General features: G+C 70.2%; 104 protein-coding genes and 1 tRNA gene (1 of these 105 only partly in view). 59 read left to right on the forward strand and 46 right to left on the reverse strand.

All coding sequences use genetic code 11. From position 1 onward, the window contains the following. A protein-coding gene (locus OG623_RS18045) for an ATP-binding protein (protein ID WP_406147695.1) crosses the window boundary here: on the forward strand, positions 1-711 show its final stretch. It extends 1,416 nt beyond the left edge of the window; 711 of the gene's 2,127 nt are visible here — the last part of the coding sequence; its start codon lies off the left edge, out of view; its stop codon occupies positions 709-711. Here the strand turns inward: OG623_RS18045 and OG623_RS18050 are convergent. The 3 genes from OG623_RS18050 to OG623_RS18060 form a co-directional block, all read right to left on the reverse strand. Continuing rightward, positions 682-1,956: a hypothetical protein gene (locus tag OG623_RS18050; protein ID WP_406147697.1), complete on the reverse strand. Its 1,275-nt coding sequence runs from the start codon at positions 1,954-1,956 to the stop codon at positions 682-684. The genes OG623_RS18045 and OG623_RS18050 overlap by 30 nt on opposite strands. A gap of 653 nt (positions 1,957-2,609) precedes the next feature. Beyond that, a complete protein-coding gene (locus tag OG623_RS18055; RefSeq protein WP_406147699.1) occupies positions 2,610-3,689 on the reverse strand; it encodes a hypothetical protein in 1,080 nt (359 codons plus the stop codon). A 285-nt stretch (positions 3,690-3,974) separates the two neighbouring features. Next, entirely contained in the window at positions 3,975-4,622 is a 648-nt protein-coding gene (locus OG623_RS18060) for a hypothetical protein (protein WP_406147700.1), read from the reverse strand. A gap of 392 nt (positions 4,623-5,014) precedes the next feature. Here OG623_RS18060 and OG623_RS18065 point away from each other — a divergent pair, with 392 nt between their 5' ends. Beyond that, positions 5,015-5,773, forward strand: a complete 759-nt coding sequence (locus tag OG623_RS18065; RefSeq protein WP_406147702.1) for a polysaccharide deacetylase family protein — start codon at positions 5,015-5,017, stop codon at positions 5,771-5,773. Between the two features lie 7 nt (positions 5,774-5,780). Here the strand turns inward: OG623_RS18065 and OG623_RS18070 are convergent, their stop codons facing one another. The 9 genes from OG623_RS18070 to OG623_RS18110 form a co-directional block, all read right to left on the reverse strand. Next, complete coding sequence (locus OG623_RS18070) at positions 5,781-6,422, reverse strand: bifunctional 4-hydroxy-2-oxoglutarate aldolase/2-dehydro-3-deoxy-phosphogluconate aldolase (RefSeq protein WP_406147704.1); 642 nt, start codon at positions 6,420-6,422, stop codon at positions 5,781-5,783. 11 nt (positions 6,423-6,433) lie between these two features. Next, positions 6,434-6,754 (reverse strand): HPr family phosphocarrier protein, encoded by a 321-nt coding sequence (locus OG623_RS18075; RefSeq protein WP_406147705.1) that lies wholly within the window; start codon positions 6,752-6,754, stop codon positions 6,434-6,436. A gap of 28 nt (positions 6,755-6,782) precedes the next feature. Continuing rightward, positions 6,783-7,883: a DgaE family pyridoxal phosphate-dependent ammonia lyase gene (locus OG623_RS18080; protein ID WP_406147707.1), complete on the reverse strand. Its 1,101-nt coding sequence runs from the start codon at positions 7,881-7,883 to the stop codon at positions 6,783-6,785. A 107-nt stretch (positions 7,884-7,990) separates the two neighbouring features. Continuing rightward, complete coding sequence (locus OG623_RS18085) at positions 7,991-8,704, reverse strand: DUF4310 family protein (protein ID WP_406147709.1); 714 nt, start codon at positions 8,702-8,704, stop codon at positions 7,991-7,993. Between the two features lie 13 nt (positions 8,705-8,717). Beyond that, entirely contained in the window at positions 8,718-9,506 is a 789-nt protein-coding gene (locus OG623_RS18090; RefSeq protein ID WP_406147710.1) for a DUF4311 domain-containing protein, read from the reverse strand. Between the two features lie 186 nt (positions 9,507-9,692). Beyond that, positions 9,693-10,028 carry a DUF4312 family protein gene (locus OG623_RS18095; protein ID WP_406147711.1) on the reverse strand — a complete coding sequence of 112 codons (336 nt, stop codon included), beginning with the start codon at positions 10,026-10,028 and terminating at the stop codon, positions 9,693-9,695. After that, positions 10,025-10,408 carry an SFCGS family glycine-rich protein gene (locus tag OG623_RS18100; RefSeq protein ID WP_406147713.1) on the reverse strand — a complete coding sequence of 128 codons (384 nt, stop codon included), beginning with the start codon at positions 10,406-10,408 and terminating at the stop codon, positions 10,025-10,027. Before OG623_RS18100 ends, OG623_RS18095 begins: the two co-directional genes overlap by 4 nt. 47 nt (positions 10,409-10,455) lie before the next feature. Beyond that, positions 10,456-10,866 (reverse strand): hypothetical protein, encoded by a 411-nt coding sequence (locus tag OG623_RS18105; protein WP_406147715.1) that lies wholly within the window; start codon positions 10,864-10,866, stop codon positions 10,456-10,458. Then, positions 10,863-12,050 (reverse strand): amidohydrolase/deacetylase family metallohydrolase, encoded by a 1,188-nt coding sequence (locus tag OG623_RS18110; protein WP_406147716.1) that lies wholly within the window; start codon positions 12,048-12,050, stop codon positions 10,863-10,865. The genes OG623_RS18105 and OG623_RS18110 overlap by 4 nt, the downstream gene beginning before the upstream one ends. 134 nt (positions 12,051-12,184) lie before the next feature. On the opposite strand from OG623_RS18110, the gene OG623_RS18115 reads away from it, so the two are divergent. The 3 genes from OG623_RS18115 to OG623_RS18125 all read left to right on the forward strand — a co-directional run bounded on the left by OG623_RS18115 (position 12,185) and on the right by OG623_RS18125 (position 15,075). Further along, positions 12,185-12,961 carry an IclR family transcriptional regulator gene (locus OG623_RS18115; RefSeq protein ID WP_406147718.1) on the forward strand — a complete coding sequence of 259 codons (777 nt, stop codon included), beginning with the start codon at positions 12,185-12,187 and terminating at the stop codon, positions 12,959-12,961. A gap of 112 nt (positions 12,962-13,073) precedes the next feature. Next, positions 13,074-13,970, forward strand: coding sequence for a helix-turn-helix domain-containing protein (locus OG623_RS18120; RefSeq protein ID WP_406147719.1), 897 nt, complete (start codon positions 13,074-13,076; stop codon positions 13,968-13,970). 133 nt (positions 13,971-14,103) lie between these two features. Beyond that, on the forward strand, positions 14,104-15,075 hold the full coding sequence (locus OG623_RS18125; protein ID WP_406147720.1) for a hypothetical protein: 972 nt from the start codon (positions 14,104-14,106) through the stop codon (positions 15,073-15,075). A gap of 157 nt (positions 15,076-15,232) precedes the next feature. Here OG623_RS18125 and OG623_RS18130 read toward each other — a convergent pair whose 3' ends face one another. Continuing rightward, complete coding sequence (locus tag OG623_RS18130) at positions 15,233-16,066, reverse strand: PIG-L family deacetylase (RefSeq protein ID WP_406147721.1); 834 nt, start codon at positions 16,064-16,066, stop codon at positions 15,233-15,235. 367 nt (positions 16,067-16,433) lie between these two features. Between OG623_RS18130 and OG623_RS18135 the strand changes: the two genes are divergently transcribed. Continuing rightward, positions 16,434-17,030, forward strand: a complete 597-nt coding sequence (locus tag OG623_RS18135; RefSeq protein WP_406147723.1) for a hypothetical protein — start codon at positions 16,434-16,436, stop codon at positions 17,028-17,030. Between the two features lie 110 nt (positions 17,031-17,140). Here the strand turns inward: OG623_RS18135 and OG623_RS18140 are convergent, their stop codons facing one another. Next, a complete protein-coding gene (locus tag OG623_RS18140; protein WP_406147724.1) occupies positions 17,141-17,719 on the reverse strand; it encodes a TetR/AcrR family transcriptional regulator in 579 nt (192 codons plus the stop codon). Between the two features lie 144 nt (positions 17,720-17,863). Between OG623_RS18140 and OG623_RS18145 the strand changes: the two genes are divergently transcribed. From OG623_RS18145 to OG623_RS18155, 3 genes are all read left to right on the forward strand, one after another. Continuing rightward, positions 17,864-19,420 (forward strand): MFS transporter, encoded by a 1,557-nt coding sequence (locus tag OG623_RS18145; RefSeq protein ID WP_406147726.1) that lies wholly within the window; start codon positions 17,864-17,866, stop codon positions 19,418-19,420. 77 nt (positions 19,421-19,497) lie between these two features. Continuing rightward, entirely contained in the window at positions 19,498-20,391 is an 894-nt protein-coding gene (locus tag OG623_RS18150; protein ID WP_406147728.1) for an SDR family oxidoreductase, read from the forward strand. A 114-nt stretch (positions 20,392-20,505) separates the two neighbouring features. Continuing rightward, on the forward strand, positions 20,506-21,171 hold the full coding sequence (locus OG623_RS18155; RefSeq protein WP_406147729.1) for an O-methyltransferase: 666 nt from the start codon (positions 20,506-20,508) through the stop codon (positions 21,169-21,171). 165 nt (positions 21,172-21,336) lie between these two features. Here the strand turns inward: OG623_RS18155 and OG623_RS18160 are convergent, their stop codons facing one another. Continuing rightward, positions 21,337-21,525: a hypothetical protein gene (locus tag OG623_RS18160; protein ID WP_406147730.1), complete on the reverse strand. Its 189-nt coding sequence runs from the start codon at positions 21,523-21,525 to the stop codon at positions 21,337-21,339. 101 nt (positions 21,526-21,626) lie between these two features. Beyond that, positions 21,627-24,905 carry an AfsR/SARP family transcriptional regulator gene (locus OG623_RS18165; RefSeq protein WP_406147732.1) on the reverse strand — a complete coding sequence of 1,093 codons (3,279 nt, stop codon included), beginning with the start codon at positions 24,903-24,905 and terminating at the stop codon, positions 21,627-21,629. Positions 24,906-25,250: 345 nt separating this feature from the next. Here OG623_RS18165 and OG623_RS18170 point away from each other — a divergent pair, with 345 nt between their 5' ends. Further along, entirely contained in the window at positions 25,251-27,200 is a 1,950-nt protein-coding gene (locus OG623_RS18170) for an NB-ARC domain-containing protein (protein ID WP_406147733.1), read from the forward strand. Positions 27,201-27,272: 72 nt separating this feature from the next. Here the strand turns inward: OG623_RS18170 and OG623_RS18175 are convergent, their stop codons facing one another. Continuing rightward, a complete protein-coding gene (locus tag OG623_RS18175) occupies positions 27,273-27,956 on the reverse strand; it encodes a hypothetical protein (RefSeq protein WP_406147734.1) in 684 nt (227 codons plus the stop codon). Next, positions 27,953-29,116: a hypothetical protein gene (locus OG623_RS18180; protein WP_406151882.1), complete on the reverse strand. Its 1,164-nt coding sequence runs from the start codon at positions 29,114-29,116 to the stop codon at positions 27,953-27,955. The genes OG623_RS18175 and OG623_RS18180 overlap by 4 nt, the downstream gene beginning before the upstream one ends. Positions 29,117-29,450: 334 nt before the next feature. On the opposite strand from OG623_RS18180, the gene OG623_RS18185 reads away from it, so the two are divergent. After that, the gene (locus OG623_RS18185; RefSeq protein ID WP_406147735.1) at positions 29,451-31,544 is read left to right on the forward strand and encodes an NB-ARC domain-containing protein; all 2,094 of its coding nucleotides are present in this window, start codon (positions 29,451-29,453) and stop codon (positions 31,542-31,544) included. On the opposite strand, the gene OG623_RS18190 is transcribed toward OG623_RS18185, so the two are convergent. Beyond that, a complete protein-coding gene (locus OG623_RS18190) occupies positions 31,532-33,145 on the reverse strand; it encodes a translation initiation factor 2 (protein ID WP_406147736.1) in 1,614 nt (537 codons plus the stop codon). The two genes, OG623_RS18185 and OG623_RS18190, sit on opposite strands and share 13 nt — an antisense overlap. 259 nt (positions 33,146-33,404) lie before the next feature. Between OG623_RS18190 and OG623_RS18195 the strand changes: the two genes are divergently transcribed. Further along, positions 33,405-35,582 carry an NB-ARC domain-containing protein gene (locus OG623_RS18195; protein ID WP_406147737.1) on the forward strand — a complete coding sequence of 726 codons (2,178 nt, stop codon included), beginning with the start codon at positions 33,405-33,407 and terminating at the stop codon, positions 35,580-35,582. Here the strand turns inward: OG623_RS18195 and OG623_RS18200 are convergent. Beyond that, on the reverse strand, positions 35,522-37,279 hold the full coding sequence (locus OG623_RS18200; RefSeq protein WP_406147738.1) for a CDP-glycerol glycerophosphotransferase family protein: 1,758 nt from the start codon (positions 37,277-37,279) through the stop codon (positions 35,522-35,524). The two genes, OG623_RS18195 and OG623_RS18200, sit on opposite strands and share 61 nt — an antisense overlap. A gap of 283 nt (positions 37,280-37,562) precedes the next feature. Beyond that, positions 37,563-37,994, reverse strand: a complete 432-nt coding sequence (locus tag OG623_RS18205) for a hypothetical protein (RefSeq protein ID WP_406147739.1) — start codon at positions 37,992-37,994, stop codon at positions 37,563-37,565. Between the two features lie 78 nt (positions 37,995-38,072). Between OG623_RS18205 and OG623_RS18210 the strand changes: the two genes are divergently transcribed. After that, positions 38,073-38,753, forward strand: coding sequence for a hypothetical protein (locus OG623_RS18210; protein ID WP_406147740.1), 681 nt, complete (start codon positions 38,073-38,075; stop codon positions 38,751-38,753). 234 nt (positions 38,754-38,987) lie between these two features. Here OG623_RS18210 and OG623_RS18215 read toward each other — a convergent pair whose 3' ends face one another. Beyond that, the gene (locus OG623_RS18215) at positions 38,988-40,208 is read right to left on the reverse strand and encodes a serine hydrolase domain-containing protein (protein WP_406147741.1); all 1,221 of its coding nucleotides are present in this window, start codon (positions 40,206-40,208) and stop codon (positions 38,988-38,990) included. Between the two features lie 376 nt (positions 40,209-40,584). Between OG623_RS18215 and OG623_RS18220 the strand changes: the two genes are divergently transcribed. The 3 genes from OG623_RS18220 to OG623_RS18230 all read left to right on the forward strand — a co-directional run bounded on the left by OG623_RS18220 (position 40,585) and on the right by OG623_RS18230 (position 43,068). Next, positions 40,585-41,247 (forward strand): response regulator transcription factor, encoded by a 663-nt coding sequence (locus OG623_RS18220; RefSeq protein WP_406151884.1) that lies wholly within the window; start codon positions 40,585-40,587, stop codon positions 41,245-41,247. Further along, a complete protein-coding gene (locus tag OG623_RS18225) occupies positions 41,244-42,533 on the forward strand; it encodes a sensor histidine kinase (protein ID WP_406147742.1) in 1,290 nt (429 codons plus the stop codon). The genes OG623_RS18220 and OG623_RS18225 overlap by 4 nt, the downstream gene beginning before the upstream one ends. 220 nt (positions 42,534-42,753) lie before the next feature. Then, positions 42,754-43,068: a hypothetical protein gene (locus OG623_RS18230; RefSeq protein WP_406147743.1), complete on the forward strand. Its 315-nt coding sequence runs from the start codon at positions 42,754-42,756 to the stop codon at positions 43,066-43,068. A 176-nt stretch (positions 43,069-43,244) separates the two neighbouring features. Here OG623_RS18230 and OG623_RS18235 read toward each other — a convergent pair whose 3' ends face one another. From OG623_RS18235 to OG623_RS18245, 3 genes are all read right to left on the reverse strand, one after another. Further along, positions 43,245-43,817 carry a YdeI family protein gene (locus OG623_RS18235; RefSeq protein ID WP_406147744.1) on the reverse strand — a complete coding sequence of 191 codons (573 nt, stop codon included), beginning with the start codon at positions 43,815-43,817 and terminating at the stop codon, positions 43,245-43,247. 10 nt (positions 43,818-43,827) lie between these two features. Then, the gene (locus OG623_RS18240) at positions 43,828-44,862 is read right to left on the reverse strand and encodes an aldo/keto reductase (RefSeq protein WP_406151885.1); all 1,035 of its coding nucleotides are present in this window, start codon (positions 44,860-44,862) and stop codon (positions 43,828-43,830) included. A 224-nt stretch (positions 44,863-45,086) separates the two neighbouring features. Beyond that, positions 45,087-45,545 carry a VOC family protein gene (locus OG623_RS18245; RefSeq protein ID WP_406147745.1) on the reverse strand — a complete coding sequence of 153 codons (459 nt, stop codon included), beginning with the start codon at positions 45,543-45,545 and terminating at the stop codon, positions 45,087-45,089. A 99-nt stretch (positions 45,546-45,644) separates the two neighbouring features. Between OG623_RS18245 and OG623_RS18250 the strand changes: the two genes are divergently transcribed. Then, the gene (locus OG623_RS18250) at positions 45,645-46,631 is read left to right on the forward strand and encodes a helix-turn-helix transcriptional regulator (RefSeq protein ID WP_406147746.1); all 987 of its coding nucleotides are present in this window, start codon (positions 45,645-45,647) and stop codon (positions 46,629-46,631) included. Positions 46,632-47,031: 400 nt separating this feature from the next. Here OG623_RS18250 and OG623_RS18255 read toward each other — a convergent pair whose 3' ends face one another. The 3 genes from OG623_RS18255 to OG623_RS18265 form a co-directional block, all read right to left on the reverse strand. Further along, on the reverse strand, positions 47,032-47,433 hold the full coding sequence (locus OG623_RS18255) for a DNA-binding protein (protein WP_406147747.1): 402 nt from the start codon (positions 47,431-47,433) through the stop codon (positions 47,032-47,034). Beyond that, positions 47,430-47,678: a hypothetical protein gene (locus tag OG623_RS18260; RefSeq protein ID WP_406147748.1), complete on the reverse strand. Its 249-nt coding sequence runs from the start codon at positions 47,676-47,678 to the stop codon at positions 47,430-47,432. Before OG623_RS18260 ends, OG623_RS18255 begins: the two co-directional genes overlap by 4 nt. 192 nt (positions 47,679-47,870) lie before the next feature. Continuing rightward, positions 47,871-47,941: transfer RNA gene (locus tag OG623_RS18265), tRNA-Gly, on the reverse strand. A gap of 509 nt (positions 47,942-48,450) precedes the next feature. On the opposite strand from OG623_RS18265, the gene dcd reads away from it, so the two are divergent. Next, positions 48,451-49,026 carry a dCTP deaminase gene (gene dcd / locus OG623_RS18270; protein WP_362893740.1) on the forward strand — a complete coding sequence of 192 codons (576 nt, stop codon included), beginning with the start codon at positions 48,451-48,453 and terminating at the stop codon, positions 49,024-49,026. 6 nt (positions 49,027-49,032) lie between these two features. Further along, a complete protein-coding gene (locus tag OG623_RS18275) occupies positions 49,033-49,533 on the forward strand; it encodes a phosphoribosyltransferase (RefSeq protein WP_362893739.1) in 501 nt (166 codons plus the stop codon). A gap of 62 nt (positions 49,534-49,595) precedes the next feature. On the opposite strand, the gene OG623_RS18280 is transcribed toward OG623_RS18275, so the two are convergent. The 3 genes from OG623_RS18280 to OG623_RS18290 form a co-directional block, all read right to left on the reverse strand. Further along, entirely contained in the window at positions 49,596-50,522 is a 927-nt protein-coding gene (locus OG623_RS18280; protein ID WP_406147749.1) for a Yip1 family protein, read from the reverse strand. Between the two features lie 282 nt (positions 50,523-50,804). Beyond that, entirely contained in the window at positions 50,805-53,072 is a 2,268-nt protein-coding gene (locus OG623_RS18285) for a (Fe-S)-binding protein (protein WP_406147750.1), read from the reverse strand. Between the two features lie 91 nt (positions 53,073-53,163). Then, the gene (locus OG623_RS18290) at positions 53,164-53,724 is read right to left on the reverse strand and encodes a sugar transferase (RefSeq protein WP_406147751.1); all 561 of its coding nucleotides are present in this window, start codon (positions 53,722-53,724) and stop codon (positions 53,164-53,166) included. A gap of 492 nt (positions 53,725-54,216) precedes the next feature. Here OG623_RS18290 and dnaK point away from each other — a divergent pair, with 492 nt between their 5' ends. The 4 genes from dnaK (at position 54,217) to OG623_RS18310 (ending at position 58,467) form a co-directional block, all read left to right on the forward strand. After that, complete coding sequence (gene dnaK / locus OG623_RS18295; protein WP_406147752.1) at positions 54,217-56,079, forward strand: molecular chaperone DnaK; 1,863 nt, start codon at positions 54,217-54,219, stop codon at positions 56,077-56,079. After that, positions 56,076-56,726 carry a nucleotide exchange factor GrpE gene (grpE, locus tag OG623_RS18300; RefSeq protein ID WP_406147754.1) on the forward strand — a complete coding sequence of 217 codons (651 nt, stop codon included), beginning with the start codon at positions 56,076-56,078 and terminating at the stop codon, positions 56,724-56,726. Before dnaK ends, grpE begins: the two co-directional genes overlap by 4 nt. A gap of 93 nt (positions 56,727-56,819) precedes the next feature. After that, a complete protein-coding gene (gene dnaJ, locus OG623_RS18305) occupies positions 56,820-58,019 on the forward strand; it encodes a molecular chaperone DnaJ (RefSeq protein WP_406147756.1) in 1,200 nt (399 codons plus the stop codon). Position 58,020: 1 nt separating this feature from the next. Beyond that, positions 58,021-58,467, forward strand: coding sequence for a heat shock protein transcriptional repressor HspR (locus tag OG623_RS18310; RefSeq protein WP_406147757.1), 447 nt, complete (start codon positions 58,021-58,023; stop codon positions 58,465-58,467). Between the two features lie 83 nt (positions 58,468-58,550). Here OG623_RS18310 and OG623_RS18315 read toward each other — a convergent pair whose 3' ends face one another. Both OG623_RS18315 and OG623_RS18320 read right to left on the reverse strand, forming a co-directional pair. Continuing rightward, positions 58,551-59,573, reverse strand: coding sequence for a LuxR C-terminal-related transcriptional regulator (locus tag OG623_RS18315; protein ID WP_406151887.1), 1,023 nt, complete (start codon positions 59,571-59,573; stop codon positions 58,551-58,553). An 84-nt stretch (positions 59,574-59,657) separates the two neighbouring features. Further along, positions 59,658-60,668 (reverse strand): helix-turn-helix transcriptional regulator, encoded by a 1,011-nt coding sequence (locus OG623_RS18320; protein ID WP_406147758.1) that lies wholly within the window; start codon positions 60,666-60,668, stop codon positions 59,658-59,660. Positions 60,669-60,769: 101 nt separating this feature from the next. On the opposite strand from OG623_RS18320, the gene OG623_RS18325 reads away from it, so the two are divergent. Both OG623_RS18325 and OG623_RS18330 read left to right on the forward strand, forming a co-directional pair. Then, positions 60,770-61,177 (forward strand): hypothetical protein, encoded by a 408-nt coding sequence (locus OG623_RS18325; RefSeq protein ID WP_406147759.1) that lies wholly within the window; start codon positions 60,770-60,772, stop codon positions 61,175-61,177. Then, the gene (locus OG623_RS18330) at positions 61,174-61,494 is read left to right on the forward strand and encodes a (2Fe-2S)-binding protein (RefSeq protein ID WP_362894950.1); all 321 of its coding nucleotides are present in this window, start codon (positions 61,174-61,176) and stop codon (positions 61,492-61,494) included. Before OG623_RS18325 ends, OG623_RS18330 begins: the two co-directional genes overlap by 4 nt. A gap of 183 nt (positions 61,495-61,677) precedes the next feature. On the opposite strand, the gene OG623_RS18335 is transcribed toward OG623_RS18330, so the two are convergent. Then, complete coding sequence (locus OG623_RS18335; RefSeq protein WP_406147760.1) at positions 61,678-62,109, reverse strand: pyridoxamine 5'-phosphate oxidase family protein; 432 nt, start codon at positions 62,107-62,109, stop codon at positions 61,678-61,680. A 165-nt stretch (positions 62,110-62,274) separates the two neighbouring features. On the opposite strand from OG623_RS18335, the gene clpB reads away from it, so the two are divergent. From clpB to OG623_RS18350, 3 genes are all read left to right on the forward strand, one after another. After that, on the forward strand, positions 62,275-64,881 hold the full coding sequence (gene clpB, locus OG623_RS18340; RefSeq protein WP_406151888.1) for an ATP-dependent chaperone ClpB: 2,607 nt from the start codon (positions 62,275-62,277) through the stop codon (positions 64,879-64,881). A 450-nt stretch (positions 64,882-65,331) separates the two neighbouring features. Beyond that, positions 65,332-66,507 carry an MFS transporter gene (locus OG623_RS18345; protein WP_406147762.1) on the forward strand — a complete coding sequence of 392 codons (1,176 nt, stop codon included), beginning with the start codon at positions 65,332-65,334 and terminating at the stop codon, positions 66,505-66,507. A gap of 70 nt (positions 66,508-66,577) precedes the next feature. Continuing rightward, on the forward strand, positions 66,578-67,117 hold the full coding sequence (locus OG623_RS18350; RefSeq protein WP_406147764.1) for a YbjN domain-containing protein: 540 nt from the start codon (positions 66,578-66,580) through the stop codon (positions 67,115-67,117). A gap of 147 nt (positions 67,118-67,264) precedes the next feature. On the opposite strand, the gene OG623_RS18355 is transcribed toward OG623_RS18350, so the two are convergent. Then, complete coding sequence (locus OG623_RS18355) at positions 67,265-68,446, reverse strand: pyridoxal phosphate-dependent aminotransferase (protein WP_406147765.1); 1,182 nt, start codon at positions 68,444-68,446, stop codon at positions 67,265-67,267. A gap of 409 nt (positions 68,447-68,855) precedes the next feature. Here OG623_RS18355 and OG623_RS18360 point away from each other — a divergent pair, with 409 nt between their 5' ends. From OG623_RS18360 to OG623_RS18425, 14 genes are all read left to right on the forward strand, one after another. Next, positions 68,856-69,377, forward strand: a complete 522-nt coding sequence (locus OG623_RS18360) for a DUF2617 family protein (RefSeq protein ID WP_406147766.1) — start codon at positions 68,856-68,858, stop codon at positions 69,375-69,377. Between the two features lie 201 nt (positions 69,378-69,578). Next, a complete protein-coding gene (locus OG623_RS18365; RefSeq protein ID WP_406147768.1) occupies positions 69,579-71,180 on the forward strand; it encodes a polyamine aminopropyltransferase in 1,602 nt (533 codons plus the stop codon). 115 nt (positions 71,181-71,295) lie between these two features. Continuing rightward, positions 71,296-72,180, forward strand: coding sequence for an SRPBCC domain-containing protein (locus OG623_RS18370; protein ID WP_406147770.1), 885 nt, complete (start codon positions 71,296-71,298; stop codon positions 72,178-72,180). A 30-nt stretch (positions 72,181-72,210) separates the two neighbouring features. Then, positions 72,211-73,005: an aldose 1-epimerase gene (locus tag OG623_RS18375; protein ID WP_406147772.1), complete on the forward strand. Its 795-nt coding sequence runs from the start codon at positions 72,211-72,213 to the stop codon at positions 73,003-73,005. A gap of 30 nt (positions 73,006-73,035) precedes the next feature. Then, a complete protein-coding gene (gene pyrE / locus OG623_RS18380; protein WP_406147774.1) occupies positions 73,036-73,575 on the forward strand; it encodes an orotate phosphoribosyltransferase in 540 nt (179 codons plus the stop codon). A gap of 167 nt (positions 73,576-73,742) precedes the next feature. Then, positions 73,743-74,774: a class II fructose-bisphosphate aldolase gene (gene fbaA / locus OG623_RS18385; RefSeq protein ID WP_362894959.1), complete on the forward strand. Its 1,032-nt coding sequence runs from the start codon at positions 73,743-73,745 to the stop codon at positions 74,772-74,774. A gap of 382 nt (positions 74,775-75,156) precedes the next feature. Further along, positions 75,157-76,650: an MFS transporter gene (locus OG623_RS18390; protein WP_406147776.1), complete on the forward strand. Its 1,494-nt coding sequence runs from the start codon at positions 75,157-75,159 to the stop codon at positions 76,648-76,650. A 3-nt stretch (positions 76,651-76,653) separates the two neighbouring features. After that, positions 76,654-77,067, forward strand: a complete 414-nt coding sequence (locus tag OG623_RS18395) for a DUF3151 domain-containing protein (protein WP_362894961.1) — start codon at positions 76,654-76,656, stop codon at positions 77,065-77,067. A 152-nt stretch (positions 77,068-77,219) separates the two neighbouring features. Continuing rightward, positions 77,220-78,068 (forward strand): tryptophan 2,3-dioxygenase family protein, encoded by an 849-nt coding sequence (locus OG623_RS18400; RefSeq protein WP_406147777.1) that lies wholly within the window; start codon positions 77,220-77,222, stop codon positions 78,066-78,068. Positions 78,069-78,090: 22 nt separating this feature from the next. After that, on the forward strand, positions 78,091-79,287 hold the full coding sequence (gene kynU / locus OG623_RS18405) for a kynureninase (protein ID WP_406151889.1): 1,197 nt from the start codon (positions 78,091-78,093) through the stop codon (positions 79,285-79,287). A 116-nt stretch (positions 79,288-79,403) separates the two neighbouring features. Then, the gene (locus tag OG623_RS18410; RefSeq protein WP_406147779.1) at positions 79,404-80,279 is read left to right on the forward strand and encodes an alpha/beta hydrolase; all 876 of its coding nucleotides are present in this window, start codon (positions 79,404-79,406) and stop codon (positions 80,277-80,279) included. Between the two features lie 74 nt (positions 80,280-80,353). Next, on the forward strand, positions 80,354-81,670 hold the full coding sequence (locus OG623_RS18415; RefSeq protein ID WP_406147780.1) for a sensor histidine kinase: 1,317 nt from the start codon (positions 80,354-80,356) through the stop codon (positions 81,668-81,670). Continuing rightward, complete coding sequence (locus tag OG623_RS18420) at positions 81,667-82,335, forward strand: response regulator (protein ID WP_406147781.1); 669 nt, start codon at positions 81,667-81,669, stop codon at positions 82,333-82,335. Before OG623_RS18415 ends, OG623_RS18420 begins: the two co-directional genes overlap by 4 nt. A gap of 9 nt (positions 82,336-82,344) precedes the next feature. Then, on the forward strand, positions 82,345-83,550 hold the full coding sequence (locus tag OG623_RS18425) for a cytochrome P450 (RefSeq protein ID WP_406147782.1): 1,206 nt from the start codon (positions 82,345-82,347) through the stop codon (positions 83,548-83,550). Here the strand turns inward: OG623_RS18425 and OG623_RS18430 are convergent. The 3 genes from OG623_RS18430 to OG623_RS18440 are packed head-to-tail and all read right to left on the reverse strand — an operon-like array spanning position 83,533 to position 86,550. Continuing rightward, positions 83,533-83,937 (reverse strand): hypothetical protein, encoded by a 405-nt coding sequence (locus OG623_RS18430; protein WP_406147783.1) that lies wholly within the window; start codon positions 83,935-83,937, stop codon positions 83,533-83,535. The genes OG623_RS18425 and OG623_RS18430 overlap by 18 nt on opposite strands. A 37-nt stretch (positions 83,938-83,974) precedes the next feature. After that, positions 83,975-85,633 carry an ABC transporter permease gene (locus OG623_RS18435; RefSeq protein ID WP_406147784.1) on the reverse strand — a complete coding sequence of 553 codons (1,659 nt, stop codon included), beginning with the start codon at positions 85,631-85,633 and terminating at the stop codon, positions 83,975-83,977. Continuing rightward, complete coding sequence (locus tag OG623_RS18440) at positions 85,630-86,550, reverse strand: ATP-binding cassette domain-containing protein (RefSeq protein ID WP_406147785.1); 921 nt, start codon at positions 86,548-86,550, stop codon at positions 85,630-85,632. The genes OG623_RS18435 and OG623_RS18440 overlap by 4 nt, the downstream gene beginning before the upstream one ends. 92 nt (positions 86,551-86,642) lie before the next feature. Here OG623_RS18440 and OG623_RS18445 point away from each other — a divergent pair, with 92 nt between their 5' ends. Then, on the forward strand, positions 86,643-87,167 hold the full coding sequence (locus OG623_RS18445) for a GbsR/MarR family transcriptional regulator (RefSeq protein ID WP_406151891.1): 525 nt from the start codon (positions 86,643-86,645) through the stop codon (positions 87,165-87,167). Positions 87,168-87,190: 23 nt separating this feature from the next. Here the strand turns inward: OG623_RS18445 and OG623_RS18450 are convergent, their stop codons facing one another. After that, entirely contained in the window at positions 87,191-88,033 is an 843-nt protein-coding gene (locus OG623_RS18450) for a diacylglycerol kinase (protein ID WP_406147786.1), read from the reverse strand. Between the two features lie 186 nt (positions 88,034-88,219). Here OG623_RS18450 and OG623_RS18455 point away from each other — a divergent pair, with 186 nt between their 5' ends. Beyond that, positions 88,220-89,503 (forward strand): adenylosuccinate synthase, encoded by a 1,284-nt coding sequence (locus tag OG623_RS18455; RefSeq protein ID WP_406147788.1) that lies wholly within the window; start codon positions 88,220-88,222, stop codon positions 89,501-89,503. Between the two features lie 87 nt (positions 89,504-89,590). Here OG623_RS18455 and OG623_RS18460 read toward each other — a convergent pair whose 3' ends face one another. Continuing rightward, positions 89,591-90,139, reverse strand: a complete 549-nt coding sequence (locus tag OG623_RS18460) for a hypothetical protein (RefSeq protein ID WP_406147789.1) — start codon at positions 90,137-90,139, stop codon at positions 89,591-89,593. A gap of 181 nt (positions 90,140-90,320) precedes the next feature. Here OG623_RS18460 and OG623_RS18465 point away from each other — a divergent pair, with 181 nt between their 5' ends. Continuing rightward, the gene (locus OG623_RS18465; RefSeq protein ID WP_406147790.1) at positions 90,321-91,277 is read left to right on the forward strand and encodes an IS481 family transposase; all 957 of its coding nucleotides are present in this window, start codon (positions 90,321-90,323) and stop codon (positions 91,275-91,277) included. Between the two features lie 61 nt (positions 91,278-91,338). Here OG623_RS18465 and OG623_RS18470 read toward each other — a convergent pair whose 3' ends face one another. Further along, positions 91,339-92,871 carry a substrate-binding domain-containing protein gene (locus tag OG623_RS18470; protein ID WP_406147791.1) on the reverse strand — a complete coding sequence of 511 codons (1,533 nt, stop codon included), beginning with the start codon at positions 92,869-92,871 and terminating at the stop codon, positions 91,339-91,341. Between the two features lie 298 nt (positions 92,872-93,169). Between OG623_RS18470 and OG623_RS18475 the strand changes: the two genes are divergently transcribed. Both OG623_RS18475 and OG623_RS18480 read left to right on the forward strand, forming a co-directional pair. Beyond that, positions 93,170-94,063, forward strand: coding sequence for a glycoside hydrolase family 19 protein (locus tag OG623_RS18475; protein ID WP_406147792.1), 894 nt, complete (start codon positions 93,170-93,172; stop codon positions 94,061-94,063). Between the two features lie 96 nt (positions 94,064-94,159). Next, complete coding sequence (locus OG623_RS18480; protein ID WP_406147793.1) at positions 94,160-94,654, forward strand: hypothetical protein; 495 nt, start codon at positions 94,160-94,162, stop codon at positions 94,652-94,654. Between the two features lie 15 nt (positions 94,655-94,669). On the opposite strand, the gene dnaN is transcribed toward OG623_RS18480, so the two are convergent. After that, positions 94,670-95,788 (reverse strand): DNA polymerase III subunit beta, encoded by a 1,119-nt coding sequence (gene dnaN, locus OG623_RS18485; protein WP_406147794.1) that lies wholly within the window; start codon positions 95,786-95,788, stop codon positions 94,670-94,672. Positions 95,789-96,169: 381 nt separating this feature from the next. Between dnaN and OG623_RS18490 the strand changes: the two genes are divergently transcribed. Then, positions 96,170-97,621: a helix-turn-helix domain-containing protein gene (locus OG623_RS18490; protein ID WP_406151892.1), complete on the forward strand. Its 1,452-nt coding sequence runs from the start codon at positions 96,170-96,172 to the stop codon at positions 97,619-97,621. A 24-nt stretch (positions 97,622-97,645) separates the two neighbouring features. Here OG623_RS18490 and OG623_RS18495 read toward each other — a convergent pair whose 3' ends face one another. Then, the gene (locus tag OG623_RS18495; protein WP_406147795.1) at positions 97,646-99,367 is read right to left on the reverse strand and encodes a serine/threonine-protein kinase; all 1,722 of its coding nucleotides are present in this window, start codon (positions 99,365-99,367) and stop codon (positions 97,646-97,648) included. A gap of 205 nt (positions 99,368-99,572) precedes the next feature. Between OG623_RS18495 and OG623_RS18500 the strand changes: the two genes are divergently transcribed. The 3 genes from OG623_RS18500 (at position 99,573) to OG623_RS18510 (ending at position 102,531) form a co-directional block, all read left to right on the forward strand. Further along, positions 99,573-100,946, forward strand: coding sequence for an aspartate aminotransferase family protein (locus OG623_RS18500; RefSeq protein ID WP_406147797.1), 1,374 nt, complete (start codon positions 99,573-99,575; stop codon positions 100,944-100,946). 89 nt (positions 100,947-101,035) lie between these two features. Continuing rightward, entirely contained in the window at positions 101,036-101,749 is a 714-nt protein-coding gene (locus OG623_RS18505; protein WP_406147799.1) for a GntR family transcriptional regulator, read from the forward strand. A gap of 131 nt (positions 101,750-101,880) precedes the next feature. Next, the gene (locus tag OG623_RS18510; RefSeq protein WP_406147801.1) at positions 101,881-102,531 is read left to right on the forward strand and encodes a hypothetical protein; all 651 of its coding nucleotides are present in this window, start codon (positions 101,881-101,883) and stop codon (positions 102,529-102,531) included. Between the two features lie 27 nt (positions 102,532-102,558). Here OG623_RS18510 and OG623_RS18515 read toward each other — a convergent pair whose 3' ends face one another. Beyond that, complete coding sequence (locus OG623_RS18515) at positions 102,559-103,344, reverse strand: SLATT domain-containing protein (RefSeq protein ID WP_406147803.1); 786 nt, start codon at positions 103,342-103,344, stop codon at positions 102,559-102,561. 360 nt (positions 103,345-103,704) lie between these two features. On the opposite strand from OG623_RS18515, the gene OG623_RS18520 reads away from it, so the two are divergent. The 7 genes from OG623_RS18520 to OG623_RS18550 all read left to right on the forward strand — a co-directional run bounded on the left by OG623_RS18520 (position 103,705) and on the right by OG623_RS18550 (position 110,110). After that, positions 103,705-104,046 (forward strand): YbaB/EbfC family nucleoid-associated protein, encoded by a 342-nt coding sequence (locus OG623_RS18520; protein WP_406151893.1) that lies wholly within the window; start codon positions 103,705-103,707, stop codon positions 104,044-104,046. Between the two features lie 61 nt (positions 104,047-104,107). Next, on the forward strand, positions 104,108-104,707 hold the full coding sequence (gene recR, locus OG623_RS18525) for a recombination mediator RecR (RefSeq protein ID WP_014155423.1): 600 nt from the start codon (positions 104,108-104,110) through the stop codon (positions 104,705-104,707). A gap of 95 nt (positions 104,708-104,802) precedes the next feature. Continuing rightward, entirely contained in the window at positions 104,803-105,462 is a 660-nt protein-coding gene (locus OG623_RS18530; protein ID WP_362894980.1) for a DUF5063 domain-containing protein, read from the forward strand. Positions 105,463-105,701: 239 nt separating this feature from the next. Continuing rightward, a complete protein-coding gene (locus OG623_RS18535; RefSeq protein ID WP_406147805.1) occupies positions 105,702-106,976 on the forward strand; it encodes an aspartate kinase in 1,275 nt (424 codons plus the stop codon). Beyond that, entirely contained in the window at positions 106,973-108,037 is a 1,065-nt protein-coding gene (locus tag OG623_RS18540; protein WP_406147806.1) for an aspartate-semialdehyde dehydrogenase, read from the forward strand. Before OG623_RS18535 ends, OG623_RS18540 begins: the two co-directional genes overlap by 4 nt. Positions 108,038-108,386: 349 nt before the next feature. Next, on the forward strand, positions 108,387-108,962 hold the full coding sequence (locus tag OG623_RS18545; RefSeq protein WP_406151894.1) for a SigE family RNA polymerase sigma factor: 576 nt from the start codon (positions 108,387-108,389) through the stop codon (positions 108,960-108,962). A 155-nt stretch (positions 108,963-109,117) separates the two neighbouring features. After that, positions 109,118-110,110: a hypothetical protein gene (locus OG623_RS18550; protein ID WP_406147808.1), complete on the forward strand. Its 993-nt coding sequence runs from the start codon at positions 109,118-109,120 to the stop codon at positions 110,108-110,110. 110 nt (positions 110,111-110,220) lie between these two features. Here OG623_RS18550 and OG623_RS18555 read toward each other — a convergent pair whose 3' ends face one another. Both OG623_RS18555 and OG623_RS18560 read right to left on the reverse strand, forming a co-directional pair. Next, complete coding sequence (locus OG623_RS18555) at positions 110,221-111,009, reverse strand: SURF1 family protein (protein ID WP_406147809.1); 789 nt, start codon at positions 111,007-111,009, stop codon at positions 110,221-110,223. Positions 111,010-111,071: 62 nt separating this feature from the next. Beyond that, positions 111,072-112,901 carry a S9 family peptidase gene (locus OG623_RS18560; RefSeq protein WP_406147811.1) on the reverse strand — a complete coding sequence of 610 codons (1,830 nt, stop codon included), beginning with the start codon at positions 112,899-112,901 and terminating at the stop codon, positions 111,072-111,074. An 89-nt stretch (positions 112,902-112,990) separates the two neighbouring features. Here OG623_RS18560 and OG623_RS18565 point away from each other — a divergent pair, with 89 nt between their 5' ends. Next, positions 112,991-113,818, forward strand: a complete 828-nt coding sequence (locus OG623_RS18565; protein ID WP_406147813.1) for a class I SAM-dependent methyltransferase — start codon at positions 112,991-112,993, stop codon at positions 113,816-113,818. Positions 113,819-113,845: the final 27 nt, after the last annotated feature.

The raw sequence follows: 113,845 nt of genomic DNA on the forward strand, positions 1-113,845 counted from the left end.
GCCGTGTCCGTCGCCCGGGAGTACCAGCACATCGACACCGCGCTGCGCCTGGCACGTGCCCTCTGGCCCCTTCAGCTCAAGGCGGGCCACTGGGACGAGGTGCTGCCCGCGCTCCGTGTCGCTGCCCGCTGCGCCGACGAGCACCGGCCGGGGTCCAGGATCGCGGGCGCACTGCACTTCCAGCTGGGGCACTGCCTGGGCGAGATCGGCCTCGGGGAGGAGGCGGACAGGGAGGCGGCCGCGGCCGCGAACGCCGAGCGCGAGGCCGGCCATCTGCGTGGCGAGGCCTCATCCGTGGAACTGCGGGGGCTGCTGAGCCTGCACCGTTGGCTGTACGAACCGGCGTACGAGCGCTTCGTCGAGGCGGAGCGCATCTACGGCCGCATCGCCGCGGGCCAGGAGGGCTTCGACGACCTGCCGCGCGCCTACGCCCTGTCCCGGCGTCACCAGGGGCGGGCCCTGCGCGGCATGGGCCGGCTCGACACGGCGCAGCGCCTGCTGGAGGACGTGACGGGCTTCTTCGACGAGCGGGGCGAGGCGTACAACCAGGCCCGCGCGCTCACGGACCTGGCCGAGACGCTGCACGACGCGGGCCGGAACCCCGAGGCGCTGAGGCGGATCGCGGAGGCCGAACGCCTGCTCACCCCTGCCGCGACCCCGCACCTCGGGTATCTCGCCGCTCTACGGCTGCGCTGCGAGGTCGCCGGATAGCGCCGGGACCACCGCCACCGGATGCACGCCACCTGCGGTGCGCGTCCGGAGCGTGACCCCTGAGGCGGGCACCCGGCCGCCGGCACGCAGCCACGCCGCCAGGCACGAGGCGTACGCCGCCGGGTCCGCGTCCGCTCCCGGCTCTGCCGACAGCCGGAACACACCGTGCTGCCGGGTGCGGACGGTGCATGTGTCCGGCCCGGTCACATACGCGGCGACCGCACAGTGCGGATAGCGGTGCAGCACCTCCGCGCTCCACACCGCCGGCCCGCCCAGGCGCGGATCGTCCTCCCGGCCCTCCTGCACGATCACATCGGCGGACTCCAGGCTGCCCGGGTCCAAGGTGTCTTCGTGCACGGAGAGGTGCGCGGCGCCCCCGGTGCCGTACGGGTGCTCCGTGGAGCGTTCGATCACGATCTCCATCCCCTGGACGCGGGTGCGCACATGCAGCGGGGCCGTATGCCGCGGGGGAGCGTAGGCCGGCAGGGGCAGAGGCTCCAGGAGGGCGGCCGACGCGGGCTCAGGGAGGTCCATCAGCGTGTAGAAGCACTGCCGCAGCAGCGCCGCCGAAGCGCCCGGGGCCGAGGTGGTGAACTCGGCGGGCCCGGCGAGGGGACGGTGGTCGGCCAGGGCCCGCTCCACCTGCTCCCGCAGCGGGCCGTGCGGGTCGAGCCGGGGCGCGTCCCGCACGAAGGAGGCCAGCGGGGCCTCGGGATCCAGCCTGTCCCGCACGGCGGACGCCAGCATCACGGGCAGGCCCAGGGCCGCGGCGTAGTAGGAGACCGCGCCGAAGTCCCCCAGGACGAGGTCGGCGGCCAGCAGCGCCTGCCGCCAGGCATGCACGGGATCGATCAGGATCAGCCCGCTGCGCCGCGCCCGGTCCAGCCACGCACGGATCTGCCCCGGCCCGTGCCCGTACCAGATGTTGGGGTGCAGGACGGCTGCGAACCGGTAGTCGTCGGCGGGCAGTTCGGCGGGGAGACGGGGGAGCAGGCTGGGCAGGACGTCGTCCTGGTCACCGCTGTTGCCGAAGAAACCCTCCGGGTTCCAGGTGGAGTTGAGGACGACGAGCCGCTGGCCACGGCGTACGCCCAGGGCGCGACGGAACCGTTCACGATGGCGACGCGCGGCCAGCATGCGGTCGAAGCAGGGATCCCCGGCGAGCACCGCGGCCTTCTCGGCCTCGGGGCACGCGCGGCGCAGGCGTTCGAGCTGCTCCGGGTGGGACAGCACGAGCGCGTCCACGAAGGGTTCGCCATCGGCCAGCAGCCACTCCGGCGAAAGGCCGAAGGTCGGCTCCCGGCTCCCGGCTCCCGGCTCCCGGCTCCCGGCTCCCGGCTCCCGGCTCCCGGCTCCCGGCTCCCGGCTCCCGGCTCCCGGCTCCCGGCTCCCGGCGTGGCTAGCTTCTTAGTGTATCCAACACCATGAGACAGAACAACCAATTTGCCCTGGATCATGTTGAGTTGACCCCCGAAGCTGGCCGACACCGCAAGGTCGACCGGCAATTCCCTGGCCTGACTCCAAGGGAGTACGGGCAGCTCCAGCTCGGCGAACAGCTTGCCGAGTCCCGCGCTGAAGGCGGACGACCCGGTCGAGGTCACGAGCAGCTGTACGCGGAAGTCGTCGTGGAACAGCGGCAGAACATCCAGCAGCCGTCCGGCGGAGGTGACGTTGTGCGCCACCAGCAGCACCCTGCGGCGGGTCGACCTGCTGGTCCACAGGTGGGAGTCCTCCCCGACCGGCACCCGTATCGCCGGGGGATCGACTGCCCCCACGTGCCACCTCCCGCCGATCGCGCGGCCTCCCCGCTGTTCCGCGGGTCACCCTAACCGGGCCGGCGCCGAACGGGCCGGTGGGATGCCGGGCGGGGCATCCCACGGGCCCGTCAGGAGGTGCGGTCAGCCGGCCGCGTGGCCCACCCTGGCGAACGGCTCGGTGAAGACGTCGTAGTCCTCCTTCTCCGCCGAGGTGGAGGTGTCCGCGCTGTACGGATCGGTCGCGTTGTCGAGCACCGCCGGGTCCTGGGGGAGCGAGCCGATGGCGGACTGGCCGAACGTCGAGATGAGCATGACGCCCAGGCCCTGGCTCTCCAGGGTGTCCTGGGTGATTCCCAGCGCCTCCAGCGGGATGCCGATCTCGTACGTCGTGTCCTGCTCGGGGTCGTGGTCCTCCGTGAGGAGGTCCTCGTACAGGTCCTCGTCCTCCAGGTCGGCGGGTACGTAACCCGCGTTGCCCGTGTCGTTGATGCCGATCACCTCGGGAGCGACCAGGCCGTCGGCGTAGGCGTAGGTGATGCCGCCCTCCTCGAAGGGGAGATTGTTGGCCGGTTCGTGGTCGAAGGCGCCGTCGGTGTTCAGGCTGAACAGCGCGGGCTGCCCCACGCCCGGCTTGCTGGAGAACATGGCCAGATGGTCGACCTCGGCGTTGTCGAACGAGTCGCGTATGCCCCAGACGCCTTCAGGGGCGTCGGCCTCGACGATTCCGTCGCTGCCCGTCGCCGGGTCCACGTCCAGGGCGATGGAGAGGGGGATGTCGCCGTTGTACGGCTTGCCGTTGTCGCTTGTCGGATATCCCTGGGCGGGGTCGGACACGTCCGTGACATTGGTGAACTGCCACATCAGGTAGAGGTTTTGTTCGTCCCAGGCGGCGGAGAGCGAGTACAGGTCGTAGACCGGTCCCTCGTGGCTGCCGCGGAAGATCCGCGGATCGTCGTTGGCCACGCCCTGGGCGACGATCAGGTCGTCCGTCCACTCGGTGGCGTCGCCGTCGACGGTGATGGCCGTGGCCGCTCCGACCTGGCCGTCCGGGTTGGTCGCGTAGTACGAGCTCGGGGCCGCCGAGGCCGTCGCCGCGGGGTCCACGGCGCTCGCGTGCCCCGGGGCGAGGACGGCGGCGCCGAGGCAGCCCGCCGCGAGGGCCAGTGCGGCGGTGCGGGGGCGGACCCGGGTGTTCCGGTGCGGTGTTGCGGGCGTACGCATGAGGATGAGTCCTTCCTGCTGCGCAGTGCCGTCGAGGAACGCGCCATCCCTGAGCGAGACCTGCGTAAGAAGCGGTTATTCCTTTGCGGGTGCTGCGATACCGCTCGGAGCCTGCCGCTCTCGACGTGTACGCGTCAAGAGTTCTGCAAGAGTTTTCAACTCTTTGCGCAATGCCCGGTGTTCGTGGTCGCGCATGCGGAACGGCCCGCCCGGCCGGGAATCACCCCTGCCGGACGGGCCGTCGATGTGAGCGGTGGAGCTACGTTCGGAAGAACGCCCTGCTGGTCAGTTGGTCCAGACGACCGGGCTGTCGCTGTACGCGTCGCCCTCGTCGAACGACGCAGCGGTGACGGGGTCGGTCTTCGTCGCGGTGAGCGAGCAGGTCTCGTACGACGCGCCCTTGGTGGTGAAGTCGCGGGGCGCGGTCTCGTTCTTGCACTTGTCCGGGAGGCCGCCGATCAGGACGATGCCCGTGCTGCTGCCGCCCTCCAGCACGCCGTCCAGCTTCAGTGACGCGTACGACAGGTCGGTGCCGCCGACGTTCTCCACCTTCATCTTGATGTAGTACGGCGTCATGCCCTTGGCCTTGTCGCCGAAGGCCTCCATGTCGGACTCGGCGCCCTTCTCGATCGCCGTGACCGTCACGGCGATGGTGCCCTTCTTCTTGCTCGTGTACTCGAACGGCAGGACGGCCTTGTCGCCGACCTTGAGTTCGGTGCCCGGAGCGGTGACGTCGCCGTCGACAGGTGTGCCGCCGTCGTCGCCGCTGTCCGGGCTCTCGCTGGTCGGCTCGGACGAGGTCGACGCGGAGGCCGAGGCCGTCGGTGAGGCCTTCGCGTCCGCCTCGTCGTCGCCGCTGTCGCAGGCCGAGAGCCCGAGCCCCATCGTGGCTGCCAGAGCAGCCGCGAACACGATACGTCCCTTGTGTGCCACAATTTCCCCACTGGATCATAAGAACTGCCCGAGACGGGCAGTTCGAACGTTCAATTGCTTCAAGAGCTGGCCACTGCACAGCCGGTACACAGCTTGACATGCTCGCAGCGGCCCGCCGACGGTAACGCGTTGCTGAGGCACACAGTGACACATCCTCGCGGCGGTCTCGCCCCCGCCTTTCCGGCGGCCACTGTAACGGCCGTCCGCCCGTAACCGGCCCGGCAGGGCGGCGGTGCACGTCCTGGGAGGGCCGGGCTGTCGCGGTACTCCTGCGTTTGTCGTCGGCCTCCTGCGGGTTCGTCCGAGATCGGTAACAGAGGCACCTGGTCAGGGCGTTCGTGTGGCTTGATGGGGGCACGGCATCGGCGTAGGCGGCAAAGGGGTGGGCGGACATGGCACGGCACAAGGGAAGGGGATTGCACACCAAGCTTCTCGCGGCGGGTCTCGGGGTGACGGCGCTGGCCGCCGCCACCTCGGTGTGGACCGCGCAGGCCGACTCCTCCGGAGGACGCCCGCAGGCGAGTGCCACGGCGCAGCAGGTCCGGAAGGTGGCGGTGGACATCGCGCACGCCTCGGACAAGGGCGACCGTGGAGTCAACATCACCATCGACGACGGGCCCGACCCGGTCTGGACGCCGAAGGTGCTGCAAGTGCTGAAGGACAACGGTGTGAAGGCCACCTTCTGCATGGTGGGCCCGCAGGCCAAGGCGCACCCCGACCTGGTCAAGCAGGTCGTGGCGGCCGGACACCGGCTGTGCGACCACACGATCTCGCACGACACCGCCATGGACGGCAAGTCCGAGGCGTACCAGTCCCAGCAGATCCTGGACGCCGAACGCATGATCACCGAGGCCTCCGGAGGCGTCCGGCCGCAGTACTACCGTGCCCCCGGTGGTGCGTTCACCCCGTACAGCCGGAAGCTCGCCGCGTCCCACGGGATGCGGCCGCTGGGCTGGAACGTCGATTCCAAGGACTTCGAGCTTCCCGGCGTGGACACCATGGTCGCCACCGTCAAGAGCGAGATCTCCAACGGCCCGACCGTCCTCTTCCACGACGCGGGAGGGGACCGCTCCCAGACCGTGGCCGCTCTGCGCGAGGTGCTGCCCTGGCTGAAGGAGCAGGGCTACTCCTTCGGCTTCCCCGTGCGGTGAGCGCGGGTCAGTCCTCCTTCCCGTCGAGGAGCGCGCGCAGCCGCGCGACGTTGGCCCCGATGTCGCCGCCCCGGTAGAGGTCACTGCCGATGCTGGCCGTGAAGGCGCCGGCCGCCAGCCAGTCGACGGCGTTGTCCACCGTCACCCCGCCGGTAGCCATGATGCGTGCGCCGGGGAGTACGGCCAGCAGTGACGTGAGGTACTGGATCCCGCCGATGTGCGCGGGGAAGAGCTTGGCCACTCCGCGGTTCGCCGAGGTACGCAGCTCGGAGGGTGTCAGTCCCCCTTCGACGAAGAGCCGGTCCGCGGCGTCGGCGACGGGCCGCACATCGGGCACCTGGAACGGGCTGACCAGGAAGCGGGCTCCGGCGGTCAGCGCCTGCTCGGCGATGTCCGTCGATGTGACGGTCCCGAGGCCGACCACGGCCTCCGGGTGGTCGGAGGTCCACCCGGCGACCAGCTCCTGCCAGCCCGGTGTGGTGGCGGTGAACTCGAAGGTGGTGAGGCCCGCGGCCAGGAGCTGACGGGCGAGCGCGTCGGCGGCGTCCGCGTCGCCGGCCCGCACCGTCGGCACGACGCGGGCCTCCCGCAGATGCTCGACGACCTCGTGCACGGCGGGAGTCGATGAGGTGGGCACAGGCAGGGACATACGGATCCGTTTCAGGCGGGGGCGGCGATGGCTGCGAGGGCGTCGACGACATCGGGGCCGTCCGCGCCACGGGCCCGGATGATGATCTCGTCGCCGCACCGGATGTTGAGGGTCATCAGCGACAGGACACTGCGCGCGGACACCTCCCGGCCGGGGTCGGGCGTGGGTCCGGCAGCAGCCGCGGTACGCGCCACGGTCACCTCGGCCTCGTACCGCGCTGCGGTCTGCGCGAAGAGCGCTGCGGGGCGGGCGTGCAGTCCGGCTTTCTCGGTCACGACGAGTCGGCGTTCTACGGTAGAAATGTCCTGCTCCTTGAGGTCGTACATGTTCATGAGCACTCGGTGGGGCGCGGGGCGGGCTTCAGGCGCGGCCGAGTATCGAGGTGAACCGGTGCACCAACTGCTCCTCCTCCTCCTCGGTGAGGGGGCGGGGGTCGACGGCCAGGCGGCCGGTGCCGGCCTGGTGGTCACGCAGGAAGACCGGGGGTTCGCCCGCCGCCAGCTCACGCGCGAGTCCCTGTGCGTCAAGTCCCGCTCCGGAGGGGTCGACGGTCAGCACGGCACGGTGGATGTGGCGTCCTGCCTCGTCCTGTTCCACCGTCCCGGTGATGCCGGGCAGGCTCCCGAGCCGGTGGGCGAGCCGGGTCATCCGGTCCAGTCCACCGTCGCCGTCCTGCTCGCTGCCGTACTGCCGCAGGGCTTGCAGCAGTCCGAGCACGGTCTCCTTGCCGACCTTCATCGGCCGGGCGATGCCTTCGTACTGGGCGCGGCACGACTCGATCAGCGCGTGAGCGCCGCAGACGATCCCGGAGGTCGGTCCGCCGATCGCCTTGCCCCCGCTGTAGACCACCAGGTCGGCGCCGGTGGCCGGCCAGTGGCGCAGGTCGTCCTCGGCCGCGGCGTCGACGATGACCGGGATGCCGTGCCGCTTTCCGATCGCGATCATCTCGCCGAGGGGAATCTGTCCCTTGTGCACGGTGTGGTGCGACTGGACGAACAGCAGCGCCGCGGTGCGCTCGGTGATGGAGCCTTCCAGATGGGCGGCGCTCACCTTGTTCACCGAACCGACCTCGGTCGCGCGACCGCCGCCGAGCGCGATCATCTGGCGTACCGACGCTCCGAAGTTGACGGAGTGCCCCTTCAGCAGCAGCACTTCGGACGGGCGTCCCCCCGCGTCGGGCAGCATCCCGACCCGGACCGGGTCCGAGCCCGCGATCACCGCGGCGACGGCTATGGCGATGCCCGAAGCGGCTCCCGTGGTGGGGCAGCCGTCCTCCGCGCCGGTGGCCTCCGCGATGACCTTGCCCGCGACGCGCAGCAGGTCCTCCATGACCACATGGCTGCGGGCGGCTTCGCCCATCGCCGCCACGACGGCGTCGTCCAAGACGCTGCCGCCCAGCGCGGTCATCTTGCCGCTGGCGTTGATGGCGGGCCGTAGCCCGAGTTCCTCGTACACACCCATGGGAGGGTTCTCCTCGTGTCTCACGTCTCGCGTGTGTCGTGGTGTCCCGCCGTGCGGGATGTCGTGGTGACGGGGCAGGGCGAAGGGGGCAGGCCGTAGGGGGCGGATCACTTGCCCGGGAGCGGGAAGAAGATCCCGGCGGCCATCGCGCCGAGGATGGCGCCGCCGGTCAGTGGCTTCTTCCACCAGTAGAAGAGGATGGCGCCGATGGTCGATCCGAGACCGACGGGGATCGAAGCGGACGCGGCGGCGAGAATGACGAGGGGACCCAGATAGCGTCCGGCCGCGTTGCCCGCGCCCATCATCACGTCGGCGCCGAAGGTCGATCCGGCCTCCGCCGAGTTGACGGTGGCCCTGCGGATCAGCAGGACCAGCCAGCCGATGCCCAGGCCGATGACGGCACCGGTCGGCAGGGCGACCCAGAAGTGTTCGAGCGGCGCGGTGACCCCGCCGGCCAGCAGCATGGCGGGGATGCCGATGCCGACGCCGGTCTGTAGCGAGCCGCCGATGTCGAGGATGCCGACCATCGGGGCCTCGATGATCCTGGCGAAGAGGAACCCCGCGCCGAAGGCCGCGGCGGCGCCGTAACTTCCGTTCTCCATGCCGCCCTTGAGGAGCGCGACCACCGCGACCTCGTTGAACACACCGGTCTGGTACGTGTAGTAGAGGTGGGTCCCGGCGAAGATGCCGGATGCGAGGGCGGCGACGAAGAGGGGAAAGGCCTTCTCGGAGAGCCAGAATCCGCCTTCCCATGGCTTGGGGTGCCGGCCTTTCCCGCCGGCCCCGGTGGCGTCGTCGACGCCGATGTCCGTGGTGCTCATGTCATTGCCTCCGTCACTGTCCGGCTGTGCCGGTCGTCTCGTGCAGGTCGTGCAGCCAGCCGGGAACGGTGATCTTCATTTCCTGGAGCAGCTGCATGTCGACGCCCCGCAGGAAGGAACTGACCAGGAAGAGCAGGACGACCGCGGTGACCAGGCTCTTGGTGACGCGGTTCCAGCCCATGTCGTCCAGCCCCTTGCCGACGACGATGCCGAGCACGATGCCGGGGACGGCGTTGCCCATCACGATGTGGGCGAGGCCGCCGAGGACCGTGCCCCATCCCCCGGTACGCCGGCCCGCGTCGATCGCGGCCATCCAGAAGATGACCGGCATCACCGGGCTGAGCAGCCACTCGGACGCGGGTCCGAGCACATCGGCGGCGACGCTCTGCAACGAGTGCGGAATGGCCGCCGCTGTGGTGTTGAGTACGGAGATCAGGACGATGCCGACGCCGGCGCCGGTGAAGGCCATGCGGCGCGGGTTGTGCAGCGTCTCGGCGAGGTTGCGGTTCTTGATCATGGAGACCGAGGCCGCCCAGTGCGGCAGGATCCGGTGGTCCACGTCACCGGAGAGCGCACCCGCTCCGACGGTGCTGGCCCAGGCGTTGAAGAAGAAGCCGAACCCGAAGGAGAAGTGCGCGATCGGGTCGTTCTCGCAGGCGTTGAGCTCGCCGAGGGTACGGAATGCGCCCATGCCCTGGGCTTTGGGGGCGTGGAACATGCGGGCGACGCCGGCGCCGGCGCCGAAGCCGACGAGCGCCCCGATGACGATCGACTCCAGCAGAACGGTGAGTGTTTCGTTCATGGATGGGTCCACTTCAGAGGGACGTGGGAGTCCTCGAATGAGGGTTTGAGGCATGGCGAGGCCTCGGCGCGGCGGGATCGCGGTCCGAGAGTGGCGGAGCGGACCGTGATCCCGCCGCGCCGACGCGGCCGGGGGAGAGAGAAGAGGAGGAGAGAGAAGAGGGGGAGAGGGGAGGAGCGGGGTGGCTTACCTCATCTGCAGCAGGTGCTGCGTGGCGGTCAGCTTTTCCTCACGTACGGCGAAGTCGACGCTGTCGAGGTCGAGCGAGGTGATACGCACCCGCACCCGTACGGTGATCTCGAAGTGGACCCGCGTCCTGGCGAACAGGATGCCGAGGAAGCGCTCGGTCCTGCGGTGTTCGGCGGCCGACAGCACATCGAGGGACAGGGGCTCGACCCGGAAGGTGACACCGCTGCCCTCACCGGTCGCCGCGGACTGCACCTGGCGCATCGCGGCGCCGAAGGCCCGCTCCTTCGTGGGCCCGGTACCCGTCAGCCGCAGCGTCTGTTCCACGGTGTTCATGAGGCTTCGCCCTTCTCGGGATCGAGCTCGCGCAGCAGCGCCTGTGCGATTTTGAAGCCGAGCTCCTCGGTGTCGATGAAGCCGAATCCGAGGACCCTCTTGCCCTGCTGGACAGCGGTGACGCCGGCTTCCGCGGTGCGCATGCCGAATTCGATGCTGTGCCCGTACTTCGCCTTGGCGGTCACCGCACCGGCGCCGCCGCTGCCGCAGAAGCTGAGGCCGAGCACAGCACCCTCCGATGCCATGACGTCACCGACCTTCATGTCGGCGCCTGGCCCCGGTATCAGTACCGGTTCGAGTCCGGCCTTCCGAATACCTTCGGCGACGGCCTGGCCCTTGCCGAGCCGATTGCCGATGACGATCTTCACAGTGTCTGACATGGTGTTCTTTCCTGTCTGCTAGGCGGTTGGCCGCTGTCCGCGTGCGTTCAGACGCTACGACCGGGCTCCGGCACGTCTTCTTGGAGGGCCGCTTCGAAGTGCAGCGTGAGGAGCAGCACCTCGGTGTCGCTGACGGTGTGTGCGCGGCCGGCGCAGTAGGCGTCGAGCAACTCCCTGACCCCCGCGAACAGTTCAGCGCCGACCTCGTCGTAGAGGGCCCGGTCGAGCTCCGGCGGGTACTCGTGGGCGCGTACCCGCCGTACGAAGGCGAGGCCATGCGCCGCCAGGGCCAGCCGCCGGACGTCGTTCAGCACGATGCCCCGGTCGTTCGCGTAGTGGCCGGCGACGGTGAGGAACGCCTCCGCGTCGGCTGCGTCGAGTGCGGAGATGTGCGTGTCCTCGGCCAGCAGCGCGAGGAGCCGGCGCGGATGGGCGGAGTCCAAGGGGGTGCCGGTCATGCCGCGGCCTTTCGGGTGTCGTGGACGACGCCGGCCCGTACCACGGAGGCCGGTGCGAGCAGCGACTCGGACGTACGTGTCCTGCCTTCGGCGTCCACGAGGCCGACAGTGCCTTCGACCCGGTCCAGGAGGGTGAGGTCCGCGACCGAGCCGGCCGTGAGGTCTCCCAGTTCGCCGGCGAGGCCGATGGACTCGGCCGCGGCCGAAGTGGTGGCTCGTACCGCCTCGTTGAGCGTGAGGCCCACGGTGAGCAGTTTGGTCATGGTGGTGGTGAGGCTGTGGACCGGGCCCGCGGCGTTCTCCCGGTGGATGTCGGTGCTGATGGTGTGCGGCCTGATGCCGGCCGCGAGTGCGCGTTCCATGGTTTCGAAGGCGAAGCTGGCACTACCGTGTCCGACATCGAAGTGGACTCCGCGTCCCAGCGCCGCGAACGCCTGTGGAATGGGCTCATCGGCGGCTGCCGGGAAGAGCCCGCCGGGCTTTCCGTGGAAGGCGTGGGTGACGATGTCGCCCGCTTCGAGCAGGTCGAGCACATCGCCGAGCGCGGGGGGAGCGTTGCCGACATGCACCATGACGGGGAAGACCCGGCCCGTGTTCGCGGCGATCTCGGCGGTGACCCGCTTGGCCGCGCGCAGTGGCTCCAGGCCGTTGTCGCCCAGGACCGAGCGGCTCATCCGCACCTTCACGCCGCGGATGGTCCCCGGGTTGTCGAGGATCGTGCGCACCGTCGCGGCATGCCGGATGTCATCGCTCCCGGCGAGCTCCCTGGTGCCCTGGGTCAGGCCGTGGCGCGAAATGTTCAGCCAGCTCAGGACGCGGGTGGCGCTGTTCGCGACCACGGTCTCGCGGAAGTGGGCGAAGGAGTCGGACCCGGCGCTGCCGGCGTCCACGAGGGTGGTGACGCCCGAGGCGAGACCGACCGCGTCGGCCCCCGTGCCCAGGCCGGTCCGGCCGTCGTAGATGTGGGTGTGGAGGTCGATGAGTCCCGGTGCGACCAGCAGTCCCCCGGCATCGAGGAAGCGGGCACAGCGGGAGTCGGCGCTGCCCGGGGGCACAACGGCCGCGATGCGTCCGTCGCGTACGGCGACATCGCCGCCGACGGGCTCGGACTGCTGGGGATCGACCAGGAGGCCACCACCGATCACCAGGTCGTACGGCTCGGGCTCATCGTCGGATGCGGACATGAACAACCACCTTGCACTTGGCACGTGAGGGCCCGTCGAGTGGCCGGGCACCCCTCACCCGCATTCCGTACGATAGATTGTCGTTCCGGAGGGCGGACCCGAGTGACGTTAGCTGAGAGGCAACCGGAGAAACAATGGATACCGACGAGGCAGTTTCCGGGACACGTGTCGCGGGGGGAGCCGGCAACTCCGTAGCCAAGACGCTGCGCGTGCTGGACGCGCTCGCACATCCGGACGCGCCGCATCGGCTCGGAGAGATCGGCGAGCGCTCGGGCGTCTCCAAGGCGAGCGCCCATCGAATCCTCGGCACACTGATCGAGGAGGGCTACGCCACATCGGAGGGCGAAGGCCGCTACGGCATCGGCATCCGGCTACAGGCGATGGCCGCGCGCGTGCTGTCCGAGGACTCCGTCGGCATCGGGGCGGTGCTGCGCACCCTGCAGCAACGGCTGGGCCAGACCGTTCACCTCGCGGTCCTCAACGGTGACCACGCGATCTACACGCACAAGGTCGACCCCGACCGTGCCTACCGCATCACGACCGAGGTCGGCACACGGCTCCCCCTGCACGGGACCGCGGCAGGCCTGGCCCTGCTGTCCCGTCTGCCGGAGCAGGAATCCGCGGCTCTGCTGGACGCCACGGCACTGACCGCTCTGACGGCGCGGACGGTGACCGACCGGCGCACGCTGGAGAAGAGGCTGATGTCGGCACGCGCCGACGGCTACGCGACCGACTACGAAGAGCACGAGCACTCGATCTGCTCGCTCGCGGCTCCGGTGCTCGACGCGGAGGGGTACCCGGTGGGCGCCGTCTCCGTCTCCGCGCTCACCTTCCTGATAGGCCCCGAGGAGCTGCGGGCCTTCGCCCCCGAGGTGCAGCAGGCCGCATCCGACGTGGCGAAACGCCTCTGACGAGCCGCCCGGGAGGCTCCGGGTGCCGGGGCCCCGGACGGAGCGGGACCCTGCGGATCCACACCCCGGCAGGGTGAGGCGGGGACCCGCCGAGGTGCGCATACTCGGTGCCATGGACGACAAGCACGGGCGACTCGCCGACTTCCTCCAGGCCCGCCGGGGCCAGTTGCGGCCCGAGGACGTCGGACTGCGGACCTACGATGAGCGGCGCCGCGTACCGGGGCTGCGGCGGGAGGAGCTCGCGATGCTCGCGGGCATCAGCGCCCCCTACTACGCCCGCCTGGAGCAGGGCCAGTCACGCAACGCCTCCCCCGAGGTGCTCGACGCCATCGCCGGCGCCCTGCGGCTGGACGACTCCGAGCGCGCCCATCTGCACGCCCTGGCCCGTGCGCCGAGAAGGGGCGGACCCGCGGGCAGACCGCAGGCGGAACACCTGCCCGAGGCGACCGGCGTCCTGCTGGCGGCCATCGAGAGCACACCGGCGATCGTCCTGGGCCGCCGCAGCGATGTCCTGGGCTGGAACGGCCAAGGTCACGCGCTGTTCGCCGGGCATCTCGACCGTGGCGGGCCCGAAGACCCGGGCCGGCGGCCGAACATGGCGAGGCTGGTGTTCCTCGACGCGCACACCCGCGACCTGTACGCGGACTGGCCGGCCAAGGCCAGGGCCGTGGTGGGCAACCTGCGTCTGACCGCCGGCCGGTATCCGAACGATCCGCTGCTGGCCGCTCTGATCGGCGAACTGAGCATGAAGAGCCCGGAGTTCGCCAGGATGTGGGCCGATCACCGGATCCAGGCCTGTGACACCGCCGACTACGAGATGCGCCACCCTCTGGTCGGGACGCTGACCGTCACCCAGCAGACGCTCCAGAGCCCGCAGGGCGACGGCCCGGCGCTGGTGGTGGCCACGGCGGCCCCCGGCTCCCCTTCCGCGACGGCACTGACGCTGCTCGCCCAGGCGCTCACGCCGGGGACCGTACCGGCCTACCCGCTGGCCCCGTTGGCCCGCTGACCTGCTGACTCACTGACACGAGCTGGTCCACCGGTCGTCGGCACGACAACCCCGAGCCGCCGCACCGTGGCCACCGCATGCCCGAAACCGAAACCGAAACCGAAGCCGAAACCGGGAAAGGAACGAACCAACCATGTCCAAGCGACCCCTCATGACCGCCGTCTCCGCCGTACTCATGGCAGCCGCATCCCTCACCGCCGCCGCACCGGCCGGCGCGACGCCCGCGCCCGGCAGGCCGCTGACCGACGCACGGATCGCCGTCCACTTCGACCTGGACGCAGGCCAGATGCCGGAGAACGTAGCCCTGCTGCCGGACGGTTCCGCAGACGTCACGTTCGCCGGAGCCCGTCAGGTGGCCAGGATCGACCGGCACGGGGCGATCCGCGTCCTGGCGACGCTCCCCGCACCCGCCGACGGCGAAGCCGGCGCGCCCGTCCTCGGCTTCCCCCTGACCACCGGCATCGTCCGTACCGCGGACGGCACGGTGTACGTGCTCTACGCGACCGGCACGGCCGACCTCACCGGGCTGTGGCGGGTGCGCCCCGGGCAGGCCCCGCGACGTATCGCCGCACTGCCGGCGGACGGCCTGCCCAACGGGCTGGCCATGGACGAGCGCGGCCGGCAGTTCTACATCACCGACTCGGTGCTCGGCACCGTGTGGACCGTGCCCCTCACCGGTGGAGCACCCACCGCATGGTCCACCGCGCCCGAACTCGCCTCGACCGGCTTCCTCGGAGCCAATGGCGCGAAGGTCCACGACGGAGCCCTCTGGGTGAGCAACCTCGACCGGGGGACCCTCCTGCGCATACCGCTCCTCCCCGGAAACCGCGCGGGAGAGCCGCAGGTCAAGGCATCCGGCCTGGTCGGTATCGACGACTTCACCTTCACCGGCCGGGGCGACCAGGTCATCGCCGCGCTCAACGGCCCCAACCAGGTGGTACGCATCCGCCCCGACGGCACCAGCGCCACGCTCCTCGACGCCGCCGACGGGCTCCAGGGCCCCACCTCTGTCGCCCTGCGCGGCGACGAGATGTATGTGTTCAGCGCCGCCTACACCTCCACCGACCCCAACCTGCTGCGTGCCCGCCTGCGCGGCCACCGCTGACAGCCGCATTTCAGCTTCAGGGCCGCTGTCCGGTGGGGTCGTCGTACTCCTCGTGCCGGGCGCGGACGAGGTGTTCACCCTGGCCGGGCCGGCCGCCGCGCCCGGCTGACCCGGCCGCCGGTCGGCGCGGCCCGGCCGGTCGGCGCAGTCCGGCGGTTCAGCGCAGTCCGGCGAAGAGATCGGTCTCGGGGACGGCCGCGCCGGTGGTGTCCTTGACGCGTACGAAGGTCTCCAGGCCCATGAACTCGGCGAACCTCTCCTTGCCCATCCTGAGGAAGAAGATGTTCTCGCCCTGACTCGCGTGCGCGGCCAGCGCGTCGAACTTCTGACCGCTGAACGGGGTGGTGTCCACCCAGGTGGTGACCTCGTCGTCGGGGAGGCCGATCTCGGCCATCGCGGCGGCCTCTGCGGGATCCGGCTCCGGCATGTCCTCGTGGAACTCGCGCATGGTCTCGCCGAACCGCTGCATCATCGAGCGGGGCATCGTCGTCCAGTACACCTTCGGTGTCAGCTCGGTCATTTCCAGCGCCGCCATCGTGATGCGGTGGGCCTGGATGTGGTCGGGGTGTCCGTAGAAGCCGTTCTCGTCGTAGGTCACGACCACATCGGGCCGGTAGTGCCGCATGAGTTCCGCGAGCCGGGCGGCGCCCTCCTCCACGGGGGTCCGCCAGAAGGATCCGGGGGCGTCGTTGCTCGGCCAGCCCGTCATCCCGGAGTCGGCGTAGTCCAGCATCTCCAGATCGCTGATCTTCAGTACGTCACAGCTCGCCTCGAGTTCCTGGCGGCGCATCGAGGCGACGGCTGCCGGATCGTGGCCGGGCTCGCCTGGCTTGACACCCCCCGGCCCGTCACCACAGCCGCCGTCGGTACAGGTCACGAGCACCGTGCGGATGCCTTCCGCCGCGTACTGCGCGAGGACCCCTCCGGTTCCGGTGGCCTCGTCGTCGGGGTGGGCGTGCACTGCCATGAGCGTCAAGGGTCGGTCGGTCATGAAAACAGTCCTCCTGCTGAAAATTACGTCGTGGTCCGAGCGCGCGCCGGTCCATCGGGTGCAACCTTTTCGGCCGTGCCGGGTGTTCCCGGCACGGCCGCTCGGCTTTTCGGGCGTGGGCGGTCACACGCGCGAACGAGGAGCAGGTCCGGCCTGTACGTATCGGAGTCCATTCGGTCGAAATCTGTTCACATTCCACTCGGCGACCGACTCGGCTGCCCAAAAGTTCGCGCCCCCGTCCTCCAGCTCGGCGCTCTCCATCTCCGCGTTCTCCTGCTGCCTCAACATGGCCTTGACGGGGGCTGGTTGACCATTCTCGTGGTAGAATTCAGTGAATTCACAGAGCGTCGCAAAAAAGGGGAATGGCGTGAATACCGAGAAGGTTACGGCTCGACGTCTTACGGTCGAAGAGGTTTCGGGTCTTGGTCTCCAGGACGGAATCTTTGTGTCGGCAGAGATGGATGGCCTTCCTCTCGACTGCTACGCCCCGGCTTTCCTCACGAAGCCGGGTAAGGATTTCGAGGGAGGGTCCTTCGTCGCGAGGACGGCCTTCGGTCGGGAGATCCATGTCCTCCCGGGCAATGACGAGGAGCGCGGCATCTGGGTTGCGGACAAGACGGGGGAGGAGATCGAGGTTCTTCAGAGTGCCGGCGTCCTCCTGAACCTCGCCCTCTTCGTCCCCAACGGGACCAAGGAGTCTCTCGATTCGCTCTACGCCGCCGCGCGGGACGCCTTCGGCGCGGGGATCGTTCAGCGCTGGAGCGAGGAAGTCGCCGAGGTGCCGGATGTCAAGGTCGACCTGTTCGAGGAGCCGGCCCGGGGGCGGAAGAGCAACAGCCAGAACCGCGATCGTCGGGCCCTGGACATCTACCCGACCCGGGTGCGGTTCCTGGAGCCCAGTGATGGCTGGAAGTTCGTGGTCGAGCCGCACAAGGAGGTCGTCGATGACACACCGACGATCTGACCCGATGGCAGGTCAGTCCCGTTAGTCCCGGCATTTCGCAAGAGCCCGTCAGTTCCGCTGACGGGCTCTTCTCCTTTTTCATCGGTACGCGGGGGCGCCCGGGCGGCGCCTCATGTACCCGGTCGGCGCAGGATGTGCATGAACTGCTCCGCGAGCTGTTCCGTGTCGATGCCGTCCGCGCTGCGCCCGGACAGAATGTGGAAAAAGGGCGGGCCGATCAGAAGCGCGGTTGCCTGTTCGAGCGAGAGCGTGGTGCCGCTCGATTTGCGGGCCGCCTCCACGACCTCGGCGGCGCTTTCCCCGAGGATGTCGCGAGAGGCGAGCAATGCGGCGACATCCGTGTCGTGCTGGGCCTCCCCCATGAGGGCGCGATAGGCCGCGCCTGCGTCGGAGCGGGACAGGAAAGCGACCAGGGCGTCGAGATACGCCTCGACGTCCTTGCGCGGATCGTCGCTGCCGGGCACGGACAGTTCGAGCCGGGCGTCGATGGCGCTGGCCTCGTAGAGGACCTCCGCCTTGTTCGACCACCAGCGGTACACGGTCTGCCGGCCCACGCCCGCCCGCTCGGCGATGCCCTTCATGGTCATGGCCGCGTACCCGACCTCGACGAGCAGGTCGTCGACGGCGTGCAGCACGGCGACGCGTGCGCTTTCACTGCGGGGCCGTCCGCGGCCGCTTCCATCCACCATGCTGCCACTGTATACGAGGCATGGTGTCTCGTATGTGTTAGCTTTGCGGTGCACGGTGACTCGTAAATGAGTGTCCGGCCGTGCTTCGTGTGCAAGCGCACCGCGCTTCGCGCACAAGCGACCGCGGAGGAGGAATCGAGAGCTATGGCTCCCACGGTGGAAGGCACCCTGCGCCCGGTGCGGCGCTCGGGCCTGCGGGGCTGGGGCCCGCGGAGGCGCTCGGGCGAGGTGCGGAGCTCGGGCGCGGTGCTGGTCTGCGTGAGTGTGTGCACGGCCCTGGTCGTCGGATTCGTCGCGGCGATCAACCTGGCAGTGCCGCAGCTGGCCGCGAGTTCACTGCGACCGAGTTCGTCGAGCCTGCTGTGGATCGTCGACGCCTATGTCGTGATCTTCGCCTGCCTGGTCATCCCCGCAGGCGCGGCCGGCGACAAGTTGGGCCGCAAGGGCGTCCTCATGGCGGGGCTCGGTGTATTCGCGTGCGGCGCCATGGTGTCGGCCGTGGCGCCGCACGTGGCGATCATGCTGATCGGGCGCGCCCTCACGGGCCTCGGTGCCGCCTGCGTCCTGCCCAACTGCGTCGGCATCCTCCTGCACGCCACGGCCCCCGAGCGGCGCCCTCACGCACTGGCCGTCTGGGCCGCGGCCTCAGGCATCGGCGGCGTCGTCGGCAACGTCGGAGGCGGTGCTGTGCTGAGCGCGGGCTCCTGGCGCGCGCTGTTCGTGGCGGTCGCCCTGCTCGCTGCCTGCTGCCTGGCGTGGGCGGCACGGTCCGCGCCACGCAGCGCCCGGCACGAGCGCACCCTCGACCTGCCCGGCACCCTGTTGTTCGTGGCAGCGGTCGTGGCACTGCTGATCGGAATCATCGAAGGTCCCGAACAGGGCTGGGGCAGCGCGACCGTCCTCATCGCCTTCGCCTGCACCGTCCTGCTGAGCCTGTGCTGGGTGCGTGTGGAGTTGCGCGTTCCTCACCCCATGCTCGACCCGCGACTGTTCCGTGACCCGGCACTCAGCAGCGCAAGCCTCGGCATGACCCTCACGTTCTTCGGGAGCTTCGGGCTCTTCTACGTCAACGCCTCACTCCTGCAGTACGGGCGTGGCTTCTCCGTCCTGCAAGCAGGGCTAGGGATCATCCCGCTGACCGTCCCGCTCCTGTTGGGCACCCGCTACGTTCCCGGGCTCATCCATCGCATCGGCATTCCTGCGACACTTTCCACCGCTTTCGGACTCACCGGCGGGGGCCTGCTCGCTCTCTCGTACGCCTCGACCATGGCCTACCCCGTGTACGCGGCCGGTCTGTTCGTCATCGGGCTCGGCATCATGCTGGCCGCGCCCTGTCTGACCGCTCAGATCGCTTCGGCCCTGCCCGTGGAGAGGGCGGGCATCGCCGGAGGCCTGCAGTCCGCGACCCGCGAACTGGGCAGCGCCCTGGGGGTCGCCGTCGTGGGGACCGTTCTCACGGCCGGGTTCACCCGCCACCTGCCCGCCGACCTGAGCCGGCACGCACCGCTCCCGCGCACGGTGCAGGAGGCGCTCACTCTGGCCCCGGAGAACCACGCCGCCGTCACCGAAGCGTTCACCGGCGGCGCCGACACCGCGCTGCGCGCCGCGGCCCTCGTCGTACTCCTGGCCGGAGGCCTCGTCGTCGCCGGCACCCGGCGCACTCGCAGGCCGGGTTCACCGGCTTCGGGGACCACCACCTGACCCGGTCACCCGATCCCCCCATCCCATCCTCATCCCCATCATCCACACGCCCCTTCGGGGCGAAGGAGGTCACGCTCATGCGGGCATTTGTCACCGGAGCAACAGGCTGGATCGGATCCGCCGTTGTCGACGAACTCATCTCGGCGGGCCACCAGGTCATCGGCCTGGCCCGATCCGACCTGGCCGAGCAGGCTCTCACCGCCAAGGGCATCGGAGTCCTCCGAGGTGACCTGGACGATCTCGACTCGCTGCGCCGGGGTGCCGACCAGGCGGACGCGGTCATCCACATGGCCAACAAGCACGACTGGGGCAACCCCGCCGAGTCCGACCGCTCCGAACGCGCCTCGATTCGCACCCTCGGCGACGCCCTGGCAGGAACGGACCGCCCGTTCGTCGTCGCCGCGCCCCTCTCCGGCCTTGTCGAGGGCCGGCCTGCCACGGAGGCCGACGTCTCTCCGGCCGTCGGCCCGGACTCCAACCGGGGCGGCAGCGAGAACCTCGCCCTGGACTACGTGGCCCAGGGAGTGAGGACGGTGATCGCCCGGTTCGCACCGAGCGTTCACGGCCGCGGCGACTGGGGGTTCGTCAACTTCCTCACCGAGGCCGCCCGTAAACAGCAGGTCTCCGGCTACGTCGGCGACGGCTCCGCGGCCTGGTCGGCGGTGCACCGCGGAGACGCGGCCCGTCTCGTCCGCCTCGGCATGGAGCAGGCACCCGCGGGAACGCGCCTGCACGTCGTCGCCGAGGAGGCCGTGACCACCAGGGCGATCGCCGAAGCGATCGGCCGCAGCCTCGGCCTGCCGACCGTGTCCGTCGCTCCGCAGGACGCCGGATCCCACTTCGGCATCGTCGGCGGCTTCTTCGCCTCCACCATGACCGCGTCAAGCGACGCCACCAGGCAGCTCCTCTCCTGGGTGCCCACCGGGCCGTCCCTGCTCGCGGAAATCGACGCGGGCGCCTACACGGGCTGACGGTGAGGCCCCCGAAGCACACGGAGGCGGAGACCCACGAGGGACAACGTCTCCGCTTCCCACCTCACCCCCACCCCCTCCCCACCACCATCAACAACTGAAGGAAGTCACACCGTGACCACGCACCCCTGCACTCTCGCGGAACCACGTGTCGCCGCAGCCCTGACCCGTATGTTCGAGGCCGCCGACCACGACGACGAGACCGCGGCACGCCGGCCTGCTCTACAGGCCCACGACCGGGCGACGCTGACGGCGCAGGAGTACGCCGATGTCGCGGCGGAGATCTATATGCCGATCTCCGCCGCCGGCGGCAAACTCCTCTACAACCTCGTGCGCGCCACGAAGCCATCCGTCGTCGTCGAGTTCGGCACCTCGTACGGCATTTCCACCCTGCACCTGGCCGCCGCCGTTCGTGACAACGGCACAGGCAGGGTCATCACCACGGAGATGAACGGGACGAAGGCCGCCGCCGCCCGCGACACGTTCGCCGCCACCGGCCTCGACGACGTGATCACCGTGCTGGAGGGCAACGCCCTGGAGACGCTCGCCGAACTGCGGCAGCCGGTCGACTTCCTGTTCCTTGACGGCTGGAAGGACCTCTGCCTGCCCGTCCTGCAACTCCTGGAGCCGCACATCGCCCCCGGCACCCTCGTCGTCGCCGACGACGTGAACCTCTCGAGTCTCGGCCCCTACCTCGACCACGTACGCGACACCGCCAACGGCTACCACAGCGTCACATTTCCCGTCGAGGACGGCCTGGAAATCAGCTGCCGCCTCTGACCCGACAGCCGCCGGCCGCCGGAGCAACCCTGACAGGGGGCCCGGCGGCAGCTGGTCGGTCTCGACGAGCTCTATGGCGGGGAGGCCCCACAGGCCCCCACAGGCGCCCTCGACGGCTGGAGACGTGGCCACCACCGTCGAGGGCTTGTCGTGACCGCTGTTACGTCACGCCCGGAACGGGATCCCTATCATGATGTAGTCGGTCGGCTTGTTGATCTTCGGGGATGCCGATGCGACGACGGTCTTCACGGATGAGGCTGTTGCCTCCGCCTTCGGAGATGCCGTTGCGACACCCGTCGTCAGCCCTGTGGCCAAGGCGATCGAGCAGACGAGGGTGGCCACCTTTTTGCGCACGTGCGAGGTTCCTTCCATGTGGAACGACATCGAGGGCCGGAAACCGCCAGGATCGACTGGAAGCACTGATTCGCGTTCGCAACCTCACGAGGGAATCCGGCTCAGTCATCATACGTTGCGAAGGGGGCTCCTGATGCACCGTCACATGGGCCTTGGATTTCGTTCAGGCGGCGGCCGATTCTACGCGCATCATTATCGTTCCGATGCTGAACCAAGTTGAATGCTTGGCGCAGAGTCGTGCGCGCCTCGTCGACATCACCCGCCGCGAGTCGTATCTCCGCCAGCAGGGCCCTGGCTGCGGCCTCCTCGTCGGCGTCATGTGTGCGAGCGGCGACAGCCACCGCCGCTCGCAGTCGGTCCGTCGCGACGGTCAGGTGGCCGTCGGTGAAGTCCGCGCGCCCGAGGCGGCGCAGGGCCTGGGCCTCGTGGTGAGCTGCTCCTATGTCCTGCGCGATCTTCAGTGCTTCGAGGAGATGCCGACGCGATTTCTCGACCCTGCCCAGCCGCCAGTACGCCTCACCGATCCCGACCAGGGTCTCGGCCTGGCTCTTCCGGTCGCGCAGCGATCGAAATACTGCGAGTGCCTCATCCAGGATGGTCAGGGCTGCTGAAAGCTCGCCCGATTCGGTGAGGACTTCGGCCAGATTTCTACGTGCGGTCGCGAGGTCGTATCGGCTTCCGTCGACTTCGAGAAACGACAGGGATTCCTCGAATGAATGGCGGGCAGACATCAATTTTCCCGCCTGCATCTGCAATTTTCCCACGTTGTTCAATGTCTGTGCAGATGCGATTTGATCGCCCGACTCCCGAAATCCGCTGAGGGCATCTTGGAAGTGTGCGAGTGCCCGCCTGTGCTCCCCGAGGAACAATAGGGTTATCGCAATGTTGTTCCGGCTGCGCGCCTTGTCCCAGATGTCGCCCGACAGTGACTTGATGGCTAACGATTTCTGGAGCAGAACGAGAGCCTTGCGATGCTCACCGAGATGCCAGTTCAGTGTTCCGAGGACTCTGAGTGCCTCGGCCTCGGCAGGTCCGTCGCCCAGCGTTCGCGCGAGCTCCAGCGCTCGCTCTCCCGTCACCGCCGCCTCCGAGTAGTTTCCGATGCTCGCGTCCGCCGCGCACAGATCGATCAGCGCCAGGCAGAGCGCTGGTGCATCGTCGTTTCCGTCCCAGTGGGCGATGGCATGCTCCAGGAGTGTCTTGACGTCCTGCCAGTAGCACTCCGCGTGCAGGAACCCCGTCAAGGCACGGGCGAGTCGGGCGGCCGTGCCGGGCGCACCGTTGCGCCGGGCGTGGCCCTCGACAGCCAGCAGGTTTACGCGTTCCGTGGCCAGCCAGGACCGCGCGGCGGCGGAGTCCCGCAGGGGCGGCAGGGGCGTCAGCGTGTGCGGAGCCGACGAGTCCACCCGTACGCGCCTGGGGTACGCCATCCGATCCGCGAGGTCGGCTGTCGTGGCGTAGAAGTCCGTGAGACGGGCGAGGGCCTGGCGTCCTTCTACCTCGCCGTCCTCCGACGAGGACAGGTCGTGGGCGTATTCGCGCAGCAGATCGTGGTAGCGGTAGCGGTCCGGTACGGGTTCTCGCAGAAGGTGGGCTGCCACCAGGCCTTCGAGCAGCCGCTCCGTCGTATCCCGCGGCAGACCCAGCAGGGCGGCTGCCGCGTCGGCGGTGAAGTCAGGTCCGGGGTGCAGCCCGAGGCAGCGGAAGGCCCTCTGCTGCTGCGTGGTGAGCGTCCGGTAGGAGAGGGCGAAGGCCCGCGCCATCTCCTGCTCCTGGCCCGCGCTGCGGATCTCCGTGAGCCGTCTGGGACTTCGGGCGAGGCGTTCGGCGAGGACGCTCAGCGTCCAGGACGTACGAGCCCGGAACCGGTGCGCCACCAGCTCGATCGCGAGGGGCAAATACCCGCACAGGCGCACGATCCGGGTGGTCTCGGCTATGTCGCGGGTGCGTTCCTCTCCCGCGAAGCCGCGGAAGAGCGTGATGGCATCGTCCTTGGGCAGGACGTCGAGCGGTACTGACACCGCCTGGGGGATACCGGTCAGATGCCGGCGGCTGGCGATGATCGTCAGGGACGGCGACCCGCTCGGCAGCAGTGGTCCGACCTGTTCGGGCCCTGTCGCGTCGTCCAGGACGATGACCACTCGGCGTTCGGCCAGCATGGTCCGCCACAGGGCTGTACGCCCTTCCAGCTCCGCCGGGATCGAGAAGGCCGACGCACCGAGCAGTCTCAGCAGTGTCGCCAGGGCCGCTCTCGCGGTGAGTGGTTCCTGGGTGGGTGAATGTCCACGTAGATCAATGTAGAGCTGGCCGTCCGGGTACCTCTCGGCGAGCAGGCGGGCGGTGGCGACGGCCAAGGCGGTCTTCCCCGAGCCCGCCATTCCGCTGATGGCTTCCACGGTGACGGCTGCTCCGCCGTGCGTGCCGCTTTCGCCCATCAGGGAGGTCAGGGCCCGCAACTCCGACCGGCGCCCCACGAGCGACGGATGATGGGGCAGATTCCGGCGTGGCGGCGGCACTTCGGTCGGCGTCGGCCCCACGAGTTCGGTCGCCTCGGGCGTCGACAGGGGCCGGGATCCGGCCGCGGCAGCGACGAGCGCACCGGACGCTCGCCTCGCACCGCCCCCGTGGGCCAGTTCACGCGCTGGTACCCGGGCCAGCACACCCTGGTGGATCAGGTTCAGCTCGGTACCGGGCAGCGCCCCGTACTCCGCCATCAGCGAGTGCCTGGCCCGCTGGTGGACCCGGAGCGCGTCCGCGTACCGTCCGCTGCCGTAGTAGGCGAGCATCAACTGCCCGAGCAATGTCTCGTCCCCGGGATACCGCTCGACCAGTGCCGCCAGCTCACCCACCTGTTCGGTGAAGCGCCCCAGTCTGAGTCCTGCCGCGATGCGTGACGTGCCGGCGCTCAGCCGGGTCTCCGCGAGTGTCCGCCGTACGGTCGCCGCCCATAGGCCCGGCAGGCCTGCCAGTGCCTCGCCCTGCCACAACTCCTCGGCCCGGGACAGAAGTTCCACGGTCCGTACATCGCTGTCGGTGGTGAACGCCGCATCGACGAAGTGCTGGAAGCGCTGCCGGTCCACGGAGTCACGCCGGGTCCGCAGGGTGTAGGTGTGGGCCCTGCCGACCACGGCGGGGGCGCCCGGCCCCGTACCGGCCTCCCGCAGCCGGCGGCGGATGCGTGAAATGTAGGTGTGTGCGTTCTCGCGGGCCCGTGCGGGAGGGTCACCGTCCCAGAGCCGGTCCATCAGCTCGCTGATCGCGACAGGGCGGCCCGCATCGAGAGCGAGCGCGGCCAGCAACACCCGTTCCTTGTCCGAGCCGAGCTTCAGCCAGTGCCCGTTCAGCCGCAGTCCCACCGGCCCGAGAATCTGGAATTCCACCAGCGCCCCCGCTGGTCCGTCGGATGGCTCACGAGCATGACAGCACGCGGTGAATACCGCCACACACCGGTGGGGCACCCGGGGCGAACGTCCTATTCCTGATGGTCCCCGGAAGACGCACCGGGGTAGGACGCAAAGAGGCCGGACAATTGTCAATTGATCTACGGGGGCGGCCAGATGGGTGATTCCAGTTCCGCATCGCAACGGCCGCACGGGAATGAGGTCGGTGGAGAGGCGAGACTCTACGGGCCCACCGTCCAAGCCCGTGAGGTGCACGGCAGTATTCATTTCCACCCTGCGCCGACGGAACCCGCGCGCCCCGCACCTCCTCGCCAACTCCTGCCTGTGCCCGTCAACTTCACCGATCGGGAAGATGATGTCGACTCGCTGAACGATCTCCATGCCAGGGGACTGCCACTGATTGTCGTCAGCGGACCGGCCGGAGTCGGCAAGACGACATTGGTGTCCAAATGGCTGCGGTCGCTGAGTGCCGATTACCCGGACGGGCAGTTGTACGCCGACCTGCGCGGCCACTCGGGAGGTGAGCCGGTGGGGCCCACGGAGATACTCGGCCAATTCCTCCGGGCGCTGGGTGCAGGACCGCCGTCCACGGACATGGTCGAACTCTCCTCGTTATGGCGTTCCCTCACCGCTGACCGTCGGATCGCGGTCATGCTGGACAATTCGTTCACGGCCGCTCAGATCCGGCCGTTGCTCCTGGGTGGGCCGGGCGGACTCGTCGTCGTCACCAGCCGCCGCAGGCTGACCGGACTACGTATGCAGGGGGCGGGCTTCCACCAGCTCGACGCGCTGGGCCGGGCCGCCGGGGTCGAACTGCTCACGCGTGGGATCGGCGCGGACCGTGTCGTGGGAGAACTGCCCTCGGTCCACCGCCTGGTGGACCTCTGCGCGGGCCTCCCGCTCGCGGTCTGTCTGGCGTCCGCCCGGCTCGCGACACGTCCGAGACAGACGGTCGGGTCGCTTGCGGACGCCCTCGCACGGAACGCGGGCGATGGCCGCCTTGCCGAGTTCGAAGTGGAGGGCGAGACATCGGTGCGCAAGGCCCTGGACGCCTCGTACGCGGTGCTGAGCGATGGGGCCGCACGCCTGTACAGGACGCTCGGCCTGCTCCCGGTGCGTACCTTCGACGAGCTGATGGCCGCAGCGGCCTGCGCTGAGTCGCAGGAGTGGGCCGAGCGCCGCCTGGACGAGCTGGTCGAGGCGAATCTGGTGGAGGACGTCGGCCCGGACAGCTGGCGCTTCCACGATCTCTTACGCATCCATGCGCACGACCGTGCCATGGAGGACGACACGAGCGCCGCCCGCGAGGAGGCGCTTCGGCGCTTCTGCGACTGGTGCCTGTACACCGCGACGGCAGCGCAGGAACGACTGACGCCGGTGCAGCTCACACTCCCCAGGATCTACGCCCACCGGCCGGATCTCCCTCTGCCGTTCACCGACGACATCGCGGCGCTGAGCTGGCTCGACTCGCATCGTACGCAGCTGATGGGCGCCGTACGACTGGCGGCGAGCAGTGGCTGGCACGACACGAGTTGGATGCTGGTGGACGCCCTGTGGCCGCTCTTCCTGCGACTTCGCCACTATGCCGACTGGATCGAGGCCCACGAGGTCGGACTGGAGGCCGCCCGACGCGCGGAGAACAGGGCGGCCGAGCGCCAGATGCTCAATTCAGGTGCCATCGGCCTCGGTGCAGCCGGACGCACGGAGGAGTCCGCCGCCTGGTACCGGGACTCCTTCGAGGCCGCGCGCGAGGCCGGTGACGTGCGGGACGAGGGGCAGGCGCTGCTGGGCATCGGTTCGTGCCACCGCGAGGCCGGGCGGCCCGCCGACGCCGTGGTCTGTCTGAACCGGGCGATCTCCGTGTGGGAGGGCTGCGGCTACCCACGGGGGGCGGCTCTTGCCCGTACCGTGCTCGGCGAGATCGCCCTCGCGGCCGGAGCTCCGTACGAGGCGGTCGACTTCTTCGCCCGTGCCCATGCCGGGATGGTGGCGGTGGACGACCCGCACGACGCCGCACGGGCCCTCGCCTTCCTCGGGCGTGCGACGGCCAAAGCGGGGGCGTATGCGGAGGGTATGGCGAGGCTGAACGAGGCCCTGGCGGTCTTCATCGGCTCAGGGGCGGTCTTCTGGCAGGCGCGCACCCTGGAGATGCTGGGTGAGAGCGGGGCGGAGCAGGGTGATGCGGCGGCAGCGGAGGAGTTCTTCGCACGGGCCGTCGCCCTGTTCGAGACCACGAGCCCCGCCGACGCGCGTCGGCTCGGCGGGGCCGGGTGATCAGAAGAGCGGGACGGTGCGGTGGTCATCGGGCGGGCGGGACCGGTGCGTGGTGGGGCGGCAGGCTCCGGGTCAGCGGGGCAGTGGGTCTCCGGGGCAGCTGGACGGTACGTCGCGGGCGTACGGCCACTCCCGCAGGGTGCGCCCCGTCACCAGCCAGGCGTGCAGGCAGGACGGCAGGAGCGACTGGCCCGCGGAGGCCCGGTGCGGCCGGAGCCCGCCGGGCGGCAGGACGACCACGGGCCGCTCCGAGGCCCGCGCCAGGACCCAGCCGCGCGGGGCCGCGGCGCCGGTGCGGATTCCGGAACGGGCCCCGTAACCCGCACCTGCACCGGGCCCTGCACCGGGCCCGGCCAGGGGCACCGCCGCTATGCCGCAGGCCGGGTGGGCCGCCGTGAGCCGCGCCAGCCGGCGCAGTGCGCCGGGAACCGAGTGCGCCCGACTTCCCTGGAGCACATCCGCGCAGTCCAGCAGGACCCTGTCCCGGCAGATGTCCACGTCGACGACGAGGTGCTCGTCCAGGACGGTGTGCCTGTCCAGGACGGTGCGCTCGTCCACGTCGACAGTGCGCCCGTCCAGGACGGTGCCCCCGTCCACGACGACGGTGCGCCCGTCCACGACGGTGCGCTCATTGATGACCGACGCGCGAGGGTCACGGTTCGCCCAGGTCAGCCGCACGCTGAACGACGCGTCGGCACAACGGGCGTGCAGCACATCCGGCAAGGGGCTGGCCTCGACCATGACGAAGCGCTTCACGCCGACTCCTCCCAGCGCTCCGACGTCCACGTGGCCAGCGGTGGCGGTGCCGGCAGCGGCACGGTCACCGGCTCGTGCGCGGGCTGTCCCAGCCCCAGGAGCCCGTACATCAGCCTGCGCATGTTCCGGTTGAACCGTCCCGGCTCCGATGTGATGCGCGACCTGATCGGGGCATACTCCTCGGTCCTGTACTCCCTTTTCGCATAGTCGAGTTGATCGAGCAGCGGGTGGGTGGGTGACAGTGTGGGTGCATGGGCGGCGAGGGTCGCGGCCGGCGAAGAGGGGTTGATGTCCCGCTCCGGCGAGTTGGCGAGCAGTATCGGTGCCCCGGTGAGCGTCCCGTAGAGCGTCACCGATCCGTGATCACCGATGATCCGGTCCGCCGCGATCAGTACGCTGCGCCAGTCCGCTTCGGGCGGCACGATTCCGATTCCCAACTGACCGCACCGGGCCAGCCATGACCTCACCTGATAGGCGCCGTGCCCTGCCCACACATTGGGGTGCACGAGCAGCGCCGTACGGTAGCGCGCCGCCGGCAGCTCGCCGATCAGCCGTGGCAGCAGTGCGTCGAACCGTCCGAAGGACGAGCGCACCCCCCAGGTCGAGACCGCGACGACGAGTTTCTGCCCATGGGCGAGCCCGAGCGCACGGCGGTACGCGGCGCGCAACGGCAGACTTTCGGTGATCCGGTCGTGTACGGGATCGCCGATCACATGCGCCAGCGGCAGCGCCTCCGGGCAGTCGCGGGCGAGTTCACGGAGCTCGGCGTGGTGTGGCACGACCACAGCGGCCGGGTGCCGCCCACCGGGCAGGAGATCCTGTCTGCGCAGCCCTGCCACGCCCGCGTCCGCACCCCCGACCAGCCGCTTCAGGTAGTTGGCCCCGTGCGGCAGTGTGATCAGCGGCGCGTCTATGTACTGCACGCCGCGCGGCCCGGCGGCGAGGGCGAGGTCGAAGGTCATACGGGTCACCTGGTCCCACGGCAGCACCACGCTTCCCAGCCTCGCGAGGAAGGCGGGCACGTCGTCGCCGAAGGCGTGCGGCGGCGCGGTGAAGACGACCTGGAGCCGGAAGTCCGCTTCAAGGAGGGAAAGGACATCGAGCAGCCGTTTCCCGTATGTGACGGTGTGGATCACTGCGAGCACCTTCTTGCGCCCCACCAGGGTCAGCCACTGTCGTGACTCAGCAGCGGCTGCCTCCGCCGTGGTGTCTGTCTCGAACCTGCTCGTCCCGAACCTGCTCTCCTCGGCCCTGCTTTCCTCGTCCTTGCTTGCCTCGGTCCTGCTCTTCTCGGACGTACTCTCCTCGCCTGTACTCGATCCGGTCGTACCCGACACCGCCATGGCGTCCCCCTGTTGGCTTCTCTCCGCGTGCCACGAATCGCTTCTGTTCGACGGATGCCCGGGAGGGGGGACGGAAGGCTGGACCAACCCTTGCGAGAACCTTGCGGCGTTCTGCCGCCCAGCTCGACCGGCAGCACCTAGGGTGACCGCCATGACCGAGGAGACGCGGAACAGTCTGGACGGGCGTGCAGAGGCGGTCGTTCAGGCCGGCCGCATCGGGGAGCTCCATCAGCACTGGCACGGCGCGGAGACGGCTGCGTACAGCCCGGCTTTTCAACTCCCGCCTGTGATGCAGTCGTTCGAGAACAGGGTCGACGAACAGCACCGTATTCGGCGTGCTGTCGAGAACCATCGGCCTGATCTGGGTCCCCTGGTCGTCACGCTGACGGGTATCGGCGGCATCGGCAAAACGGCCCTGGGTTTCCACGTGGCCCACAGCCTGGTCGAGCAGTATCCGGACGGGGTGCTGTATGTCGACCTGGACGACCTGCGCCGGGACGGAGTCGTCGAGCTCTCCGACGCCGTGGGTGACCTTCTGGGCGGCCTGCGCGTAGCTGCGGGATCCCTGGAGCGGTCCTTCCGCAGCCGTACGAAGCAACTGTGGCAGCACACCCGGGGCAAGCGGCTCCTCGTGATCATCGACAACGCCCGGTTCGGAACCGAGGTCCTGCCGCTCCTCCCCGCTTCGGGCGGCAGCCTCGTGATCGTCACCAGCCAGGGCACCCTGTACGACCTCGACGGCGCCGCGGCGGTCGAGGTGCCGGTGGGTCCGCTCGCCGATGCCGCCGCCGTACGGCTGCTCAGGAACCTGGTGGACGATCCCCGTCTGTCGGAGGAACCGGACGCGGCGGCCGGTCTGGCGCGGGGATGCGGAGGGCTGCCGGCGGCGCTCCTCGTCGCCGGGCGGTGGGTGCGTAAGTACCGCAGGCGCTCGTTGTCCAGGCTCGTCGTGGAGCTGACCGCTGAGTTGCATGGGAGGGGTATCCCTGTGGTCGAAGCTGTCTGGGACGCCGCGTACACGGGCCTGCTGCCCGAGACCGCCCGTCTGTACCGTCTGCTCCCTCAGATTCCGGGCCCCTGGATCGAAGAGGCGGTTGCCGCCGTTCTGCTCGGCTGCGAGCCCGTTCAGGCCGGGGACGCCTTGGAGGAGCTGGAGTCCGCGGGGCTGCTGGAGGGGCGGTCCGACGGCTGGCGGATGCACGATCTTCTACGAGGGCACGCCGAGCGCCGTGCGAGCCAGGAGGATGCCGACGGTGCGGACAGACGGAGGGCGCGCCGTGCGCTCATCGGCTGGCTCCGACGCCAGGCCGCCCGTGCCGATCGGGTGGTGGCCGGTCCACGGATGACGTTCGGTGACATCCCGGCACCCGAGGCGGGTGAGGCTCTCGACGTCAGGTTCGCGGGCAGGCCTGAGGCGTTCGGGTGGCTGGAGTCCCACCGGTCCGCGCTGTACGGGGCCGTCCGGCTGGCCTTCGACGACGGGCTGTACGAGGACGCGTGGGCGTTGTGCGAGCCGCTGTGGACCCACTTCCTCGACCATCCGCACTATGCCGACGTCACCGACGCCTTCCGCACAGGAGTGGCTGCCGCCGACCGGGCGGAGCATCTGCACGCGATGGTCCGGATGAGGTGCCAGCTGGCCCGTCCTCTGTGGGAGCAGGGACTGTTCGAGGAGGCCGCGGAGCACATACAGCACGCGCTCAATGCCGCGGACACGCTGGGGGATTCGCCCCTGGACCGCAGGCTGCTGGCCTCGACCGTGGAGTTCCGTGGGCTGCTCAAGTCCGAAACCGCGGACTGGTCCGGGGCGGCGGCGGACTTCGAGGAGTCGAGGGCGGTCCACGCCGAGATCTTCAACGAGTACGGGGTGCTCGTCCAGACCTACCTGCTGGGACGGACCGTTCTGCGGGGCGGACGTAACGAGGACGCCGTCGACATCCTGCGCGAGGCCCATGGGATGGCCATCACGCAGGACAGGGAACGCATGGCCGCACGGAGCGGGTTCGAACTGGGCCGCGCGCTGAGACTGACCGGTCGGCCGGAAGAGGCCGGGCCGCTGTTCGATGCGGCTCTCCTGAGCGCGCAGACGCGGGGCGCGCATGCCGACGAGGTCCGCATCCTGGAGGAGCTGGCAATGCTCGCCGATGAAGGGGGCGAGGCGCGCGCGGCGAGTGAGCACCGTGCGGCCGCGCGGCGCATCGCGGACCTGCACGGGGTCCTGGCGCCTGACGATCAGAACTCGTAGTCCAGGTCGTCCGGGTCTGCGGGGACCAGGTGCACGCGTACGGTGACCGGCCCGGTGTCGCACAGGAGCGGCGCGGAGGGAACGTGTGCCGCACCGGTGCCCAGCCAGGTGTGCACCGCGGAGGCGACGGCCGCCGGATCGGCGTACGAGACGCGTCCGGCGTTCCGGTCGGGTTCGATCCGTAGGCTGATCAGCCCTGCCGTGCGGTGTCGCACCAGGCATCGTCCCGGCGTCAGGACCGCGACAGCGGTCCGGCAGTGGGGGGCCTCGGCCATGACGTGTGCGGTCCAGCCGGCCGCGGTCCACGCGGTGGAGTGGCTTTGCGCGTGTGCGGTGCGCGGGCTCCGCCACAGCAGGGCGGCGCTCTGCACGGCGCGCGGTCCGGCAGCGGGATACTCGGCCGCCAGGTGATGCATCGGCTCGCTGGAGTGCGCGGGGAAGCGCCGGACGGCGATCCGGTGCCCGGAGATCTCGGTCCGCACCGCGAAGGCGAGCGGCCGGGAGGAGGCGGCCGATGGTGGGAGGAAGACCGTTGCTTCCGGGGTGCCGACCGGAGGGCTCAGCCGGAGGAGCCGATACAGGTACTCGCGCAACCGGTCGAGCGCCTGGCCCTGCCGGGAGAACGCGAGGGCCGCGAGGCCGCGTGTATCGACCGCCCGTGCGGCCCTGATGGCGTCCGGCAGGTCGGCGGCGTCCGCAAGCGTGGGCGCGGCGGCCAGCAGCCTGGCCATCGGGCTGCCGGGGACCAGCTCCTCGCACCCGTCGTAGGCATTGATCACAGGGCAGCCGAGGGCCGCGGCGTAGAGGGCGGTGGAGCCGTGGTCGGTGACCACCACGTCAGCGGCGACCAGCAGGGCGGCCCACTCCTCGTACGGGCCGGAGAGCACCGTCCCCGCCGCGAGGGCCGGTGCGAGATGCCGGGCCAGGTCGAACATTCCGGTACGGCTGTGTGTGTTGGGGTGCAGGACCAGGGCGGTCTGGAACGCGTCGTGGGGCAGCAGACCGCTCAGGTCAGCCGGCAACCGGGGGCGGCGGGCGATGAGCGATTCGGGTCCCCAGGTGGACGTCAGGACGACGAGGCGACGCTGCCCCGTGCCGAGGGCGTCGCGGTACGCGTCACGGTGCTGGGCGGAGGCGAGGAGGCGGTCCACGGTCGGATCGCCGACCACGGTGGCCCTGTCCGCAGCGAGTGGACAGTGGTGTGCGAGGCGGGCCACCTGCTCCTCGTGCGCCAGGCCGTGCAGATCGGCCCACGGTGTGCCGTCGGCCAGCAGGTAATGGGGGTCGAAACCCGAAGGGACACCTGTCGAACCCTCGCCCGCGACAGCCTTGTTGAATCCGGCTCCGTGAGGGAGCAGCGCATGAGGCCCGGACAACCGCTGGAGGCCCCCCTTCGGACTCGCCGCGAGGATCAGGTCGTGCTTGGCGCGCAGGGCCTCGCCCCAGGGCAGGGTGCGAGCCCCGGCACGGCCCAGGGCTGCGAGGGCGTCGACACCGAAGGGCGAACCGGGGACGAGCGTGAACCGCGTGGTGATCCGGGTGTCCCCGTCGAAGGCCGGCAAAACGTCAAGGAGCCGATGCAGGGCACCCGCCGAACGCACGGCGACGAGAACTGCCCGCTGCCCGCTGCCCGCTGCCCGCTGCCCGCTGCCCGCTGCCCGCTGCCCGCTGGGAGAGTTTCGATTCTACCGGTCGCGGAGGTTCGGAGGGTGCGGTTTCGCGGGATGGTTCAGGCGCGTTGTGGGGAGGGGGAGCCCGGTGCGGCATGTCCCCGATCGTAGCGGGCGAGGAACCCCTCCCTCCTCGCCTCCGTTCCAGTACGGTGACCTTGAGTCGGAGACCCCCGGGAGGCGGTGCGTCATGAGCGCGCGGGACGGTGCGGAACGCCCAGTGCCTGGGGGTATCGCGAACAGCCTTTCCGGGGACGTGGACGGGCAGTTGGTCCAGGCCGGTGTCGTGCACGGCGGTATCACCTTCCACTACGCGGCAGAGCCGGCGGCGGAAGAGAGACGGCGCCCGGACCAGGTGCCGCGGCCACCGCGAGGGTTCGTGAACCGTCAGCAGCCGCTGGGCGAGCTGGACGAGTTACTCGCACTCGGTGAGCTCCTCGGCTGTCCGATCGGCGTCTTCAGCGGACTCCCCGGAATCGGCAAGACTGCCGCGGCGAGTCAGTGGGCCCACACCAATCAGCTCCGGTTCCCCGGAGGCGAGCTCTTCGTCGATTTCGGCGGGCTGCGCACCGGCCCCGCGGGCGGGGACGTCTCCGAAGCGCTCGCCGTCTGTCTGCGCGCCCTGGGCGTGCGCGAGCAGTTCCTCCCGGAGGGCCTCGCCGCCCGTACGGCTCTCTACCGGGACCTGTCCGCCCATCACCGGCTGCTGGTGGTGCTGGACGACGTGACGCGCCCCGCGCAGGTCACGGCCCTCCTGCCGCAAGGCCCCGGCAGCGCGGTGGTGGTGACCAGCACCTGGCAGCTGGGCGAGCTCGTCCTCGACGGTGCTGCCCTGCTCCAACTGGAGGTCCTCGACGCCGAAAGCGCCCTGGAACTCCTGTCGCACATCTGCGGTCCCCGACGGATCGCGGACGAGCCGGATGCCGCAGCCCGGCTCGTCGAGCTCTGCGGAGGTCTGCCGCTCGCGCTGCGGATCTGTGCCGCGCGGCTGCGGACCCAGCGCCGGCTCACCATCGGGGCGCTGGCCGACGCGATGACCGACGAGCAGAGCCGCCTCAGCCACCTCTCCGTGTCCTCAGCCCACGAGGAGCGCACCGTGTCCGCAGCCCTTGAACTCGCCTACCAGGACCTTCCCGAGGCCGCCGCCCGCATGTACCGGGTTCTGGGGTGCCTGCCCGGCCCGAGTTTCGACACCGCCGTCGCGGCGGCCGCCGCAGGGCTGGCCACGACGGCCGAGGCCCAGGAGGCCCTGGACGTACTCGAAGCGGCCAGCCTGCTCGCGGTGCAGGACGATCACAGGTACATCCTGCACGGCCTGGTCCGCCTGCATGCGGGAGAGACCGCCCGTGCCGTCGATCCGGCCGGAGCCGAACGCGAGACGGTCCGTCGGGTGACCGGTCACTACCTGGTGCTGACCACGGCGGCGGACCTCGCCGTTCGGGCCGACAGGCTTCGGATCGGCGAACCGGGGCGCGCGGACGGCACCTTCGGCCCAGGTGACGACCTCGGCCCGTTCGCCGGGACGGTCGACCCCGGACAGGACGCGATCAGCTGGATGGAGGCCGAGCGGGCCAACATCCTTGCCGTGCTCCGGGCCGCGTCCGACTTCGGTCTGGACCGTCCCGTGTGGCAGATGGCTCAGTCGTTCACCGCCCTCTTCTTCCGCCACCGGCACCTCGCGGACTGGCGTGAGTCCCTCTCCCTGGGCGCCGACGCGGCCCACCGTGACCGCAATGCGGCTGCGGAGGCCCGGCTGCGCAGCCTCCTGTCCCGACCGCTTCTCGGCCTGGGGCAGGACGCCCGGGCGAAGGCGGAACTGGACAGTGCGGAGCAGCTCGCTGCGGAGTCGGGGCATCCGGTGCTCCAGGCGTCCGTGCAGGAGTTCCTCGGGCGCTACTGGGACGCGCAGCACGACTCGGTGCGGGCGGCCGACGCGTACCGCGCCTCGTTGGCACTCAACACCGAGGCCGGGGAGGAGCGGGGCGCGTCCCTGGCGCGATACTTCCTGGGCTGCGCGCAGAGCGCGGCCGGAGACCACACCCAAGCGCTGCTCGCGCTGTCCCGTGCCCGGCAGGAGTTCCTCGCCCTGGGCGATGCGCCGCTGGCCGCGCGGACCCTCGCCGACACCGGCCGGGCGCTGCTCGGCACCGGTGCCCGCGCACAGGCTGCCGACGCGCTGTCCCAGGCTGTGGACGAGCTGCGCCGGTGCGACACCTCGCACTACGAGGCGCAGGCGCTGGAGGACCTGGCGGCTCTGCTGGAGGACCCCGAGGCCGCCAGGGACTGTCTGCGTCAAGCCCTCGTGATCTACGAGAAGGGCGGCAGCCCCCGAGCGGCCGACGTCCTGGCGCGGCTCACCGCCGACTGACCCGCGGCGGGCGGTACGGGGCCGAGCACCAGCCGCCGCCCGCGCCTGCCCTGGACGACGGTCATCGCAGCGGCCTCCAGGGGCATCCCGAGGCGCAGACACACGTAGACCGCGGCTGCGGCCGTGCCGGGATCGGGGCCGGGCCCCTCCGCCGTACCGACGTGCACGGATGCCCCGTCGCGTACCCCGACGACGCAGCGGCCGTCCCCGGCGGGTACCGCGGCGATCCGGGCCCCGGGGAAGTCGGCCAGCAGGGAGGACACGCGCTGCCGCCCCGCATCGGGAGTGAGGACCTCCGATGCGGACCAGATGACGGCGGCGCTTTCGGTGAGGCGTGTGTCCGGCTCCTCGACATCGCACGCCAGGTGCCAGAACGCGGACTCGCTCTCCGCCGTCTCTCCGGCGAGCGCGGCGGGAAAACGACGTACCTCCACCCGCGGTTCGTCCCCGGGGACCCGCACCACGGAGGTGTGCACCATCAACGACCGCGCGGTGGTGGCGCTCAGGGCCCGGACCGGGAAGGCGCGTGGGCCACGGCCCGGCTGTTTCGGCCGGGGCAGGTGGAGAAGGTCGTAGACCAGCTCACGCAGCTTCGACAGGGCCCGGCCTGGCTCGGCGAAGGCTGCGGCGCTGACCTCGGCGAACCCGTCCCGCCGGTGTCCTGCCGACGCCGCGTCCAACTGCTGCCGCAACGGGTGGTCGGGCTCCAGCCGTACGGCCGCCGAGCGCAGCGCGTAGCCGGCCGTACCGTGCACTGCCTCGGACCCGAACGCACCCAGCAGGAGGGGGCGGTCGAGCGCCGCTCCGTACAGCGTCACGGACCCGTGATCCCCGATCACCAGATCCGAGGCGACCAGGGCCTGCTGCCAGCCGTCCGTGGGGTCGACGACGATCAGGCCCGACTCCAGAGCGGTCCGCTGCATGAGCCGGACCTGCCAATCCCCGTGTGCGGACCAGACGTTCGGGTGCAGCACGAGCGCCACGCGGTACTCGTCGGTCGGCAGCTGGGCCAGTAGATCCGCAGGCAGGCCCGGCCAGGATCCGGCCAGGGACTCCTCGCCCCAGGTCGAGCTCACCAGGACGAGCCGGGTACCGGCAGCGACTCCGAGGGCCGCCCGGTACCGCTCCCGCCATCGGACGCTCGCCCGGAGCCGGTCCAGGCAGGGGTCCCCCACGAGTACGGTCCTGCCGACCGTGCCGGGATGGGCGGCGGCCAACTGGGCTTCCTGGTCGGGGTGGGAGATCGCGAGCCAGGCACGCCGGGCAGCCAGCAGGTCGTCGTGGACCAGACCGGAGAGCCGGGTACCCGGGCCGGACGAGTCAGGGACCTGCTTGTGGAATCCGACCCCGTGCGGAAGGACCAGTACCGGGTAGTCGCCGTGCGGGACCTTGATGTTCTCGGAGGCCGAGATCAACAGGTCGGGGGTGATCTCCCCGAGCTGGGACCACGGCAGGATGCGGCAGCCCTGCGAGCGGAGCAGGTCGAGCACCCCGTTGTTGAAGGCCGATGTCGGGTCGTAGGCGAACACCACGGTGATGCGCGGATCGTCGTGCACGATCTCGGGAAGCACGTCCAGCACACGCAGCAGTGACGTCACCGTCCGCGCGGCGGCCACCACCGTGCGCTCGGTGCCGAACGTCCGCCAGCGTGCGGCGTCGGGGCCCACGGGCACGAGAATGCGCTCGTCAGACTCCATCGTGTACCTCCGCCCGGGGGCAGGATCGCACACGTCCGGCTTCCGGCTTCCGGCTTCCGGCTTCCGGCTTCCGGCTTCCGGCTTCCGGCTTCCGGCTTCCGGCTTCCGGCTTCCGGCTTCCGGCTTCCGGCTTCCGGCTTCCGGCTTCCGGCTTCCGGCTTCCGGCTTCCGGCTTCCGGCTTCCGGCTCTACTCTGCTAGCGCATACGTCGCCGTATGGCAACTGTTTCACCGGAGACAGCCCCGTCCGGTCTGTACCCGGAGAGCGCGGCAGGCTCGTCCCCTCACGATTCGGGTTCCCCTGTGCCACGGGTCATGTTGAACGTGAGGTTGGAGAAGTCGCGGCCCTGGACCACCGGACCGGTCGGGTTGCCCGAGACGTTGTTGTGCACATCGCCGCTGCCACCGGATGCCTGCGCGCTCTGCCACCACTCATCGAGGTGAACGCGGAACTCCTCGTCCAGAGCCGCCCGCACCTGAAGGGCGGTCACAAGTGCCTGCGCCCGGTTCGGATCGGTGCTGTCGTCCTGCAAGGCGGCGAGCTCCAGTTCGCCCGAGCTGACGCGGTGTGTCCCGTCACGGGTGGGCTCCGGAATCGTCCCGCGCCGGAACGGACGCCTCACCAGGGCGGCCAGCCCTGCCCACGCCTGGCGACCGGCCTCACCGCCCACGCTCCCGGCCAGTGAGGCGAGTGCCGCTGCAGTGATCGGGTCCATGGCGGGCCCCCTTCGTTGGCGTCATCGCCGAGGATACGCGGCGACGGCGACATCCACCGGGACCGTAGGTTGCTGGGCATGAGCGAGCGCCAGTCGATGACCAATGATCTGAGCGGCAACGTCGAAGGGCCTGTCGTACAGGCGCAGTCGGTCGGCACGGTGGACCTGTCGAGCCGCACGAAGATCGTGAACAACATCATTCAGGAGGCGCGCTCACTGAACCTCGGCGCGACCCTGTACAGGCTTCTGGCCTCTGCCATGGCGCTCGCCACCCTGATCGGAGCCCGTCGGTGGGGCACTCCGCTCGACGGAGCGGCGACCGTCTGCGAAGCGCTGGCGATCCCTACGGACTGGACGGAGTCCACCGCGAGCTGGATCGCCGTACGGCCCGGGATTGTCGGCGGTGTGGCACAGATACTGCTGCTGGTCGGACTCCTGGCATCGCCGAGACCGGGGCAGCTCGGTCGGGACCTCGGGCAGACACTGGAATGGCGTGGCCCGTCGACGATGATTGTCTCCCTGGCGCTGTTGGTGCAGAGCGGCCAGGCGTGGCCGGCATTGATCACGCTCGGGAGCTGCGCTGCTCTGGGGCTGGTGATGCTGCGCCGGTCGGCGGGAGGTTACAGCAGGGCGGATCATGTGTCGGTGATCCTGGGCGGTCTGGCACTGGCCGTGCTCTTCGCTCCGCTGTTTGTGTTCGCCTGGTTCTTCGGCAGGGACTGGCGACGGAAGCGGTACGCGTACGGCGCATCGGAGTAGATCCGGGGCCTTTCGGACCGCCCGGCCTTTCCGGATCACCTTCCGGATCACCCTTCGGACCGCCCTTCCGGACGGATCGTGCGGGGCGCTCACACGGGTCGCGTTCGGTGGCGTCCCTCCGGTCCAGGACAGCGGTCGCGGCGCCCTCGCCCACACGGCGACCGCGCCGCCGCCCGGGTGTCGAGCAGTGACGCGGTGAGCAGTGACGCTGTGGGTGTCGGTGACAGGCGGGGGCTACTTGCAGATGGCCGTGTCCACCAGTTCCTGCACGTGCTGGTGTGCCGCCAGAATCCCCTCGGTCTCGGCAGCCACCGAGCTCGACAGTGCCGTGACCGCCACCGTGGCCGCACGGCCGTCATCGGTGACGCCGCTGAAGGACTCGTAACCGTGGATCGAGCCGCCGTGGCCCCACAGCTCGACGCCGCAGGACAGGGGCGTACGGAAGAGGCCCAGGCCGTATTCGGTGTTCGGCGTGGTGGCGCCCTCGGCGGCCGGGACCGTCGTCTTCATCTCCTTGAGCTCGGCGGCATCCAGCACCTCGCCGCCGAGCAGGGCGGAGAAGAACCGGTTGAGGTCACGCGGGGTGGTGATGACCTGCCCGGCGGACGAGGCCTGGGACGGGTCGAGGCGGGTGATGTCCTCCAGCGGGGCGCCGGGTGTCGTTGCGGCGTAGCCCTTGGGGTGAGTGCCCCGGATGCCGCGCTCACCCGCGCTCGGCCAGTAGGTGTCCTTCAGACCGAGGGGACGGATGATCCGGTTCGTGAGCTCCTCGCCGAAGGGGCGGCCCGTGATCTTCTCGACGAGCAGGCCCGCCACGATGTAGTTGGTGTTGCTGTACTGCCACTTTGCACCGGGCTCGAACAGTGCCTTCTCACCCAGGGCGAGGTCGAGCATCTCACGCGGGTTGTAGTAGGTGTCGCGGATCTCGAAGGGGTTCGGGGGAAGCGACTGGGTGTAGTCGGGCAGGCCACTGGTGTGCTGGAGCAGGTTCCGCACGGTGATCTGCGTGCCGTCGATACCGTCGCCGTGGATCAGTCCCGGCAGGTACGTCTCGATCGGTTCGTCCAGATCCACCTTGCCCTCACCGACCAGCTGGAGCACGACCGCCGAGGTGAAGGACTTGGTGTTGCTGCCCGCCCTGACCTGGCCGTTCACGGGCACATCCGCGCCGGTCCTCAGGTCACCGGTGCCGGCCGTGTAGTCGCGGACGTGTCCGTCGGAGTCCTCGACGGCGGCCAGGACGCCGGGGAAACCGTCCTCCCGCACCAGGTCCTGTGCGCCCTTGCTCACGGCGTCGCGGCCCCCGGCACGGTCTTGGGCGCCGTACGCCAGGGAGCCGCTCACAGCGAGTCCACCGCCCAGGACCGTCAGCGCGGCGACCACCGACAACGCGCGGCGGCCGAACTGCTTCTTCGGCTTGTTGTTCTGGGCGGAGGTGTGAAGACGAACGGACACGGGTCTTTCCTTCCAACAGGGCTTCCCTTGCGACCCCTTGAGCATGTCGCGGATCGGCTGACCGCTCGATGGCCCCAGCCTGCTGAAATGAGGTACACCCAGCACCACCCCGGCCACGAGGTTTGTCCGCCGGGCCGGACCGGCCGGCCGCGTCCGCGAGGACATGGGCGTTCCCATGGGCGTTCCCGTGGGCGTTCCTACGGACGTACCTGAGGCACTTCTCTCCACGCCAAGGGAGGGCTGCTCTCCGCCCCTGCGGAAGCTGGAGCCACGGCTCGGCTCTGCCGAACACCTGATGGGCCATCAAAATGGCCCCAGAGGTCGCAGATTAAGCCTCTTATGTGTCTGTAACCGTGTGGCTGCTTTCATGAGCGCCATGAGGGTTCTGCTGGCCGAAGACCACCGTGTGCTTGCCCGTACGATCGCGAAGGGGCTGCGCCGTGAATCGATCGCCGTCGATGTCGCGGCCTGTGGCGACGAGGCCGAGCGGATGTGTCTGCTGACCGACTACGACGTGCTTGTGCTCGATCGCGATCTTCCGGTGCTGACGGGCGATGAGGTGTGCAGACGCCTGGCCGGTCTGCCGGTGCGGCCCCGGGTGCTCATGCTGACGGCGGCCGGCGGCATCGACGACAAGATCTACGGGCTGACCGAACTCGGCGCCGACGACTACCTGGCGAAGCCCTTCGACTTCGCCGAACTCGTGGCCCGTATCCGGACCCTGTACCGCCGCACGCCGAGACGGCCGGACGCGGTGCTGCGGCACGGCGGTATCCGGATGGACCGCGTGCGCCGTGAAGTGGTGGCCGACGGACGTCCAGTGGACCTCACGCCCAAGGAGTTCGACGTCCTCGACATGCTGCTGAAGTTCCCGGGCGAGGCCGTCTCCCACCGGGACCTCCTGCGGACGGTCTGGGACGAGAACCTCGACCCCCGCACCAGCGCCGTCCGCGCCACCGTCAGCAGACTGCGCAGGAAACTCGGCGGGCCAGGCACGATCACCGTCGACACCGGACTCGGATACCGACTCACCCCATGAACACCACCCGACTGCACACCACCCGACGCGTGCCCCGCATGCCCGGAATCCCCCTCGGCCGTGTCCCTCTCCGCCGTATCTCGCTCTCCCGTATCCCGTTCCGCTCCCGACTGGCCCTCGCGTTCGGCGGTCTCTTTCTTCTGGCCGGCACCTCACTGCTGGCGTTCGTCGTCCTCCTGGCGCGCTACGGCACGGCGGAGAAGACGGCCGACATCTCCGTCAGCAAGGCCCCGGTGGATCCGGACGACACGGCGTCGCCGCCCGCGGACTGGGAATCGGCGGGCGCCGGAGGAGCGACGTCTCCCTACGAGGGACACACCGGGTCCGGCGGGGCCGACGGTACGGGGAACGAGGCGGTCGCCCTGATCAGGGAAACCGTGCACACCGTACAGACCACCGCGCTTCAGCAGATGCTCTTCTGGTCGGTCATCGGCCTGGTCCTCATGACCGTCATCGCGGCACTGACCGGCCGATGGCTGGCCGGCCGTGCGCTGCGTCCCGTCTCCGCGGTCACCGAGACGGCGCTACGGATGAGCGAGCGGAGCCTTGACCAGCGTCTCGACCTGTCCGGGCCGGACGATGAACTGCACCGTCTCGCCGACGCCTTCGACTCCATGATGGACCGCCTGCAACGCTCCTTCGACAGCCAGCACCGTTTCGTCGCCAACGCCTCCCACGAACTGCGCACCCCGCTGGCCGTACAGCGTGCCTGTATCGAGGTCGGGCTCGCCGATCCGCTCCCGGACGACCTCGCGGAGACCCGCGATGACCTCCTCACCACCAACCGTGAGGCCGAGCGGCTCATCGCCTCCCTCCTGCTCCTGGCACGCAGCGACCGCGGACTGGAGCGCACAGAGGAGGTCGAGCTGGCGGAGCTGACGGACGCGGCCACGGCAGACCTGCGCCACCTCGCCAAGGAAAAGGGACTCGCACTGCACACCGAGTTCGACGCTCCGGCACGGGTGACCGGCGAGCCGGTGCTGCTGCGCCATCTCATCTCGAACCTGGTGGGCAACGCGCTCCGTTACAACCGGCCCGATGGCCGGGTGGACGTGAGGCTGCACGGCAGGACGCTCACCGTCACCAACACCGGACTGCCGGTGGATCCGGAGCGCGTCGAGGGCCTCTTCGAGCCGTTCCGGCGCCTCGGGCAGGACCGCACCGGCACCACGGGGCACGGCCTCGGGCTGTCCATCGTCCGGTCGATCGCCCGCGCGCACGGCACCGATCCACACGCCGAACCTGGCCCTGACGGCGGCCTGAGGGTCACGGTCCGCTTCACCTGACAGAACCGGTCGGCCCGAGCCGCAAACCCCGACCCGCGTCCAGGGCTCGGCGCGTGTGCCAAGGAGATAAGGACAAGGTGAGCAACTGCCTTGGCACGCTTACCGAGCTGAACACCCCGCCGAGATGGAATGAGAACACACCGAGCACGGGAGACCGTGCCGGAGCTTCACCGGACGACGAACCGCTCGTCCGTCCACTCATTTCTCTCAGGAGGATTCCATGCGTAAGAACCGTGTCATCGGCTTTGCGGCGGCTGCGATCGTGGCTCTCGGTCTGACGACCGGCGTGGCGAGCGCGGCAGGCGCGTTCTCGGGCAGCGAGTCCGGCCCCGCCAAGCCGACCGAGAACCACGGCAGCACCGCCACCGACGGCAAGGACGCCGCCATGCCCGACGGCGTCGCCGTCCAGCGCACCAAGGACGGGCTGAAGGTCCGCAAGCTCACCGAGGAGGAGCTGGAGAACATGGACGGCGCCAAGCCGACCAAGCCCCTCGCCGAGGACAGCGCCGCTGACGAAGGCAAGTCGGACAAGTAACGGTCCGTACGGTCCGTCGATCTCCGGTGGGGCGGGGTGCCCCGGATCCGCGTACGCGCACTCCGCCCCCCGGCCTTCGTCGCGGGCCGATCTCGGCCTGGTCCTGTCCGTCAAGATGTCCCGCCCATCCGGCAGGACGGTGCTTGAGCCGTCCTCGTGCCCTTCTCCTTCGGCGTTCATCTCTCCGAGCTTGCGAGCCGGGCGACGTGGCGGGCGATGCGCGTTGCGCGAACGGCGTCGTTGCCGGCCGTGGTCACATCGAGAAGGATCGGATATCGGGCGGAGCTCCCCAGAGCGAGAAACGCCGCTTCAGCGCCGGGAGTTGCACGGAGTGCGGTGAGAAGGTCGTCCGGGACGTCGATTGTGGCGGAGCCTGCGTAGGCCCGCTCCCAGCGTCCGTCCGTGCGGGCACGTTCGATCTCCGCGTGGCCGCGTGCGCGCATGCGGCCCGACTCGATGAGACCGGTCACGAGTGCGACGTTGCGTTTCGACCACAGCGACCGGGGACGGCGCGGGGTGAAGTGCTGACGGTAGGTGGAGGAGTCGATGGCGTTCCTACGCCCGTCGATCCATCCGCTGCACAGGGCTTCATCGAGGGCCTGTGCGTAGGTGAGTGATGTCGGGGTGCGGGTTCCCTTCTTGGCGAGTGTCACCCACACGCCGTTGCTGGTCCCCTCGTTCTCGTCCAGCCACGCGCGCCAGGCAGCGGCATCGGCGACGGTGAGCTGAACGGTTGACGGGGTGTTCATCGTGGTCCTTTCAGGCGGCGCTGCGGTCGGCGATGGGGCGTCGTCGCTGTGTCGCCTGCGCGAGCGCCGGCGGGGTGTAGCTGACATCGGTCACGCCGGTGTCGGTCCCGGGTGGCGCGATCTCGTCGACCCGGTCGAGGATGTCGTCGCTCAGGCTGATGTTCGTTCCTGCGAGGAGGTCGTCGAGCTGGTCGGGGGTGCGCGGTCCGATGATCGCTGATGTCACGGTCGGGTGGGCCATGACGAACGCCATCGCGAGGTGGGTGATCGAGATTCCGGCTTCGTCGGCGAGCGGTGCGAGTTCTTCCACGGCGGCGAACTTGGCGTGATCGCTCATGTGGCGTGGTCCCCACTGTGCGCGGCTCGCGGAGACGGGCGTGTTCTGACCGGCACGGTACTTGCCGGTCAGAAGTCCCCATGACAGAGGGCTCCAGGTGAGCACGCCCATACCGTGGCGTTCCACGACGGGCAGGACGTCACGTTCGATACCGCGGGCAAGGATCGAATAGCTCGGCTGCTCCGTGCGGAGCCGCGCGAGCCCGCGGCGTTCGCTGATCCACTGCGCTTCGACGATGTCCGAGGCGAGGAAGCTGGATGAGCCGATCGCTCGCACCTTCCCGCTGCCGATCAGATCGGTCAGTGCCGAGAGAGTCTCTTCGAGGTCCGTCGCCGGGTCGAAGTGGTGAATCTGGTAGAGGTCGATGTGGTCGACGTCGAGTCGGCGCAGCGACTCCTCGACGGCCGTCAGGATCCAGCGTCGGGAGGCGCCGCGCCGGTTCGGGTCGTCGCCCATCGGCCCGCTGAACTTCGTGGCGAGCACGACGTCGTCGCGTCGCCCCTTCAGCGCGGCGCCGAGGATCGACTCCGTCTCGCCGCCGCCGTACACGTCTGCGGTGTCGACGAAGTTGATCCCCGCGTCGAGGGCGCGGTGCAGTATGCGTCGGCAGTCGTCCGGATCGGGGGTGCCGGCTGGACCGAACATCATGGTGCCGAGGCAGTAGGGACTGACTTTGAGACCGGTGCGGCCAAGGGCGCGCAGTTTCATCGTGGGACTCCTTCGTGCGGCGCCGGCCACCGCCGGGAGGGAGAGGACGGCGCTGAAACGGCGACCGCTGAGGACGGCAAGGACGACCGTGGCGACGATCACGCCGCGGCGGTAATCACGGACAGTGCGGCGAGCGTGGGCCCTCCTCAGCGCTGACGAGGGCGAGAGAGAGGAAGCGGGAAGCCGCGGCGCGGATCAGTTCCGCGCCGCGGCTCGGGGGCGCGTCAGGAGGCCGAGGTGACGCTGACGCTCCACGTGACGCCGAAGCGGTCGGTGAGCATGCCGAAGCCTGCGCTCCATGCCGAGGCCGCCAGCGGTTCGACGACGACAGCATCGACGGCGAGGGCGTCCCAGTACTTCTGAAGCTCGTCCAGGCTGTCGGAACCGATGGAGACGAACAGTGCCTGGTCGGTGATGGTGGTGTTGTTCTCACGGCGGGTCGTACCGCCGCCGGCGATGGCCCCCTCGGTCGTGCCGGGGATGTCGTAACCCATGACCCGGAAGCCGTTTTCCGCGGCGACGAGACCGAACACGACCTTGTCGGAACCGGGCACCCCGGCCGGCATCCCGAAGTCCCCGTAGGTGTTGATCTCGACCTGTCCGCCGAAGACGGAGTGGTAGAACTCCAGCGCTGCACGCGCGTCGCCACGGAAGTTGAGGTGGGTGGTCGTCTGGATGGTCATCGCTGCTCCTTGGTGGAAGCCGGCCCGTGCGAGTCGGTACGGAAACCCTCACAGGGGTGTAGGTCAGGTTTTGTCCTAGAACCCGATTAGGGTCGAAACATGACCACGACATCCCGGCTGCTCAAACTGCTGTCGCTGCTTCAGACCCGGCGGGACTGGCCCGGCTCGGTTCTTGCGTCGCGGCTGGAGACCAGCGACCGCACCGTGCGACGGGACATCGAGAGACTTCGAGAGATGGGGTACAGCATCCAGGCCACGATGGGCCCGGAGGGCGGGTATCGGCTCGACGCCGGCAGCGAGCTGCCACCGCTGCTCTTCGACGACGACCAGGCCGTCGCGGTCGCCATCGCCCTGCAAGCGGCGCCCGCTGTCGGCGTCAGGATCGAGGAAGCAGCCATGCGCGCCCTCGCGACGATCCGGCAGGTCATGCCCCCACGGCTACGGCACCGTCTCGACGGGCTCGAGATCACCACCATCGGCCGCGCCGGCGACGCCGCCCCCATGGACGTTCCGACAGACGTCCTCATCACGCTCGCGAACACGATCCGTGCTCGTGACGTGCTTCGCTTCGACTACGCGCCACGCGACGCCGCAGACGACGACCGGCGACTGCGTCCGGCTCGCCGCGTGGAGCCACACCACCTCATCACCGCGCACGGCCGGTGGTATCTCGTCGCCTGGGACTTGGACCGCAACGGCTGGCGCCTCTTCAGCGCCGACCGCATCGCCGCGCGCGTGCCCACCGGGCCACGCTTCACCCCGCGCGTGGTGCCGGGTGGCGACGTACAGGAATTCGCCGCAGCACGCTTCAAAGGGTCCGACGTCAACGAATGGCCCTGCCGCGGAACGGTGATCCTGCACCTTCCCGCGCAGGACGTCCTTCCGTTCGCCGGCGACGGCACAGTCGTGGCGCTCGCCGAGAACCGATGCAGCCTCAAGGCCGGTTCATGGTCGTGGGGAGCACTCGCGGCTTCGCTCGGGCGGTTCGAAGTCCCGATGGAAGTCGTCGAGCCTCCCGAACTGACCGCAGCCTTCGCCACACTCGCCGAGCGCTACGCGACCACCGGCAAGAGCGCCGCGACGTAGACATCGTGGAACCGGCCGAGCCCGGCAGCGGTCGACTGGGAACTGGGATCCCCGAGCCGCGGTGGCGAAGCCGGCATTGGCTCTCTGCAACGTCTCTGCCGTCGCCCTGTACCGCCGCACATGCTTCTACAGGTTCTGGGCAACACGAAGCCCCAGGCCGTTGACCTGGGTCTTTCACATGGCATGTATGGAGCGGGTGACGAGAATCCAACTCGCTCTCTGAGCTTGGGAATCAGCGGTCCTTAAGTTGCTGCAGGGGCCCTGACCTGCGATTTCGGATTGGGCAGGTCAGTGGCTCCCGACCTCTGGGAGCCATATCTGACCGCTGTTGTCCGCTCCGCTGGGCACGGATGGGGCACGAGAGCTGCCAGCGCGAGGCGTGCCCCGGGGCGCCGACTGGTCAGAGAGAGATGATGCGGACTTGGTTGCCGCAGAGCTTGGTCATGTCGTCGCTGTCGGACGTCAACAGGGCGACAGGTTTCGGCTGACGTAGGGCGACCTCGGCGACCGTGGCGTCGATGGCGTACTTGTGCCCGTGAAGTCCGGCGCCTTTGAGGAGCTCAGCCGCCGCCTTCGCCGCCTGTTCGGTGACGGGCTCAACCTTGACTCGGGACAGGGCCCAGTTCAGGCGCGGCATATTGGTGCGGGAGTGGGTCACTTCCACGATGGTGTTGGCCCCGATCACCAGGTCGGCTCCCATGTCGTGGAAGACCTGAAGCATCGCGAGGAGCTTGCGGTCCTGAGCGATCCAGGCTGAGAGCCCTTCCGAGTCCAGGACGATGGTCTCGATGCGCTCGCTCACGCGGCATCCGCGCTCGTGGAGGTGCCGGCGGATCCGAAGATCTTCGCGCGGGCCTCGGCGAGCTCCTCGTCGCTGAAGGGGCCGTGCTCCTCTTCGTGACGGCGGAGGTCTTCGCCCAAGAGCTGGTGCCGGATCTGGCGGGCTACGGCTTCCGCCACGTACCCGGAGACGTTGTCCGTGAGCTTGCGGAGCTCCGCCACCTGGTCGCTGGGCAGCGTGACGGTGATGCGAGTCGTTGAGGACATGAGTCCAATCATACTGGAGTATGCGAGGATCGGCGTGAGTCACGGGCCCCTGCCTTGATGGTTGCGACCGCATGCGTCGGCTGATGACAGAGCGGCCGCTCTCCGGCCGTCCACTGCGGGGCAAGGATTTGAATCGACGCCGCTGGAGGGCAAGCGAAAGGCCCCAGTCGCTGACCGGGGCCTTTATCAAAGAGCGGGTGACGAGAATCGAACTCGCGCTCTGAGCTTGGGAAGCTCATGTTCTACCATTAAACTACACCCGCGAAGCGCGCCGATGATCGGCTGTGCATCGGCCCATACTGTACCCCACCGCAGACCCCCGGCGTGTTCGCCGTGGGGTCTGCGTGGCGTTTCGGGGGTGGGTGCGGCGGTGGACGCGGGTGTGGGTGCGGGGAGTTGGGGGCGTAGCGTGGATGGGCGGAGTGCCGCCTGGAGTGGCGTCCCGTTCATCCCCTAATGTGGCGGTCTCGTCCAAGGCTGGTTGGGGAAGGGACTTGATGGATTCGATGGAGCGCACCGTCGTCCGCTGTGCTGAAGGGCACGTTTTTGCTACCTCGTCGTTCCCGATGCAGCAGCTCGGGTCCGAGCGGATCGGCCCCGGGCGGCTCATCCGTTGTCCGCGGTGTGCGCGGTTGAGGCAGGCCGTTCCTGTGGCGTTCGAAGAGCGGTAGGAGAGCAGTGGAGGAGCGGTAGGGGAGCGGTAGCGGCGTGAGGCAGGCGCGCGGGGCGGTCCGGTTGGGGTCGGCTCGCGCGTTCTGCGTATCCTCGGTGCGTGCTTCTCTCAGACAAGGACCTCCGGGCCGAGATCGATGCCGGGCGGGTTCGCATTGACCCGTTCGACGCTTCGATGGTGCAGCCCTCGAGCATCGATGTGCGGCTCGACCGCTACTTCCGGGTGTTCGAGAACCACCGCTATCCGCATATCGATCCCGCCGTCGAGCAGATCGACCTGACCCGTCAGGTCGAGCCGGACGGCGACGAGGCGTTCATCCTGCATCCTGGGGAGTTCGTCCTGGCCTCGACCTACGAGGTCATCTCGCTCCCCGACGACCTGGCGTCGCGGCTGGAGGGGAAGAGTTCGCTCGGCCGGCTCGGGCTCGTGACGCATTCCACCGCAGGGTTCATCGACCCCGGGTTCTCCGGGCATGTGACCCTGGAGCTGTCGAATCTGGCGACCCTGCCGATAAAGCTCTGGCCGGGAATGAAGATCGGGCAGCTGTGCATGTTCCGGCTGACGTCGCCCTCCGAATTTCCGTACGGGTCCGAGCGTTACGGATCGCGTTATCAGGGCCAGCGGGGGCCGACCGCCTCGCGTTCTTACATGAATTTCCATCGGACTCAGGTGTGATACGACGTGGCTGGTGAGATGCGGGAGAATCTGACGTACGACGCCTTCGGGCACGCCGTGCGTGAGCTGGCGCAGTCGGTCGCGGACGATGGCTACGAGCCGGATGTCGTGCTGAGCATCGCGCGGGGCGGGGTCTTCGTCGCGGGTGGTCTGGCGTATGCCCTGGACTGCAAGAACATTCATCTGGTAAACGTCGAGTTCTACACCGGGGTCGGGACCACGCTGGAAATGCCGGTGATGCTGGCGCCCGTTCCCAACGCCATCGACTTCACGCGGAAGAAGGTGCTCATCGCCGATGATGTCGCCGACACGGGCAAGACGCTGAAGCTGGTCCGTGACTTCTGCATCGATCATGTGGCCGAGGTGCGCAGCGCGGTCATCTACGAGAAGCCGCATTCACTCGTGAAATGCGAGTACGTGTGGAAGAAGACCGATCAGTGGATCAACTTCCCGTGGAGTGTGGAGAAGCCCGTCGTGCGTCGTTCCGGGCAGGTTCTCGACTCCTGAGGTGGGTGACAGTACGAGGAGAGGGGCCCCGGTGCGCAGCACCGGGGCCCCTCGCTTTTCGTTCAGATCGTGCCGAGCTTGATGATCGACAGCAGTGCGATGAGCTGGATCGCGGAGGCGCCCAGTGCCTTCGGCCAGGGCAGGTCGTGGGACTTGCTCACCATTGAGGCGAACAGTGCTCCGGCGGCCAGCCAGGTCACCCAGCCGAGGATCTGCACCAGGGAGTTCTCGCCGCCGAGGAACAGGGCGAAGACCAGGCGCGGTGCGTCCGTGATGGACATGATGAGCATCGACAGGCCCACGGTCGGCTGCCAGGAGCCGGTGCCGCCGAGCTGGCGGGCGAGCGTGTGGGTGACCGCGCCGAGTACCAGTCCACCGATGACGAAGCCGATGCCCGTGAAGATCACGTACGGGGCGGCCGTGGAGACCTCCGCGTGGATCGCCTCGTCGCGGGCCTGGTCGAAGCCGAACAGCGCGAGCAGGCCGTAGATGAAGGTGACGACGAGCGCGGTGCCCCAGACGGGGTAGTCGCGCATCTGCCAGAACGTCGGTCCCGGCCGCAGCACGATGCCGCTCAGCAGCTGCTTCCAGTGCAGCCGCGGCCCCGAGGGCTGCGCGGGGGCCTGGCCGGCCTGGTAGGTGCTGCCGTCGCTGTACGGGTCCTCGCCGATGCTGAACGCCTGGGTGTGCCCGGGGGCGTTGGCGTACGGATCCTGTTGCGGCGGCTGGTGGTACGGGTCGCCGAAGTACTCCGGTTCGCCCTGCCCGCCTGTGTACCCGTTCCCACCCCCGTGTCCGTTGCCGCTCCGCCCGCCGCTGTACGGGGCGCCCTGGGGGCCGCCGTACGGTGCGCCGTTGCCTCCTGCCGGGGGCCACGGCTGCCCGCCGTACGGCGGCGGTGATGCCTGCGCGCCGTACGGCTCCTGCTGCTGCGGGTGTTGTTGCGGTGTGCGGTTGTCCCGGCCGCGTCCGATCCTGAATCCAGCCACCCATCGAACGTACCTGTTCCGGGTGGGCGCGGTGTGAGGGGCGGGGGAACACAGGTGCCATTGCGGCCTAGCTGTGACATCCCCTAGGGGAACCCTGGGGTGCTCACGGCACCCCGTGCGGCCCGGCGGTATCCCGGGCAAACGCCCTCGTGGCACCCCGTGCGGCCCGGCGCGCATCCCCGTGCACGTCCTCGCGGCACCCCCGTACACACCGGAGCGGCCGGTCCTGCCCCCGAGGCAGGTCCGGCCGCTTCCGTGAGAGGGACGGCTACTGAGGGACGGCTACTGTACGGGCGCAGGCTCCGGCTGGTCCGCCGTCTCCGCCTCGCCCGTCGGGTCGGCGGGTGTCTTCACCGATTCGAGGAGCAGCTGGGACACGTCCACGACCTGCACCGACTCCTTCGCCTGGCCGTCGTTCTTCTTGCCGTTGACCGAGTCGGTCAGCATGACGAGGCAGAACGGGCACGCCGTGGAGACGATGTCCGGGTTGAGGGAGAGGGCCTCGTCGACGCGCTCGTTGTTGACGCGCTTGCCGATCCGCTCCTCCATCCACATCCGGGCACCACCGGCGCCGCAGCAGAAGCCGCGCTCCTTGTGGCGGTGCATCTCCTCGTTCCGCAGACCGGGGACCTTGGCGATGATCTCGCGCGGGGGCGTGTAGATCTTGTTGTGACGGCCCAGGTAGCAGGGGTCGTGGTACGTGATCAGACCCTCGACCGGCGTCACCGGGATCAGCTTGCCCTCGTCCACCAGGTGCTGGAGCAGCTGGGTGTGGTGGATGACCTCGTACTCGCCGCCGAGCTGCGGGTACTCGTTGGCGATGGTGTTGAAGCAGTGCGGGCAGGTCGCGACGATCTTCTTCGTCGCCTTGGCCTTCTTCGTGGAGTCGTCTTCGTCGTCCTCGCCGAACGCCATGTTCAGCATCGCGACGTTCTCCTGGCCGAGCTGCTGGAACAGCGGCTCGTTGCCCAGACGGCGGGCCGAGTCACCCGTGCACTTCTCGTCGCCGCCCATGATCGCGAACTTGACGCCCGCGATGTGCAGCAGCTCCGCGAAGGCCTTCGTCGTCTTCTTGGCCCGGTCCTCCAGGGCGCCGGCGCAGCCGACCCAGTACAGGTAGTCGATCTCCGAGAGGTCCTCGACGTCCTTGCCGACGATCGGGACCTCGAAGTCGACCTCCTTGGTCCACTCGACGCGCTGCTTCTTGGCGAGCCCCCAGGGGTTGCCCTTCTTCTCCAGGTTCTTGAGCATCGTGCCCGCCTCGGACGGGAACGCGGACTCGATCATCACCTGGTAGCGGCGCATGTCGACGATGTGGTCGATGTGCTCGATGTCGACCGGGCACTGCTCCACGCACGCACCGCAGGTTGTGCAGGACCACAGCACGTCCGGGTCGATGACGCCGTTCTCCTCGAGCGTGCCGATGAGGGGGCGCTCGGCCTCCGCGAGTGCGGCCGCGGGGACGTCCTTGAGCTGCTCCTCGGAGGCCTTCTCGTTGCCTTCCATGTCCTTGCCGCCGCCGGCCAGGAGGTAGGGGGCCTTGGCGTGCGCATGGTCGCGCAGGGACATGATGAGGAGCTTCGGGGAGAGCGGCTTGCCCGTGTTCCAGGCGGGGCACTGCGACTGGCAGCGACCGCACTCGGTGCACGTGGAGAAGTCGAGGATGCCCTTCCAGGAGAACTGCTCGACCTGGGAGACACCGAAGGTGGCGTCCTCGTCCGGGTCCTCCCAGTCGATCTCCTTGCCGCCCGTGGTCATCGGCTGCAGAGCGCCGAGCGCGACCTCGCCGTCGGCGTTCCGCTTGAACCAGATGTTCGGGAAGCCGAGGAAGCGGTGCCACGCGACACCCATGTTGGTGTTGAGCGAGACCGTGATCATCCAGATCAGCGAGACGCCGATCTTGATCATCGCGACGAAGTAGATGAGGTTCTGCAGCGTGCCGAGCGCGAGGCCCTTGAAGGCGAGCACCAGCGGATACGAGACGAAGTACGCGGCCTCGTAGTCGCCGACGTGGTGGATCGCGCCCTCGAGGCCGCGCAGGGTCAGGATCGCCAGGCCGATGACGAGGATGACGTACTCGACGAAGTACGCCTGCCAGGCCTTGGAGCCGGCGAAGCGGGACTTGCGGCCCGCGCGCGAGGGCAGGTTGAGCAGCCTGATGGCCATCAGCGTGACGATGCCGAGCACCGTCATGATGCCGATGAACTCGATGTACAGCTCGAACGGCAGCCATTCGCCGATGATCGGCAGCACCCAGTCGGCCTTGAAGAGCTGCCCGTACGCCTGGAGCAGCGTCGGCGGCAGCGTCAGGAAGCCGATGGCGACGAACCAGTGGGCGAAGCCCACGATCCCCCACCGGTTCATCCGGGTGTGGCCGAGGAATTCCTTGACCAGGGTGATCGTGCGCTGCTTGGGGTTGTCGGTGCGGCTGCCTGCCGGCACCGGCTGTCCGAGACGGACGAACCGGTAGATCTGCGCGACGGCTCGGGCGATGAGCGCAACGCCGACGACAGTCAGCACCAGCGACACGATGATCGCGGCGAGTTGCATGTGGGGCTCCTCGGGCCTGCGAGGGTGGGATCCAGCGCGTACAAGCGATTACTAAGCAGTAACTTAATCAGTCTGTGCTGACACTATCCACTTATTCCGCCACGCTGTAGCCGCGCAGGCGGTGATCTGTGTCGCTCAGGTGAGCCTTCCCGGGACATCGCGGGCCGCGGAGCGCCGCGCGGAGCGGGATGCGTGCGGATTGCGCCAGGATCGCCAGGTCGAGCCAGGTCCCATGATGCTCTGCGTAGTGCGCGTCCAGGAGGGCGGGTTCGTCCCAGGGCATCCCCGAGCGGGAGCGCACCTGGGCCAGGCCGGTGAGGCCGGGCCGGACGCTCTGGCGCCAGTGTCCGGCGGCGGGGCCGAGGCGCGCGGCCTCGTCCGGGGTGAGGGGTGCGGGGCCGACCAGCGAGAGCTCGCCCCGTACGACGTGGGGCAGCCGGGACAGCAGGTCGAGCCGGAGCCGTCGGGTGCGCAGCGAGCGCAGCTCGAAGAGGTGGCCGTCGAGACCGAGGCGGATCTCGCGCTTCAGTACGCCTCCCCTGGTGCGGGGTGGCCGGAGAGCCAGGGCGAGGGCGGCGATGGCGAGTGCGGGGGCCGCCAGGAGCAGAAGGGCCGAGCCGAGGGCCAGGTCCAGGGCCCGTTTGGCCGTCATGGCCGCCAGGGGGCCGGTGATCCGCTTGAGGATCGCCGACGGCGCGGGGCGCCGTTGTCGTCGTGTCGCGGTCCGTGCTGCTGTCCATGTCGCGGCCCGTGCCGCTGTCCGTGTCGCGGCGCGTGCCGCGGTCCGTGCCGCGGTTCGTGCTGTGGTCCGTGCCGCAGTCTGCTTCGCGTTCCGCATGGCGCCTGCCCGGAGTCGATGACGTGACGGTATGACCGTCTCGCTGTATTTTGTGACAGAACGATCCCACGGTGCGATGGTGGGAGGAGCGTGTGTGACGTGCGGCGCATCCCTGGTGTCGCGGATCGGTGTGGCTCCGGTCGGGCTCCGGCTGTTCGCCGTAAGCATCCGAATGTGGAAAATGCCTGCTCAGTGGCGTTGCGAGCACATAAGTTGAGCGTAAGTCGCTCAGGTCCTTTGACTCCAGGGTGGGTGTCATGCATCCTTGAGTCAGATCCACTCAAGTAGTCAGTTGGAGGAATTGAAATGGCACGTGCGGTCGGCATCGACCTGGGCACGACTAACTCCGTCGTCAGCGTTCTCGAAGGCGGCGAGCCCACCGTCATCACCAACGCCGAAGGCGCCAGGACCACGCCGTCCGTCGTCGCCTTCGCGAAGAACGGCGAGGTGCTTGTCGGCGAGGTCGCCAAGCGCCAGGCGGTCACCAACGTCGACAGGACGATCCGTTCGGTCAAGCGCCACATGGGCACTGACTGGAAGATCGAGCTCGACGGCAAGAACTTCAACCCGCAGCAGATGAGCGCCTTCATCCTGCAGAAGCTGAAGCGCGACGCCGAGTCGTACCTGGGCGAGAAGGTCACCGACGCGGTGATCACCGTCCCGGCGTACTTCAACGACTCGGAGCGCCAGGCGACCAAGGAGGCCGGTGAGATCGCGGGCCTCAACGTCCTGCGCATCGTCAACGAGCCGACCGCCGCCGCCCTGGCGTACGGCCTCGACAAGGACGACCAGACGATCCTCGTCTTCGACCTCGGTGGCGGCACCTTCGACGTGTCCCTCCTGGAGATCGGCGACGGCGTCGTCGAGGTGAAGGCCACCAACGGTGACAACCACCTCGGTGGTGACGACTGGGACCAGCGCGTCGTCGACTACCTGGTGAAGCAGTTCGCCAACGGGCACGGCGTGGACCTGTCCAAGGACAAGATGGCTCTCCAGCGTCTCCGCGAGGCCGCGGAGAAGGCGAAGATCGAGCTCTCGTCCTCGACCGAGACCACGATCAACCTGCCCTACATCACGGCGTCCGCCGAGGGCCCGCTGCACCTGGACGAGAAGCTCACGCGCTCGCAGTTCCAGCAGCTGACCGCGGACCTCCTGGACCGCTGCAAGAACCCGTTCCACAACGTCATCAAGGACGCGGGCATCCAGCTCTCCGAGATCGACCACGTCGTTCTCGTCGGTGGCTCGACCCGTATGCCGGCCGTCGCCGAGCTCGTCAAGGAGCTCACGGGCGGTCAGGACGCCAACAAGGGTGTGAACCCGGACGAGGTCGTCGCGATCGGCGCCTCGCTCCAGGCCGGTGTCCTCAAGGGTGAGGTCAAGGACGTCCTGCTCCTCGACGTGACCCCGCTGTCCCTCGGTATCGAGACCAAGGGAGGGATCATGACGAAGCTCATCGAGCGCAACACCACGATCCCGACCAAGCGTTCCGAGATCTTCACGACGGCCGAGGACAACCAGCCGTCCGTGCAGATCCAGGTCTACCAGGGCGAGCGCGAGATCGCGGCGTACAACAAGAAGCTCGGGATGTTCGAGCTCACCGGTCTGCCGCCGGCCCCGCGTGGTGTGCCGCAGATCGAGGTCGCCTTCGACATCGACGCCAACGGCATCATGCACGTCGCTGCCAAGGACCTCGGCACCGGCAAGGAGCAGAAGATGACCGTCACCGGTGGCTCCTCGCTGCCGAAGGACGAGGTCAACCGGATGCGTGAAGAGGCCGAGCAGTACGCCGACGAGGACCACCGTCGTCGCGAGGCCGCCGAGTCGCGCAACCAGGGCGAGCAGCTCGTCTACCAGACGGAGAAGTTCCTCAAGGACAACGAGGACAAGGTCCCCGGCGACGTGAAGACGGAGGTGGAGACCGCGCTCACCGAGCTGAAGGAGAAGCTCAAGGGCGAGGACACCGCCGAGATCCGTACGGCCACCGAGAAGGTCGCGGCCGTCTCCCAGAAGCTGGGCCAGGCGATGTACGCCAACACCCAGGCCGAGGGTGCCACCCCGGGCGCCGACGCCCCGGGTGACGACGGCCAGGCCGCGGGCTCCGCCGACGACGACGTCGTCGACGCCGAGATCGTGGACGACGAGAAGGACACGAAGGGCGGTGCGGCGTGACCGAGGAGACCCCGGGCTTCGAAGAGAAGCCCGACGTCCCCTCCGGCGCCAACTCCGACGACGCCGAACCGGCGGCGGCCACCCCCTCCGACGAGGAGGCGGCGGCCCCGGCCGGGGACGTACAGCAGACAGCGGCCCTGACGGCCCAGCTGGACCAGGTCCGTACCGCGCTCAACGAGCGCACGGGCGACCTCCAGCGGCTCCAGGCCGAGTACCAGAACTACCGTCGCCGGGTCGAGCGTGACCGGGTGCAGGTCAAGGAGGTCGCATCGGCGAATCTCCTGTCCGAGCTCCTGCCGGTGCTCGACGACATCGGCCGGGCCCGGGAGCACGGCGAGCTCGTCGGAGGCTTCAAGGCGGTGGCCGAATCGGTGGAGACGGTCGTCGCGAAGCTGGGCCTCCAGCAGTTCGGCAAGGAGGGTGAGCCCTTCGACCCGACGATCCACGAGGCCCTGATGCACTCGTACGCGCCGGACGTCACCGAGACGACCTGCGTGGCGATCCTGCAGCCTGGGTACCGCATCGGGGAGCGCACCATCCGCCCCGCGCGGGTGGCCGTGGCCGAACCGCAGCCGGGCGCCACGCCCGCGGCGGCGAAGGAAGAGAAGGCAGACGACGAGGAGAGCGGTGGCACCGAAGAGGTCTGACATTCTGTCCGACCACTGCGGTGCACACCGACGGGGCGTGCGGCCGGCCACGGGGCCGGCCGCACGGCCGATCGTCCGGAAGGAGGGACGTCGATGAGCACGAAGGACTTCGTCGAGAAGGACTACTACAAGGTTCTCGGCGTCCCCAAGGACGCCACCGACGCCGAGGTCAAGAAGGCGTACCGGAAGCTCGCCCGCGAGTACCACCCGGACGCCAACAAGGGTGACGCCAAGGCCGAGGGCCGCTTCAAGGAGATCTCCGAGGCGAACGACGTCCTCGGTGACCCCAAGAAGCGCAAGGAGTACGACGAGGCACGCGCCCTCTTCGGCAGCGGCGGCTTCCGTCCCGGTCCCGGTGGACCCGGTGGTGCGGGCGGCAACTTCAACTTCGACCTGGGCGACCTCTTCGGAGGTGCCCCGGGCGGTGGCCAGACCACCAGCGCCGGCGGCTTCGGCGGAGGTGGCGGCGGCCTGGGCGATGTCTTCGGCGGACTGTTCAACCGCGGGGGTACGGGCACCCGTGTCCAGCCGCGCCGCGGCCAGGACATCGAGTCCGAGGTGACGCTCAGCTTCACCGAGGCGGTCGACGGGGCCACGGTCCCGCTGCGGATGTCCAGCCAGGCACCCTGCAAGGCGTGTTCGGGCACCGGCGACAAGAACGGCACCCCGAGGGTCTGCCCGACCTGTGTCGGCACCGGCCAGGTGTCGCGCGGCACCGGCGGCGGGTTCTCGCTGACCGATCCCTGCGTGGACTGCAAGGGCCGGGGCCTCATCGCCCAGGACCCCTGCGACGTCTGCAAGGGCAGCGGCCGGGCGAAGTCCTCGCGGACCATGCAGGTGCGGATTCCGGCGGGCGTATCCGACGGCCAGCGCATCCGGCTGCGCGGCAAGGGCAGCCCGGGCGAGCGCGGAGGCCCGGCCGGCGACCTGTACGTCGTCGTCCACGTCGACGCCCACCCGGTCTTCGGCCGCAAGGGCGACAACCTCACCGTCACCGTGCCCGTCACCTTCCCGGAGGCGGCACTCGGCGGCGAGGTGAAGGTGCCCACGCTCGGCGGGCCCCCGGTCACCCTGAAGCTGCCGGCCGGCACGCCCAACGGACGTACGATGCGGGCCCGGGGCAAGGGAGCCGTACGCAAGGACGGCACCCGTGGCGACCTTCTGGTCACCGTGGAGGTGTTCGTGCCCACCGGCCTGGGCACGGATGCTCAGGACGCGCTGGAGGCCTACCGGAAGTCGACCGCGGGGGAGGACCCGCGGGCGGAGCTGTTCCAGGCTGCGAAGGGAGCTTGAGATGGACGGCCGGCGACGCAATCCGTACCAGCTGACCGACGAATCACCGGTCTATGTGATCTCGATCGCGGCCCAGCTCTCGGGCCTGCACCCGCAGACACTGCGCCAGTACGACCGGCTCGGCCTGGTCTCGCCGGACCGCACGGCCGGACGAGGCCGTCGCTACTCGGCCCGGGACATCGAACTGCTGCGCACCGTCCAGCAGTTGTCGCAGGACGAGGGCATCAACCTCGCGGGCATCAAGCGCATCATCGAGCTGGAGAACCAGGTCGCCGCGCTCCAGCAGCGCGTCGCCGAGCTGTCGGCGGCGGTGGACGGGGCGGCCGTGGCCATGCAGCAGCGCGAGGCCCAGGTACACGCCTCCTACCGGCGTGACCTCGTGCCGTACCAGGACGTGCAGCAGGCCGGCGCGCTGGTCGTCTGGCGGCCCAAGCGGGCGAAGGACTGAGCGGCCGAAGGACTGAGCAGTCGAAGGTCTGAGCGGCCGAAGGACTGAGCCGCCGAGCGGCTGAAGGGGCCCTCCCCGGAGTCTCATGACTCCGGGGAGGGCCCCTTCGCCATGGCCGAGTCCCCCGTGACCGGACTGGCGTCCACGATGCCGGACCGTGTGATCAGGACGCCGAGATGGGTACGGCTGGTGGCGCCCAGGGCCTGCATGAGCTTGGCGATGTGGGAGCGGCAGGTACGGACGCTGATGCCCAGCTTGCGGGCGACCACGTCATCGACGTGGCCCTCGCCCAGCAGCCGGGCGATGCTCTGCTGGACGGCCGTGACCGGGGCGCCCGGGGTGGGCGCGGGCAGCTGCTGCGCGAAGGGCGTGGCCTGCGCCCAGAGGACCTCGTAGACCTGGATGAGATAGGCGACCAGGGCGGGGTGGCGTATGCGCAGGGCGGTCCTGCGGTCGGGAGCCGCAGGGATGAACGCGACGGTCCGGTCGAAGATGATCAGGCGTTCCACGGTCTGCTCGGTGGTACGCACCTGTAGGTCGTCGGAGGAGAACTGCCCCAGGTAGTCCCTGACCGTGCTGCTGTAGCGCGCCGGGTGCTGGTAGATGTGCCGGAGCCTTGCCCCGCGCCCGATGGCGGTCCTGGCGTTGGTGACGCCCCGCGGCATTCCGTTCCGGGGGCGGTCGCTGCCCGGCTGGGCGGTGAGGACCTCATGGGTGACCGCGGCGCTCCCCTCGTACAGCGCCGCCTCGATCACCTCCTGCCCCTCCAGCACCGTGATCGCCAGATCGGGATCGGCACTGGCGACGGAGGCCAGCGGAGTGAGCGAACGGCTGAGCGCGGCGGCCAGCTGTACGCGCTCGTCCAGTTCACGGGTGAGCGGCTGGAGGATGTGCGCCAGGGCGGCGGACGGGGGGACGGGGAGCATCCAGGCGGTGTCGCCCGGCTCGGGCTGGACCAGGCCCATGTCGACCAGGCAGGGAGCGGAGGCGAGGCGGCTGCGGGGGACGCGTCCCGCGACGACCGCTTCCTCGTAGAGGCGCAGGCCGGGCGCGCAGAGCTCTCTCGGCCCGTGCGAATGCACCGGGTTTGCCTCATCGATAGTGATTTGACGACCCCCCACTTCGTGCACTGCAACAAGATGACCGTGGCGCGGACGCGGCTGCGGGGAGAGGCTTCGGGTGGCGCACGGTCAGGACTCCTCGTCCAGGATCCCGGCCCGCGCGATCAGATAGCCGAGCTGGGCGCGGCTCGTGCTGCCGAGGGTGGCCGACAGCTTCGCGACGTGGGCCCGGCAGGTGCGGACGTTCATGCCGAGACGGCGGGCGATCGAGTCGTCCACGTGCCCTTCGACGAGGAGTTGCGCTATGGAACGCTGAACACCGCTGATCCCCTTGGTGGGTGGGTCGTACCCGACCTCTCCGAGCAGGGGGGACGCTCGGCTCCACAGCTGCTCGAAGACCTTCACCAGGTAGTTGACGAGCCCGGGGTGGCGGAGTTCGAGGGCGACCTGGTCGTCGTTCTGGGCGGGTATGAAGGCCACCGTGCGGTCGAAGACGAGGAGGCGCTCTATGAGCTCCTCCAGGGTGCGGATCTCCACCTTGTCGTTGGCCAGGCGCGCCGCGTAGGCGAGCGTGCCCTGACTGTGCCGGACGGTGTGCTGGTAGAGCGTGCGCATGCTGACGCCCCGGTCGACGACCGTCAGGGCGCGTTCCAGGCCCTCGCTGAGGCGGTCCTCGCCGCGGTCTCCGCCCGGCTGGACGGTGAGCACCTCCGTACGGCATTCGGCGGTGGCGAGGTCGAGCGCGGCGTTGATCCGGTGGCCGCCCTCCAGCACCGTGATGGCATGGGTGGTCGGCGGGTCCTGGGCGCTGATGTCCATGAACGGCTCGAAGGACTCCGCCAGCTCCACGGAGCGCCGCCGGCGCTCCTTGATCTCCCGCTCGATGGGGTGCAGACGCTGGGCCAGCGCGGCGGACGGCGGGACGGGCCTGAGCCAGGTCGTGTCGTCCGGATCGGGGTGCAGAAGCGCGAAGTCCATGAGGCAGGGAGCGGGGCCGACTTCCGCGCGCGAAATGCGTCCGGAACGAAGGGCACTGGCGTAAAGACGTTTCCCCTCGTCGCAGAGCTCGGCGACCCCGTGAGGATGTGTCCCGGTTGTCTCGCTTGTAGTCATATCTACACCCCCCAGGTTCCTGAACATGCAGGAACATGATGCATCGTCCTGGTGGCGTTGTGTGGCCCGGGTGAGACATCGTCGTGGATGCGGGGGAGAGGAATCCACAAGTGAGGACGAAGCCGACTATGGATAAGCGAAAGCTTCGCTCAGTGCTTGCCGCCGCTTTTGTCGCGGCCCTGGGCTTCGGCATAGCGGGCGGCCTGGCCGGTAGCGCAGCCGGGTCCGGTGAGATCAGCTGGTCGGAGCAGGCAGCGGCGGGGCCGGGGGAGATCAGCTGGTCCGTGGAAGCGGCGGCCGCCGCTCCCGGTGAGATCAGCTGGGGTACGCCCGCATCCGCTCCTGGTGAGATCAGCTGGGTGGCACCCGCATCCGCCCCCGGTGAGATCAGCTGGTTCGCGCCCGCGTCCGCGTCGGGAGAGATCAGCTGGTCCGTGCAGGCGGTGGCAGTTCCCGACGAGATCAGCTGGGGCACCCCCGTGTCCGCCCCCGGCGAGATCAGCTGGAGTGCGCCGGCAGGCGTAGCAGCCGCATGACCACCCCACCGGACGACCGCACCTTCCGGCGGGAGATGGCCACGGCATACCGCTCAGGGTGGCATTTCATCGATCTGCTCACGGCGCTCACCCGCCAGGGCGATTCGTTGATGGTCTCCCTGTTCGGAGAGCCGATCGTCGTCGTGATGGAAACGGATGACGATATCCGTGCCTATCGCTGTCTTCGCCGGCCTCGCGGGGCGCCGCAACCGGTTCGCTGTGCCGTGAGGTACGGCATGATTTTCGTGAATCTCGATCAGCGTGACCACGAGCTGTTCGACCAAGAAGCCATTTCAGCCACCCCCCGCAGTGCCTGAACGATTCCCCCGTCGTTCATATCGTTCTGGCACTCCCCCACACAGCGGCGCCATCGTGACCTGAACACGATGGCGCCGTTGTGCTGCCCGGATACCCGAAGCCGGAAGTCGAATCCCGAATCCCGAATCCCGAATCCCGAATCCCGAATCCCGAAAGCCGAAGCCGAAGCCGGAAAGCGCGCATTACTCAGCCCTTTTCACCGGCTTTCCTGAGCCCGCGTTCCCGAGTGCCCTGTCGACCGCGATCTCGATGACGGCCCGCTCGGGGTTGGGCCGCGGGGTGCGCCCGTAGCGCTCCGCGTAGCGGCGTTCCGCGTCCTGGACCTCGCCGGGCTCCGTACGGACCACCGCGCGGCCCTCCAGGGTCGCCCAGCGGCGCCCCTCCAGCTGACAGACCGCGACCCGCGCCCCCTCGGGGCCCGCCGCCAGGACGTGGGCCGCCTTTCTGGTGTTCCGCCCGGTGATGACGCGGGCGATCCGCGTCTCCGGGTCGTACGTCACGCCCACGGGCACCACATGCGGTGTGCCGTCGGGGCGGAGCGTGGTCAGGGTGCACACATGGCGTTCCCGCCAGAAGGCCAGGTACTCGGGGTCCGGGTTGCGTACGTCAGGCATGGGGTCAGCCTAGAGAGAGTGCGTACGGGTGACCCCGGGAGGTCCCCGTAGACCCCGGGGCGGCTTTGAATGGCACCTTGAGTGGAATAGACTCAACTTTGTACCCGTTGTGCGAGTCAAAGTTCTGTGAAGCTGAAGCACCAGCACGAGGAGGAGACAGCGCCCGTGGACGCCGAGCTGACCAACAAGAGCCGGGATGCCCTCAACGCGGCCACCAGCAGGGCCGTCAAGGACGGTCACCCCGATCTGACCCCCGGACACCTGCTGCTCGCGCTGCTCTCGGGCGAGGACAACGCGAACATCACCGACCTGCTGGCCGCCGTCGAGGCCGACCAGGTGGCCGTGCGCGAGGAGACCGAGCGGCTCCTGGGCTCGCTGCCCAGCGTGACCGGGTCGACCGTCGCCCCGCCGCAGCCCAGCCGCGATCTGCTCGCCGTGATCGCCGATGCCGACCAGCGGGCCAAGGAGCTGGGCGACGACTATCTCTCCACCGAGCACCTGCTGATCGCCATCGCGGCGAAGGGCGGCCGCGCCGGTGAGATCCTCGACGGGCAGGGAGCCGGCGCGAAGAAGCTGCTGGCCGCATTCGAGAAGAGCAGGGGAGGGCGCCGGGTGACCACTCCCGACCCCGAGGGCCAGTACAAGGCGCTGGAGAAGTTCGGCACCGACTTCACGGCAGCCGCCCGTGAGGGCAAGCTCGACCCGGTCATCGGCCGTGACCAGGAGATCCGCCGTGTCGTGCAGGTGCTGTCGCGCCGCACGAAGAACAACCCCGTGCTCATCGGTGAGCCCGGCGTCGGCAAGACGGCCGTCGTCGAGGGGCTCGCCCAGCGCATCGTCAAGGGGGACGTCCCCGAGTCGCTGCGGAACAAGCGGCTCGTCTCCCTGGACCTCGGGGCGATGGTCGCGGGTGCCAAGTACCGCGGTGAGTTCGAGGAACGCCTCAAGACCGTCCTCTCCGAGATCAAGGAGAGCGACGGGCAGATCATCACCTTCATCGACGAGCTGCACACCGTCGTCGGCGCGGGCGCGGGCGGCGATTCGGCGATGGACGCCGGCAACATGCTCAAGCCGATGCTCGCCCGCGGTGAGCTCCGCATGGTCGGCGCCACCACGCTGGACGAGTACCGGGAGCGCATCGAGAAGGACCCCGCCCTGGAGCGCCGCTTCCAGCAGGTGATGGTCGCCGAGCCGTCCGTCGAGGACACCATCGCGATCCTGCGTGGCCTCAAGGGCCGCTACGAGGCGCACCACAAGGTGCAGATCGCGGACTCCTCGCTGGTGGCCGCCGCGACGCTCTCGGACCGCTACATCACCTCCAGGTTCCTCCCCGACAAGGCCATCGACCTCGTCGACGAGGCGGCCTCCAGGCTCCGCATGGAGATCGACTCGTCACCCGTGGAGATCGACGAGCTCCAGCGGTCCGTGGACCGGCTGCACATGGAGGAGCTGGCGCTCAGGAACGAGAGCGACGAGGGTTCCAAGCAGCGCCTGGAGAAGATCCGCCGCGATCTCGCCGACAAGGAGGAGGAGCTGCGCGGTCTCACCGCACGCTGGGAGAAGGAGAAGCAGGGCCTGAACCGCGTCGGTGAGCTCAAGGAGCGTCTCGACGAGCTGCGCGGCCAGGCCGAGCGCGCCCAGCGCGACGGCGACTTCGACACCGCGTCCAAGCTGCTGTACGGGGAGATCCCCAACCTGGAGCGGGAGCTGGCCGAGGCGGACGAGGCCGAGCAGGAGGCCGCCCAGGACAAGGACACCATGGTCAAGGAGGAGGTCGGCCCGGACGACATCGCCGATGTCGTCGGCGCCTGGACCGGCATTCCGGCCGGACGCCTCCTGGAGGGCGAGACCCAGAAGCTGCTGCGGATGGAGTCCGAGCTCGGCAGGCGGCTGATCGGCCAGACCGAGGCTGTGCGGTCCGTGTCCGACGCCGTACGCCGCACCCGCGCGGGCATCGCCGACCCCGACAGGCCCACCGGCTCGTTCCTCTTCCTCGGCCCGACCGGGGTCGGCAAGACGGAGCTGGCGAAGGCGCTCGCGGACTTCCTGTTCGACGACGAGCGGGCCATGATCCGCATCGACATGAGCGAGTACAGCGAGAAGCACAGCGTCGCCCGGCTCGTCGGTGCCCCACCCGGATACGTCGGCTACGAGGAGGGCGGCCAGCTCACCGAGGCGGTCCGCAGGCGCCCGTACAGCGTGGTCCTGCTGGACGAGGTCGAGAAGGCGCACCCCGAGGTCTTCGACATCCTGCTCCAGGTGCTCGACGACGGGCGGCTCACCGACGGGCAGGGCAGGACGGTGGACTTCCGGAACACCATCCTGATCCTCACGTCGAACCTGGGCAGCCAGTACCTGGTCGATCCCCTCATCGAGCCCGAGGTGAAGAAGGAGCGGGTCCTGGAGGTCGTACGGGCCTCGTTCAAGCCGGAGTTCCTCAACCGGCTCGACGATCTGGTCGTCTTCTCCGCGCTGTCCGCCGACGAGCTGGCCCACATCGCGGGGCTCCAGGTGGAGCGTCTCGCAGGCCGGCTGGCCGACCGGCGGATCCAGCTCGACGTCACCCCGGACGCCCTGGCCTGGCTGGCCGAGGAGGGCAACGACCCGGCGTACGGCGCCCGGCCGCTGCGCCGGCTCATCCAGACCGCGATCGGCGACCGGCTCGCGAAGGAGATCCTCGCGGGCGAGGTCAAGGACGGTGACACGGTCCGGGTGGACCGGGCCGGTGAGGGTCTGATCGTGGGCACCGCGGCGCCGGCCAAAACCCTTTAGGGAGTGCGTCGTGTCCCCGGCAGCGGACCTCGGGTCCGGGCCGGGGACACGGGTGTGTACGGCTCCGTTCGGCTCCGTGCGTATTGATGTTTTGTTCTGTGTGCACCCAACATGCATCGTCGCGGGAACCGGCCCACGAATTTGAGCCGAAAATTTCCATTCCGTGGCCGAATGGGGGATGTGCCACGGGCAGGTTCCCTCTTTGTATCCAGTCGATACATATCTGTGTCCTCGGTCCGAGCCGAAGCATCTGCTCTGGGGAGTGGGCGTGTTCCGCGCGATACCGGGACACTCCGGGGCCTTTTTATTGAGGTAGGGGGTGTCCGGTTCGAATTCGGAAAACGGTAGAGTGCGCGTATGACGGAGCGGATACCTGACGAGGCGAGTGCGGCGCCGAATGATCGCAGAAGTGACAGTCTTATTCGCCTGAGCGAATTCCGTACGCTCTGGGTGGCTTTTGCTCAGTCGGTACTGGGCGATCAGCTGGCCCGTGTGGCGCTGTCGCTGCTGGTGTTCGAACGCACCGAGTCGGCCGGCTGGACCGCAGCGACGTACGCCCTAACGACGTTGCCCGCCCTGCTGTCAGGAGTGCTCCTCTCCGGCCTCGCCGACCGTTTCCCCCGGCGCACGGTCATGGTCGGCTGCGACCTGGTGCGTGCGGTCCTCGTCGGGCTGATGGCCCTGCCGGGCACGCCCCTGCCGGTGCTGGCGGGGCTGCTGGTGCTGGCGCAGCTCGCCGAGTCGCCGTTCGGGGCGTCGCAGGGTGCCCTGATGCCCGCCGTACTGGGAGAGCGCCTGTACGAGCGTGGGCAGCGGGTCATGCTGATCACCCATCAGGCCGGACAGCTCGTCGGCTTCGCCGCCGGAGGGGTGCTCGTCGTCTGGCTCGGCAGTCATCTCTCCCTCGGGCTGAACGCGGCGACGTTCCTGATCTCCGCCGTCCTGATCAGGCTGGGCGTGAAGGCGCGGCCGGTGGACGAGACCCCCGACGCACGGCCGAAGCGGGTGCACACCCAGGTGGGCAAGGCCGCGGCCCTGATCTGGTCGGACCCCCGGCTGCGGTCACTGATCGCGCTCGGCTGGCTCGCGGGCTTCATCATGCTGCCTGAGGGCCTGGCAGCCCCCTTCGCCGAGGAGGCCGAGGGCAGCGCAGCCGCGGTGGGGCTCCTGCTCGCCGCGCACCCCGCCGGAATGGTCCTGGGCGCGGCGTTCCTGGGCCGTGCGGGCTTCCCCGCCGAGCGGCGCCGCCGGCTGCTCGGGCCCCTCGCGGTGGGCGCGAATCTGCCGCTGGTCGTCTACTGGGCGGGTCCCGGCGTGGGGGTGGCCCTGGCGGCCCTGCTGGTGTCGGGGATCTTCTCCGCGTACCAGATCACGGCCGGGGCGACGTTCGTGCTGCTCACCCCGGCCGACCAGCGCGGTCAGGCGCTGGGACTGGCCAGGTCGGGGCTGACCGCCATGCAGGGGATCGGCGTCGCGGCGGGCGGTCTCGCGGCGGAGCTGTCCGGGTCGTCGGCGCAGACCATCGGAGGGGCGGGAGCCATCGGCACGGTGTGCGCGGTGGTGGTCGCGGTTTCCTGGTCGCGGGCCCGGGGAACGAGCGCGGGGACGATTCCCCTGAGCGCATAGGACCACCGGCCGCCATGGCGGCTAGGGTCGAAGCCAGGAAACCACGTGCGATCCACAGGAGTACCCAGCGATGTCTATCGACCCGACCTCTATCCCTAACTTCGGGGGCAAGCCCGAACCGCAGACGTCAGGTCCCGAGGGCCCCGTGGTCCCCGACCAGGACCTCGTCAAGCAGCTGCTCGAGCAGATGGAGCTGAAGTTCGTCGTCGACGACGAGGGCGACCTCGCCGCGCCGTGGGAAGACTTCCGGACGTACTTCATGTTCCGCGGCGAGGAGGAGCAGCAGGTCTTCTCGGTCCGGACCTTCTACGACCGCCCCCACGCCCTGGACCAGCGGCCCGTGCTGCTCGACGCGATCGACGACTGGAACCGCCGCACCCTGTGGCCCAAGGTCTACACGCACGCCCATGAGGGCGAGGAGGGCGCCGCGTCCTCCGTGCGGCTCGTCGGTGAGGCGCAGATGCTCATCGGCACCGGCGTCAGCCTGGAGCACTTCGTCTCCTCGACGGTCAGCTGGGTGCGCGCCTCGATCGAGTTCGACAAGTGGCTCGTGGAGCGCCTGGGCCTGGAGTCCGACGCGAAGAGCGCCGAGGGCGACGCGGAGGCCTGATCCGGCGCAGCGACGAGAGGAGGCCCGGGACGGGCGAGGCCGGTACGGTCGGCCCCCGTCCCGGGCCTCCTCTCGTGGTTCTCTGGCCGCCCGTTCCCGTCGGTCCCGGGCCGTCTCCCGTCGGTCTCGGGCCGCCTGTCGTCGGTCTCAGGCCGTCCGGAGACTCCTCAGCCGGGTGACCGCCTCGGTGAGCACGTCGGTCCGCTTGCAGAAGGTGAAGCGCACGAAGGGCGCGCCCTGCTCGCGGTGGTCGTAGAAGACCGCGTTCGGTACGGCGACGACCCCACAGCGCTCGGGGAGCGACCGGCAGAAGGCGAAGCCGTCGCTCCCGGCGCCGAGCGGGCGGATGTCGGTGGTGACGAAGTAGGTACCGGCGGGCTTGTAGACGTCGAAGCCGGCCTCGGTGAGGCCGGAGCTCAGCAGGTCGCGCTTGGCCCGCAGGTCCGTGCGCAGGTCGTCGAAATAGCTGTCGGGCAGCCGCAGGGCATCGGCGACGGCGTACTGGAAGGGGCCGCCGGAGACGTACGTCAGGAACTGCTTGGCGGAGCGGACCGCGGTGACCAGCTCGGGGCTCGCGGTGATCCAGCCGATCTTCCAGCCCGTCAGTGAGAACGTCTTGCCCCCGCTGCTGATGCTGACCGTGCGCTCCCGCATGCCGGGGAAGGACGCGAGGGGGATGTGCTCGCCGTCGAAGACAAGATGTTCGTAGACCTCGTCGGTGATGACCAGGAGGTCACGCTCGCAGGCGAGTTCGGCAACCGCCGCCAGTTCGTCACGGGTGAGGACGGTGCCGGTCGGGTTGTGCGGGGTGTTGAGCAGGATCAGGCGCGTGCGGGGTGTGACGGCCGCGCGCAACTCGTCGAGGTCGAGCCGGTAGGCACCCTCGTGGGGCCGGAGCGTGACGGGGACGCGGGTACCGCCTGCCATGGCGATACAGGCGGCGTACGAGTCGTAGTACGGCTCCAGGGCGATGACCTCGTCGCCGGGCTCCAGGAGGGCCAGCAGGGACGCGGCGATGGCCTCCGTGGCGCCGGTGGTGACCAGGACCTCGGCGTCGGGGTCGTACTCGAGGCCGTAGTGCCGCAGCTGGTGCTCCGCGACCGCGGAGCGCAGCTCGGGGACGCCGGGGCCCGGCGGGTACTGGTTGCCGTGGCCGGCGCGCAGGGCACGGACCGCGGCCTCGCGAACCGCCTCGGGGCCGTCGGTGTCGGGGAACCCCTGGCCGAGATTGATCGATCCGGTCCGTACGGCAAGCGCCGACATCTCCGCGAAGATCGTCGTGCCGAACTCGGTGAGGCGGCGGTTGAGCAGCGGTCGTCCCTGTGTCATGGGCGCCATCCTGTGCCGAAGCTCTGGAGTTGCTCAAGTCTGCTGTGACCGCGGCGAGGCGTGGGCATCCAAAGGGCAGCCGAGAGGCGGGTCCATCCGTCCCGTGCGGGGGGCGGGACGGATGTGACCGAGGGGCCCGGCGGGAGTGAACTCCCGCTAGGTCCCTTTTGGTTGGAGGCCGGGAACAGGTGAACCGTCCTGCCCCCTGAGGGATGGAAACCACGGCAAGTTGGGTAAAAACGCTGTGAGCGCGACGTACTTCGTGATTGCATCGTTGTAGAGAACATTCAGCCTCCGGCACCCAGTTGGGCGGACCCCGATTGGGCCGGATCGGGCTCCCCTCCCCCACGTGCGCCGCACGGGGGTGCCTCCTGTCCATGTGTCCCTGTGCTTTATGCGGAGCCGATCCATGCTCACGACCCTCCATACCTCCTATTCCGATACCCGAGCCGCCGATCTGGCATGGACGCTGGGCCGGGAGCCGCTGCCCGCCCTTGCTGTACTCGACCTCGAACTAGCGGGCGCCAAGGTGCAGTTGAGGCTGCTCGGCGCCTCCCACCAGGTCCTGCTGGAGGAGGAGCGTAGTACGTGCTCCGAGACCGTCGCCTGTCTGCCGGGCAGCAGCACGCCGCTGCCGCTGGGTGTCGCCGAGAGCCTGGGCGACTGGGACTACGAGTTCGCGGCGCGTGTCGAGACGCTCTCGGAGGGCTCGTTCGCGGGGCGCGCACAGGAGTTGCTCGCACTGGTGGCCGACCATCCGCACGGGCTTGCGGGCACGTTTCCCGGTAATCCCTACGCCTTCACCGCGATGCTCGCGCAGCGGACGGAGGGCCAGGTGCGCTGGCGGACCTGGCACGCGTATCCGCAGGAGGGGCAGCTGGTGGTGACCCGGTCGCGGGTGGGCGCGCGGGTGCCGGCCGGGGTGGGCTGAGCGGGGGCGCGTGGGCCCGGGCGGGGTGGTGCGCCCGAGGTGGTGTGCCTGGATGTCCGGTGTGCGTCCGGCGCACGTCAGGCGTACGCGCGATGGTCACCCGGCGTGCGTCCTGAAGGCATCCGGAAGGCATCCGGGGTGCGTCACTTACACCCGTGTGGGTGACAAGTGGCGACCGTATCGTCACGTAGCGTTCACTTCATGATCGACCAGCAGATAGCGCTGCGAGGGGGCGCGGCGCGGCTTCCCGTACGGCCGAGGACAGGCCGTTTTCTCGTGCTGGCCGTGGTTTTCATCTGCGCCGCCTGTGGTCTGGTGTACGAGCTGGAACTCGTCGCGCTGGCCTCGTATCTGATCGGTGATTCGGTCACCCAGGCCTCGGTCGTGCTGTCCGTGATGGTGTTCGCGATGGGCATCGGGTCGCTTCTCGCGAAACGTTTACGCAGCCGCGCCGCCGTGGGATTCGGGCTGATCGAGGCGGCGCTCGCGCTCGTCGGAGGCACGTCGGCGGTCATCCTGTACGCCTCCTTCGCCTGGCTCGGGGAGTCGCGTTACACGCTGGTCGGCTTCTCGCTGACGATCGGGATCCTGATCGGTGCGGAGATCCCGCTGCTGATGACCATGATCCAGCGGGTCGACCGGCAGGACGCGGGCGGCGCGGTCGCGGATCTCTTCGCCGCCGACTACGTGGGCGCGCTGGTCGGCGGGCTGGCCTTCCCGTTCCTGCTGCTGCCGATGCTGGGCCAGCTGACCGGCGCGCTGTTCACCGGCGCGGTCAACGCGGCGGCGGGCCTGGCGCTGGTGCTGTGGGTGTTCCGGCGCGATCTGAGCCCGCGGTCACGCCGGCTGCTGATCCTGGTCAACGCCTTGGTGATCGCCCTGCTGGCCACGACCTCCGTCCTCGTCGACGACTTCGAGCGGGCGGCGCGACGCGCGGTGTACGGGGACGAGGTGCGGGTCGCCGTGCAGAGCGATGTGCAGGAGATCGTCCTCACCGGGGCGGGCCACGGCTCGCTGGACCTCTATCTGGACGGCCGGCTCCGGGTCAGTTCCCGCGACGAGCACCGCTACCACGAGGCGCTCGTGCACCCCGCGATGAAGGGGGTCCACCGGCGGGTGCTGATCCTGGGCGGCGGCGACGGGCTGGCCGCCCGTGAGGTGCTGCGCTATCCGGACGTCACGTCCGTCGCGGTGGTCGAGCTCGATCCGGCCGTCACCCGGTTGGCCCGTACGGACCCGGCGCTCTCCGGGCTGAACGGGCACGTGTACGACGACCCCCGGCTGACGGCGGTCTCCGGGGACGCCTTCACCTGGCTGCGGAACGCGCGCGCCCGCTACGACGTGGTGATCTCGGACCTCCCGGACCCGGGGATCACGGCGAGCACGAAGCTCTACTCGGCCGAGTTCTACGGCCTGGTCGCCGGCGCGCTGGAGCCGGGCGGCCGGCTGGTGGTGCACGCGGGGCCGCCGGGGAGCAGACCGACGACGTTCTGGACGGTGGAGGCGTCGATACGGGCGGGTGGTCTCGCGACCCTGCCATACCGCGTCGACGGGCGCCTCACCGGGTTCGCGGCGGGTCCTGACCGGGCCGCTGCGGGCGGGGAGGAGGCGCCGCAGGACTGGGGATTCGTGCTGGCGGCCGGGAAGGAGCCGGGCGAGCTCGGCCTGGACCCGGGGGCGCCCGCCCTGCGGACGCTGGGGGAGCGGGAGCTGTCGGTGGGCCGGCGCTCGGTGGAGCGGCTGCGGCAGCACGGGGTGCTGCCGTCGACACTGATCCACCCCCGGTACTGGGAGGAGCCCTGAGGGGGCGGGGCGGTGTATCGGGCGGGCGGTGTACGGGGTGGGTGGCGTACGGGGTGGGCGGTGTCAGGGGTGGAAGCGCTGACGGGAGCGCCGGGGCTGAGTAGGCTCGGTCGGTATGGAGCATGAGGTGTTCGTTCCGGTTCCGCTTCCGGCCCTGCGGCGCACGCTGGGTGACCCCGCCCGCGTCGCGCGCTGCGTGCCAGGACTTCAGCAGGATGCCGACGCGTCGGCGGGGCCGTTGGTGGGCCGGCTGAAATTCCGGGCAGACGGCCACACGATCACGTACCGCGGGGCGCTGACGCTGAAGCCATCGGACACGGGTGACTCCTTCTCCGTGACCGGGAAGGGGACAGAGGCCCGGGGCACGGGGGCGGCGGAGCTGGCGCTGACCGTCGGCCTCACGGAGACGGACGGGGGCACGACGATCGGATTCACGGGCACGGCGGGCGGTGAAGGCCGCATCGTTGATCTGGACCCGTCCGCGGCGCTGACCGCTGCCCAGCGGCTGCTTGACCGCTTCACGCAGCAGCTGGTCACGGAGTCCCTGGCGACGCGGGAGAGCGAGGGCGGGGCGGGGCTCGATACTTTGGAGTCCGAGGGGCCCGAGTCCGATGCGTCGGCGTCCGTTGCGTCGGAGCCGGAGGGGCCAGAGTCCGGCGCGTCCGGCGCGTCCGACGCGTCCGACGCGTCCGACGCGTCCGGCGACAAGGATTCCGTGTTCGACGCGCCCGTGCCGCCGCCGTCCCTCGACCCCGCCACGGAGCTGGAGTTCACCGTGCCGGACGAGCCGCCCGCCGAGGCCGCGCACGCCCGCCGCACCATGATCGGCCGGAGCACGGAGGAGGTCGACCACGCTCCGCCGCGCGGCAGGTACGCCCCCGTCCCGTCCCCCGAGGCGGGCGCCGCGGGCATCGCACTGCGCTGGGCGGCCCCGGCGGCCGCGCTGGCGATTGCCTCGGCCGTGGTCGTGGGCAGGGCGCTGCGGCGCAGGCGGCCGTAGCGAGGCGCTCCGCGCCAGTAGTGTCGGGGCGTGAGCAGAGTTGTGAAAAACGCCCGGCTGACGGCCGGCGACGTCGAACTGACCGTTGACCCCGTGAACGGCTGCCGGATCAGCAGCCTCCGGATCGGGGGCACCGAGCTGCTGCGCCAGGGCGAGCGGTACGGCTGCTTCCCCATGGTCCCGTGGTGCGGCCGCACCGAGAACGGCCTGTTCCGCAATGGCGGTGAGCCGCACCAATTGCCCCTGAACTCCCCGCCGCACGCCATCCATGGCACCGGCCGCGACACCTCCTGGCAGCAGGCACGGCAGGGCGATGCGGAAGCGGCCTTCTTCTACGATCTGTCCGACCCATGGCCGTACGAGGGCCGGGTCACGCAGTCCTTCGAGCTCACCGAGGAGTCGCTGACGCTGAGCCTCGGCATCGAGACGTACGGAAACTCCTTCCCGGCGCAGGGCGGATGGCACCCCTGGTTCCGGCGGAACCTCGGTGGCCAGGACGTGCGGATCGACTTCGACGCGGCCTGGCAGGAGGAGCGCGGCGACAACCATCTGCCGACCGGCCGCCGGATCGATCCCCTGCCCGGCCCCTGGGACGACTGCTTCGGGATGCCCGACGGCATCGATGTGAAGCTCACCTGGCCCGAGCAGCTGGAGCTGACGGTCACGAGCCGGGACGAGTGGGTGGTGATCTACGATGAGCAGGCGGAGGCGGTCTGCGTGGAGCCGCAGTCCGGGCCGCCCAACGGCCTCAACACGGCCCCCAGGCTGGTCACCCCGATCGAGCCCCTGGAGATCACGTCGACCTGGAGTTGGGCACGGCTCTGACCGTCCGTGTCAGCCTTTACCCTCATTGACATGACTGACGTACGCGCTGAGCTGCTCCAGCAGATCAAGGACAAGGCCGTGGTACACGGCAAGGTGACCCTCTCCTCGGGTCTGGAAGCCGACTGGTACATCGACCTGCGCCGGATCACGCTGGACGGCAAGGCCGCGCCGATGGTCGGCCAGGTGATGCTCGACGCCACCGCCGAGCTCGACTACGACTGTGTCGGCGGGCTGACACTGGGCGCCGACCCGGTGGCCACGTCGATGCTGCACGCCTCGGCCGCGCGCGGTAAGAGCCTGGACGCGTTCGTCGTCCGCAAGGCCCAGAAGGCGCACGGGATGCAGCGCCGCATCGAGGGCACGGACGTCAAGGGCCGGCGCTGCCTCGTCGTCGAGGACACCTCGACGACCGGTGGTTCGCCGCTGACGGCGGTCGAGGCGGTGCGCGAGGCCGGAGGTGAGGTCGTCGCCGTCGCCGTGATCGTGGAGCGGGGTGCCGCCCCGGCGATTGCCGAGGCCGGTCTGCCGTATGTCCACAGCTACTCCGTGGCGGACCTTGACCTGGCCTGACCTGGAGCTTCCTCGGGGCGCTCCCCGTTTCACGTGAAACGGGGAGCGGCTGGTCGATGGGCAGCGTGGAGCCGAAGCGAGAGTCTGGGAAGATAAGGGCGACGATGACGTCGCCCCCAGGTCAGGGACCAAGCACTGCACACCCGCACATCCCAAGGAGCGGACAGATGCCCATCGCAACCCCCGAGGTCTACGCCGAGATGCTCGACCGGGCGAAGGCAGGCAAGTTCGCCTACCCGGCCATCAATGTGACGTCTACCCAGACCCTGCACGCCGCACTGCGCGGTTTCGCGGAGGCGGAGAGCGACGGCATCGTCCAGATCTCCACCGGTGGCGCCGAATTCCTGGGTGGCCAGTACAACAAGGACATGGTGACGGGCGCTGTCGCCCTGGCCGAGTTCGCGCACATCGTCGCCGCCAAGTACGACGTCACGGTCGCGCTGCACACCGACCACTGCCCCAAGGACAAGCTGGACGGTTATGTACGTCCGCTGCTCGACGTGTCCGCGGAGCGTGTTGCCAAGGGCCTGAACCCGCTGTTCCAGTCCCACATGTGGGACGGGTCGGCCGAGACCCTCGCCGACAACCTGGCCATCGGCCAGGAGCTGCTGGCGAAGGCCGCCGCTGCCAAGATCATCCTTGAGGTCGAGATCACCCCGACCGGTGGCGAGGAGGACGGCGTCACGCACGAGATCAACGACGAGCTGTACACGACCGTCGACGACGCGCTGCGTACGGCCGAGGCGCTCGGCCTGGGCGAGAAGGGGCGCTACCTGCTGGCGGCGTCCTTCGGCAATGTGCACGGCGTCTACAAGCCGGGCAACGTCGTCCTGCGTCCGGAGCTCCTCAAGGATCTCCAGCAGGGTGTGGCCGCGAAGTACGGCAAGCCGGCCGGCAGCCAGCCGTTCGACTTCGTCTTCCACGGTGGGTCCGGCTCCACGGCGGAGGAGATCGCCACCGCGCTGGAGAACGGCGTCGTGAAGATGAACCTCGACACCGACACGCAGTACGCCTTCACCCGGCCGATCGTGGACCACGTGTTCCGCAACTACGACGGTGTGCTGAAGGTCGACGGCGAGGTCGGCAACAAGAAGGTCTACGACCCGCGCAGCTGGGGCAAGTCCGCGGAGGGTGGCATGGCCAAGCGGGTCACCGAGGCCTGTGGGAATCTGCGGTCCGCGGGTACGCGGCTGAAGTAGGCGGGGGGTTCGCGTTGCGGACCTTCTCTTTGCGAGCGGGTCCGGTTCTCCTTTCCGGGGGGCCGGGCCCGTTTGTGTGTGCGTCTGGGGTGCCGGTGGCTGGGGTTGTGGGTTGGGGCCGCTGCGCGGGGCTTGTCCCCTACCCGCCCCTTCCCGAAACCGGGGCTCTGCCCCGGACCCCGCTCCTCAAGCGCCGGAGGGGCTGGGATTCTGTCGGAGGGGCTGGGATTCGCCCCGGACCCCGCTCCTCAAGCGCCGGAGGGGCTGGGGTTCTGCCGGAGGGGCTGAGGTTCTGCCGGAGGAGCTGGGGTTCTGCCGGAGCGGCTGGGATTCGCCCGCTGTGCGGATGGCCCGGGTGGAGGATTGCGGTGATGCTGCTCCTATGACTGACGACGCGGATCAGATCCGGGTTGCCTCGCCCGTGGGGCGCTGGGTCGTCCTGACCACCGTGCTCGGGTCCAGCATGGCCCTGCTCGACTCCACGGTCATCAACGTGGCCCTTCCTCGTATCGGCCAGGATCTCGGCACCGATCTGGCCGCCCTGCAGTGGACCGTCAACGCCTACATGCTCACCCTGGCGGGGCTGATCCTGCTCGGGGGTGCGCTCGGGGACCGGTTCGGGCGGCGGCGGGTGTTCGTCGTGGGGGTGGTCTGGTTCGCCGTCGCCTCGTTGCTGTGCGGGATCGCGCCGAGCGCGGGTGTGCTCGTCGCGGCCCGGGCGTTGCAGGGGGTCGGGGGTGCGCTGCTCACCCCCGGGTCGCTGGCGATCATCCAGGCGAGCTTCCATCCCGACGACCGGGCCCGTGCCGTGGGGCTCTGGTCCGGGCTCGGCGGGGTCGGGGCTGCCGTCGGGCCCTTCCTCGGAGGGTGGCTGGTGGACGGTCCGGGCTGGCGATGGGTGTTCCTGCTCAATCTGCCGCTCGCCGCCGTCTGCGTGCCCGTGGCCCTGCGCCATGTGCCGGAATCCCGGGACCCGGAGGCCCACGGGCGGTTCGACGTGCTCGGTGCCGCCCTCGCGGCGCTCGCGCTCGCCCTGGTCACCTACGCGCTGATCGAGGTGCCCGAGCAGGGCGCGTCCGTCATGGTGATCGGCGGGGCACTCGGTGGCGTGGTCCTCGGGGCCGCCTTCGTCACGGTGGAGAGGCGGCGGGCCGATCCCATGGTGCCGCCGTCGGTCTTCGCCTCGCGGCAGTTCACGGCCGTCAACATCGTCACGTTCTGTGTGTACGCGGCACTCGGCGGGTTCTTCTTCCTGTCCGCGATCCAGCTCCAGGTGGTCGCGGGATTCTCGGCGCTCGGCGCGGGCACCGCGCTGCTGCCCACGACGGTGCTGATGCTGCTCTTCTCCGCGTCCGCGGGCGACCTCGGGCGGCGTATCGGGCCGCGGATCCCGCTCACCGCCGGGCCGCTGGTGGCGGCCACCGGGATGCTCCTGATGCTGCGGGTCGGCCCCGGCGCCTCCTATCCGTGGGACGTCCTGCCGGCCGTGCTGGTGCTCGGCCTCGGCATGGTCACCCTGGTGGCGCCCCTCACCGCGACCGTCCTGGCCGCCGTGGACACGGGCAGGGCCGGGCTCGCCAGCGGTATCAACAACGCGGCGGCACGGGCCGCTGGACTGATCGCCGTGGCCGCGCTCCCGCTGCTGGCCGGGATGGGCCCCGAGGCGTACCGGGACGCGGGGGAGTTCGCCTCGACGTTCCGGCGGGCCATGCCGATGTGCGCCGGTCTGCTGGTCGCGGGTTCGGTGATCGCCTGGTGGGCCGTACGGAAGTCCCCGGAGGCCGAGCACGAGCCCGAGCCCCGGCCGGCGTGCGCGACGCACTGCGGGGTCTCGGCCCCACCCTTGGAGCCGGAGCCTCCGCCCAGGCACACTTGAACCATGTCCATCCACGAGAACCTGCTCGGGGGCCCCGCCCCGACCCACCTGCCCGACGATCCGGGACCGCGCGAACTGCTCGCGAGCGGCACGGCGCCCGCCGATGTCGCGGCGAAGTACCCCACGTCCTCGCTGGCCTGGGCGCAGCTCGCCGACGCGGCGTACGAGGGCGGCCGGGTCGTCGAGTCGTACGCGTACGCCCGCACCGGCTACCACCGCGGTCTCGACGCACTGCGCCGCGCCGGCTGGAAGGGCCACGGCCCCGTCCCGTTCGAGCACGAGCCGAACCGCGGTTTCCTGCGCGCCCTGCACGCCCTCGCGCGCGCCGCGGAGGCGATCGGTGAGCAGGAGGAGTACGAGCGCTGCTCGTCGTTCCTGCGCGACTCCTCGCAGACCGCCGCCGACATCCTGGGCTGAGGCCGACCCCGGACACCTCGGGCCCCGCGGGCAGTCGCCCGCGGGGCCCGAAGTGTGCGGACCCTCTAAGATGCCGGGCAGGGGACCGGAGCTCCACCACCTCAGAGGAAGGGGCGGACCGCTACCCGGAAGCTCGTGTCGAGGAGACAGAAATGTCGACGATTCACCCCGACCCCGAAGCCACCGGTGCGGACAACCCGCACCTGGACTTCGCGGGAACGACTCCGTACGAGGACTACGTCCAGGCGGATGTCCTGACCCACCTCCAGCACCTTCGCTCGGACGATCCCGGCGAGATGGTCTTCCTGGTCACGACCCAGGTCATGGAGCTGTGGTTCACCGTCATCGTCCATGAGTGGGAGACGGCCGCGCACGCTCTGCGCGAGGACCGTGTCCCGGTCGCCCGTGACGCCCTGAAGCGTTCACTGCGGGAGCTGGAGGCGCTGAACGCCTCCTGGAGGCCGCTCGCCGGCCTCACCCCCGCCCAGTTCAACTCCTACCGCGGCTCCCTCGGCGAGGGGTCCGGCTTCCAGTCGGCGATGTACCGCCGGATGGAATTCCTGCTCGGTGACAAGTCCGCCTCCATGCTCGTGCCGCACAAGGGCGCGCCCCGGGTGCACGCCGAGCTGGAGAAGGCGCTCACCGAGCCCGGCCTGTACGACGAGACGCTCGCCCTGCTGGCCAGGCGTGGGTACGCCGTGCCGCGGTCGGTGCTGGAGCGGGACCTCTCGCAGAAGTACGAGCCGTCCCCCGCGGTCGAGGCCGTCTGGGCGGAGATCTACGCCGACCCGGACCAGAACTCCGAGCTCGTACGCCTCGGCGAGGTGCTCACCGATGTCGGCGAGCTGGTGTGGCGCTGGCGCAACGACCATCTGACCGCCACCCGGCGGGCGATGGGTTCCAAGACCGGCACCGGTGGTTCGGCCGGGGTCGCCTGGCTGGAGAAGCGGGCCACCAAGAGTGTGTTCCCCGAGCTGTGGACGGCGCGTAGCCATGTCTGACCTCATCAAGGAGCGTGCCGACGTGTCCGATGTGGAGGAGCGCGCCGGCGCGCTCGACGCCGCCGATGGACTCGCCGCCCTGCGCGAGCTGTTCACCCTCGACGACACCGTCTATCTCGACGGGAACTCGCTGGGCGCGCTGCCCCGTCACGTCCCCGCCCGTATGCAGGACGTCATCGCCCGGGAGTGGGGTGCGCTGCGCATCCGCTCCTGGGACGAGAGCGGCTGGTGGACCGCGCCCGAGCGGATCGGCGACCGGATCGCCCCGCTGGTCGGGTCGGCCGCGGGACAGATCGTGGTGGGCGACTCCACCAGCGTGAACGTCTTCAAGGCGGTCGTCGCCGCGACCCGTCTCGCGGGCGACGGGCGGGACGAGATCCTTGTCGACGCGACGACCTTCCCCACCGACGGGTACATCGCCGCTTCGGCGGCCCGGATGACCGGTCACCGTGTCGTGCCGGTGGCGCCGGCCGATGTGCCGGCCGCGCTCGGGCCGCGTACGGCGGCTGTCCTCCTGAACCATGTCGACTACCGCACCGGCAGGCTCCACGACCTGCCCGGACTCACCGCCGCCGCCCACGCGGCGGGCGCCGTCGCCGTGTGGGACCTGTGCCACAGCGCGGGCGCCCTGCCCGTGGGTCTCGACGCGCACGGTGTCGACCTGGCCGTCGGCTGCACGTACAAGTACCTGAACGGCGGACCCGGTTCGCCGGCCTACCTGTACGTCGCCGAACGCCACCAGGCGGCCTTCGACTCGCCCCTGCCCGGGTGGACCTCGCACGCGGACCCGTTCGCGATGTCCCCCGGATACACCCCCGCCGACGGTTCCGTACGCGGCCGGGTAGGCACCCCGGACATCCTGTCCATGCTGGCCCTGGAGGCGTCGCTGGACGTCTGGGAGGGCGTGTCCGTGGAGGCCGTACGGGCCAAGTCGCTGGCGCTGACGGACTTCTTCCTGGAGTGCGTCGCCGCCCATGTGCCCGAGGGCAGGGTCACGTCGCTCACCCCGGACGCCCACGCGGAGCGCGGCAGCCAGGTCTCGCTGCGGTGCGAGAACGCGGCCGAGACGGAACAGGTGATGGCCGCGCTCATCGGGCGGGGTGTGGTCGGCGATCTGCGCCGCCCCGACATCCTGCGCTTCGGTTTCACGCCGCTGTACGTCGGTTTCGCCGACGCCGAACGGGCGGCGCGGGTACTCGCCGAAACACTGACGGGCTGAACGTGACGCCGTCGTACGGGTCCACGTTCCGGGCCCGTACGGCGGCGGTCCTTCGTACTGGTACCGTCCCCGCAGGTCGGTCCAGTTGGGCACGGGCCCAGGACGGTTGGAGCAGCATGTCGGATTCTGCCGCGCGTGATCGCGACGCAGCCGAGACCGAGTCGGCGTTCGCCCATCCGGTGGTCGCCCCCGACGGGTCCGCGGCCTACGGGAGCCACCCCGACCAGGTGATCGACTTCTTCGCGCCCAAGGACGGCCGCTCCGGGGTGCCGCTCGTGGTCCTGCTGCACGGCGGGGCCTGGCGTGCGCCGTACGACCGGCAGCATGTGTCGCCGTTCGCGGACTTCCTCGCGCGGCGCGGCTTCGCCGTGGCCAGCGTCGAGTACCGGCGCGGCGGAGAGATCCCGCAGCAGGGCACGGTCGGCCCGGTCGCGGGCCGCTGGCCCGAGACCTTCGACGACGTGGCCGCCGCCATGGACGCCCTGCCGGAGCTTGTCGCCCGGGAGTTGCCCGCGGCGGACCCGCGCAAGACCGTGGTCACCGGGCATTCGGCCGGCGGGCAGCTCGCCCTGTGGGCGGCCGCACGGCATGTGCTCCCGGAGGGGTCGCCGTGGCGGCTGCCCGCCGCACCGCCGCTGCGCGGGGTGGTCGCGCTGGCACCGATCGGGGACTTCGCGAGCGCGGTGGAGCGGGACGTCTGCTCGGGGGCGCTGCACCAACTCCTGGGCGGCCCTGAGCATTTCGAGGCCCGGAGCGCGCACGTCGATCCGGCGCTGCTGCTGCCGACGGGGATCGCGACGGCCGTCGTCCAGGGGGTGGACGACCTCACGGTGCCGGAGGCCGTCACGGAGGCGTTCGTGGACGCGGCGGCGAAGGCGGGGGAGATGGTGGGGCTGACCCTGCTCGACGGAGTGGGCCACTTCCCGCTGATCGACCCGTCGGCCGACGCCTGTGCCGTGGTGGCCGAGGAGATCGCCCAGCTGGCCTGGTAGTACTTGCGACGGACGGCCGAGGATCCTTAATCCTGCTGACGACCGGGGCACGGGCCGCGTCCTACCGTGGAGGCGTGACCGAGACGAAGACCAGAAGCCCCGAGCACCGGATCGCCACAGGGGCGATAGCCGGCCTGCGGCAGGACCTGTTCCACGATGTGCTCGACTACCGCCCGATGGGTCCGCTGGGCACGGACGGGCCCGTGATCCGGAGACTGCCCGGCACCGTCCGGAAGGGGGCGGTGTGGTTCCCGCACGCGGTGGTGGGCGTGGTCGCGCTGATCTCGCTGCTGGACGGCGTCTTCTCCGCGAACGCCTACTCCCCATTCGGGCTGACGACCGTCGTCACCGGGTTCCTGCCGCCCGCCGTGCTGCTGATGACGATGGTCCGCCCCCTGCTCGCGTTCTGGGTGTCGATCGCGAGCACCCCCCTGGTGGCCGCGGTGAGCCATGGGAGCTGGCCGTGGGAGGCGGGCCCCTTCGCCTGCCATCTGGGCGTGCTGATCGTCGTCGCGGCGAGGACCCGGCCGCGTACGGCGGCCTGGATGTGGCTGATCACCCTGTTCGTCGGGTCCTTCCTGGGGAACTTCGGGCCGCCCTACTCCTCCACCACCGAGCCCATGGCCATCGCCTCCGCATTCGGCCTGCTGCTCGTCGCCGTGGTGCAGATACGCCGCGAGGCGCAGCGGGAGGTGACCGTGCAGCGCACCGTCACCGCCGTGGAACGCGACCGGCGCACACTCCTGGAGGAGCGCACCACCATCGCCCGTGAGCTGCACGACGTCGTCGCCCACCACATGTCCGTGGTCGCCATCCAGGCGGAGGCCGCCCCGTACCGGGTGGAGAATCCGCCTCCCGAGCTGGAGCAGGCGTTCGCCACCATCCGGGAGAACGCCGTCGCCGCGCTCACCGAGCTGCGCCGCGTCCTCGGTGTCGTACGGGCGGAGGACTACGAGGCGCCGGACGCCCCGCAGCCCACCCTCGCCGAGATCGACCGGCTGCTGGACAACGTGCGGGAGACGGGGCTCGAGACGGAGAAGACGGTCACCGGTGCGGTGCGGGAGCTTCCGCAGGGCGTCGAGCTGTCGGCGTACCGGATCGTGCAGGAGGCGCTGAGCAACACGCTCAGGCACGCTCCGGGCGCCGCGGCCAGGGTGGAGATCGGCTATGTGCTCGGCGGGCTCGGGGTGCGGATCGTCAACGGCGCCGCGCGGGGGCTGGTCAAGCCGTCGCCGGGCGCGGGGCACGGGATCACGGGGATGCGGGAGCGGGTCGCCATGCTGAACGGGGACATGACCGCGGGGTCCACCGACGACGGAGGGTACGAGGTCGTCGTGTTCCTTCCCGTGCCGGCGCAGCGCGAGAGCGTCGAGGACGGTGAGGAGGCATGAACGACCCCCGCATCCGCGTGCTGATCGTCGACGACCAGATGATGGTCCGTGAGGGTTTCTCCGTGCTGCTCAACGCGATGCCGGGCATCGAGGTCATCGGCGAGGCCGTCGACGGGCGGCAGGCCGTCGCGCAGGTCGCCGCGCTGCGGCCCGACGTGGTCCTGATGGACATCCGGATGCCGGAGCTCAACGGCATCGAGGCGACCCGGGAGATCGTCGCGGCCGACGCGGACGCCAAGGTGCTCGTCCTGACCACGTTCGACCTGGACGAGTACGTGTACCAGGCCCTGCGGGCCGGCGCCTCCGGCTTCCTGCTGAAGGACGCGTCGGCACGCCAGCTCGCCGAGGGCGTACGGGTGGTGGCCTCCGGCGAGGCGCTGCTCGCCCCGACGGTGACCCGCCGGCTGATCACCGAGTTCTCGAAGATCGCCGAGGCGCCGAAGCCACCCGCCATGTCCAGGATGGGCGACCTCACCGAGCGGGAGACGGAGGTGCTGGTGCTGATAGCCCAGGGACTCTCGAACCTGGAGATCGCCTCGCACCTGGTGGTCGCCGAGTCGACCATCAAGACCCATGTCAGCCGTGTCCTGGTGAAGCTGGGGCTGCGGGACCGTACCCAGGCCGCCGTGTTCGCCTACGAGGCGAGGCTGGTCACACCCGGGTAGCGTCGGCCCATGCATGTGTCCTTCGACCCCTGGTCACCCGCGTTCGTCGCCGACCCGTACCCCGCCTACGCCGCGCTGCGCGCGACCGGCCGGGTGCACTGGTTCGAGCCGACCCGGCAGTGGCTCGTCCCGCACCACTCCGATGTGTCCGGGCTGCTGCGTGACCGGCGGCTCGGGCGCACCTATCTGCACCGCTTCAGCCACGACGAGTTCGGTGTCACCGCGCCGCCCGAGGCCCACGAGCCGTTCCACACGCTCAACGGGCACGGGATCCTCGATCTGGAGGCCCCCGACCACACCCGGATCAGACGGCTGATCGCCAAGGCGTTCACACCCCGCAGGGTCGAGGCGCTCGTGCCGACCGTGGAGCGGCTGGCCGCCGGGCTCGTCGACGACTTCGTCGCGGCGGGCGGCGGCGATCTGCTGAGCGCGGTCGCCGAGCCGCTGCCGGTGGCCGTCATTGCCGAGATGCTCGGAGTCCCGGCGGCCGACCGGAGGCTGCTGCGGCCGTGGTCGGCGGCGATCTGCGGGATGTTCGAGCTGAATCCGCCCGAGGAGACCGCGCGGGCGGCGGTGCGGGCGTCGGTCGAGTTCTCCGGCTATCTGCGTGAACTGATCGCCGCACGGCGCGCGGATCCGGGGACGGATCTGATCTCCGGGCTCATCGCCGCCCATGACGAGGAGGACCGGCTGACCGAGCAGGAGATCATCTCCACCTGTGTGCTGCTGCTCAACGCCGGTCACGAGGCGACCGTCAACGCCACCGTCAACGGCTGGTGGATGCTCTTCCGGCACCCCGAGCAGCTGGCCCTGCTGCGCGCCGACCACCGCCTGCTGCCGACCGCCGTGGAGGAACTGCTGCGCTACGACACCCCGGTGCCCATGTTCGCGCGGTGGGTGCTGGACGACATCGAGGTCGACGGCACCGTCATTCCACGGGGTGCGCAGGTGGCGCTGCTCTTCGCCTCGGCCAACCGGGACCCCGAGCGCTTCGCCGACGCGGAGACGCTGGACCTGGCCCGGCAGGACAACCCGCACATCTCGTTCGGCGCGGGCATCCACTACTGCCTGGGCGCTCCGCTGGCCCGCGTCGAACTCGCCGCCTCGTTCGGGGAGCTGCTGCGCAGGGCGCCCGGTATGCGGCTGACGGCGGAGCCCGAGTGGAAGCCGGGTTATGTGATCCGGGGCCTGCGGGAGCTACAGGTGGAGCTGTGAGCCGATGGACCGTACGTGCTCCGGGTCGAGGTGGTCCGCCCAGGTGTACAGCCCCCAGGCGTACAGCAGGGTGACGGCCGTCGCGGCCACGGCGGCGGTCATGACCAGGCCGCCGCGCCCCATGCTCCCGCGGAGGACACGGACCGTCAGCAGCCAGACGACGACCGGGAGCACGCCCGCGGCGAGGAGGACGAAGGGCAGCTCCGTCCACAGGACGGAGATGTCCTCGCCCTCCCCCTCGAAGCCGCCGCCCATGTGGATGTCGGTGCGCCGGGACGAGCTCCACACGACGAGGGCGATGACGGCCGAGAGTATGGCCGGGACCCACGCGGCCTTCGCCGGGTTCTCCGCGCTCGCCGGGTTCTCTGGGGTCTTCTTCTGTTCCACGAGCCTCAGGACGTGCGCCCGGCCGCGGGTGGTTCCCTCACCTGGTGTCCAGGTCGCGGCGCCGGAAGCCCTCAAGACCGAGCCGTACGAGCCCCGCCGCGATCAGGGTGAGGACCACCATCGGCGTCCAGTCCATGCCGGCCGCCGGCAGCCGCGGCACATGCCCGAACGGGGACAGGTCGTTCATCCAGTGCGGGAACCGCAGCAGTTCGCCCAGGTAGCCGACGACGAAGGCGTACACCGGTACGGCCCAGGCCGCGGAGGCCGCCCGGGGCAGCCAGCCGAAGAGGACGGCCACGACGCCGACCGTGACCCAGAGCGCCGGGGCGTACGCCAGCGCGGCCCCCACCAGCTTCAGGACCAGCCCGGGGTCGCCCGCCGACGCCGCCCCCGCGACGCCGATGCCGAGCCCCGCGGCGAGCAGCACGAGCGTTCCGCCCGCCAGCGCGAGGGTGAAGTGGCCGGCCGCCCAGCGGGTGCGCGACAGGCCGGTCGCGAGCAGGGCCTCCACCCGGCCGGCGTTCTCCTCCGACCTGGGCCGCAGGGCGGCCGTCACCACGTACACGGCGGCGACGACGGCGAGGACGACCATCACCATCGACGCGAACGACTCCGCCATGGTGGTGCCGCCGATCTCCTTCAGCGCCTCCTTGAGCTGGTCGATGTTCTTCAGCATGTCGTCCGCGTCGCCGAGGATCGACCCGTACATCACGCCCATGAGGAAGAGCCCCACGGCGAATCCGGCCAGTACGGAGCGGTGCAGCCGCAGGGCGAAGCCCACCGGGCGGGTCAGGGACGCGGACGCGACCGGGCTGCCGGGCCGTGCGGCGCGCAGACCGGCCCCCACGTCCCGGCGGGTGGACAGGACGAATCCGGTGCCGGCCGAGAGCGCGGCGAGTGCCAGGCAGAGCAGCAGGGGCCACCAGCGGTCGTCGACGTAGACGTACGTGCGCTGGGCCCAGCCGATCGGGGAGAGCCAGGAGAGCGCGTCGTCGCCGCCCGCGTCACCGGCGGCCCGCAGGACGTAGGCGAGGCCGATGACGGCCATGGCCATGCCGGAGGCGCCCCGGGTGTGGGCGGTGATCTGCGTGGTGACGGCCGCGATGCCCGCGAAGGCGATGCCCACGGCCGCGAGCGCGAAGCCGTGGAGCAGGGCGCTGCCGGTGCCGATGGATTCGATGCCCGCCGCCCCGAGGCCGAAACCCAGCAGCAGGGCGAGCGCCAGGTTGGCGAGGAACGCGACGGACAGGGCGGCAGCCAGGTGCGCGTGCCGGCCGACGACGGTGGAGCGGACCAGCTCGGCGCGGCTGGTCTCCTCCTCGTCGCGGGTGTGCCGGGTGACGACGAGGACGCTCATGAGGCCGGCCAGGACGGCCGTGAAGCCGAGCATCTGATGGCCGGTCATCGCGCCGAAGGTGTAGTCGTCGAGGTAGCGCGCGGGCCCCGTCATGGCGAGCCCGGCCGGGCTCTTCATGGTGCCGACGACGGAGGCACGGTCCTCCGGATCGGCGTACAGCGTCGTGTAGTTGGACGCGGTGGAGACCGTGCCGAGGAACAGCGCGAGGATCCAGACGGGCAGCCGGACACGGTCCCTGCGCAGGTCGAACCGGATCAGCGTACGGGTCCCGGCCAGCGCCCCGGGGCCGGTGAGGACCCGGACCGTGGCGGGGGAGCGGGTGCCTGCCGCGGCGCTCATCGTGCGGCCCCGTGGCCCTCGGCGGCGAGCTCGTCGCCGTAGTGGCGGAGCATGAGCTCCTCCAGGGTCGGCGGATGGCTGGTCAGACTGCGTACGCCCGCCTCGGCGAGCATCCGTACGGCGCCGTCGATGTGGCCGCCGTCCACGCTGAACCGGACCCGGGCCCCGTCGTCGGCGACCTCCACCGAGTGCACCCCGGGCAGCGCGCCGAGCCCGCCGACGGGCCGGTCCGTCTCGGCCTCGACCGTCGTACGCGTCAGATGGCGCAGCTCGCTCAGCGACCCGGACTGCACGGTCCTGCCGAGCCTGACGATGCTGATCCGGTCGGCCAGCTTCTCCACCTGGGCCAGGATGTGGCTGGAGAGCAGCACGGTCCTGCCCGCGGCCTTCGCCTGGAGGATCACGTCCTGGAAGACGACCTCCATGAGGGGGTCGAGCCCGGAGGTCGGCTCGTCCAGGAGCAGCAGCTCCGCGTCGGAGGCCAGCGCGGCGACGATCGCCACCTTCTGGCGGTTGCCCTTCGAGTAGGCGCGGCCCTTCTTCGTCGGGTCGAGGCCGAAGCGCTCGATCAGCTCGTCGCGGCGCCGCTTGTCGGCCCCGCCGCGCAGCCGTGAGAGCAGGTCGATGGCCTCGCCGCCGGTGAGGCCCGGCCACAGCTCGACGTCGCCGGGCACATAGGCCAGGCGCCGGTGCAGCTCCACGGCGTCGTGCCACGGGTCCCTCCCGAGCAGCCGGGCCGCGCCCGAGTCGGCCCGGAGCAGGCCCAGCAGGACCCGGATGGTGGTGGACTTCCCCGCGCCGTTGGGCCCCAGGAAGCCGTGGACCTCGCCCGTCTCCACCGTGAGGTCGAGGCCGTCCAGTGCGTGTGTCCGTCCGAACGACTTGTGCAGTCCGGCCACGCTGATCGCCGTCGTCATGTTTTTGAACGTACGCTGATTTCACAAAGTTGTGAAGTTAAGGAAGCGTATAAAGTTGGGCCGTGATCGGAGCAGGGGAGGCGTCGGAGGCCATGGCCAGCGGGACCGGGGAATCCGGGAGCAGGGCCGCGCACACGGGCGCGGACGCCGGGCGGGACGAGGACGCGGTGGCGCGCTTCGTCGAGCGTTTCGCGGCCGAGATGACGGAGGCGGGGATGCAGCGGATGGCCGCGCGGGTCTTCGCCGCGCTCCTCGCCGACGACGACGCCTCCATGACCTCGGCGGACCTCGGCCGCCAGCTGCGGATCAGCCCGGCCGCCGTGTCGGGTGCGATCACCTACCTCACCCAGGTCAGCATGGTCGGCCGCGAACGCGACCCCGGCTCACGCCGCGACCGCTACCGCCTGCACGACGAGATCTGGTACGCCACCTTCGCCAACCGCGACCAGGTGCTGACCCGCTGGGAACGCACGCTGAGGGACGGCGCACGCTCCCTCGGCGAGGACACCCCGGCGGGCGAGCGGCTCGCGGAGACCGCGGAGTTCTTCGCCTTCATGCAGGCGGAGATGGTCGGTGTCCTGGCCCGGTGGCGCGAGAGCCGTACCTCCTCGCGCTGACGGCCCACGGCCCGGCCGGCGTCTCAGGCCTCCGCCGGGGGGAGCACAAGACCCCAGGCTCCCGCCCGTACGGCCCAGGTGCGGGTCCTGACAGGGCCCGCGATCTGTATGTCGGCGCGGTAGCGGAAGTCTGGCCCCGAGACCGTGACCGCCTTGGCCTCCGTCGTGTGTGTCCCGCCTGCGGCCGTGCGGATCACCACGTCGGCCAGCCCGCCGCTGCCCTGGGCGGTCACCGAGACGCCCTCGACCGGCCGGTCCAGGTCGTTCAGCAGGACCCCGTCCGCCTCGACCCTCAGCCGGTGGACGCGGGAGGGGCCCGAGGACGAAGAGGGGACCGGGGCCGGGCGGACCAGCGAGGCCACGAGGGTGCGGCAGGTGTCCCACACCGTGTGGGGCGGTCCTGGCGAGGGCCGGGCCGCCGGGATGCGCAGCTCGCCGAGCACGACCCCGTCGCTGTCGTCGACGAGCAGATCGAGCCGGCGCTCGGTCCCGTCGAGCGCGGTACGGGCGGCCGCGACCGCGCCCCGTGGCACGCCGAGGGCGTAGCTGAGTTCCAGCGTGTGCGCCGCGCCGACCGGGATCAGCGAGAGCGCGCTGTCGGCCAGCTCCCGCTCCCGGTGCAGCTGGGACACGGCGCGCAGCAGCGCGTGGTCGTCGCCGACGACCACCGGACGCCTGGAGCCCCGCCTGTGCAGGGCCCTGGCGAACTCGTCGGGGCCGTCCGCGAAGCAGATCTTGGTGTGCGCGCCGGCGCCCAGCACATCCTTCGCGATGCGCACGGACTCGCCGTCGTAGCGGCGGGCAAGGGGGTCGATGAGCACGAGTAGCTGGTGGTCGCCGTCGCCGGGGGGCTCTGCAGCCGACACCTCGGTCCTTCCTCGGGTAGCATCTTGGTGCAAGAGCCCCTTGCGCTATTGCGCCAGGGGCTTCGTCTATTCCGGGGCACCCGGTTCGACGGCTCAGGCTTTGCCGTACATCGTCGTACGGCAGGTACGACCTTTACGTACGCCCCCTGACCTTGGACATGCCCCGCCCGGAAGGGGTGTACGCCTGTGCCCGCACTTGTGCTGCTCGGTGCTCAGTGGGGTGACGAGGGCAAGGGGAAGGCCACCGACCTCCTCGGTGGATCCGTCGATTATGTGGTGCGTTACCAGGGCGGCAACAATGCCGGCCACACGGTCGTCGTCGGCGACCAGAAGTACGCACTGCATCTCCTCCCCTCCGGAATCCTGTCGCCGGGGTGTACCCCGGTCATCGGCAACGGTGTGGTCGTCGACCCGGCGGTCCTGCTCTCCGAGGTGAGCGGTCTCAACGAGCGGGGCGTCGACACGTCCAAGCTCCTGATCAGCGGCAACGCCCATTTGATCACCCCGTACAACGTCACCGTCGACAAGGTGACGGAACGCTTCCTCGGGAAGCGCAAGATCGGCACGACCGGGCGCGGTATCGGCCCGACCTACGCCGACAAGATCAACCGGGTGGGCATCCGCGTCCAGGACCTCTACGACGAGTCGATCCTGGAGCAGAAGGTCGAAGCGGCGCTGGAGCAGAAGAACCAGCTCCTGGCCAAGGTCTTCAACCGGCGCGCGATCGAGTCCGGGAAGATCGTCGAGGAGATGCTCCAGTACGCGGAGCAGATCAAGCCGTACGTCGCCGACACGACGCTGGTCCTGAACAACGCCATCGACGCGGGCAAGGTCGTCCTCTTCGAGGGCGGTCAGGGCACTCTGCTGGACGTCGACCACGGCACGTACCCCTTCGTCACCTCGTCGAACCCGACCGCGGGCGGCGCCTGCACCGGGGCCGGCGTGGGCCCGACGAAGATCAGCCGGGTCATCGGCATCCTCAAGGCCTACACCACCCGGGTCGGTGCCGGACCCTTCCCGACCGAACTTCTCGACGAGGACGGCGAGGCGCTGCGCCGGATCGGCGGCGAGCGTGGTGTCACCACCGGCCGTGACCGCCGCTGCGGCTGGTTCGACGCCCCGATCGCGCGGTACGCGACCCGGGTCAACGGCCTCACCGACTTCTTCCTCACCAAGCTGGACGTGCTGACCGGCTGGGAGCGGATCCCGGTGTGCGTGGCGTACGAGATCGATGGCAAGCGGGTCGAGGAACTCCCGTACAACCAGACCGACTTCCACCACGCGAAGCCGGTCTACGAGATGCTGCCCGGCTGGTCCGAGGACATCACGAAGGCCAAGACCTTCTCCGATCTGCCGAAGAACGCGCAGGCGTACGTGAAGGCGCTGGAGGAGATGTCCGGTGCCCCGATCTCCGCGATCGGTGTCGGCCCCGGCCGTACCGAGACCATCGAGATCAACTCCTTCCTGTAGGAGTCGCTCCAGGTTTCACGACGACGGCGGCCGGACCTTCCCCCTCGCGGAAGGTCCGGCCGCCGTCGCCGTCGGGGGAGCCGGCCGTCAGGGCAGCTGGCGGAGGAACGCGACCACGAACAGCGCCCCGGCCGCGCAGCAGACGAACACCGAGGGCAGCACCCAGCCCGGCCTGCGTTCCCCGCGCAGCGGCGCCGTCAGCCGCTCCTGCATCCGCGCGACGCCGTACAGCGCGGCGACCCCGGCGAAGACGCAGGGGGTGGCGACGGCGAAGTGCGCGAGCCAGGCCCCCGCTCTGCCGGGGCCGCCCCAGGAATGGTCGTAAGGGCCCTGGTCCACCAGTCCGTAGAACAGCCCGCGGGCCACGGCCAGCAGGACCACGGCGGCCAGGACCAGACAGAGCGCGCCCAGCAGCACGGTCGCCACGGCCTGTCCGGCCACCCGTACCGCTCCAGGACGCGGTGCGGCGGGCCCGGCGTCCACCCGCAGCAGGGAACGCGCGGATCCGCCGTTGCCCGCGCAGGCCACGGCGAAGGCGGCCAGGCCGCGGGGCAGCAGGGTGACCGCGGCCCCGGCACCGCGGGTGATGCGGAGGGCGGTCGCGGTCAGGGAAGGGGACGGACGTGAGGTGGTCATGGGCGCGGATGCTAGGAGCCGCGCCGGGCGCACCGCCAGATACCCGGGTGCTGTTCACGCCCCCTACCGGGGTACTAGGTGTATTGATCACGAGCGTTGTTGACACTCAGTGGGTCTTGAACATGACGAAGACCTCCGGTGTGGTGGGAGCTGTCTAGGAACTCACCGCACGGAGGTCTTCGTGTCCCACCGTAATGCCCGGCTGACCGTTTTCGGTAGGCGCCTGCTGGTCGAGCGGGTCTGCTCGGGCCGCCCGGTCGCCCATGTCGCAGCCGAGATGGGCATATCGCGGGCCACGGCCCACAAATGGATGCGGCGGTGGCGGGCCGAAGGCGAGGTTGGCCTGCACGACCGCTCCAGCAGCCCACTCACGACACCGCACCGGACTCCGGCCGCCATCGAGGCGCAGGTCTGCGACCTGCGGCGGTCCCGCAAACTGGGACCGGCCAGGATCGGCCCGATCCTGGGCCTCCCGGCCTCGACGGTCCACCGGATCCTGACCCGCCAGGGACTCCATCGGCTGGCCTGGCTCGACCGGCCGACCGGCACGGTGATCCGCCGCTACGAACGTGAACGGCCCGGCGAACTCATCCACGTCGACGTCAAAAAGCTCGGCCGGATCCCCGACGGCGGCGGCCACAAGGTCCTGGGCCGCCAGGCCGGCCGGGCCACCCGCAGCCAGATGGGCTTCGACTACGTCCACTCCGCCGTGGACGACCACTCCCGCCTGGCCTACAGCGAGATCCACCCGGACGAGAAAGTCGCGACCTGCGCGGGTTTCCTCACCCGCGCGGCCGCCTTCTTCCACAGTCAGGGCATCACCCGCATCGAACGAGTCCTCACGGACAACGCCTGGGCCTACCGCAAGGGCCTGGCCTGGAAGGCCGCCCTGGCCGAACTCGGCGCGACCAGCAAACTCACCCGCCCCTACCGGCCCCAGACCAACGGCAAAGTCGAACGCTTCAACCGCACCCTCGCCGACGAATGGGCCTACCAACGGCCCTACACGTCAAATGACGAACGGACCACAGCCCTGGCAGACTTCCTCCACACCTACAACCACCACCGCTGCCACACCGCACTCGGAGGCCAACCCCCGATCAGCCGAGTGAACAACGCTGCGGGTCAATACAACTAGGGCCTGTCTGACCATTCCCGTCGCGAGGCAGACGGGAATGGTCAGACAGGCCCTGGCCGGTTCAGCCCTCCCCGCAGAGCCGCATCCCCTTCGGGGTCGCGCAGGGCAGATGGCCGTTGGTCCGCATGATCTCCTCGCCGTAGTTGTCCAGATAGGTGAGGAAGCCGGCCACCAGGGAGTCGGCGGGCGGTGATCCGTAGGTGTACGCGTACTCGATCTCCCGGTACGGGTAGCTGCTGGTGCCGATCGTGTCGACGGACGGGGTGGTGGAGTCGATGGCCGTACGGTGCGCCCCGTCGGGCACGTCGCCGTTGCGCAGCTCGGTGTAGCCGATCGCGCCGTCCAGCCTGGCGACCTCGGCCAGGACCTGGTCCGTGCCGTCGAGTTCGCAGCGCAGGACCGGGGCCTGGGCGTAGTCCTTGGTGGTGCAGTCGCGCGAGGAGGTGGCGGGCTCGTTGCCGTCCAGGACGCGGCGCTGGAAGACCTCGCGGGTCCCGGAGTTGGCGTCCCGGCTGACGAGCCTGATCTCGAGGTCGGGGCCGCCGTCGATCTCGTTCCAGTTGCGGATGTCGCCCCGGTAGATGCTGCGGATCTGCTCCAGGGAGAGGTCCTTCACCGGCACCGTGTCGTTGACGACGAGGGAGAACAGCGAGATCGCGACCCGCTTCTCGTGCAGCTTGGTGAGCGCGGCGGGTCTGGGCCCGTCGGACAGGGCGATCATGGAAGGGGAACCAGACGATCCGGTCTTGGCTCCGAGGGCGTCGAGCTTCCGCACCCCGGCGTTGCTGCCATGGATGTCCAGCAGGATCTCGGCGCCTTCGCACTCGTCCTCGTACGTCTGCTTCAGCTCCTCCAGGACCGGTTTGAACGCGGTCGATCCGGTGACCGTGAGCGTGCCCTTGGCGCAGTCCATCGGGGGCGGGGAGTCGTCCCGTACGACGATGATCCCGGCGAGCGCGACGACGCAGGCGGTGAGGGCCACCGTGACGCTCCTGGCCGCGGGGCCGAACAGCGGGGGCTTCTCGTCGGGGCGGGCGGCCTTGTTCCGCGCCACGACACCGTCCCTGATGCCTCCGGTGACCTTGATCGGGCCGCCCACGTGCGAGCCGGTAAGCAGGACCAGGAGCTTGAAGTGCTCGTTGCGGTTGAGGGGGACGCGCGGCAGCCGGATGAGGGAGCCGTGGTGCCGCATCCCGGCCGCCGGGGTGAAGTGATCCATCAGGTGGTCGGCGTCCGGCGAATGGGTCACGGCTATCCCACGGACGGTCCGCCCGGTGAACTCCGCCGTCAGCCCGTTGAGTTCACCGCGCCCCGTGTAGTCCTCGTCGCCGATCGACTGCGAGCCGTCGTTCTCGATGCGCAGCAGGACGAGGGTGGCGTCGGCCATGCCGGGGGTCTCGTTGAAGAGCCCGAGCCGCACGTTGGCCCGGCCCTGGCTCACCTCGCTGCCGATGGGGGTGTCCATCTGCACGCGGTAGCCGATGCGCTTGCGGCGTGGGACGCGGCGTTCGTACCAGAGCACTCCCGCCGAGGTCAGGACGCCGAGGACCGCGGTGAGGACGGCGATGACGTTCTCGGGGCTGAACCACTCCATGGTCCTCGCGCTCCCTCGTGGGTGCGGCCGGATGGCTGCGTGCCGCATGCCGGATGGCGTCACCGTACGGCCGGGGGGTGTGGGGCGGGGGAGTCGGCGGATTCCTTCCGATGAAGTTCGTCTTGTGTTCAACAAGCCTGTGAGGGACGGGAGTTCAGGACGCGGAGTCAGGGAGTACCACGAAAGGGGCGAGTTCTGGTCTAGACCTTGACAGGTCCAGACCATCGGCGCTTGAGTGACCACAACCCCCCATGGCGGCGCCCGCTCCGCGCGGGCGCCGCGCCGAAGGAGAGATCACGTGGCCAAACGTGTCATGAGCCTGATCGCCGCGCTGGGCGCGGTCATCGCGACGTTCGTCTTTCTCCCCGCCTCCACGGCAGCGGCCGCCGACTGCGCCCCTGCCTGGAACGCCTCCTCCGTCTACGTGGGCGGCGGATCGGCCTCGTACGACGGGCACAACTGGTCCGCGCAGTGGTGGACCCAGAACGAGCAGCCCGGCACCTCCGACGTCTGGGCCGACCAGGGCAGCTGCGGAACCGGCGGCGGCGGTACGGAACCGGGTGACTCCGACGCGGACTTCCTGGTGAGCGAGGCCCAGTTCAACCAGATGTTCCCGGGCCGGAACTCGTTCTACACCTACAGCGGTCTCACCGACGCGCTGAGCGCCTACCCCGCCTTCGCCAACACCGGCAGCGACACCGTCAAGAAGCAGGAAGCGGCGGCGTTCCTCGCCAACGTCAGCCATGAGACCGGTGGCCTGGTGTACATCGTGGAGCAGGACACCTCGAACTACCCGAACTACTGCGACGGCAACCAGCCCTACGGCTGCCCGGCCGGGACCGACGCCTACTACGGCCGCGGCACGATGCAGCTCAGCTGGAACTTCAACTACAAGGCCGCCGGTGACGCGCTCGGCATCGACCTCCTCGGCGACCCGTGGAAGGTGGAGCAGGACGCGTCCGTGGCCTGGAAGACCGGCCTCTGGTACTGGAACACCCAGACCGGCCCCGGCACCATGACGCCCCACGACGCCATCGTCAACGGCGCCGGCTTCGGTGAGACGATCCGCTCGATCAACGGCAGCATCGAGTGCAACGGGGGCAACCCCGGCCAGGTCCAGAGCCGTATCGACACCTACCAGGCGTTCGCCGCGATCCTCGGCACCACGCCCGGCGACAACCTGAGCTGCTGAACCCCGCCCCACCCGAGAGACGGGGGCGTGTCCGGCACCGGCCGGGCGCGCCCCCGATTCGTGTTCGGGGGCCGGTGGTTGACAGGATCGCGGACCATGAGCACCGACGACAGCGCCGGCACCCCGCCCACCACCACCCAGGCCCGCATCGCCCTGATCGACAGCGTCCTCGCCCTGCCCTTCCCACCGGGGGACGAGGGTGAGGACAACGGCGTACGCAGCAGCGGTCCCGGACACCATCTGCTGATCCTGCGGGCGAGCCAGGACTTCTGGGAGGACCGCTCCCCCGAGCTCGTCGTCCCCGCCGAGCGGGAGATCGAGGCCGAATTCAGCGTCCTGGCGACCGCGTTGAGCGTGCGGTGGGGTGAGCCGGAGACCGTCGACCTCTGGCCCTATCTGGAGCGTGACGAGGAGGGTGAGGGCGCCGCTCCCGAACCGATGGGGCAGCTGTGCAACCTGTCGGGCAGCATGCAGATCTGGCGGGTGCCCGGGAGCACGCGCTGGCTGGGCCTGGCGGTGGGTCAGGCCGATCCGGAATTCCCCATCTGGCTGCTTGCCGCCGTCGGGGAGAACGCGACGCTCCCCGGGTGAGCCGGGCCACGACGGTCAGAGCAGCGGCGGTTTCACGGACATCAGCAGATGCTGGTGCGTGGCGGCCCCGCCGTCGTCCCGGCCGGTGATCATGGCGCGCTGCCCAGGGCCCATCAGCTTCATCAGGACCGTCGCGTCCTCGAAGGAGGACAGGGCGTCCAGCAGATACGCGGGGTTGAAGGCCACCGTCAGCTCCGCGTCGCCCGCCGATGCCGCGGGCAGCCGCTGCGCGGCCACGTCGTCCTCGAACCCCGCCTGCAGCAGTACCGAGCCGTCCGGTCCAGGGGAGAACGCCATCTGCAGCGGACTGCCGCCGTCCGCGACCACCGAGACCCGCTTGACGGCCTCCACCAGCCGGGCCCGGTCCATCACCACGACCACCGGGTCCTTCAACGCGAACAGCTTGTCGTGACGCGGCAGTCTGCCGTCCAGCAGACGCACCGTCGTACGGGTCCCGGCGTGCTCGAAGCCGACGGAACCCCCGTCCACGGCGACGTCGACCTGGCCCGACCTGCCGAGCGACCGGGCCGTCTCGGCCAACCGGCGGGCCGACACCACGACATCGGCCGTCACGTCCCGCGCCGTCGCCTTGAACGGCAGGGTGCGCACCGCGAAGCGGTACCGGTCGGTCGCCGCCAGCGTCATCGTGGAGCCGTCGAGCCCGATGCGGATCCCGGTGAGCGTCGGCAGGGTGTCGTCCCGCCCCGCGGCCACCGCCACCTGCGCGACCGCCGACGCGAACTCCCCCGCCTCCACCGCCCCGCGGACCTCGGGCAGCGGCGGCAGCACCGGGTAGTCGTCGAGGGGCAGGACCGAGAGCCCGAACCGGGAGCCGTCCGCGCTGACCGTGAAACGCGAGCCCTCCACCGCGCACTCCACCGGGCCGTCGGGCAGCACCTTGCAGATGTCGAGCAGCCGCCGCCCCATGACCAGCACCTTCCCCGGCCGGACGGTGTGCGCCTCGGCCTCGACGCGCGCCGAGGCCTCGAAGTCCAGGCCTGACACCCGGAGCAGGCCGTCGTCCACATCGAGGAGGAGCCCGCCGAGCACGGGGACGGGTGAACGCGCGGGCAGCACACGGGCCGCCCGGGAGACGGCATCGGTCAGTGCGCCACGCTCCATGCGGAATTCCACGGCAGGGGGCCTCTCGTCCGGATTGCTGCACGGTCGAGAATCACGCTAGGCGGCACCACTGACAGTCGCCGCGGACCGACGACAGCGACCACCCCCGTGAGCCGCTGCCGTCGCGCCGTCCGGACATCCCCCGATGTCCTCCGGCCCCCGGATCCCGGACGTCCTGGCGTCCCCCGACGCCTCCGGAACGTCCCGGACACACGCTTGGGACCTTAGGGGGGCGCGGCGGCGGCCGGGGAGATTCAATTCGCACTGTGTGGCCCGCGACGGGTATCAAACCGCACAGCCGGGCCGGTACTCTGCACTCCGGTTTCGGGGAGGGGCCTCGGGGGGAACGGAGGACATGTGCGTGCGCGCGAACGGGCCGACGACGTACTGCTGATGTACCGGCTGGCGCGGACCGGCGGATCGCCGGAACTGCTGCGCCGGCTCGCCCAGCGGGCTGAGGGCTGGGCGGGGCTCGTGGACGGGGACGGCACCGTGCTCCAGGCCGTGACCGGCAACACCCGATGGCCGGGGCACGAGGCGGCCGGGCTCGCCGCGCGGGCGGCACGGGAGTTGACGGCCCGCGGCGCCGGCTCCTACTCGCTGGACACCGACGCGTGCGCCGCGCTGCTGCTCCCCCTCGACCGGACCGCCGACGGCCGGGGCCCGGTCCTCGCCCTCGTCGCCCCCAAGCCACTGCCGGGCGGGCTGAGCACCCTGATGGCCGACGCGGTGATGCCGCTGGCGCTCTCCTGGGCGTCGGAGAGCGTCGAACGCAAGCGGCGGCGGGTGGATCTCGCGGAGTCCAGGGGGCGCGAGGCGGTGCTGCATCTGGTGATGACGGGTCAGCTCTCCATCGCCCACCAGGTGGCGGGCGCCCTGCGGCCGAAGCTCCCCGACCCCGTACGCGTCTGCGTCGTCGAGTGCTCGGGCGGACAGCGGGACGAGGTGGCCCGGATCTGCGCGGACGCCTCGGGCGGCCGTACGTGGATCGTGCGCTGCCCGGTCTACGCGCGCCATCTGATCCTGATAGCGCCCGCGGACGACGAGGCGGAGGGGGCGGAGAGCGGGCGTTCGCTCGGCCCTGCCGTCGCCGGACTCGTGGACGACTGCGTCGTGGGGGTCAGCGAGAAGGTACGGCTGCCCGACACGGCGACCGCCTATCAGCAGGCCTTCCACGCCCTCGCCGTCGCCCGCGGACTCCCCGGGCGCCATGCCGGATTCGGCGCCGCCACCGATCCCGCGCTGGTCGTCGGCGCCGCCGGGGTGCGCTGGGCCGATGCGCTCCTCGCGCCCCTCCTCACCCATGTGCCGCGCCGCTCGCAGGACCCGGGCAGCCAGGAGCTGTCCGCGACCGTCGCGTCCTGGCTGGCGTTCTCCTCCCACGCCACCCGGCATCTGAAGATCCACCGCAACACCCTGGCCGCCCGGCTGAAGTTCGTCGGCGAACTACTCGGCCTCGACCTCAACCGGGTGGCGGACCAGGCGGCCGTCGATCTCGCCCTGCGGATCAGGGCCACCCCGGCCCTGCACCGCTCCGGCCCCGGGAGCGAGGCGGTGCCCGACGACCTCGACACGGTCCTGCGCGACCCCGGCGTCCAGGACTGGGCCGCCCAGCAGCTGCGGATCGTCGAGCAGGCCGGGCCGACCGCGCAGGAGACCCTGCGGACATGGCTGCGCCGCGAGGCCCAACTGAGCCCGACCGCCGCCGAACTCGGCATCTCGGTGCCCGGCGCCCGCAAGCGCCTGACCCGGCTCGAAGCCCTGCTGCGCAGGTCGCTGCTCCAGACCCCGAGCGCGCGCCACGACCTGTGGCTCGCGTTCCGGGCGGTGGACATCGCGGGGTGACCGTGCCGTCCTTCGGGGCGTCGCTCAGTCCGTCTTCGTGTACGTCAGGCTCTGGCCGCTGGACGTGATCTCGCGGCGCAGGGTGCCGTCGGGCAGGAGCGTCAGCACGGTGGCCTCGCCAGGGGTGCACGACGTCTTCGGCTCGCCCCTGGTGACGCGGGAGGGGCCGATACGGACGGGCCCGTCGGGGGAGGGCTTGCCGTCCAGCTCGGCCTGGAACACACAGTGGTAGGAGCCGCCGCCGTCGAGGGGGCCCTCGGCGGTCAGGGACAGCACGGTGTCACCCACCCCGCCCTGCCGCACCACGAGTTGGCGGGCGGACTCACCCCCGCCGCCGTCGATGACGCCCGACCATGTCCCCAGGAATCCGGAGGGGACACTGCCGTCCGGCGAGGAGCCGTCACCGGACGGGGAGACCGTGCCGGTCGGCGAGGTCGTGGGGTCGCCGCCCTCGCCGCGCATGAAGGAGTAGACCCCCCAGCCCGCGCCCGCCGCCACGGCCAGCGCGACGGCCACCAGCAGCACGGTGGGGCCCGCACCGCGACGGCGCCCTGGCGGGGGTGACGGCGGGGCGAAGGCGCTCGGGCCGTACGGGGGAGTGGCCCCGTATCCGTGGGCGGGGACGGGGGTGGGCCCGTGCGGGTAGCCGTAGGACGCGGGCGGGACCGGAGTCGCCCGCGGCGCCGGCGTGGGAGGGACGGGCGCGCGAGCCGGCGTGGGCGTGGGCGGTTGCGCCCGGTGGCTGTCCGCGAAGCCCCCCGCCGCAGGCCCTGCCGGAGCAGGGGCCGGAGCTGGAGCAGGGGCCGGGCCCTCCTCCGGGTCCTCCGCATCCAGCAACTCCACGGCGTGCCGGCCCAGCTGGGCGATCAGCGCCCCCGGAAGCCAGGGCTCCGTCGTGTCCGTTTCTCCCAGCCGCTCCAGGAGGGAATCCGTGGAGGGCCGCGCGGCAGGGTCCTTCGCCAGACAGTCCCCGATCAGCTCGACCAGGTCGGCGGGTATGCCGGTGAGGTCGGGCTCCTCCTGGGCGATCCGGAACATCAGCGCGTGGACCCCGTTGTCCTCCGTGCCGAACGGCAGCCGGCCGGTCGCGGCGTACGCCAGCACCGAGCCCAGACAGAACACATCGCACGCGGTCGTCACCCGCTCGCCCCGCACCTGCTCGGGCGCCATGAAACCGGGTGAGCCGATCAGCGCGCCGGTGCGGGTGAGGCCGCCGTCGGCGACGGTCTCCAGGGCGCGGGCGATCCCGAAGTCGATGACCCGGGGCCCGTCGATCGTCATCAGGACGTTGGACGGTTTCAGATCGCGGTGGATCAGCCCGGCGCCGTGGATGTCCTGGAGGGCCTCCGCGAGCCCGGCGCCCAGGATGCGGACCGAGCGTCCGGGGAGCGGACCGTACGCCCCCGGGCCGGCCGGCGGGATGCCGGGGGTGCCGGAGACGATGCGGTGGAGCGAGGGCCCGGCGACGTAACCGGTGGCCACCCACGGCACCGCGGCGTCCGTGCCGGAGTCGAGCACCGGCGCGGTCCAGGCTCCGCCGACCCGCCGGGCGGCCTGCACCTCGGCCCTGAAGCGGTCGCGGAACTGCTGGAGCTCGGCGAGTTCGGGGCGCACCAGCTTGATGGCGACGGTGCGGCCCCGGTCCGAGCGGGCCAGGAACACCTGGCCCATCCCGCCGGCGCCGAGACGCCCCAGCAGCCGGTAGGTGCCGATGCGTTGCGGATCGCCGGTACCCAGCTTCTCCATGGTGCGTTTCCTCCCCGTACGGCCATGGCGGACCGTGGGTCGAGAATAGCGGCGCCTTCCGGGGCGCCGGCCTCACCCCTGGAGGACTCCGGTGCCGGTCCCGCCGGTTCCGGACGCCGGGACGCGACACCTTGCCGAGCCAGGAGGCCCACGCCGTACACAGTGGCCATGGAGGACGGGCCGGTCCGCCGCATACGCTCACCGCATGAGCCCCGATGCCCCCCGCACCCCGTACGCCGACCCCGCAGCGGGCGCGGCCGTGAAGGCCGCCGACCGCGCCCACGTGTTCCACTCCTGGTCCGCCCAGGGCCTGATCGACCCGCTCGCCGTCGCCGGCGCCGACGGGGCGTATTTCTGGGACTACGACGGCAACCGCTATCTGGACTTCACCAGCGGTCTCGTCTTCACCAACATCGGCTACCAGCACCCGACCGTCGTCGCCGCGATCCAGGAGCAGGCCGGCCGCCTCACCACGTTCGCCCCGGCCTTCGCCGTCGAGGCGCGTTCGGAGGCGGCGCGTCTCATCGCCGAGCGCACCCCCGGCGACCTGGACAAGATCTTCTTCACCAACGGCGGTGCCGAGGCCGTCGAGAACGCCGTCCGCATGGCCCGCGTCCACACGGGCCGCACGAAGGTGCTCTCCGCCTACCGCTCGTACCACGGCGCCACCTCCACCGCGATCAACCTCACCGGCGATCCGCGCCGCTGGGCTTCCGACACCGGGTCGGCGGGCGTGGTCCGCTTCTGGGCGCCGTTCCTCTACCGGTCCCCGTTCTACGCGCAGACGGAGGCCGAGGAGTGCGCCCGCGCACTCCAGCACCTGGAGGACACGCTCGCCTACGAGGGCCCGACGACCGTCGCCGCCGTCGTCCTGGAGACGATCCCCGGCACGGCGGGCATCATGACGCCGCCGCCCGGATATCTCGCGGGCGTCCGCGAGATCTGCGACAGGTACGACATCGTGTTCGTGCTGGACGAGGTGATGGCCGGTTTCGGGCGCACGGGCGCGTGGTTCGCCGCCGACCACGACGGCGTGGTGCCTGACCTGATGACGTTCGCGAAGGGCGTCAACTCCGGCTATGTGCCGCTCGGCGGAGTGGCGATCAGCGCCGAGATCGCCGCCACGTTCGAGACCCGCCCCTACCCCGGCGGACTCACCTACTCCGGTCACCCGCTGGCCTGCGCCGCCGCCGTCGCCACGCTCGGCGTCATGGCGGAGGAGAAGATCGTCGAGCGGGCCGCGCACCTCGGTGAGCATGTGCTCGGCCCCGGCCTGCGCGAGCTGGCCGAGCGCCACCCGTCCGTCGGCGAGGTGCGGGGTCTCGGCGCGTTCTGGGCGCTGGAGCTGGTCCGCGACAGGGAGACCCGCGAGCCCCTGGTCCCGTACAACGCGACCGGTGAGGCGAACGCCCCGATGGCGGCCTTCGGGGCGGCCTGCAAGAAGAACGGTCTGTGGCCCTTCATCAACATGAACCGCACCCACGTCGTCCCCGCCTGCAACATCACCGAGGCCGAGGCGAAGGAGGGGCTGGCCGCCCTGGACACGGCCCTCTCGGTCGCCGACGAGCACACCGTGTAGGGACCGCGGGACCCGACGCCCTCCCTGCCGCACGGCCCCCTGCGCGGATCGGTCTAAGGTGACCCGGACCGGGAAAGGGGAGGGGCGTCATGGGTGCGGGCGGAGGCGTGACCCGCAGTACGCTGCGGCAGCAGATCGCCGACGCACTGCGTGACGAGGTGCTCGCGGGGCGTCTGCGGCCGCGGGTGGAGTTCACCGTGAAGCAGATCGCCGAGCAGTACGGGGTCTCCGCGACGCCCGTCAGGGAAGCGCTGTTCGACCTCTCCGCGCAGGGACTGCTCGAATCCGACCAGCACCGCGGCTTCCACGTCCGTGAATTCAGCGTCGCCGACTACCGGTCGATGGTGGAGGCGCGCGCCCTGGTCATAGACGGGGTGTACCGGCGGATCTTCGACGGAACCGGCTCGGCGCCCACCGTGATCGGCGCCCACCGGGCCGCCCTCGTCGCCGTACGCCGCCGGGGCGAGGAGGCCGCACGGGCGGCGCGCGGAGGTGACCTCGACATCCTCATCGGCTACGACCTGCGGTTCTGGCGGGAGCTCGGCGCCGTCATCGGCAACGCCCACATCAACGACTTCCTCCAGCGGCTGCGGATGCAGGCCTGGGCCTTCGCCGTCCCGTATCTGCGCGGGGACGGCGACGTACGCGACTGGCTGTGGAGCGGCCACCAGGAGCTGGTGGAGGCGATCACGGCCGCCGACGGGCCCGCCGTGCGCGTGGCCCTGGACGCCTATCACGCGCACGGGCTGGGCTGGGCGGACCGGCTGGCCGCCGGCGACCCGCCGCACCCGGGCCACGCCTGAGAGCCGGGCGTCTGCCGGGCGCCGCCGCCGAGCGTGCGAAGGTCCTCGGCCGGCCGCACCCTGTGCGTGGGGTCCATGGCCGCATTACGCTGTCCCGACCATCGCACGAACCCGTTGGAGAGCGAGACTTCGTGGCCTGTGACCTGTGGCTGGTCCCCCTCGTCGATGTGCTGTGCCACAGCCCCGACAATCCGTTCGCCGAAGAGATCGCCGTCTACGACAAGGCGTTGACCGAGGCGGGGCTGCCGCCCGTGCCCGTCTACGCCTACATGCCAGGGCTCACCGGGGACGTCGCCCCGGTCGCCGGCTTCGACTACGAGGCACTGCACTTCCTGCGCCGCGCCTATCTGCTCCAGCTGAGCGGCCTCGCCGTCACACCCGTCGACGAACTGGGCGGGGACTACGAGCAGTTGCTGGAGATGTTCGAGCAGAGCGCGCAGGAATCGCACCTGGTCTGGCACTACGACCACGCCGGGTCGTACGTCCCGGTGGACTTCCCCCATCCGCTCTCCGAGGACCAGCTCCTGGAGGGCGGCGGCCCGCTGGGATCCTCCCACGGCCTGCTGCGCGAGCTGGAGTTCGTCGCGCCGTCCATCGGCATCGACCCGGCCAACCCGCCGGCCGCCCCCGCTCCGCCCGCCGGTCCCACCACGCTGGAGGAGCCGGCCGATCCGGTTCCGTACGACGAGAGTCCCTTCGCCCGGGAGCGGCACGTCTGGCTGGGCCTGCACGCGGCGGCCACCCGCAGCCTCGCGCAGGGCTCGATGATCATCTTCAGCTGACCGCCGCCGGCCATGCCGCTCCGGCCTTCAGCGGGGCGGCTCCGGCGGCCGCTGGCGCGGCATGTTCGGCCGGGCCACCGGCAGGGTGAGCCGGCCGGGAGCCGTCCCCGGCTCGGCGCGGCCGCCAGGACCGCCCGACACCAGCGACTGCATCCCCATGGGCGCGGGCCCTGCCCGGAACTCGACCATCCAGTCCGCCGTCTCCATGCGGACGAGCTCGGTGATGTCCTCGGAGAACCGCCGCAGCACCCCCAGGCACCGCTCCGCCGCCTCGCTGGCGGTGCCCTCCGTCGGCCCGAGCACCTCGCGGACGCACTCCGATGACCAGTCGAACTGGAGCGTCTGCAGACGCCGCTGCACGGCCTGTGCCGTCGCGAGGTTCCTTATCCAGCCCGAGGTCAGTCCGAAGTACCGGTCGCACGCCATGCACGCGGCGCCCAGCAGCAGCGACAGATAGCCCAGACCGGCCGACCCGTGCAGCTCCCCGGTCAGGTCGAGCAGCGGAAGGGCCGCGCCCGCGACCACGCCCGCCGCCGTGCCCAGCCTGAGCAGCCTGGCCGTGCGCCGTTTGCGGACCCGGTCACGCAGATACCAGTCGGCGGTCTCCATGGCACCGGCCTCGACCCACCGGTAGAGCTCGTCGAGCCGCTCGGCGGGTTCACCCCAGTCGCCGAGGGGGAAGGCGCGTCCGGTCAGGTCCCGTGGGCTCGAACCGTAGCGTGAACCGGACCGTTCGGTTCCGGTGTCTGCACCGGATGCCGCGCCGGACTCCTTGCGGGGCGGCCCTTCGGGCTGCATCTCCGGCTGACTCACCGGGGCACTCCTCTGCACTCTGCGTAGGGCGCGTATCGACGGGGATCGGCACGGCTCTCGGTCACGGAGGGGGCGGATCCCGGCATATGACCGGGGCCCCCACCGCGTAACTCTGCGTTACCCTCGCTCTGCGTATGGGTACGGATACGCACCCTCTTCCTACCGCCGAATGGTGGGCCGCGGGGTCGAAATCGCGGGATTCCTGGGTGGACACGGCCTCTGGTCAGGTATAGGAGCACAGCAGGCGCTTTCCAGAACTCACCCGAAAGAGTTGGTCCCCGGCGGGTGGGGCGCGGCGTCCGGCGAACACGTAGGCTCGGCGTACCGAAACAATCCGTCGTCGAAATGCCAGGAGTGACCGTGATTCCCGGTGGTGGCCAGCCCAACATGCAGCAGCTGCTCCAGCAGGCCCAGCAGATGCAACAGGATCTTGCCGTGGCCCAGGAGGAGCTGGCCAGGACCGAGGTCGAGGGACAGGCGGGCGGTGGCCTCGTGAAGGCCACCGTGACCGGGTCCGGCGAGCTCCGCGCCCTGGTGATCGACCCGGGTGCGGTGGACCCGGAGGACACCGAGACGCTCGCCGATCTGGTGGTCGCCGCGGTCCAGGCGGCGAACCAGAACGCACAGCAGCTCCAGCAGGAGAAGCTGGGCCCGCTGGCCCAGGGCCTGGGCGGCGGCGGTCTGCCGGGGCTCCCGTTCTGACCCCTGTGGCCGCCCCGGCACACCGGATACGGTACGAGCAGGAAAAGGGAGAGGCGTTCCGTTGTACGAAGGCGTGGTTCAGGAGCTGATCGACGAGCTGGGCAGGCTGCCGGGCGTCGGTCCCAAGAGCGCGCAGCGGATCGCCTTCCACGTCCTGCAGGCCGAGCCCACCGACGTACGCCGTCTCGCCCATGCCCTCCTGGAGGTCAAGGACAAGGTCCGCTTCTGCGAGATCTGCGGCAACGTCGCCCAGCAGGAGCAGTGCGGCATCTGCCGGGACGCGCGCCGTGACCGCTCGGTCATCTGCGTGGTCGAGGAGCCCAAGGATGTCGTGGCGATCGAGCGGACCCGTGAGTTCCGGGGCCGCTACCACGTGCTCGGCGGCGCGATCAGCCCGATCGAGGGCGTAGGCCCCGACGATCTGCGCATCAGGGAGCTGCTGGCCCGTCTCGCGGACGGGTCCATCACGGAGCTGATCCTGGCGACCGACCCCAATCTTGAGGGCGAGGCGACCGCGACGTACCTCGCCCGGATGGTCAAGCCGATGGGCCTGCGGGTCACCCGGCTCGCCAGCGGGCTGCCCGTGGGCGGCGACCTGGAGTACGCCGACGAGGTCACCCTCGGCCGCGCCTTCGAGGGGAGGCGGCTGCTCGATGTGTGACCCGGCATCCGACTGCGGTTCTCCGCGCGGCGGCGCTATGTTCTACCCACCGTTCGTGCCACCGTTCGTGACCGTGCCCACGGGAGGTCCCTTCGATGTCTGAAGCCACGCTGAACTCCGTCACGCAGGATCCGGACGACTTCGCCGTCCAGATCGCGGACCAGATCAAGACGTTCATCGTCGCGGTCACCGAGGTGTCCAAGGCCGAGGAGCCCGAGGAGGCCGTACCGGTCCTGCTCCTCCAGGTCTCCCAGCTCCTGCTGGCCGGCGGAAGACTCGGCGCGTACGAGGACATCCTTCCGGACGAACGCTACGAGCCGGACCTGGGCGCAGAGCCGGACGCCGACGGGCTGCGTGAGCGCTTCGCCGAGCTCCTGGAGCCCATCGATGTCTACTCCGAGGTCTTCGACCCCTACGAGCCCCGCAAGGCGCCCGTGCCCCACCGGATCTCCGACGACCTGGCCGACCTGGTCACGGACCTCGGCCACGGCCTCGCGCACTACGAGGCGGACCGCACGGCGGAGGCCATGTGGTGGTGGCAGTTCTCGTACTTCTCCAACTGGGGCTCCACCGCCTCCGCGGCCCTGCGCGCGCTCCAGTCGCTGATCGCGCACATCCGGCTGAACCAGCCGCTCCAGGAGCTCGACGGCCTGGACACCGACCAGGACCCCGGGGACGGGACCCTGGCCGAGGAAGCCGGACGGGTGATGGCCGAGGAGATCGCGGGGCCGCTGGGGTTGCGCTCGGTGCTGTAGGTCCGCGACGGCGTTGCGACGGGGCCCGCGAGGTCGGTGTGACCTGCTTCGTCTGCTGTGTCCTGGGCCACAAAGAGGCGTGCGGGCCGGGGAAGCGGGCAACAGCCCGGTACGAGCAGTTCGGAGCGCATGTCGTTCCGGTGGGTGAGCGGGACATCTCACGATCCGGTACCGACAGGTTGATTCCGGACTGCTCGTTAAACTGAGCCGACCGCACCATTATTGAGCGAGGAGCGCACGTGGGCCTTGTCGTGCAGAAGTACGGAGGCTCCTCCGTAGCCGATGCCGAAGGCATCAAGCGTGTCGCCAAGCGAATCGTCGACGCCAAGAAGAACGGCAACCAGGTGGTTGTCGTGGTGTCCGCGATGGGCGACACGACGGACGAGTTGATCGATCTCGCCGAGCAGGTATCTCCGATGCCTGCCGGGCGTGAGTTCGACATGCTGCTGACCGCAGGAGAGCGGATCTCCATGGCCCTGCTGGCGATGGCGATCAAAAACCTGGGCCACGAGGCCCAGTCCTTCACGGGCAGCCAGGCCGGTGTCATCACCGACTCGGTCCACAACAAAGCGCGCATCATCGATGTCACGCCCGGCCGCATCCGGACCTCGATCGACGAGGGCAACATCGCCATCGTCGCCGGGTTCCAGGGCGTGAGCCAGGAGGGCAAGAACATCACGACCCTCGGTCGAGGTGGTTCGGACACGACCGCTGTCGCGCTGGCCGCCGCGCTGGACGCGGAGGTCTGTGAGATCTACACCGATGTGGACGGTGTCTTCACCGCCGACCCCCGGGTCGTGAAGAAGGCCCGGAAGATCGACTGGATCTCCTTCGAGGACATGCTGGAGCTGGCGGCGTCCGGCTCCAAGGTGCTGCTGCACCGCTGCGTCGAGTACGCACGCCGTTACAACATCCCGATCCATGTCCGCTCGTCCTTCTCGGGACTGCGCGGCACCTGGGTCAGCAACGAGCCGCAAGGGGACCAGCAGGTGGAGCACGCCATCATCTCCGGAGTCGCCCACGACGTCTCCGAGGCCAAGGTCACGGTCGTCGGTGTTCCCGACAAGCCGGGCGAGGCCGCCGCGATCTTCCGCGCCATCGCGGACGCCGAGGTCAACATGGACATGGTCGTCCAGAACGTCTCGGCCGCCTCGACCGGCCTGACGGACATCACGTTCACCCTGCCCAAGGCCGAGGGCCGCAAGGCCATCGACGCCCTGGAGCGCAGCCGCGCCGGCATAGGGTTCGATTCCCTGCGCTACGACGACCAGATCGCCAAGATCTCCCTCGTCGGCGCGGGCATGAAGACCAACCCCGGGGTGACCGCGGGCTTCTTCGAGGCGCTGTCGAACGTCGGCGTGAACATCGAGCTGATCTCGACGTCCGAGATCCGTATCTCGGTGGTCACCCGTGCCGACGACGTCAACGAGGCCGTGCGCGCCGTGCACACCGCCTTCGGACTCGACAGCGACTCCGAGGACGAGGCCGTCGTCTACGGGGGCACCGGCCGATGACAGGACGCCGCCCTTCGCTCGCGGTCGTCGGTGCGACCGGGGCGATCGGCGGCGTCATGCTCCAGATCCTCTCGCAGCACGAGGACGTCTGGGGCGAGGTCAGACTGATCGCCTCCCCGGGTGCGGCCGGCGCCGAGCTGGTCGTACGCGGCGAGGAGGCCGAGGTGCTCCCGCTCGGCGATGACGTGTTCGACGGCGTGGACGTCGCCCTGTTCCTGGTGCCGGACGAGGTGTCCGCGCGGTGGGCGCCGGTCGCCGCCGCCTCGGGCGCCGTGGTCGTGGACGACTCGGCGGCCTTCCGGCTGGAGGACGACGTGCCTCTGGTCGTCCCCGAGATCAACCCCCATGCCGCGCGGCTGAGACCGCGTGGCATCGTCGCGTCCCCCCACTGCACGACGCTGTCGCTGATCGTCGCGGTCGGTGCGCTGCACGCCGAATTCGGGCTGCGGGAGCTGATCGTCTCGTCCTACCAGGCGGTGAGCGGCGCGGGCCTGGACGGCGTCGCCGCGCTCCGTGAGCAGCTCGCCCTGGTGGCGGGCACGGAGCTGGGCACCCGGCCCGGGGACGTGCGACGGGCGCTGGGAGACGGGGACAAGAGCCCCTTCGCCGCTCCGGTGGCGCTGAACGTGGTGCCGTGGGCCGGGACCGACGCCGGGGACGGCTGGTCGTCCGAGGAGCTGGCGATCCGCGAGGAGTGCCGCAAGGTCCTGGGTCTGCCGGCTCTGAAGGTGACCGCGACCTGTGTGTACGTGCCCGTCGTCGCGACGCACTCCATGTCCGTGCATGCCCGCTTCGAGAACGAGGTGTCCGTGGCGCGGGCGCACGAGGTGCTGGCGACCGCGCCCGGAGTGGTGCTCTTCGACAGCCCGGCGGCGGGTGACTTCCCGACGCCTTCCGATGTCGTGGGCACCGACCCGACCTGGGTGGGCCGCGTGCGGCAGTCGATGGACGATCCCCACGCCGTGGACATGTTTCTCTGCGGCGACAACCTCCGAAAGGGCGCCGCTCTCAACGTGGCCCAGATCGCCGAGTCGGTGGCCGGTGAATTTCCTCGTACCTGATCGACGTACCTGATCGAACCTGTTTTGTAGGATCTGTGTGCGCCCTGTGAGGAAGTTGCTGGTCTGAACCTCTTGAGCTGGGGCGTTGGCGTGCCCGACGATGATCTCCTGGCTCTCCGCAACCGCTGGGCGGATGCGACGCGTCTATGTCGGCAACTTCTTGCATGGCGGGATGCGTTATCGGGGCATTTGGGGAAGAGCAGGTACGAATGAGGGCGTGTCGCACAGCATCGAACGTGGTGCCGTACGCGTACAACCCTGACGGGGGGCAGCGTGTCCAACTGGCGTGGCAGAGGTTCTCGATATCACAGTGGTGGGCCCGTTCCTGCGGCCCCGCGCGGCCGGCGGTATGCCGGTGATCGCGCCCATCCCCGCTGCGCGATCCACCCGGCTGCCGTCGCAGCGCGAGGGCGCTGAGGAGACGGTGGCGGCGGGAACGACGGTCGACCATCTCACCGAGACCTATCGCGCCCACTACCGCTCACTGCTGGGCCTCGCGGCGCTCCTGCTGGATGACACCGCGTCCTGCGAGGATGTGGTGCAGGAGGCGTTCATCCGGGTGCACTCGGCGCGGAACCGCGTCCGGGACCCGGAGAAGACCCTGGCCTACCTCCGGCAGACCGTCGTCAACCTCTCCCGCTCCGCGCTGCGTCGGCGCATCCTCGGGCTGAAGCTTCTCTCCAAGCCGATGCCCGACATGGCGAGCGCGGAGGAGGGGGCGTACGACCTGCTGGAGCGGGACGCGCTGATCAAGGCGATGAAGGGGTTGCAGCGCCGCCAGCGCGAGGTGCTGGTGCTGCGCTACTTCTCGGACATGACGGAGGCCCAGGTCGCGGAGACGCTGGGGATATCGCTCGGTTCGGTGAAGGCGTACGGCTCCAGGGGCATTGCGGCACTGCGCGTCGTGATGGAGGCGCAGGCATGAGTGGGCCCGAGCACAGGCACGACGAGGACCGGACTGGAAACGGAATTGTGAACCACGGGCCGGAGGACACGCCGAACACCCCTGAGACCACTGACACCCCTGAGACCACTGACACCCCTGAGCCCCCCGACCCCCCTGTCACTCCTGAGACCGGCGTGGACGAGCTCGCGCTGCGCCGCATGCTGCAAGGCGCCGTCCAGGGCCTGGAGCCCTCCGACGGCACTCTGGAGCGTCTGCACCGCGCGGTGCCGGCCAGGCGGGCCAGGCGGCGGCAGGGTGTCGTGGGCGCCGCGGCCGCGGTGCTGCTGATCGGTACGGCGGTTCCCGCCTTCGTCCATGTCACGCATTCGGACGGCTCTCCCACCGCCGGCCCCGCCATCGCCGGCCATAGCGAGCAGGCTCAGGGCGGAAGCGGCGAGGACACGGGCGCCGACGAGGCCGAAGGCAGGACGACGGACCCCGAGAACCACCGGACCGAGGGGGCGTCGGGTGACACCGGCAGCTCGGCGACACCGTCGTCGGGGTCGGACCCGGATGCCGGGACCGGCGGGGACGACGGTACGGACGACTCCGCGGGGCCCAATGTGGCCTCGTTGAACGTCTGCGACCCCGACCAGCTCGGTGTGGCCTCCGCCGACGCGGGCGCGGCCCGCTCGAACGGCACGGTGTACGGGACCTTCAGGATCGCCAACGTGTCCGACGACGCCTGCTCGGTGACCAGCAAGGGCACGGTCGGCTTCGAGGCCGCGGGCGCCGCCGACCCGCTGAAGATCACCGTGGTGCGGCACGCGGCGGGCGACCCGGCGCCCGGGCTGCCCGATCCATCCCAGGAGCCGGAGTCGGTGTTCCTGAAGCCGGCGATGGCGTACGAGGTGCGCTTCGCGTGGGTGCCGTCGGACACCTGCCCGACCAACGGCGACGCACCCGACCCGACGCCCACGGGCGGCGGAGGCGGCGGCGAGGGCGCCACCGGGGGCGAGGGGACGGCTTCCGATACGGCGGCGCAGTTGGGCGCAGGCGAGGGCCCCGAGGACGGCAGCATCGCGGTCACCCACACTCCGGAGACGGGTGCGCCGACCGCCGAGGCCAAGATCAGCAACGCGTGCGCGGGCACGATCTACCGCACAGGACTGCTGGACGCCTCGTAGCCCGGGACACGACGGGCCGGCCCGGGCCGGCCCGGGCCGGCCATGTCGGCCTTGTCGGCCGATGGTGGGACCCGGCCCCCGTCGGCCGATGACGTCGGAACCCGGCCCCGTCAGTCGGCGTCGGCCGCGAGCCCCAGCCTGAGGTCGCGTTCGACCTCCGCCTCGCGGCGCATCAGCCGGAACCACATGAAGAGCACGAAGCCGCCGAAGACGAACCACTCGCAGGTGTAGCCGAGGTTCTGGAAGGCCTTCAGATCGAGCCCGCTGCCCTGCGCCGCCGCAGCGGGCACGGGCTTCAGACCACCGGTGCCCGAGCCGGGGCCGCCCGCCTCGGGCCCGGGCAGGGTCACCCAGGCGTCGTAGACGTCGTACGGGACGAGATTCACGAGGGACGCCGCGCTGATCATGCCGAGCTGGCCGTCGGGGAGCCCGCCGCTGAGGTCGACGCCGGTGGTGCCGCTGTTCTCGGACGCCTGCAGATCGCCGGTGACGGTGACCTCGCCGGCCGGCGCCGCCGGGACGTCGGCGCTGCCCGGACTGCCCGCCAGCCAACCCCGCACGACGGGCAGTGCCTTGCCGCTGTCGGTACGCAGCAGATCCAGCACGTAGAAGCCGTCACGGTCGTCCAGCTTGCGGCCGGGGACCAGGAACTGATCGGCGTACGTCCCCTTCGTCACCGCCGGGCGGCCGGACGTCTTCGTGCTGACGGGGAGCAGCTCGTCGAGCGGCGCGGGGGAACGGGTGCCCGGAGCGGGGCGTTTTTCGGCCTGCTCGTGTGTCTGCAGACGGTCCTCGAAACGGCCGAGCTGCCAGGTGCCCATGAACACGCAGAAGGGGATGGCCAGCACGACGAAGAGGTTGATCCCCCACCATCGTGGGGTCAGCAGGAACCGGTACACCCCTCCACGGTACGGTTCCCCGCCCCGGGCACCCGGAGCGGGGTGCGCCATTTATCCGGTCCTTATGACGCCGGCCCCCGCCCGAGGTGGCGCAGGGCGAAGTCCAGCTCCAGCCGCACCTGCTTGATCCGCTCCTCCACGACCAGCGAGCCGTGCCCCGCGTCGTAGCGGTACACCTCGTGGACCGCGTCACGGGCCGCGAGCCGGTCCACGTAGTTCTCCACCTGACGGATCGGGCAGCGCGGATCGTTGACCCCGGCCGAGATGTAGACCGGGGCGCGCACGGCGTCCACATAGGTCAGCGGGGACGAGGCCTCGAAGCGCTCGGGCACCTCCTCCGGGGTCCCGCCCAGCAGGGTGCGGTCCATCGCCTTCAGCGCTTCCATCTCGTCGTGATAGGCGGTGACGTAGTCGGCGACCGGGACCGCGGCCAGACCCAGGGCCCAGGCCTCCGGCTGCGTACCGAGGCCGAGCAGAGTCAGATAGCCGCCCCAGGAGCCGCCGGCCAGCACCAGCCGCTCCGGGTCGGCGAGCCCCGACTTCACCGCCCAGTCCCGGACGGCCGCGACATCCTCCAGCTCGATCAGCCCGACCCGGTGCTTCAGCGCGTCCGTCCAGGCGCGGCCGTATCCCGTCGAGCCGCGGTAGTTGACCCGGACGACGGCGAAGCCGTGGTCCACCCAGGCGGCCGGGCCCGACGCGAAGGCGTCACTGTCGTGCCAGGTGGGCCCGCCGTGGATCTCGAAGACCGTGGGGAACGGCCCTTCACCGGTGGCCGGCGTCTGCACCAGGGCGTGGATACGGCCACCGGGGCCTTCGACCCAGGCGTCCCGCACCGGCACCGAGGCCGGAGCCTTCGCACCCGGCGGGTCGAGGACGACGGTGCCCTTCGTGGACCGCACGGCGGGCGGCTGCGCGGCCGACGACCACAGATACTCCACCGTGCCGTCCGGGCGGGCCGTGGCGCCCGACACCGTCCCCGGCGGGGTCTCGACCCTGACGGGCCCCGCGGCTCCCGGCTCGTACCGCCAGAGCTCGCTGCGGGCCTCGAAGCTGTGCTCGATCAGCAGCGCCGATCCGTCCGGATACCACTCGGCGCTCACGTCACCCGGGAGATCGACCGGCAGGTCCGTCTGGGTGCCCGCCACCGGGTCCCAGATCAGCGGCTCCCACCGGCCGCGCCGCTGGTGTCCGATCAGCAGCCGGGTGTCACCCGCCACCGGTGCGAAGCCCAGCACCGACAGGCCGAGCTCCTTCGTGCCGCCCTCGGTGTCGTCCAGCTCGGCGACCGTCGAACCGTCGGGGCGCACCACCCGCAGCGCGGAGTGCATCGCGTCGCCGTGCTCCGTGTGCTCCAGGGCGATCAGCGTCCCGTCATGGGAGAGGTCACCGACCCCGGCCGACTCCCGGTGCCGGTAGATCTCCACCGGCTCCGCCCCGGCGCGCACCAGGTGGACCGTGGTGCCGTCCTCGTCCGTCGAGCGGCCGGCCACCGCCGTGCCGTCACGGCCGATCGCGAGCCCGGCCGGGTAGGAGGCTTCGAGACCCGGCATGGCCGGCTCATCGGCGCCGCCGTCGAACGGCTGCCGCATCCACACGCCGAACTCGTCGCCGTCGGTGTCGGCGAACCACCACACGGCCAGCCCGTCCGGTGTCAGCACACCGTCGGTCGTCCCGTTGGGCCGGTCCGTGACCTGGCGCTGCTTCCCGGTCACCCGGTCCCATGCGTACAGCTCGTAGGTGCCGGTGGCGTTGGAGACGAAGAGCGCGCGATCGGGAGCGTCCTCGGCCCAGTCGGGCAGGGACACCCGCGCGGCGCGGAACCGCTGCTCCCACTGCGGCGGCTCCTGCTTCCGCTCCGGTACGGACGGGTCGTTCTGTGTCTCGCTCATGCCCCCATCCAACCCGATGGGCCACGATGCCGGGCGGCCTGTGGATAACTGTTCGCCCGCACCCCCAGCCTGTGGGTAACTTTCACGGCATGTACGCACCGACGCCCGACGACTGGCAGGCGGTCAACCGCGCGCGCTGGGACGAACGCGTGGCCATCCACGCGGCCGGCGACTACTACGACCTGGACGCCTTCCTGGCGGGCAAGGACGCGCTGCGCGCCTTCGAGCGCGCCGAGGTCGGTGACGTGACCGGCCGGACCCTGCTGCATCTGCAGTGCCACATCGGCCTGGACACCCTCTCCTGGGCGCGCCACGGTGCCGCCCAGGTCGTGGGCCTGGACTTCTCCGAGCCCGCGGTCGAGACCGCCCGTGGTCTGGCCCGTTCACTGGGCATGCCTCCGGAGCGGGCGGCCTTCGTCGCCTCCGACGTGTACGACGCCGCCCAGGCGGTGCCGGACTCCGCGTACGACATCGTCTACACCGGGGTCGGCGCGCTGAACTGGCTGCCCGATGTGCACCGCTGGGCGGAGATCGCCGCCTCGCTGGTCGCGCCGGGCGGCTTCCTGTATCTGGCGGAGTTCCATCCCCTGACCGACTGCCTGGACGACGACACCGGCTCGAAGGTCGCGTACGACTACTTCAGCCGCGAGGCCTGGGTGGACGAGACCCCGGGCACCTACGCCGACTTCGACGCCGTGACCGTCCACAACCGCAGCGTCGAGTGGCAGCATCCGCTGGGCGAGGTCGTGTCGGCACTGGCCGCGGCCGGGCTGCGGATCGAGTTCCTGCACGAGCACGATGCCTCGCTCTTCGCCCGCTACCCGGTGCTGGTGCGGCACCCGGACGGCTACTACCGCTTCCCGTCCGACCGCCCGCGCATCCCGATGATGTACTCGGTCAAGGCGTCGAAGCGCTGAACGACGGCGGACCCGCCCGCCCCGTGA

It is taken from the genome of Streptomyces sp. NBC_01012 (assembly GCF_045162755.1).
In the GTDB taxonomy this organism is placed as follows: domain Bacteria; phylum Actinomycetota; class Actinomycetes; order Streptomycetales; family Streptomycetaceae; genus Streptomyces.

Excerpts from the sequence above, each read along its gene's own strand:
- OG623_RS18055 (WP_406147699.1), bottom strand. The coding sequence starts at position 3,689 with ATGCGTACGCCCGCAACACCGCACCGGAACACCCGGGTCCGCCCCCGC.
- OG623_RS18065 (WP_406147702.1), top strand. The coding sequence starts at position 5,015 with ATGGCACGGCACAAGGGAAGGGGATTGCACACCAAGCTTCTCGCGGCG.
- OG623_RS18070 (WP_406147704.1), bottom strand. The coding sequence starts at position 6,422 with ATGTCCCTGCCTGTGCCCACCTCATCGACTCCCGCCGTGCACGAGGTC.
- OG623_RS18075 (WP_406147705.1), bottom strand. The coding sequence starts at position 6,754 with ATGAACATGTACGACCTCAAGGAGCAGGACATTTCTACCGTAGAACGC.
- OG623_RS18080 (WP_406147707.1), bottom strand. The coding sequence starts at position 7,883 with ATGGGTGTGTACGAGGAACTCGGGCTACGGCCCGCCATCAACGCCAGC.
- OG623_RS18085 (WP_406147709.1), bottom strand. The coding sequence starts at position 8,704 with ATGAGCACCACGGACATCGGCGTCGACGACGCCACCGGGGCCGGCGGG.
- OG623_RS18090 (WP_406147710.1), bottom strand. The coding sequence starts at position 9,506 with ATGAACGAAACACTCACCGTTCTGCTGGAGTCGATCGTCATCGGGGCG.
- OG623_RS18095 (WP_406147711.1), bottom strand. The coding sequence starts at position 10,028 with ATGAACACCGTGGAACAGACGCTGCGGCTGACGGGTACCGGGCCCACG.
- OG623_RS18100 (WP_406147713.1), bottom strand. The coding sequence starts at position 10,408 with ATGTCAGACACTGTGAAGATCGTCATCGGCAATCGGCTCGGCAAGGGC.
- OG623_RS18105 (WP_406147715.1), bottom strand. The coding sequence starts at position 10,866 with ATGACCGGCACCCCCTTGGACTCCGCCCATCCGCGCCGGCTCCTCGCG.
- OG623_RS18110 (WP_406147716.1), bottom strand. The coding sequence starts at position 12,050 with ATGTCCGCATCCGACGATGAGCCCGAGCCGTACGACCTGGTGATCGGT.
- OG623_RS18115 (WP_406147718.1), top strand. The coding sequence starts at position 12,185 with ATGGATACCGACGAGGCAGTTTCCGGGACACGTGTCGCGGGGGGAGCC.
- OG623_RS18120 (WP_406147719.1), top strand. The coding sequence starts at position 13,074 with ATGGACGACAAGCACGGGCGACTCGCCGACTTCCTCCAGGCCCGCCGG.
- OG623_RS18125 (WP_406147720.1), top strand. The coding sequence starts at position 14,104 with ATGTCCAAGCGACCCCTCATGACCGCCGTCTCCGCCGTACTCATGGCA.
- OG623_RS18130 (WP_406147721.1), bottom strand. The coding sequence starts at position 16,066 with ATGACCGACCGACCCTTGACGCTCATGGCAGTGCACGCCCACCCCGAC.
- OG623_RS18140 (WP_406147724.1), bottom strand. The coding sequence starts at position 17,719 with ATGGTGGATGGAAGCGGCCGCGGACGGCCCCGCAGTGAAAGCGCACGC.
- OG623_RS18145 (WP_406147726.1), top strand. The coding sequence starts at position 17,864 with ATGGCTCCCACGGTGGAAGGCACCCTGCGCCCGGTGCGGCGCTCGGGC.
- OG623_RS18150 (WP_406147728.1), top strand. The coding sequence starts at position 19,498 with ATGCGGGCATTTGTCACCGGAGCAACAGGCTGGATCGGATCCGCCGTT.
- OG623_RS18185 (WP_406147735.1), top strand. The coding sequence starts at position 29,451 with ATGACCGAGGAGACGCGGAACAGTCTGGACGGGCGTGCAGAGGCGGTC.
- OG623_RS18195 (WP_406147737.1), top strand. The coding sequence starts at position 33,405 with ATGAGCGCGCGGGACGGTGCGGAACGCCCAGTGCCTGGGGGTATCGCG.
- OG623_RS18200 (WP_406147738.1), bottom strand. The coding sequence starts at position 37,279 with ATGGAGTCTGACGAGCGCATTCTCGTGCCCGTGGGCCCCGACGCCGCA.
- OG623_RS18205 (WP_406147739.1), bottom strand. The coding sequence starts at position 37,994 with ATGGACCCGATCACTGCAGCGGCACTCGCCTCACTGGCCGGGAGCGTG.
- OG623_RS18210 (WP_406147740.1), top strand. The coding sequence starts at position 38,073 with ATGAGCGAGCGCCAGTCGATGACCAATGATCTGAGCGGCAACGTCGAA.
- OG623_RS18220 (WP_406151884.1), top strand. The coding sequence starts at position 40,585 with ATGAGGGTTCTGCTGGCCGAAGACCACCGTGTGCTTGCCCGTACGATC.
- OG623_RS18225 (WP_406147742.1), top strand. The coding sequence starts at position 41,244 with ATGAACACCACCCGACTGCACACCACCCGACGCGTGCCCCGCATGCCC.
- OG623_RS18230 (WP_406147743.1), top strand. The coding sequence starts at position 42,754 with ATGCGTAAGAACCGTGTCATCGGCTTTGCGGCGGCTGCGATCGTGGCT.
- OG623_RS18235 (WP_406147744.1), bottom strand. The coding sequence starts at position 43,817 with ATGAACACCCCGTCAACCGTTCAGCTCACCGTCGCCGATGCCGCTGCC.
- OG623_RS18240 (WP_406151885.1), bottom strand. The coding sequence starts at position 44,862 with ATGAAACTGCGCGCCCTTGGCCGCACCGGTCTCAAAGTCAGTCCCTAC.
- OG623_RS18245 (WP_406147745.1), bottom strand. The coding sequence starts at position 45,545 with ATGACCATCCAGACGACCACCCACCTCAACTTCCGTGGCGACGCGCGT.
- OG623_RS18250 (WP_406147746.1), top strand. The coding sequence starts at position 45,645 with ATGACCACGACATCCCGGCTGCTCAAACTGCTGTCGCTGCTTCAGACC.
- OG623_RS18260 (WP_406147748.1), bottom strand. The coding sequence starts at position 47,678 with ATGTCCTCAACGACTCGCATCACCGTCACGCTGCCCAGCGACCAGGTG.
- OG623_RS18285 (WP_406147750.1), bottom strand. The coding sequence starts at position 53,072 with ATGCAACTCGCCGCGATCATCGTGTCGCTGGTGCTGACTGTCGTCGGC.
- OG623_RS18290 (WP_406147751.1), bottom strand. The coding sequence starts at position 53,724 with ATGACGGCCAAACGGGCCCTGGACCTGGCCCTCGGCTCGGCCCTTCTG.
- dnaK (WP_406147752.1), top strand. The coding sequence starts at position 54,217 with ATGGCACGTGCGGTCGGCATCGACCTGGGCACGACTAACTCCGTCGTC.
- dnaJ (WP_406147756.1), top strand. The coding sequence starts at position 56,820 with ATGAGCACGAAGGACTTCGTCGAGAAGGACTACTACAAGGTTCTCGGC.
- OG623_RS18310 (WP_406147757.1), top strand. The coding sequence starts at position 58,021 with ATGGACGGCCGGCGACGCAATCCGTACCAGCTGACCGACGAATCACCG.
- OG623_RS18320 (WP_406147758.1), bottom strand. The coding sequence starts at position 60,668 with ATGTTCAGGAACCTGGGGGGTGTAGATATGACTACAAGCGAGACAACC.
- OG623_RS18325 (WP_406147759.1), top strand. The coding sequence starts at position 60,770 with ATGGATAAGCGAAAGCTTCGCTCAGTGCTTGCCGCCGCTTTTGTCGCG.
- OG623_RS18330 (WP_362894950.1), top strand. The coding sequence starts at position 61,174 with ATGACCACCCCACCGGACGACCGCACCTTCCGGCGGGAGATGGCCACG.
- OG623_RS18335 (WP_406147760.1), bottom strand. The coding sequence starts at position 62,109 with ATGCCTGACGTACGCAACCCGGACCCCGAGTACCTGGCCTTCTGGCGG.
- OG623_RS18350 (WP_406147764.1), top strand. The coding sequence starts at position 66,578 with ATGTCTATCGACCCGACCTCTATCCCTAACTTCGGGGGCAAGCCCGAA.
- OG623_RS18355 (WP_406147765.1), bottom strand. The coding sequence starts at position 68,446 with ATGACACAGGGACGACCGCTGCTCAACCGCCGCCTCACCGAGTTCGGC.
- OG623_RS18360 (WP_406147766.1), top strand. The coding sequence starts at position 68,856 with ATGCTCACGACCCTCCATACCTCCTATTCCGATACCCGAGCCGCCGAT.
- OG623_RS18365 (WP_406147768.1), top strand. The coding sequence starts at position 69,579 with ATGATCGACCAGCAGATAGCGCTGCGAGGGGGCGCGGCGCGGCTTCCC.
- OG623_RS18370 (WP_406147770.1), top strand. The coding sequence starts at position 71,296 with ATGGAGCATGAGGTGTTCGTTCCGGTTCCGCTTCCGGCCCTGCGGCGC.
- pyrE (WP_406147774.1), top strand. The coding sequence starts at position 73,036 with ATGACTGACGTACGCGCTGAGCTGCTCCAGCAGATCAAGGACAAGGCC.
- fbaA (WP_362894959.1), top strand. The coding sequence starts at position 73,743 with ATGCCCATCGCAACCCCCGAGGTCTACGCCGAGATGCTCGACCGGGCG.
- OG623_RS18390 (WP_406147776.1), top strand. The coding sequence starts at position 75,157 with ATGACTGACGACGCGGATCAGATCCGGGTTGCCTCGCCCGTGGGGCGC.
- OG623_RS18395 (WP_362894961.1), top strand. The coding sequence starts at position 76,654 with ATGTCCATCCACGAGAACCTGCTCGGGGGCCCCGCCCCGACCCACCTG.
- OG623_RS18400 (WP_406147777.1), top strand. The coding sequence starts at position 77,220 with ATGTCGACGATTCACCCCGACCCCGAAGCCACCGGTGCGGACAACCCG.
- OG623_RS18410 (WP_406147779.1), top strand. The coding sequence starts at position 79,404 with ATGTCGGATTCTGCCGCGCGTGATCGCGACGCAGCCGAGACCGAGTCG.
- OG623_RS18420 (WP_406147781.1), top strand. The coding sequence starts at position 81,667 with ATGAACGACCCCCGCATCCGCGTGCTGATCGTCGACGACCAGATGATG.
- OG623_RS18425 (WP_406147782.1), top strand. The coding sequence starts at position 82,345 with ATGCATGTGTCCTTCGACCCCTGGTCACCCGCGTTCGTCGCCGACCCG.
- OG623_RS18435 (WP_406147784.1), bottom strand. The coding sequence starts at position 85,633 with ATGAGCGCCGCGGCAGGCACCCGCTCCCCCGCCACGGTCCGGGTCCTC.
- OG623_RS18440 (WP_406147785.1), bottom strand. The coding sequence starts at position 86,550 with ATGACGACGGCGATCAGCGTGGCCGGACTGCACAAGTCGTTCGGACGG.
- OG623_RS18445 (WP_406151891.1), top strand. The coding sequence starts at position 86,643 with ATGGCCAGCGGGACCGGGGAATCCGGGAGCAGGGCCGCGCACACGGGC.
- OG623_RS18460 (WP_406147789.1), bottom strand. The coding sequence starts at position 90,139 with ATGACCACCTCACGTCCGTCCCCTTCCCTGACCGCGACCGCCCTCCGC.
- OG623_RS18470 (WP_406147791.1), bottom strand. The coding sequence starts at position 92,871 with ATGGAGTGGTTCAGCCCCGAGAACGTCATCGCCGTCCTCACCGCGGTC.
- OG623_RS18480 (WP_406147793.1), top strand. The coding sequence starts at position 94,160 with ATGAGCACCGACGACAGCGCCGGCACCCCGCCCACCACCACCCAGGCC.
- OG623_RS18490 (WP_406151892.1), top strand. The coding sequence starts at position 96,170 with ATGTACCGGCTGGCGCGGACCGGCGGATCGCCGGAACTGCTGCGCCGG.
- OG623_RS18495 (WP_406147795.1), bottom strand. The coding sequence starts at position 99,367 with ATGGAGAAGCTGGGTACCGGCGATCCGCAACGCATCGGCACCTACCGG.
- OG623_RS18500 (WP_406147797.1), top strand. The coding sequence starts at position 99,573 with ATGAGCCCCGATGCCCCCCGCACCCCGTACGCCGACCCCGCAGCGGGC.
- OG623_RS18505 (WP_406147799.1), top strand. The coding sequence starts at position 101,036 with ATGGGTGCGGGCGGAGGCGTGACCCGCAGTACGCTGCGGCAGCAGATC.
- OG623_RS18530 (WP_362894980.1), top strand. The coding sequence starts at position 104,803 with ATGTCTGAAGCCACGCTGAACTCCGTCACGCAGGATCCGGACGACTTC.
- OG623_RS18540 (WP_406147806.1), top strand. The coding sequence starts at position 106,973 with ATGACAGGACGCCGCCCTTCGCTCGCGGTCGTCGGTGCGACCGGGGCG.
- OG623_RS18545 (WP_406151894.1), top strand. The coding sequence starts at position 108,387 with ATGCCGGTGATCGCGCCCATCCCCGCTGCGCGATCCACCCGGCTGCCG.
- OG623_RS18560 (WP_406147811.1), bottom strand. The coding sequence starts at position 112,901 with ATGAGCGAGACACAGAACGACCCGTCCGTACCGGAGCGGAAGCAGGAG.
- OG623_RS18565 (WP_406147813.1), top strand. The coding sequence starts at position 112,991 with ATGTACGCACCGACGCCCGACGACTGGCAGGCGGTCAACCGCGCGCGC.